The organism is Streptomyces sp. NPDC013187 (genome assembly GCF_042899705.1).
Lineage (GTDB): Bacteria > Actinomycetota > Actinomycetes > Streptomycetales > Streptomycetaceae > Streptomyces > Streptomyces hawaiiensis_A.
This window is the reverse complement of record NZ_JBIBAF010000009.1, coordinates 1-112,221: the sequence shown is the minus strand read 5'-3', so window position 1 is coordinate 112,221 and position 112,221 is coordinate 1. Positions and strand designations below refer to the sequence as shown.

General features: G+C 71.4%; 105 protein-coding genes and 2 pseudogenes (1 of these 107 only partly in view). 55 read left to right on the top strand and 52 right to left on the bottom strand.

Annotation, left to right across the window (positions count from 1 at the left end):
* The 3 genes from ACFY5B_RS20445 to ACFY5B_RS20435 all read right to left on the bottom strand — a co-directional run.
* Positions 1-215 carry the start of a hypothetical protein gene (locus ACFY5B_RS20445; protein ID WP_389971121.1) on the bottom strand. 319 nt of this gene lie to the left of the window's left edge, so 215 of the gene's 534 nt are visible here — the first part of the coding sequence; it begins with the start codon at positions 213-215; its stop codon lies off the left edge, out of view.
* On the bottom strand, positions 212-817 hold the full coding sequence (locus ACFY5B_RS20440; protein ID WP_389971119.1) for an RNA polymerase sigma factor: 606 nt from the start codon (positions 815-817) through the stop codon (positions 212-214). The genes ACFY5B_RS20445 and ACFY5B_RS20440 overlap by 4 nt, the downstream gene beginning before the upstream one ends.
* Before the next feature lie 62 nt (positions 818-879).
* Complete coding sequence (locus tag ACFY5B_RS20435) at positions 880-2,529, bottom strand: PucR family transcriptional regulator (RefSeq protein WP_389971117.1); 1,650 nt, start codon at positions 2,527-2,529, stop codon at positions 880-882.
* 225 nt (positions 2,530-2,754) lie between these two features.
* Here ACFY5B_RS20435 and ACFY5B_RS20430 point away from each other — a divergent pair, with 225 nt between their 5' ends.
* The 3 genes from ACFY5B_RS20430 to ACFY5B_RS20420 are packed head-to-tail and all read left to right on the top strand — an operon-like array spanning position 2,755 to position 8,329.
* Positions 2,755-4,023 carry an aspartate aminotransferase family protein gene (locus ACFY5B_RS20430; RefSeq protein ID WP_389971115.1) on the top strand — a complete coding sequence of 423 codons (1,269 nt, stop codon included), beginning with the start codon at positions 2,755-2,757 and terminating at the stop codon, positions 4,021-4,023.
* On the top strand, positions 4,020-6,893 hold the full coding sequence (locus tag ACFY5B_RS20425) for an FAD-binding and (Fe-S)-binding domain-containing protein (RefSeq protein ID WP_389971113.1): 2,874 nt from the start codon (positions 4,020-4,022) through the stop codon (positions 6,891-6,893). Before ACFY5B_RS20430 ends, ACFY5B_RS20425 begins: the two co-directional genes overlap by 4 nt.
* Entirely contained in the window at positions 6,890-8,329 is a 1,440-nt protein-coding gene (locus ACFY5B_RS20420) for an NAD-dependent succinate-semialdehyde dehydrogenase (RefSeq protein WP_389971111.1), read from the top strand. The genes ACFY5B_RS20425 and ACFY5B_RS20420 overlap by 4 nt, the downstream gene beginning before the upstream one ends.
* A 146-nt stretch (positions 8,330-8,475) precedes the next feature.
* On the opposite strand, the gene ACFY5B_RS20415 is transcribed toward ACFY5B_RS20420, so the two are convergent.
* The 3 genes from ACFY5B_RS20415 to ACFY5B_RS20405 all read right to left on the bottom strand — a co-directional run bounded on the left by ACFY5B_RS20415 (position 8,476) and on the right by ACFY5B_RS20405 (position 12,697).
* A complete protein-coding gene (locus ACFY5B_RS20415; RefSeq protein ID WP_389971109.1) occupies positions 8,476-9,546 on the bottom strand; it encodes a LacI family DNA-binding transcriptional regulator in 1,071 nt (356 codons plus the stop codon).
* Between the two features lie 136 nt (positions 9,547-9,682).
* Complete coding sequence (locus ACFY5B_RS20410) at positions 9,683-11,449, bottom strand: beta-galactosidase (protein WP_389971107.1); 1,767 nt, start codon at positions 11,447-11,449, stop codon at positions 9,683-9,685.
* Between the two features lie 66 nt (positions 11,450-11,515).
* Positions 11,516-12,697 (bottom strand): MFS transporter, encoded by a 1,182-nt coding sequence (locus ACFY5B_RS20405; RefSeq protein ID WP_389971105.1) that lies wholly within the window; start codon positions 12,695-12,697, stop codon positions 11,516-11,518.
* 285 nt (positions 12,698-12,982) lie between these two features.
* On the opposite strand from ACFY5B_RS20405, the gene ACFY5B_RS20400 reads away from it, so the two are divergent.
* Positions 12,983-13,381, top strand: coding sequence for an SseB family protein (locus ACFY5B_RS20400; protein ID WP_344455083.1), 399 nt, complete (start codon positions 12,983-12,985; stop codon positions 13,379-13,381).
* 36 nt (positions 13,382-13,417) lie between these two features.
* Here the strand turns inward: ACFY5B_RS20400 and ACFY5B_RS20395 are convergent, their stop codons facing one another.
* The 6 genes from ACFY5B_RS20395 to ACFY5B_RS20370 all read right to left on the bottom strand — a co-directional run bounded on the left by ACFY5B_RS20395 (position 13,418) and on the right by ACFY5B_RS20370 (position 18,303).
* A complete protein-coding gene (locus tag ACFY5B_RS20395; protein ID WP_389971103.1) occupies positions 13,418-13,687 on the bottom strand; it encodes an FAD-linked oxidase C-terminal domain-containing protein in 270 nt (89 codons plus the stop codon).
* Positions 13,623-14,012: a MarR family winged helix-turn-helix transcriptional regulator gene (locus ACFY5B_RS20390; RefSeq protein ID WP_389971101.1), complete on the bottom strand. Its 390-nt coding sequence runs from the start codon at positions 14,010-14,012 to the stop codon at positions 13,623-13,625. Before ACFY5B_RS20390 ends, ACFY5B_RS20395 begins: the two co-directional genes overlap by 65 nt.
* 61 nt (positions 14,013-14,073) lie before the next feature.
* Positions 14,074-15,105, bottom strand: a complete 1,032-nt coding sequence (locus tag ACFY5B_RS20385) for a LacI family DNA-binding transcriptional regulator (RefSeq protein WP_389971099.1) — start codon at positions 15,103-15,105, stop codon at positions 14,074-14,076.
* A complete protein-coding gene (locus tag ACFY5B_RS20380; RefSeq protein ID WP_389971098.1) occupies positions 15,102-16,013 on the bottom strand; it encodes a carbohydrate ABC transporter permease in 912 nt (303 codons plus the stop codon). Before ACFY5B_RS20380 ends, ACFY5B_RS20385 begins: the two co-directional genes overlap by 4 nt.
* Positions 16,010-16,987, bottom strand: a complete 978-nt coding sequence (locus ACFY5B_RS20375) for a carbohydrate ABC transporter permease (RefSeq protein WP_389971096.1) — start codon at positions 16,985-16,987, stop codon at positions 16,010-16,012. The genes ACFY5B_RS20380 and ACFY5B_RS20375 overlap by 4 nt, the downstream gene beginning before the upstream one ends.
* On the bottom strand, positions 16,984-18,303 hold the full coding sequence (locus ACFY5B_RS20370) for an ABC transporter substrate-binding protein (protein WP_389971095.1): 1,320 nt from the start codon (positions 18,301-18,303) through the stop codon (positions 16,984-16,986). The genes ACFY5B_RS20375 and ACFY5B_RS20370 overlap by 4 nt, the downstream gene beginning before the upstream one ends.
* 184 nt (positions 18,304-18,487) lie before the next feature.
* Between ACFY5B_RS20370 and ACFY5B_RS20365 the strand changes: the two genes are divergently transcribed.
* From ACFY5B_RS20365 to ACFY5B_RS20305, 13 genes are all read left to right on the top strand, one after another.
* Positions 18,488-20,509, top strand: coding sequence for a beta-galactosidase (locus tag ACFY5B_RS20365; protein WP_389971093.1), 2,022 nt, complete (start codon positions 18,488-18,490; stop codon positions 20,507-20,509).
* 109 nt (positions 20,510-20,618) lie between these two features.
* On the top strand, positions 20,619-22,178 hold the full coding sequence (locus ACFY5B_RS20360) for an arabinogalactan endo-beta-1,4-galactanase (RefSeq protein WP_389971091.1): 1,560 nt from the start codon (positions 20,619-20,621) through the stop codon (positions 22,176-22,178).
* Positions 22,179-22,370: 192 nt separating this feature from the next.
* Positions 22,371-22,628 (top strand): ArsR/SmtB family transcription factor, encoded by a 258-nt coding sequence (locus ACFY5B_RS20355; RefSeq protein ID WP_389971089.1) that lies wholly within the window; start codon positions 22,371-22,373, stop codon positions 22,626-22,628.
* Positions 22,629-22,676: 48 nt separating this feature from the next.
* Entirely contained in the window at positions 22,677-23,636 is a 960-nt protein-coding gene (locus ACFY5B_RS20350) for an SMP-30/gluconolactonase/LRE family protein (protein WP_389971087.1), read from the top strand.
* 289 nt (positions 23,637-23,925) lie between these two features.
* Positions 23,926-24,381, top strand: a complete 456-nt coding sequence (crcB, locus tag ACFY5B_RS20345; RefSeq protein ID WP_389971085.1) for a fluoride efflux transporter CrcB — start codon at positions 23,926-23,928, stop codon at positions 24,379-24,381.
* Positions 24,378-24,758 (top strand): DUF190 domain-containing protein, encoded by a 381-nt coding sequence (locus ACFY5B_RS20340; RefSeq protein WP_389971083.1) that lies wholly within the window; start codon positions 24,378-24,380, stop codon positions 24,756-24,758. The genes crcB (ACFY5B_RS20345) and ACFY5B_RS20340 overlap by 4 nt, the downstream gene beginning before the upstream one ends.
* The gene (crcB, locus tag ACFY5B_RS20335) at positions 24,755-25,102 is read left to right on the top strand and encodes a fluoride efflux transporter CrcB (RefSeq protein ID WP_389971081.1); all 348 of its coding nucleotides are present in this window, start codon (positions 24,755-24,757) and stop codon (positions 25,100-25,102) included. Before ACFY5B_RS20340 ends, crcB (ACFY5B_RS20335) begins: the two co-directional genes overlap by 4 nt.
* An 81-nt stretch (positions 25,103-25,183) precedes the next feature.
* Entirely contained in the window at positions 25,184-26,020 is an 837-nt protein-coding gene (locus tag ACFY5B_RS20330; protein WP_389971080.1) for an undecaprenyl-diphosphate phosphatase, read from the top strand.
* Between the two features lie 175 nt (positions 26,021-26,195).
* Positions 26,196-26,873 carry a FadR/GntR family transcriptional regulator gene (locus ACFY5B_RS20325; protein ID WP_389971078.1) on the top strand — a complete coding sequence of 226 codons (678 nt, stop codon included), beginning with the start codon at positions 26,196-26,198 and terminating at the stop codon, positions 26,871-26,873.
* Entirely contained in the window at positions 26,870-28,312 is a 1,443-nt protein-coding gene (locus ACFY5B_RS20320; RefSeq protein ID WP_389971076.1) for an amino acid permease, read from the top strand. The genes ACFY5B_RS20325 and ACFY5B_RS20320 overlap by 4 nt, the downstream gene beginning before the upstream one ends.
* A 32-nt stretch (positions 28,313-28,344) precedes the next feature.
* On the top strand, positions 28,345-29,361 hold the full coding sequence (locus tag ACFY5B_RS20315) for an asparaginase (RefSeq protein WP_389971619.1): 1,017 nt from the start codon (positions 28,345-28,347) through the stop codon (positions 29,359-29,361).
* A 123-nt stretch (positions 29,362-29,484) separates the two neighbouring features.
* Complete coding sequence (gene aspA, locus ACFY5B_RS20310; protein WP_389971074.1) at positions 29,485-30,894, top strand: aspartate ammonia-lyase; 1,410 nt, start codon at positions 29,485-29,487, stop codon at positions 30,892-30,894.
* 34 nt (positions 30,895-30,928) lie between these two features.
* Entirely contained in the window at positions 30,929-31,861 is a 933-nt protein-coding gene (locus ACFY5B_RS20305) for a glutaminase (protein ID WP_389971072.1), read from the top strand.
* 28 nt (positions 31,862-31,889) lie between these two features.
* Here the strand turns inward: ACFY5B_RS20305 and ACFY5B_RS20300 are convergent, their stop codons facing one another.
* Positions 31,890-32,651 carry an alpha/beta fold hydrolase gene (locus tag ACFY5B_RS20300; protein ID WP_389971071.1) on the bottom strand — a complete coding sequence of 254 codons (762 nt, stop codon included), beginning with the start codon at positions 32,649-32,651 and terminating at the stop codon, positions 31,890-31,892.
* 163 nt (positions 32,652-32,814) lie between these two features.
* Here ACFY5B_RS20300 and mptB point away from each other — a divergent pair, with 163 nt between their 5' ends.
* Complete coding sequence (mptB, locus tag ACFY5B_RS20295) at positions 32,815-34,209, top strand: polyprenol phosphomannose-dependent alpha 1,6 mannosyltransferase MptB (protein WP_389971069.1); 1,395 nt, start codon at positions 32,815-32,817, stop codon at positions 34,207-34,209.
* A complete protein-coding gene (locus tag ACFY5B_RS20290) occupies positions 34,206-35,588 on the top strand; it encodes a glycosyltransferase 87 family protein (protein WP_389971067.1) in 1,383 nt (460 codons plus the stop codon). Before mptB ends, ACFY5B_RS20290 begins: the two co-directional genes overlap by 4 nt.
* Before the next feature lie 59 nt (positions 35,589-35,647).
* On the opposite strand, the pseudogene ACFY5B_RS20285 reads toward ACFY5B_RS20290, so the two are convergent.
* From ACFY5B_RS20285 to ACFY5B_RS20270, 4 genes and pseudogenes are all read right to left on the bottom strand, one after another.
* A pseudogene (locus ACFY5B_RS20285) lies at positions 35,648-36,484 on the bottom strand (D-alanyl-D-alanine carboxypeptidase family protein); the annotation flags it as partial.
* An 88-nt stretch (positions 36,485-36,572) separates the two neighbouring features.
* On the bottom strand, positions 36,573-37,715 hold the full coding sequence (gene rho / locus ACFY5B_RS20280) for a transcription termination factor Rho (RefSeq protein ID WP_389971065.1): 1,143 nt from the start codon (positions 37,713-37,715) through the stop codon (positions 36,573-36,575).
* A gap of 260 nt (positions 37,716-37,975) precedes the next feature.
* Complete coding sequence (locus ACFY5B_RS20275) at positions 37,976-38,803, bottom strand: class I SAM-dependent methyltransferase (protein WP_389971063.1); 828 nt, start codon at positions 38,801-38,803, stop codon at positions 37,976-37,978.
* A gap of 69 nt (positions 38,804-38,872) precedes the next feature.
* Positions 38,873-39,271 carry a nuclear transport factor 2 family protein gene (locus ACFY5B_RS20270; RefSeq protein ID WP_389971061.1) on the bottom strand — a complete coding sequence of 133 codons (399 nt, stop codon included), beginning with the start codon at positions 39,269-39,271 and terminating at the stop codon, positions 38,873-38,875.
* Positions 39,272-39,340: 69 nt separating this feature from the next.
* Here ACFY5B_RS20270 and ACFY5B_RS20265 point away from each other — a divergent pair, with 69 nt between their 5' ends.
* Positions 39,341-39,904, top strand: coding sequence for a PadR family transcriptional regulator (locus tag ACFY5B_RS20265; protein ID WP_389971059.1), 564 nt, complete (start codon positions 39,341-39,343; stop codon positions 39,902-39,904).
* Between the two features lie 4 nt (positions 39,905-39,908).
* A complete protein-coding gene (locus ACFY5B_RS20260; protein WP_389971057.1) occupies positions 39,909-40,634 on the top strand; it encodes a class I SAM-dependent methyltransferase in 726 nt (241 codons plus the stop codon).
* Positions 40,635-40,655: 21 nt separating this feature from the next.
* Here the strand turns inward: ACFY5B_RS20260 and ACFY5B_RS20255 are convergent, their stop codons facing one another.
* The 8 genes and pseudogenes from ACFY5B_RS20255 to ACFY5B_RS20220 form a co-directional block, all read right to left on the bottom strand.
* Positions 40,656-41,477, bottom strand: a complete 822-nt coding sequence (locus ACFY5B_RS20255) for an alpha/beta fold hydrolase (RefSeq protein WP_389971055.1) — start codon at positions 41,475-41,477, stop codon at positions 40,656-40,658.
* Positions 41,478-41,530: 53 nt separating this feature from the next.
* Positions 41,531-41,907, bottom strand: a pseudogene (locus ACFY5B_RS20250) (hypothetical protein); the annotation flags it as partial.
* A 152-nt stretch (positions 41,908-42,059) separates the two neighbouring features.
* Positions 42,060-43,226 carry a serine hydrolase domain-containing protein gene (locus ACFY5B_RS20245; protein ID WP_389971053.1) on the bottom strand — a complete coding sequence of 389 codons (1,167 nt, stop codon included), beginning with the start codon at positions 43,224-43,226 and terminating at the stop codon, positions 42,060-42,062.
* 111 nt (positions 43,227-43,337) lie between these two features.
* Positions 43,338-44,306 (bottom strand): acetylxylan esterase, encoded by a 969-nt coding sequence (locus ACFY5B_RS20240; RefSeq protein ID WP_389971051.1) that lies wholly within the window; start codon positions 44,304-44,306, stop codon positions 43,338-43,340.
* A 113-nt stretch (positions 44,307-44,419) separates the two neighbouring features.
* On the bottom strand, positions 44,420-45,001 hold the full coding sequence (locus ACFY5B_RS20235; protein ID WP_389971049.1) for a hypothetical protein: 582 nt from the start codon (positions 44,999-45,001) through the stop codon (positions 44,420-44,422).
* A 97-nt stretch (positions 45,002-45,098) separates the two neighbouring features.
* Entirely contained in the window at positions 45,099-45,854 is a 756-nt protein-coding gene (locus tag ACFY5B_RS20230; protein ID WP_389971046.1) for a ferredoxin reductase, read from the bottom strand.
* Positions 45,847-46,452 carry a sulfite oxidase-like oxidoreductase gene (locus ACFY5B_RS20225; protein ID WP_389971043.1) on the bottom strand — a complete coding sequence of 202 codons (606 nt, stop codon included), beginning with the start codon at positions 46,450-46,452 and terminating at the stop codon, positions 45,847-45,849. The genes ACFY5B_RS20230 and ACFY5B_RS20225 overlap by 8 nt, the downstream gene beginning before the upstream one ends.
* 88 nt (positions 46,453-46,540) lie before the next feature.
* Complete coding sequence (locus tag ACFY5B_RS20220; RefSeq protein WP_389971040.1) at positions 46,541-46,978, bottom strand: MarR family winged helix-turn-helix transcriptional regulator; 438 nt, start codon at positions 46,976-46,978, stop codon at positions 46,541-46,543.
* A gap of 270 nt (positions 46,979-47,248) precedes the next feature.
* Between ACFY5B_RS20220 and ACFY5B_RS20215 the strand changes: the two genes are divergently transcribed.
* A complete protein-coding gene (locus tag ACFY5B_RS20215; RefSeq protein ID WP_389971037.1) occupies positions 47,249-48,052 on the top strand; it encodes a putative protein N(5)-glutamine methyltransferase in 804 nt (267 codons plus the stop codon).
* A 226-nt stretch (positions 48,053-48,278) separates the two neighbouring features.
* Here the strand turns inward: ACFY5B_RS20215 and ACFY5B_RS20210 are convergent, their stop codons facing one another.
* Positions 48,279-50,357, bottom strand: a complete 2,079-nt coding sequence (locus tag ACFY5B_RS20210) for a SpoIIE family protein phosphatase (protein ID WP_389971034.1) — start codon at positions 50,355-50,357, stop codon at positions 48,279-48,281.
* A 250-nt stretch (positions 50,358-50,607) separates the two neighbouring features.
* Between ACFY5B_RS20210 and ACFY5B_RS20205 the strand changes: the two genes are divergently transcribed.
* The 3 genes from ACFY5B_RS20205 to ACFY5B_RS20195 all read left to right on the top strand — a co-directional run bounded on the left by ACFY5B_RS20205 (position 50,608) and on the right by ACFY5B_RS20195 (position 53,793).
* The gene (locus ACFY5B_RS20205; protein ID WP_344455308.1) at positions 50,608-50,976 is read left to right on the top strand and encodes a hypothetical protein; all 369 of its coding nucleotides are present in this window, start codon (positions 50,608-50,610) and stop codon (positions 50,974-50,976) included.
* A 221-nt stretch (positions 50,977-51,197) separates the two neighbouring features.
* Positions 51,198-53,213 (top strand): FAD-dependent oxidoreductase, encoded by a 2,016-nt coding sequence (locus ACFY5B_RS20200; protein ID WP_389971031.1) that lies wholly within the window; start codon positions 51,198-51,200, stop codon positions 53,211-53,213.
* 28 nt (positions 53,214-53,241) lie between these two features.
* A complete protein-coding gene (locus tag ACFY5B_RS20195; RefSeq protein WP_389971028.1) occupies positions 53,242-53,793 on the top strand; it encodes a PadR family transcriptional regulator in 552 nt (183 codons plus the stop codon).
* A 102-nt stretch (positions 53,794-53,895) separates the two neighbouring features.
* Here ACFY5B_RS20195 and ACFY5B_RS20190 read toward each other — a convergent pair whose 3' ends face one another.
* Together ACFY5B_RS20190 and ACFY5B_RS20185 are read right to left on the bottom strand one after the other, a co-directional pair.
* Positions 53,896-54,435 carry a hypothetical protein gene (locus ACFY5B_RS20190; protein WP_389971025.1) on the bottom strand — a complete coding sequence of 180 codons (540 nt, stop codon included), beginning with the start codon at positions 54,433-54,435 and terminating at the stop codon, positions 53,896-53,898.
* A gap of 169 nt (positions 54,436-54,604) precedes the next feature.
* Positions 54,605-55,585, bottom strand: a complete 981-nt coding sequence (locus ACFY5B_RS20185) for a fibronectin type III domain-containing protein (RefSeq protein ID WP_389971022.1) — start codon at positions 55,583-55,585, stop codon at positions 54,605-54,607.
* A 419-nt stretch (positions 55,586-56,004) separates the two neighbouring features.
* Between ACFY5B_RS20185 and ACFY5B_RS20180 the strand changes: the two genes are divergently transcribed.
* Entirely contained in the window at positions 56,005-56,703 is a 699-nt protein-coding gene (locus tag ACFY5B_RS20180; protein ID WP_389971019.1) for a glycoside hydrolase family 75 protein, read from the top strand.
* A gap of 180 nt (positions 56,704-56,883) precedes the next feature.
* Here ACFY5B_RS20180 and ACFY5B_RS20175 read toward each other — a convergent pair whose 3' ends face one another.
* From ACFY5B_RS20175 to ACFY5B_RS20155, 5 genes are all read right to left on the bottom strand, one after another.
* Complete coding sequence (locus tag ACFY5B_RS20175) at positions 56,884-57,294, bottom strand: PTS-dependent dihydroxyacetone kinase phosphotransferase subunit DhaM (RefSeq protein WP_389971016.1); 411 nt, start codon at positions 57,292-57,294, stop codon at positions 56,884-56,886.
* Positions 57,287-57,886, bottom strand: a complete 600-nt coding sequence (gene dhaL, locus ACFY5B_RS20170; protein WP_362243899.1) for a dihydroxyacetone kinase subunit DhaL — start codon at positions 57,884-57,886, stop codon at positions 57,287-57,289. The genes ACFY5B_RS20175 and dhaL overlap by 8 nt, the downstream gene beginning before the upstream one ends.
* Positions 57,887-57,935: 49 nt before the next feature.
* A complete protein-coding gene (gene dhaK / locus ACFY5B_RS20165; RefSeq protein WP_389971013.1) occupies positions 57,936-58,928 on the bottom strand; it encodes a dihydroxyacetone kinase subunit DhaK in 993 nt (330 codons plus the stop codon).
* A gap of 223 nt (positions 58,929-59,151) precedes the next feature.
* Positions 59,152-60,117 (bottom strand): glycoside hydrolase family 6 protein, encoded by a 966-nt coding sequence (locus ACFY5B_RS20160; RefSeq protein ID WP_389971010.1) that lies wholly within the window; start codon positions 60,115-60,117, stop codon positions 59,152-59,154.
* 100 nt (positions 60,118-60,217) lie between these two features.
* Positions 60,218-62,308: a non-reducing end alpha-L-arabinofuranosidase family hydrolase gene (locus ACFY5B_RS20155; protein WP_389971007.1), complete on the bottom strand. Its 2,091-nt coding sequence runs from the start codon at positions 62,306-62,308 to the stop codon at positions 60,218-60,220.
* A 634-nt stretch (positions 62,309-62,942) separates the two neighbouring features.
* Between ACFY5B_RS20155 and ACFY5B_RS20150 the strand changes: the two genes are divergently transcribed.
* Together ACFY5B_RS20150 and ACFY5B_RS20145 are read left to right on the top strand one after the other, a co-directional pair.
* The gene (locus tag ACFY5B_RS20150) at positions 62,943-64,217 is read left to right on the top strand and encodes a cellulose binding domain-containing protein (protein WP_389971004.1); all 1,275 of its coding nucleotides are present in this window, start codon (positions 62,943-62,945) and stop codon (positions 64,215-64,217) included.
* Positions 64,218-64,568: 351 nt separating this feature from the next.
* Complete coding sequence (locus ACFY5B_RS20145; protein WP_389971617.1) at positions 64,569-65,891, top strand: ferric reductase-like transmembrane domain-containing protein; 1,323 nt, start codon at positions 64,569-64,571, stop codon at positions 65,889-65,891.
* A gap of 306 nt (positions 65,892-66,197) precedes the next feature.
* Here ACFY5B_RS20145 and ACFY5B_RS20140 read toward each other — a convergent pair whose 3' ends face one another.
* From ACFY5B_RS20140 to ACFY5B_RS20130, 3 genes are all read right to left on the bottom strand, one after another.
* Positions 66,198-66,803 (bottom strand): dihydrofolate reductase family protein, encoded by a 606-nt coding sequence (locus ACFY5B_RS20140; protein ID WP_389971001.1) that lies wholly within the window; start codon positions 66,801-66,803, stop codon positions 66,198-66,200.
* A gap of 282 nt (positions 66,804-67,085) precedes the next feature.
* Positions 67,086-67,592 (bottom strand): hypothetical protein, encoded by a 507-nt coding sequence (locus ACFY5B_RS20135; protein WP_389970998.1) that lies wholly within the window; start codon positions 67,590-67,592, stop codon positions 67,086-67,088.
* Positions 67,593-67,848: 256 nt separating this feature from the next.
* Complete coding sequence (locus ACFY5B_RS20130; RefSeq protein ID WP_389970995.1) at positions 67,849-69,027, bottom strand: serine hydrolase domain-containing protein; 1,179 nt, start codon at positions 69,025-69,027, stop codon at positions 67,849-67,851.
* Positions 69,028-69,376: 349 nt separating this feature from the next.
* On the opposite strand from ACFY5B_RS20130, the gene ACFY5B_RS20125 reads away from it, so the two are divergent.
* Both ACFY5B_RS20125 and ACFY5B_RS20120 read left to right on the top strand, forming a co-directional pair.
* A complete protein-coding gene (locus ACFY5B_RS20125) occupies positions 69,377-69,550 on the top strand; it encodes a hypothetical protein (protein ID WP_389970992.1) in 174 nt (57 codons plus the stop codon).
* A 53-nt stretch (positions 69,551-69,603) separates the two neighbouring features.
* Positions 69,604-70,137: a hypothetical protein gene (locus ACFY5B_RS20120; RefSeq protein ID WP_389970989.1), complete on the top strand. Its 534-nt coding sequence runs from the start codon at positions 69,604-69,606 to the stop codon at positions 70,135-70,137.
* A 14-nt stretch (positions 70,138-70,151) separates the two neighbouring features.
* Here the strand turns inward: ACFY5B_RS20120 and ACFY5B_RS20115 are convergent, their stop codons facing one another.
* A complete protein-coding gene (locus ACFY5B_RS20115; RefSeq protein WP_389970986.1) occupies positions 70,152-70,526 on the bottom strand; it encodes a hypothetical protein in 375 nt (124 codons plus the stop codon).
* The gene (gene ctaD, locus ACFY5B_RS20110) at positions 70,523-72,235 is read right to left on the bottom strand and encodes a cytochrome c oxidase subunit I (protein ID WP_389970983.1); all 1,713 of its coding nucleotides are present in this window, start codon (positions 72,233-72,235) and stop codon (positions 70,523-70,525) included. The genes ACFY5B_RS20115 and ctaD overlap by 4 nt, the downstream gene beginning before the upstream one ends.
* Before the next feature lie 812 nt (positions 72,236-73,047).
* On the opposite strand from ctaD, the gene ACFY5B_RS20105 reads away from it, so the two are divergent.
* Positions 73,048-74,142, top strand: a complete 1,095-nt coding sequence (locus ACFY5B_RS20105; protein WP_389970980.1) for a glutamate--cysteine ligase — start codon at positions 73,048-73,050, stop codon at positions 74,140-74,142.
* Between the two features lie 17 nt (positions 74,143-74,159).
* Here ACFY5B_RS20105 and ACFY5B_RS20100 read toward each other — a convergent pair whose 3' ends face one another.
* Positions 74,160-74,510, bottom strand: a complete 351-nt coding sequence (locus ACFY5B_RS20100) for a hypothetical protein (RefSeq protein ID WP_389971615.1) — start codon at positions 74,508-74,510, stop codon at positions 74,160-74,162.
* A gap of 181 nt (positions 74,511-74,691) precedes the next feature.
* Here ACFY5B_RS20100 and ACFY5B_RS20095 point away from each other — a divergent pair, with 181 nt between their 5' ends.
* The 3 genes from ACFY5B_RS20095 (at position 74,692) to ACFY5B_RS20085 (ending at position 77,183) form a co-directional block, all read left to right on the top strand.
* On the top strand, positions 74,692-75,021 hold the full coding sequence (locus ACFY5B_RS20095) for a SpoIIE family protein phosphatase (RefSeq protein ID WP_389970977.1): 330 nt from the start codon (positions 74,692-74,694) through the stop codon (positions 75,019-75,021).
* Positions 75,022-75,381: 360 nt separating this feature from the next.
* Positions 75,382-76,581 carry a hypothetical protein gene (locus tag ACFY5B_RS20090; protein WP_389970974.1) on the top strand — a complete coding sequence of 400 codons (1,200 nt, stop codon included), beginning with the start codon at positions 75,382-75,384 and terminating at the stop codon, positions 76,579-76,581.
* Positions 76,582-76,592: 11 nt separating this feature from the next.
* Positions 76,593-77,183 (top strand): hemerythrin domain-containing protein, encoded by a 591-nt coding sequence (locus tag ACFY5B_RS20085; protein ID WP_389970971.1) that lies wholly within the window; start codon positions 76,593-76,595, stop codon positions 77,181-77,183.
* A gap of 23 nt (positions 77,184-77,206) precedes the next feature.
* Here ACFY5B_RS20085 and ACFY5B_RS20080 read toward each other — a convergent pair whose 3' ends face one another.
* The 3 genes from ACFY5B_RS20080 to ACFY5B_RS20070 form a co-directional block, all read right to left on the bottom strand.
* A complete protein-coding gene (locus tag ACFY5B_RS20080) occupies positions 77,207-77,728 on the bottom strand; it encodes a DUF6174 domain-containing protein (RefSeq protein WP_389970968.1) in 522 nt (173 codons plus the stop codon).
* Positions 77,729-77,931: 203 nt separating this feature from the next.
* Positions 77,932-79,161 carry an acyl-CoA dehydrogenase family protein gene (locus ACFY5B_RS20075; protein WP_389970965.1) on the bottom strand — a complete coding sequence of 410 codons (1,230 nt, stop codon included), beginning with the start codon at positions 79,159-79,161 and terminating at the stop codon, positions 77,932-77,934.
* A gap of 116 nt (positions 79,162-79,277) precedes the next feature.
* Positions 79,278-80,345 carry an amino acid ABC transporter permease gene (locus tag ACFY5B_RS20070; RefSeq protein ID WP_389970962.1) on the bottom strand — a complete coding sequence of 356 codons (1,068 nt, stop codon included), beginning with the start codon at positions 80,343-80,345 and terminating at the stop codon, positions 79,278-79,280.
* A gap of 505 nt (positions 80,346-80,850) precedes the next feature.
* Between ACFY5B_RS20070 and ACFY5B_RS20065 the strand changes: the two genes are divergently transcribed.
* The 9 genes from ACFY5B_RS20065 to ACFY5B_RS20025 all read left to right on the top strand — a co-directional run bounded on the left by ACFY5B_RS20065 (position 80,851) and on the right by ACFY5B_RS20025 (position 89,392).
* The gene (locus ACFY5B_RS20065; RefSeq protein ID WP_389970959.1) at positions 80,851-81,987 is read left to right on the top strand and encodes an LLM class flavin-dependent oxidoreductase; all 1,137 of its coding nucleotides are present in this window, start codon (positions 80,851-80,853) and stop codon (positions 81,985-81,987) included.
* The gene (locus ACFY5B_RS20060) at positions 81,984-82,481 is read left to right on the top strand and encodes a GNAT family N-acetyltransferase (protein ID WP_389970956.1); all 498 of its coding nucleotides are present in this window, start codon (positions 81,984-81,986) and stop codon (positions 82,479-82,481) included. Before ACFY5B_RS20065 ends, ACFY5B_RS20060 begins: the two co-directional genes overlap by 4 nt.
* Entirely contained in the window at positions 82,478-83,422 is a 945-nt protein-coding gene (locus ACFY5B_RS20055) for an ABC transporter substrate-binding protein (RefSeq protein ID WP_389970953.1), read from the top strand. The genes ACFY5B_RS20060 and ACFY5B_RS20055 overlap by 4 nt, the downstream gene beginning before the upstream one ends.
* 4 nt (positions 83,423-83,426) lie before the next feature.
* Positions 83,427-84,368, top strand: coding sequence for an amino acid ABC transporter permease (locus ACFY5B_RS20050; protein ID WP_389970950.1), 942 nt, complete (start codon positions 83,427-83,429; stop codon positions 84,366-84,368).
* Positions 84,365-85,129, top strand: coding sequence for an amino acid ABC transporter ATP-binding protein (locus ACFY5B_RS20045; protein ID WP_389970947.1), 765 nt, complete (start codon positions 84,365-84,367; stop codon positions 85,127-85,129). Before ACFY5B_RS20050 ends, ACFY5B_RS20045 begins: the two co-directional genes overlap by 4 nt.
* A gap of 34 nt (positions 85,130-85,163) precedes the next feature.
* Entirely contained in the window at positions 85,164-86,153 is a 990-nt protein-coding gene (locus ACFY5B_RS20040) for an ABC transporter substrate-binding protein (protein WP_389970944.1), read from the top strand.
* Between the two features lie 51 nt (positions 86,154-86,204).
* The gene (locus ACFY5B_RS20035; RefSeq protein ID WP_389970941.1) at positions 86,205-87,332 is read left to right on the top strand and encodes an MsnO8 family LLM class oxidoreductase; all 1,128 of its coding nucleotides are present in this window, start codon (positions 86,205-86,207) and stop codon (positions 87,330-87,332) included.
* A 262-nt stretch (positions 87,333-87,594) separates the two neighbouring features.
* Positions 87,595-88,695, top strand: coding sequence for a winged helix DNA-binding domain-containing protein (locus ACFY5B_RS20030; protein ID WP_389970938.1), 1,101 nt, complete (start codon positions 87,595-87,597; stop codon positions 88,693-88,695).
* Positions 88,696-88,810: 115 nt separating this feature from the next.
* Positions 88,811-89,392 carry a hypothetical protein gene (locus tag ACFY5B_RS20025; RefSeq protein ID WP_389970935.1) on the top strand — a complete coding sequence of 194 codons (582 nt, stop codon included), beginning with the start codon at positions 88,811-88,813 and terminating at the stop codon, positions 89,390-89,392.
* A 5-nt stretch (positions 89,393-89,397) separates the two neighbouring features.
* Here the strand turns inward: ACFY5B_RS20025 and ACFY5B_RS20020 are convergent, their stop codons facing one another.
* The 8 genes from ACFY5B_RS20020 to ACFY5B_RS19985 form a co-directional block, all read right to left on the bottom strand.
* Positions 89,398-89,853 (bottom strand): hypothetical protein, encoded by a 456-nt coding sequence (locus ACFY5B_RS20020; RefSeq protein WP_389970932.1) that lies wholly within the window; start codon positions 89,851-89,853, stop codon positions 89,398-89,400.
* Positions 89,854-90,017: 164 nt separating this feature from the next.
* Positions 90,018-91,682 carry a purine-cytosine permease family protein gene (locus tag ACFY5B_RS20015; protein WP_389970929.1) on the bottom strand — a complete coding sequence of 555 codons (1,665 nt, stop codon included), beginning with the start codon at positions 91,680-91,682 and terminating at the stop codon, positions 90,018-90,020.
* A gap of 177 nt (positions 91,683-91,859) precedes the next feature.
* Positions 91,860-93,122, bottom strand: a complete 1,263-nt coding sequence (locus ACFY5B_RS20010; protein WP_389970926.1) for a hypothetical protein — start codon at positions 93,120-93,122, stop codon at positions 91,860-91,862.
* Complete coding sequence (locus ACFY5B_RS20005) at positions 93,119-94,393, bottom strand: glycosyltransferase (RefSeq protein ID WP_389970923.1); 1,275 nt, start codon at positions 94,391-94,393, stop codon at positions 93,119-93,121. The genes ACFY5B_RS20010 and ACFY5B_RS20005 overlap by 4 nt, the downstream gene beginning before the upstream one ends.
* A 135-nt stretch (positions 94,394-94,528) precedes the next feature.
* Positions 94,529-95,056 (bottom strand): cellulase, encoded by a 528-nt coding sequence (locus ACFY5B_RS20000; protein ID WP_389970920.1) that lies wholly within the window; start codon positions 95,054-95,056, stop codon positions 94,529-94,531.
* A gap of 11 nt (positions 95,057-95,067) precedes the next feature.
* Positions 95,068-95,574: a SigE family RNA polymerase sigma factor gene (locus tag ACFY5B_RS19995; RefSeq protein WP_389970917.1), complete on the bottom strand. Its 507-nt coding sequence runs from the start codon at positions 95,572-95,574 to the stop codon at positions 95,068-95,070.
* Between the two features lie 161 nt (positions 95,575-95,735).
* Positions 95,736-96,089, bottom strand: a complete 354-nt coding sequence (locus tag ACFY5B_RS19990) for a hypothetical protein (RefSeq protein WP_389970915.1) — start codon at positions 96,087-96,089, stop codon at positions 95,736-95,738.
* Positions 96,090-96,138: 49 nt separating this feature from the next.
* Positions 96,139-96,498 carry a DUF6479 family protein gene (locus ACFY5B_RS19985; protein ID WP_389970912.1) on the bottom strand — a complete coding sequence of 120 codons (360 nt, stop codon included), beginning with the start codon at positions 96,496-96,498 and terminating at the stop codon, positions 96,139-96,141.
* A 127-nt stretch (positions 96,499-96,625) separates the two neighbouring features.
* Here ACFY5B_RS19985 and ACFY5B_RS19980 point away from each other — a divergent pair, with 127 nt between their 5' ends.
* Complete coding sequence (locus ACFY5B_RS19980) at positions 96,626-97,000, top strand: ferredoxin (RefSeq protein WP_352100004.1); 375 nt, start codon at positions 96,626-96,628, stop codon at positions 96,998-97,000.
* Between the two features lie 77 nt (positions 97,001-97,077).
* The gene (locus ACFY5B_RS19975) at positions 97,078-98,292 is read left to right on the top strand and encodes an acyl-CoA dehydrogenase family protein (protein WP_389970909.1); all 1,215 of its coding nucleotides are present in this window, start codon (positions 97,078-97,080) and stop codon (positions 98,290-98,292) included.
* An 87-nt stretch (positions 98,293-98,379) separates the two neighbouring features.
* On the opposite strand, the gene ACFY5B_RS19970 is transcribed toward ACFY5B_RS19975, so the two are convergent.
* Complete coding sequence (locus tag ACFY5B_RS19970; RefSeq protein WP_389970906.1) at positions 98,380-98,679, bottom strand: WD40 repeat domain-containing protein; 300 nt, start codon at positions 98,677-98,679, stop codon at positions 98,380-98,382.
* A gap of 239 nt (positions 98,680-98,918) precedes the next feature.
* On the opposite strand from ACFY5B_RS19970, the gene ACFY5B_RS19965 reads away from it, so the two are divergent.
* The 3 genes from ACFY5B_RS19965 (at position 98,919) to ACFY5B_RS19955 (ending at position 103,407) form a co-directional block, all read left to right on the top strand.
* Positions 98,919-99,992 carry a zinc-dependent alcohol dehydrogenase family protein gene (locus ACFY5B_RS19965; protein ID WP_389970903.1) on the top strand — a complete coding sequence of 358 codons (1,074 nt, stop codon included), beginning with the start codon at positions 98,919-98,921 and terminating at the stop codon, positions 99,990-99,992.
* Positions 99,993-100,092: 100 nt separating this feature from the next.
* Positions 100,093-100,770, top strand: a complete 678-nt coding sequence (locus ACFY5B_RS19960; protein ID WP_389970900.1) for a helix-turn-helix domain-containing protein — start codon at positions 100,093-100,095, stop codon at positions 100,768-100,770.
* Between the two features lie 255 nt (positions 100,771-101,025).
* Positions 101,026-103,407, top strand: coding sequence for a glycoside hydrolase family 65 protein (locus ACFY5B_RS19955; protein WP_389970897.1), 2,382 nt, complete (start codon positions 101,026-101,028; stop codon positions 103,405-103,407).
* Between the two features lie 114 nt (positions 103,408-103,521).
* On the opposite strand, the gene ACFY5B_RS19950 is transcribed toward ACFY5B_RS19955, so the two are convergent.
* On the bottom strand, positions 103,522-105,144 hold the full coding sequence (locus tag ACFY5B_RS19950; RefSeq protein WP_389970894.1) for a PucR family transcriptional regulator: 1,623 nt from the start codon (positions 105,142-105,144) through the stop codon (positions 103,522-103,524).
* A gap of 283 nt (positions 105,145-105,427) precedes the next feature.
* Here ACFY5B_RS19950 and solA point away from each other — a divergent pair, with 283 nt between their 5' ends.
* From solA to ACFY5B_RS19915, 7 genes are all read left to right on the top strand, one after another.
* Complete coding sequence (gene solA / locus ACFY5B_RS19945; RefSeq protein WP_389970891.1) at positions 105,428-106,567, top strand: N-methyl-L-tryptophan oxidase; 1,140 nt, start codon at positions 105,428-105,430, stop codon at positions 106,565-106,567.
* Between the two features lie 51 nt (positions 106,568-106,618).
* The gene (locus ACFY5B_RS19940) at positions 106,619-107,299 is read left to right on the top strand and encodes a haloacid dehalogenase type II (protein WP_389970888.1); all 681 of its coding nucleotides are present in this window, start codon (positions 106,619-106,621) and stop codon (positions 107,297-107,299) included.
* Positions 107,300-107,510: 211 nt separating this feature from the next.
* A complete protein-coding gene (locus tag ACFY5B_RS19935; protein ID WP_389970885.1) occupies positions 107,511-108,530 on the top strand; it encodes an ABC transporter substrate-binding protein in 1,020 nt (339 codons plus the stop codon).
* 1 nt (position 108,531) lies between these two features.
* Entirely contained in the window at positions 108,532-109,491 is a 960-nt protein-coding gene (locus tag ACFY5B_RS19930; RefSeq protein ID WP_258199119.1) for an amino acid ABC transporter permease, read from the top strand.
* Entirely contained in the window at positions 109,488-110,255 is a 768-nt protein-coding gene (locus ACFY5B_RS19925; RefSeq protein ID WP_389970881.1) for an amino acid ABC transporter ATP-binding protein, read from the top strand. The genes ACFY5B_RS19930 and ACFY5B_RS19925 overlap by 4 nt, the downstream gene beginning before the upstream one ends.
* A 168-nt stretch (positions 110,256-110,423) precedes the next feature.
* The gene (locus ACFY5B_RS19920) at positions 110,424-111,704 is read left to right on the top strand and encodes an NAD(P)/FAD-dependent oxidoreductase (protein WP_389970878.1); all 1,281 of its coding nucleotides are present in this window, start codon (positions 110,424-110,426) and stop codon (positions 111,702-111,704) included.
* 41 nt (positions 111,705-111,745) lie between these two features.
* Positions 111,746-112,221, top strand: a 476-nt coding sequence (locus ACFY5B_RS19915) for an aldehyde dehydrogenase family protein (protein WP_389970875.1), incomplete at its 3' end; no start/stop codon positions are given.

The following is a 112,221-nucleotide window of genomic DNA, read 5'->3' as shown; positions in this document are numbered from 1 at the left end:
CCGGAGTCGGCCGGCGAACCGGGAACCACCACCGTGGCGGCCCACGCAGCCGCGCAGGCCGCCACCACCACGGCGATCCGCCGCGGCGCGAACCGGCGGCGCACGGAAGCCGTCGCCCTGCCCACGTCGTCCGCACCGGGCCCCGCCCCCCGCCGCGCGATCTCCCTCTTGAGCTCACCGAGCAGCCGGTCCTCGAACGTCGTCCTCGTGCTCATGCTTGCCCCCTTGCCACGTACACCAGCGATGTCTCCGGCTGCTGCCCGGTCCGGCAGCCCGTCTCCTCGCGCAGCGCCCTGCGCGCCCGGTGCAGCCGGACCCGGGCCGTGACCTGGCGGATGCCCAGTGCGGCCGCGGCCTCGGTGACCGTGAGCTGGTCGACCGCGATCAGTTCCATCACGGCCCGCTCGCCCTCGGGCAGCCGCGCCAGCGCGGCCAGGACACGCCGCCCGGGGCTCTCCGCGTCGAGCTTGTCCTCGATGCGGGCGATGTCGTCGGGCTCCAGCAACCGCCGCCCGGAGATGCGTAGATCGCGTTCGGTCTCCCGGGCGACCCGGCGGCGCTCCGACGACACGACGTTACGGGCGATGCCGTACAGCCAGGCCGTCTCGCTGCCGAGGTGCGGCCGGTAGGTCGGGGCCGAGTCGAGGACGGCGAGGAAGATCTCCGCCGTCAGGTCGGCCGCCGTGTGCGGGTCGGCCACCCGGCGGGCCACGAAGCGCAGCACGGCGTCGACATGACGCCGGTAGAACTCCTCGAAGAGCCGCGGGTCGCCGACCGCCGCAGCGGGCCCACTCCGTAACCGTTCCGCGTCGTCCACCGATGTCCCCTTCTCGTCGACAGGTGCCTGTCACTTGTTCTTGGAACGGGACGCGCGAAGCGTTACAGGGGATGCCGTCCGCGGTCGGCGCGCAGCACCCGCAACACCGTGAGGGCCACGTGGAGTTCGGTGCGGCGTTCACCGGATTCGAGGTCGTTGTCGAGGAGGCGTTCGATGGCGCGCAGACGCTGGTACATGGTCTCCCTGGACAGGCCGCCGCGACGGGCCGCCGTGGTCTTGTTGCCGGCCGCGTCGAGGTAGTGGCCCAGGGTCGTCAGCAGGTCGGTGCCGTGCCGGGTGTCGTGGTCGATGAGCCGGCCCAGTCGGCGTTCTGTGTACTCCTGGATCCTGGTGTCGTCACGCAGCGCGTACAGCAGCCGGCGCAGGTCGATGTCCGGCAGCTCGTGGAAGGAACGGTCCGCGGGCAGGGCCTGGCCCGGCGGGGTGGCCTCTATGACCCGGGCCGCCTCCCGGAACGAGCGTGCGCTGTCGGCGAGCTCCGCCACCTCCGACCCCACGCCGACGATCGCCTCCGGCGCCAGCGCCAGCGCGGTGCGGCTGAGGCGTTCGGCCACGGGCCGCCAGGGCTGGGCAGGGCGCAGAGCGAGCAGGACACCGAGGCGGCGGGGGGACAGCTCGCCGACCAGGGCCGGGATCCCGGCCGACCTCAGCTCCCGGTGCAGTCGGGTCTCCGCTTCGGTGCCCGCCCCTCCGGGTCCCAGGTCCACGAGGACGGCCAGGAAGACACCGGCCTCCGTGGGCAGGCCCAGCGCGGTGCAACGGGCCCGGACGTCCTCGGGGGAGTGGTGGCGCTGCTCCGCCAGCTCGCGCAGGGCGTTGCGGTGGGCCGTGTGCTCCCACGGCGTGGAGTGGATGAGCCGGGCCACGGTCAGGGCCATCGCCGTCCGCTCCAGGACGGTGACGTGCTCCGGACCGAAAACCGGCCCGTCGGCGGGCAGCATGGCCAGCCGCCCCCAGCGTTCGCCCTGGTAGGAGACGGGCGCGGTGAGCCAGCCCTCCGGGCCGCCCACCTCGGTGCGGTCGCCGGGCTCGGTCGACCGGGAGCGCCGCTCCCAGTCCCCGAGCGCCTCCTCCACCGTGCTCCCCGAGGGCTCGCAGATCAGCGCCTGGTGCACCAGGTTCTCCAGCACGACCGTCCGGCCGCTCATCTCCGCCGCCGCGCGCACCACGTCCTCCGGCCCCGCCCCGCGCAACGTCAGCGCGGTGAACGCCTCGTGGATCCGCTGCGTGCGGCGCATCGCGTCGGCCTGGTTGCCGAGGATCAGGGCGTGCACGACTTGCGTGACCTCGAGGAAGTTGACGTCGCGGGCCAGGGTGACCAGGGGGAGCCCCCGGGCCCGGCAGGCGTGCACGAGGGCGTCGGGCGGCCGGTGGTAACGCCGTACGAGTTCGATGACCAGGGCTGCCGCCCCCACCTCGGTGAGTTCCTCGACGTACCGGCGGACTCCCGCGGCGTCCTCGGGCAGGGGCATGCCCGTGGTCAGGACCAGCTCGCCGCCCTTGAGGAAGGAGGCGGGGTCCGTCAGCTCGGTGATGTGCACCCAGCGCACCGGCCGGTCCAGCCGGTCCAGCCCCGTGACGACCTGGGGCTGCCCGGCGGCCAGGACCGGCAGGGCGAGGACGTCGGCCAGGGTGGGAGCGCGACCGGCCGGGGCGGGGTCAGGGCCGGGCGTCGGGGGGTGCTGGTTCACGGTGCCTCCCTGCGTGCCCGGTCACTCTGACAAGCGGGGCTGACCTGCGCAAGAGCTGTCCGCAGGAGGGGCGGGCGATGCCCGGGGGGTTCGGCGGTTGACACATCGTCCGAAGAACGGGTTCCGGCTGGACAGATCACGCGTTGTCCCGTTTCGCGGCGGCTCGGATGCTCGGTTACCGGAGCAGCCAAGCCACCAGACCACGTCGTACGGCCGGGAGACACCATGACCGCACTGTCGCCGCACCTTCGTCAGGCCACGCCCGTCGTGGCCGCCCGGGGCGAGGGCGTCCACCTCTACGGTGAGGACGGCCGCCGCTACCTCGACTTCACCGCCGGTATCGGCGTCACCAGCACCGGGCACTGTCACCCCAAGGTCGTGGCGGCGGCGCAGGAGCAGGTGGGCACGCTGATCCACGGCCAGTACACGACCGTCATGCACCAGCCGCTGCGCCGCCTCGTCGACAAGCTGGGCGAGGTGCTGCCGACCGGCCTGGACAGCCTGTTCTTCACCAACTCCGGCAGCGAGGCCGTCGAGGCGGCGCTGCGGCTGGCCCGCCAGGCCACCGGCAGGCCCAACGTCCTCGTCTGCCACGGCGGCTTCCACGGCCGCACGGTCGCCGCCGCCTCCATGACCACCTCCGGCATCCGCTTCCGGTCCGGGTTCTCGCCGCTGATGAGCGGTGTCGTCGTCACCCCGTTCCCGACGCCCTTCCGGTACGGCTGGGACGAGGAGACCGCCACCCGCTTCGCCCTGAAGGAACTCGACTACACCCTCCAGACGATCTCCTCGCCCGCCGACACGGCCGCGATCATCGTCGAGCCGGTCCTCGGCGAGGGCGGCTACGTCCCCGCGAACCGCGCCTTCCTGGAAGGCCTGCGGGAGCGGGCCGACCGGCACGGTTTCCTGCTGATCCTCGACGAGGTGCAGACCGGCGTGGGTCGCACCGGCCGCTTCTGGGGCCACGACCACTTCGGCGTCACCCCCGACATCCTCGTCACCGCCAAGGGCCTCGCCAGCGGCTTCCCCCTGTCCGGCATCGCCGCCTCCGAGGAGCTGATGACGAAGGCCTGGCCCGGCTCGCAGGGCGGTACGTACGGCGCCAACGCCGTCGCCTGCGCCGCCGCCTGCGCGACGCTGGACGTCGTACGCGACGAGAAGCTCGTCGAGAACGCCGAGGCCATGGGCAAGCGGCTCCGCCAGGGCCTGGAGGCCGTGGCGGACCGGACCCCGGGCATCGGCGACGTCCGAGGCCTCGGCCTCATGCTCGCCACCGAGTTCGTCACCGAGGACGGCAGCCCCGACCCGGAGACCGCCGCCCGCGTGCAGCGCGCCGCCATCGACGAAGGCCTGCTCCTGCTGCTGTGCGGCGCATGGAACCAGGTCGTCCGCATGATCCCCGCGCTCGTGATCGACGAGACCGGCGTCGACGAGGGCCTCCAGGCCTGGGCGAACGCCGTCGAGGCCGGAACCTCGGGAGCGTCGGGCCGATGACCACCGCCACCCGCGACCTGGCGGGTCTCATGGCCCGTATCGCCGAGCTGACGCCCGGTCTGCGGGTGGAGACCGGCCCGGGGGCCACCGGCCCGTATGCCTATGACGCCTCCAACTACCGGGTGCCGCCGAGGGCGGTGGTCTTCCCGCGCAGCGCCGAGGACGTGGTGGCGGTGGTGCGGGCTTGCCGTGAGGTGGGTGTGCCGGTCACGGCCCGGGGCGGCGGCACGAGCATGGCCGGCAATGCCGTCGGTCCGGGGGTGGTGCTGGACCTCTCCCGGTACATGAACCGGATCCTGGACATCGACGAAGAGGCGCGCACCGCGCGCGTCGAGGCCGGTGTCGTCCTTGACGCGCTGCGCAGCGCGACCGCCCTGCACGGGCTTGACTTCGGTCCGGACCCGTCCTCGCACAGCCGCTGCACCCTGGGCGGCATGATCGGCAATGACGCGTGCGGGAACCGTTCGGTGCGTGACGGGCGGACCAGTGGTCATGTCGAGGCCCTGGAGATCGTGACGGCGGACGGCGTGCGGGCCGTCGCCGACCGCTCCGGGCTGCGGGCCGCCGAGCCGGGCGACGCGGATGCTGTGCGGCGCGTCGCCCGGCTCGAATCCGAGCTCCGGCGTCTGGTCGAGGAGAATCTGGCGCCGATCCGGACCGAGCTGGGTCGCATTCCGCGTCAGGTCTCGGGTTATCAGCTGCAGCATCTGCTGCCGGAGAACGGCTTCGATCTGGCCCGTGCGCTGGTGGGTACCGAAGGCACCTGTGCGGTCGTCACCGCCGCGACGGTCCGCCTGGTGGCGACCGCACAGGCATCCACCCTGCTGACCCTTGGCTACGAGGACGTGGTCGAGGCGGCCGAGGACGTGCCGCAGATCCTGCGGTTCTCGCCGAGCGCGGTGGAGGGCATGGACGAGGCGATCGTCGCCACGATGCGCGCCCGCCGCGGCCCCGACTCCGTCACCGGCCTGCCCGAAGGCCGCGCCTGGCTCTATGTCGAGCTCGAAGGCGACGACCAGGCCGAGGTGAACGCCCGGGCCGCCGAGCTGCTGGATGCGCTCAGGGCGCAGGGGCGGCTGACCGGCGGCCGCGTGGTGGAGGACCCGGCGGAGCGGCGTTCGCTGTGGCGGGTGCGTGAGGACGGAGCCGGACTGGCCGCCCGGCTCGTCGACGGCGGGGAGTCCTGGCCCGGCTGGGAGGACGCGGCCGTCGCCCCGGAGGACCTGGCCGCCTACCTGCGCGACTTCCGCAAGCTGCTCGCCTCGCACGAGCTGACCGGTGTGCTGTACGGGCACTTCGGCGCCGGCTGCGTCCATGTGCGCATCGACTTCGACATGGCCACCGACACCGGCCGGGCGGTGATGCGCCGCTTCCTCACCGAGGCGGCCGCCCTGGCCGTCGAGCACGGCGGCACCCTGTCCGGTGAGCACGGCGACGGACGCGCCCGAAGCGAACTGCTCCAGGTGATGTACAGCCACCGCATGATCGCCGCGTTCGCGGCGTTCAAGCAGGCCTTCGATCCCGACGGGCTGCTCAACCCCGGTGTGATCGTCGACCCGGCGCCGCTGGATGCCGATCTAGCACTTCGTGAACTGCCGCTGTTGGAGACGACGTTCGGTTTCCCGCATGACGAGGACGGCTTCGCCGGTGCCGTGCGCCGTTGTGTCGGGGTCGGCCGCTGTCGCAGCGATGCCGGTGGTGTGATGTGTCCGAGCTACCGGGCGACGGGTGAGGAGAACGCCTCCACCCGCGGCCGGGCCCGCATGCTCCAGGAAATGGTCCGCGGCGAGGCAGTGACCGACGGCTGGCGCTCGACCGAGGTCAAGGACGCCCTGGATCTGTGCCTGTCGTGCAAGGCGTGTTCCAGTGACTGCCCGGTCGGCGTCGACATGGCCACCTACAAGGCGGAGTTCCTCCACCAGCACTACAAGGGCCGGATCCGTCCCCGCTCGCACTACTCGCTGGGCTGGCTGCCGAAGACATCGGCCCTGGCCGGATTCGCGGCCCGCCCCATCAACCTGCTGCTGCGCGGACCGTTCGGCAAACTCCTGGCTCGCCTGGGCGGGGTGACGACCAAGCGCACGATTCCCGCCTTCGCCTCCCGGCGCGCCCTGCGCAAAACCCTCCGCGAGGCCAGGACGGGTGAGGCCAGGGCTCTGCTCTTCGTGGACAGCTTCACCCGGGCCTTCCGCCCTCAGGTCGCGGGAGCGGCGAGCCGCGTGCTCGCCGACGCCGGTATCCCCTGCACCCCGCAGGACGGTTTGTGCTGCGGGCTGACCTGGGTCAGCACCGGGCAGCTGTCCACGGCCCGCAAGATCATGGCCCGCACGGTCACCGCCCTCGACAACGGCGACACCCGGCCGATCATCGTGGCCGAACCGAGCTGCGCCGCCGCCCTCAAACGCGACGTGCCGGAACTTCTGGGCACCGAGGCCGCGCAGCGCGTGGCGGACCGTGTGCACACCTTCGCCGGCGCGCTGACGGACCTGGCCGACCAGGGCTGGGCCCCGCCGCCCCTGCCCGGGAGCGTCGTGCTCCAGACGCACTGCCACGAGTACGCCACCTTCAAGGGCCACCGCCCCGCCGACCTGCTGCGCCGGCTGGGCGTGGGGAAGGTCGACGAGGCCGACGGCTGCTGCGGACTGGCCGGCAACTTCGGCTTCGAGGCCGAGCACTACGACACATCGATGGCGGTGGCCGACCTGGCCCTCAAACCCCGCCTCGACGCACTCGACGGACGGCCCGTCGTCGCCGACGGCTTCAGCTGCGCCACCCAGATCGACCACCTCACCGCAGGCCAGGACATCCGCGCCCTGCACCTCGCCGAACTCCTCGACCCCGCCGCCGATCAACCAGGAGAGACGACATGACCGAGGTACTGACTCAGTTGTTCATCGGCGGTGCCTGGGTGGACGCCGCGGACGGTGCCACCATGCCCGTCGACGACCCCGCCACCGGTGAGATCCTCTGCCAGGTCGCCGACGCCGGACCGAAGGACGCCCGGCTCGCGGAACAGGCCGCCGTCCAGGCACAGCAGGACTGGGCCCGCACCGCGCCCCGGGCACGCAGCGAGATCCTGCGCCGCGCGCACGAGATCATCCTGGAGCGCACCGACGAGCTGGCCCATCTGATGACCTCCGAGATGGGCAAGCCGCTCGCCGAGGCCAGGGGAGAGGTGGCCTACGCGGCGGAGTTCTTCCGGTGGTTCTCCGAGGAAGCCGTCCGTATCGACGGCGGCCACGGCCTGCTGCCCGACGGCCGCAACCGCATGCTGCTCTCCCGCCGCCCGGTGGGCCCCTGCCTGTTGATCACGCCGTGGAACTTCCCGCTGGCCATGGGCACCCGCAAGATCGGCCCGGCGATCGCGGCGGGCTGCACGATGATCCTCAAGCCCGCCCCGCAGACCCCCCTGTCCAGCCTCGCGCTGGCCGGCATCCTCAAGGAGGCGGGCCTGCCGGACGGGGTGCTCAACATCGTCACCACCTCCCGCGCCGGCGAGGTGTGCGAGCCGCTGCTGCGCGGCGGCCGGATCCGCAAACTGTCCTTCACCGGCTCCACCGCCGTCGGCCGGCTGCTCCTCGCCCAGTGCGCCGACACCGTCGTACGCACCTCGATGGAGCTGGGCGGCAACGCCCCGTTCATCGTCTTCGACGACGCCGACCTGGACGTGGCCGTGGACGGGGCGATGGTCGCCAAGATGCGCAACATGGGCGAGGCCTGCACGGCCGCGAACCGCTTCTTCGTGCACCGGTCGGTCGCGGACGAGTTCGGCCGGCGGCTCGCCGAGCGGATGGGCGCGCTCGTGGTGGGGCCCGGCACCCGGGGCGGCGTGGACGTCGGACCGCTGATCGACGCCAACGGACGCGCCAAGGTGGAGGAACTCGTCGCCGACGCGGTGGAGCGCGGCGCCGAGGTGCTCGTGGGCGGTCGGAGGCCGGAAGGGCCCGGCAACTTCTACCCCCCGACCGTGCTGGCCGGCGTCGACCCCGGCAGCCGTCTGATGGACACGGAGATCTTCGGCCCGGTCGCCGCGATCCTCACCTTCGACGACGAGGACGAGGTCCTGCGCCGCGCCAACGACACGCCCTGGGGCCTCGTCGGTTACGTCTTCACCCAGGGCCTGGACCGGGGCCTGCGTGTCAGCGAAGGTCTGGAGGTGGGCATGGTCGGCCTCAACACCGGCCTCGTCTCCAACCCGGCTGCCCCCTTCGGCGGGGTCAAGCAGTCCGGACTCGGACGCGAGGGCGGCCGGGTCGGGATCGACGAGTTCCTCGAGTACCAGTACGTGGCCGTGCCCGTGCGATGACGGAAGTACTGATCGTCCGGGCCGATGTCGTGGACGACTTGATGCGCCCCTCTCCACGGTCCTGGTCGGCCTGAACGGGCTGCGGCTGTTGAGGGAGGGGGCCTGGCAGCGGGCCGTGACCCTGGGAGACGGCTGACCGGCGCCGGTCAGCGCACCGGTGGCGCAGCGCTGCTCGCCCGCACCACGAGGTCCACGGGCACCAGTGTGTCGACGTGGGGCCGCTCGCCCGGGCCGTCGATGCGGTCGACGAGCAGCCGCAGCGCACGGGTGCCGATCTCCGCGAAGTCGGTGCGGACGGTGGTCAGCGGCGGCAGGAAGTGCGCGGCCTCGGGGATGTCGTCGTAACCGACGACGCTGACCTCGCCGGGGACGGACCGCCCGGCCTCGTGCAGGGCGTGCAGCAGGCCGAGCGCCATCTGGTCGTTGGAGGCGAACACCGCCGTCACCTCCGGGCGCCGGGCCAGCCGACGGCCCAGGTCGTAGCCGGAGCCGGCGCTCCAGTCACCGACGAGGGGGTCCGGAACGGCGGCACCGGCGGTCCGGAGCGTCGACTGCCAGCTCGTCAGCCGGTGGTCGGCGGACGTCCAGCCCGTCGGGCCCGCGATGTGCCACACCGTGGCGTGTCCGAGGCCGAGGAGATGCTCGGTGGCTTTGCGGGCGCCGGTGCGGGAATCGCCGGTGACCAGAGCGGTCTCGTCGTCGAGCGCGTTCTCCAGGACGACCAGGGGCGTGCCCAGGTCGGTCGCCTCCGCCAGGGTCCGGCCCACCCACAGTTGGGGCGCGATCGCGATCACGCCGTCCGCGCCCTCGGCCGACAGCCGGTTCACTGCCTCGACGACGGTGTCGTGGTCGGCGGTGTCGAGGGCGATGGAGCTGACGAGGTAACCGGCCTCCAGGGCCGCCGTGTTGATCGCGGTGAGGATCGAGGCGGGCCCGTACCGGGCGGCGTCGAAGGAGATGACCCCGAGCATCCGGGTCCTGCCGCTGGCCAGGGACCGCGCACTGCGGCTGGGCCGGTAGCCGAGGGTGCGCATGGCGTCCAGGACGGCCTCGCGGGTCTCCGCCCGGACGGCCGGATGCTCGTTGAGCACCCGCGAGACGGTCTGCTTGGAAACCCCGGCCATCCGGGCCACGTCGGCCATCACCGGCCGCGCCCCCGCGAAATTGCGCCTGCTGCGGCCCCTGGGAACGGGTCCGTCGGGGGCGCTCGGTGTCATGGCGGATGATTCCTCGATGTCGGCACGGCGGTCCTGAACCCGCCCGGCAGGAGCACAGCATAGGCCGGGCGGTGCTCATCGGGTCCTCGGCCGGGCCGAACCGCCCGGCGGCGGGCGAGGGCACCCTCAGCGTGCCTCACCAGGTGTTCTCCGGGCCGAGGTCGGGGGTGTCGGTGAGCAGGGCGCGGGTGGCGGTCGTGCCGTGCAGCTCCAGCAGGACGAGTTCGTTGGAGCCCGGGCGCAGCACCGGGGCCGGCACGTACAGCGTGCGCTGCGGGCCCCGGTTCCAGTAGCGGCCCAGGTGGAAGCCGTTGACCCAGGCCTGGCCCTTCGACCAGCCGGGCAGGGAGAGGAAGGCGTCGGCGGGGGTGTCGACGTCGAACGTGCCCCGGTGAAAGGCCGGCACGGTGACCGGCGCCTCCTCGCCCGGGGCGAACGGCACCGCGTCCAGGTCGTCCAGCGGCAGCGGACGGCAGTCCCAGCCCGTCAGGGCCGTGCCGTTGAGGGAGACGGGTCCGAGCAACCCCTTGGGCGCGCCGATGCGGGGGCCGTAGTTGACGCCGCCCATGTTCTCGACGAGCACCTCCAGCGTCGCCCCGGAGCGCGGCACCCGCACGGGCAGCGACTCGTCGTGGCGTTCGCTCTCCAGCACGCCGACGGGCGCGCCGTCGACGAAGACCTGGGCGCGGTCGCCGACCCCGCCGGAGAAGTGCAGCAGGCCGTCGCCACCGACCGGCAGGGTGGTGCGGTAGAGCGCGTAGCCGGTGCGCTGCCCGAGTTCGTCCATGGTCATGGGCGCGTCGGCGCGCACGGCCGCTGCGAGCGAGCCGGCGAGGGGCAGGAGCGGCGCCCGGCTGCTCAACTCGACTGCGGTAGGAGGGAGTTTGGCGCTGGGAGCCGGGGCGGGCTCGTCGGGCACGGCGGCGTGGCGGGCGATGGCCTCGCGGAAGGCGTGGTACTTCGGGCCCGGGTCGCCGCACTCGGTGAGTGCGGCGTCGTAGTCGTAGGACGTGATGGTGGGCGTGTAGGCGTGCTTGTGGTTGGCGCCGTTGGTGAAGCCGAAGTTGGTGCCGCCGTGGAACATGTAGATGTTCACCGACGCCCCGGCGGACAGCAGCCGGTCCAGGTCCGCGGCGGCGTCGGCCGCGTCCCGCACGTGGTGGGGGCCGCCCCAGTGGTCGAACCAGCCGATCCAGAACTCGGCGCAGAACAGCGGGCCTTCGGGCCGGTGCTCGCGCAGCCGGGCCAGGGACCGCTCGACGCGGCTGCCGAAGGTACTGGCGGTCAGCACGCCCGGCAGGCTTCCCGCGGCCAGGTGCTCGGGGTCGGCCTGGTCGCAGGTGAACAGCAGCTCCTCGACGCCGCGGGCGCGGAACGCGTCGGCGAGGTGCTTCAGATAGGCGCCGTCGTCGCCGTAGGCCCCGTACTCGTTCTCTACCTGTACGGCGATGACGGGACCACCCGCCGCCGCCAGATGCGGGCGGAGCGCGGGCAGCAGCAGGTCGAGGTAGCGGTCGACGGCCCCGGTGAAGAGGGGATCGCTGGTGCGCAACCGGATGTCCGGGGTGGAGGTCAGCCACTCGGGCAGGCCGCCGCCGTCCCACTCGGCGCAGATGAACGGCCCCGGACGCAGCAGCACCCGCAGCCCCTCGTCCTGCGCGAGCCGGAGGAACCGGGGCAGGTCGAGGAAGCCGTCGAGGACGAGAGGGCCCTCGGGATCGGGCTGGTGGTGATTCCACGGGATGTACGTCTCCACCGTGTTGAGCCCCATCAGCCGCGCCTTGCGCAGCCGGTCGGACCACAGCCCGGGGTGGACGCGGAAGTAGTGCAGCGCGCCGGAGATGATCCGGAACGGCTCGCCGTGCAGCAGGAATCCGTCGGACGTCGTCGTCAAGGCAGGCATGCGAAAGCTTCCCTTCGGGAGAGCGGGAGAGCGGGAGAGCGGGAGAGCGGGAGAGCGGGAGTGCGGTCAGCGGGAGCGGGTGGCACGGATCAGCCAGAGCGTGGCGGACAGGCAGAGTGCCGATACGCCGCAGAGCAGGAGCGGCACGGCGCGGACCCCGGACCACTCGATGGCCTCGCCCAGAACCGGCCCCGCGGCCACGCCCCCGGCCATGGACGCCGCGATGACCAGCGCACCGGCCCGCCGGGCCCGCGGGGCCGCCCGGTTCAGCCACGGCAGCCCGGTGGGGAAGATCGGCGCGATGAACAGACCGACACCGGCGTACGCGTAGGGCGCCAGTGCCGGGACGGTCGCGGCCAGCAGACACACCGTCATCCCCGCGCACGAGACGGTGATGATCGCCTGGGCGGAGAAGCGCAGCGCGAGCGGGGCGACCAGGAAGCGGCCGACGGTCATCATGAGCCAGTACACGGAGGTGGCGGTGGCGGCGACGCCCGCACCGTAGCCGACCGTCTCCAGATGTGTGGGCTCCCAGCCGCCGACGCCGGCCTCGATGCCGACGTGCAGCACGTAGAGGACGACGAAGACGGCGAGCACGGAGCCGAGGCTCCGTCCGAGGACGGCCTCGCCGCCGGCCCGTTCCCCGGCCGTGACGGGCGCCTGGTTCCGCACGCCCCTCAGGCACAGCAGCAACGGCAGATTGGCGAGGGCGAAGACGAGGAAGACGGCCGGGTACTGCTCGGAGCCGACCGCGCCGATCACGGCGGGCCCGAGGATGGCGCCGATGCCGAAGTGCGCGTTGAGGATGTTCAGCATCGCGGTCGAGCGGTGACCGAAGCCCACGGCGAACAGCTGGTTGAGACCGTAGTCGATGCCGCCGAAGCCGAACCCCGCGAGCAGGGCCGCCGCCAGCGCGGCCGGCCAGTCGGGCGCCAGCGCGAAGCCTGCCGCGCCGACGGCCATCAGCAGATACGAACCGCCGAGGAGCCGCCGGTTTCCGACCCGCCCGTAGAGCCGGTCGAACAGCAGCACACCGGCGACACCGCCGACGAAGTGGGCGCTGAGCCCGAGGCCCGCGGCGGACGGCGACAGCCCGAACTCCGCACGGAGGGCGGGGATCGCCGGACCGTACAGCGCCTGCAACGCCCCGATGAGCACGAAGCCGGCACATGAGGCCAGGACGGCGACCCTGCTGAAGAGCGGGCCGGGCGGTGCGAGGGAGGGACGGGCAACGCGCTCTTCGATCACGCGGACTCCGAGGGACGGGCCACCGAGCGGGTGGGCGGAGGGGCACAGTCGCGTACGTCTGGATCAGACGAGTGATGTTACCGGTAACATCGGACCCGTCAACATCCCCGTGCTGGTCCGGTTTCGCCGGGGCCTCGCCCTCACAGGATCTCCCCCGCGCTCCCACGAACCCTGAAGATCCACAAGGATTGCCCCGTTCCCGTTCGGGTACGCGAGCAGGACCGTACCCGGGGCGGATCTTGTCCCCGGGCAGGCCGCACGACCGCCGCTACCAGGGAATGTGCCATGGAGACACCCGCAAACGACCCCACGCCCACGCCCGCCCAGCGGGCACTGGACGTCCTCGCCGAGAACACCGAGGACGCGGCGGCTCTGGACGCGCTCGCCAACAGCGACGTGCTCATCCCCGTGCCCGACGACGCGGGGGACGCCGACGCAGCCAACCCCTCGACGGTGGCGCTGCCCGTACTGGAGCAGCCGGGCGGCGAACCGGTGGTGCCCGTGTTCACCTCCGAGGTGGAGATGGCCGGACTGCTGCCGTTCGTCTCCCGCTACCGCATGGTGCCGCTCGGCGCACTCGCCGCCCAGTGGCCGGCCGACGACCTGTCGCTCACCATCGACGGGAGCTCGGAGCACCGGCTGACGCTGACCTCGGAGGGAGTCCGCACCCTGCTGGTCCGATAGCAGCACGCGCGCCGGCGCCCACGCGGCCGCGGCAGGTCAGAGCGCCTTGCGGGGGTTCAGGATGCCTCGCGGGTCGAGAGCCTCCTTGATCCGCCGCTGCACCGCGTGGGCCGTCGGCCCCAGCTCCCCGGCGACCCGCTGCCGTTCGAGCACACCCACGCCGTACTCCCCGGTCAGCGTGCCGCCCAGCCGCAGAGCCGGCGCGACTGTCGCGCTCCGGCAGGGGCGTGACGCCCGCGGCCTATCCGCCCAGCGTCCGGGCCAGTGCCGCCCGCTGCAGTGGCAGCACCTCGGCGTGCAGGTCACGGCCCCTGGAAGTCAGGGCGACCCACACGCCCCGCCGGTCCTCCATGCACACGGACCGCGTCACCAGCCCGTCCTTCTCCAGCCGGGCGATCAGCCGGGACAGCGCACTCTGACTGAGATGGACCCGCCCCACGAGGTTCTGCACCCGGCACTGCTCGCCCTCCTCGGGCGCCGCGGTCGCGAGCATGTCCAGGACCTCGAAGTCGGACGCGCCGAGACCGTGCGGATGCAGAGCCCGGTCGATCTCGCACATCGTGCGCGCGTGGGCGGACAGGATGTCCCGCCACCGTTCCTCGAGCTGTCCACCAGCCGTTCTCGCCGCCATAGGGGAACGGTAACACCGGTGAAGGGTTCAATGACCGTGCATGGATCGCCGCGGAGGGCCTCTACGCGGACTCCCGTTTCACCAGCTCGGTCGGCAGGATCACCGCCGCCGGATCCTCGCCCCCGATCTGCGCGAGCAGCACCCGCACCATCTCGCTGCTGATGCGGTCCCAGGGCTGCCGGATGGTCGTCAACCCGGGACTGGAGGCCACGGCGGCCGGCGAATCGTCGAAGCCGCCGAGCGCCACGTCCTGCGGCACCCGCCGCCCGGCCCGCCGCAGTGCCGTGAGCGCCCCCTGCGCCATGAGGTCGGAGGCCACGAACAGCGCGTCGATGTCCGGGGCCTGTGTCAGCAGCCGCTCGGCGCCCGCCTCGCCGCTCGCCCTGCCGTAGTCACCGGAGACGACCAGCCGCTCGTCGAACTCCAGGCCCGCCTCGGCCAGCACCTCCTTGTAGCCGGCGAGGCGCTCGACACCGCCGGGGGTGTCCAGCGGACCGGTCACCGTGCCCACCCGGCGCCGCCCGAGCGACAGCAGGTGACGCACCATGTCGCGGGCGCCGTCACGGTCGTCGGCGGCCACGTAACTGACCTTGGACGCCAGCCCGATCGGCTTCCCGCACGCCACCAGCGGCACCCCCGCCTCGCGCAGCTGCTCGGCGACGGGATCACCGGAGTGGCTGGAGACCAGCAGCACCCCGTCGACGTGCCCCGCGGTGATGTACCGCGTGATGCGCCGCCGTTCGTCCTCGGTGCCCGCCAGCATCAGCAGCAGCGGGATGTCGTGCGCGGCCAGCGCCTGGGTGCAGCCGCGCAGCAGGACGTTGAAGTTGGGGTCCTCGAAGAACCTCTCCTGCGGCTCCGTGAGCAGGAAACCGATCGAGTCGGACCGCCCGGTGATCAGGGAGCGGGCGTGCCGGTTGACCACGTAACCCGTTTTGCGGATGGCCGCGTTGACCGCCTCCTGGGCGGCCGGACTGACGTAGTGCCCGCCGTTGAGGACGCGCGAGACGGTACCGCGCGAGACGCCGGCCTCGCGCGCCACGTCATGGATCGTGGGCGGCCTGCGCCTGCCTCCCGTAGCGTTCACGGTCACGACTTTACGGCTCCCGAGAGCAGATCCAGGCTCCAGAACCGCTGGATGACCAGGAAGAGGGCGACCAGCGGGAGCACCGCGAGCAAGGCCCCCGTGATCACCAGCGTGTACAGCGCCGGGGTGTTGGCGCCCTGCTCCAGCAAGGTGAACAGGCCGAGCGTGATCGGGAACTTCTCGTCGTCGCTGAGCATGATGTACGGCAGCAGGAAGTTGTTCCAGATCGCCACGAACTGGAACAGGAACACCGTCACCATCCCGGGGATCATCATCGGCAGGGCGATCCGCGTGAAGATCCGCCACTCGCTCGCCCCGTCCATGCGCCCGGCCTCGATCACGTCGGCGGGCACCGCGGCGGCGGCGTAGATCCGCGCGAGGTAGACGCCGTACGGGAAGAGGATCTGCGGCAGCAGGACGGACAGGTACGAGTCGGTGAGGTCGGCCTTCGCCAGCAGCAGGTACTGCGGGACGGCCAGGATCACGGGCGGCATCAGCACCCCCGCGAGCAGCACGTTGAAGATCGTCTCCCGGCCGCGGAAGCGGTAGGTCGCGAGCGCGTAGCCGCTGATCGCCGACACGCACGTCGACAGCAGGGCTCCGAGGCCGGCGTACAGCGCGGAGTTGCCCATCCACTGCCAGTAGACGCCGTCGCGGTAGGCGTTGAGGTCCCGGATGTTGCCGGCGAAGCCCGTGCCCGGCAGGAACGTGAACGTGGAGAACAGCTCACGCCCGGACTTGGTGGCGGCGATGACCACCCAGGCGACCGGGAGCAGGCAGTAGAGCGCGCCCAGCAGCAGGGTGACCGTGGGGATCAGGGAGATGCGGCGGCGCAGCGGAGGGCGGTGGTCCTGGGCGGTGCCGGGCGCGCTGCCCGTTCTCGGCTCGGCCTGGGGGACGGCGAGGGAGCTCATCGGGCGGCCTCCTGCTTCTGGCGACGGTTCGCGGCCCGCAGGAAGCCGAAGGAGAGGAGGAGCGTGGCGAAGGCGATGATCACGGCCTGCGCCGCGGCCCCGTGGATGTCACCCTCGCCGAAGGCGTCCCGGTGCACCTTCATCAGCGGGCTCCACGTCGTGGACACGGAGTTGGTGAGCGGTTTGAGGGTGGTCGGCTCGTTGAAGACCTGGAGCGTCGCGATGATCGAGAAGAAGAAGGTCAGCACCAGCGAGGGCGCCACCATCGGGATCTTGATCCGCAGCGCGATCTGCAGCGGGGTGGCGCCGTCCAGCTTCGCCGCCTCGTACACCTCCGCGGGGATCGCCTGGAGCGAGGTGTAGATGACGATCATGTTGAAGCCGGTGCCGCCCCAGACCGCGATGTTCGACAGGGCCAGATACAGGGGCCCGCCGTCCAGCAGGTCCGGCTGCGGCATCCCGAGCCTGTCGAGCACGAAGTAGAAGGGGCTGACGTCCGGCAGGTAGAGGAAACCCCACAGCAGGGCGGCCACCACACCGGGGATGGCGTACGGCAGGAAGATCGCGAGCCGGGTGAAGGGCGCGAGCCGCACCTTGTCCGAGTCGAGCATCAGCGCGAACAGCAGGGCCAGACCGAGCATGACGGGCACGACGATGCACCCGTAGCCGAGCACGCGCAGGGTGCCGTCGAGCAGTTCGCTGTCGGAGAGGGCGTCGGTGTAGTTCTCCAGTCCGGCCCAGACCTCCTTGCGGGCGCCGGAGCCGAGGCCCAGGCCCGACACCTGCACCTTGCGGAAGCTGAGCCAGACCGCGTAGCCGATGGGCAGCGCGAAGAACAGCGCGAACAGGAGTGTCGCGGGGAGAAGGAAAAGATAGGGGGCGCTTCGCGCTCGTTCGAGGGTGGTGGTGGGAGACGGGTGGGCGTACGGGGCGCCCTTCACCCCGTACGACCGCCGGCGTGCCGTGCTTTTCACCGAGCGACTCCGAAGCCCTGCTTCTTCAGGTCGGCGACGGTGTCGTCCTGCATCTTCTTCAGGGCGGCGCCGAAGTCGGACTTGTTCTTCGCGGCGGCGCCGAAGGCGTCCCTGAAGGTGGTGTAGGCGACGTTCACGTTCGGGCCCCAGGCGGACGGTGCGGTGGTCTCCGCGATGTCGGCGGCCTTGGTGTAGAAGTCGGCCTGGTTGGCGAAGTAGGCCGGCGGCTTGAGGAAGGCGCCGCTGGTCTGGGCGTTGGTGGCGGCCGGGTAGATGCCGCTCTCCTTAGCCAGCGCGTTCAGGGCTTCGCTGTCGGTGTTCAGCCAGGCGGCGAACTTCGCGGCGGCGGCCCGGTGTTCGGAGTCGGTGGTCACGGCGGTGGAGGAGCCGCCCCAGCTGCCGGTGCTGTTGTCGCTCGCGGACCACTGGGGGAGCGGGGCCATGGCCCACTTGCCCTTGGTGTCGGGCGCGGCCGTGGTCAGGGTGCCCGGCGCCCACACGGCGCTGACCCAGGCGATCTGCTTGCCGGTGTTGAGTGCCTTGTTCCAGGCGGGCGTGTACATCGGCTGGTTGTCGATGGCGCCCTCCTTCACCAGGCCGCCCCAGAACTTCGCGACCTTCTGGGTCGCCGCGTCGTTGATGGAGACCTTCCACCGGTCGCCGGACGTGGTCCACCACTGGGCGCCCGCCTGCTGGGCGAGGCCCGCGAAGAGGCCCGAGTCGTTGGCGGAGAAGGTGGTGAGGTCCTTCTCCGGCGCCGCCTTCTTCAGCTTGCGGGCGGTCTCGGCGAACTGGTCCCAGGTCGTCGGCACGGTCAGGCCGTACTCCTTGAACAGGTCCTCGCGGTAATAGAACATCATCGGCCCGATGTCCTGCGGGACCGCGTAGACCGCGTCCGTGCCGAGGGTCGTCTGCTGCCAGACGCCGTCGGCGAACTTGCCCTCCGCCCCGCCGACGTTCTTCGAGATGTCGGCGAGCGCGTCGTTGCTGACCAGCGTGGGCAGCGCCTGGTACTCCGCCTGCACCAGGTCGGGCGCCTTGCCCGCCTTGTGCGCGGTGAGGATCTTGGTGACCAGCGTGTCACCGGACGCCTGCTTCTTCACCGTGACGGTGATCCGGTCCTTCTTGCCCGGCCCCTTGTTCCAGAGGTCGACGACCTTGTCCATGCCGGGCGTCCACGTCCAGTACGTCAGCGAGGCCGGGCCCGACTCGGTGTCGCCGTCCGCGGATTCCGAGCCGCAGGCGGCGAGGGTGGTGGCGCCGAGGGCTATGGCGACGGCGGTTCTCACGAGGCGGCGGCGCTTCGTGTACGGCATGGATCTCTCCCCTGACCTGGGGTCCTCGCCTGCTGCGAGGACCTGCCACGCTTCTGTGAGCGTTCACAGTAGAGAAACATCCCGGACACTTGTCAATGGTTGTTGCTGTGCGGTTATGTTGGCCTCCGCACTGCGCCGCTGTGTGTGCACGTTCCCAATCTGTCGATCGACCGGGAGACCATCCATGCCGGAGACCACCCCCAGGGGCCTCACCAGGCTCGCCTTCGGTGGGGACTACAACCCCGAGCAGTGGCCGGAGAGCGTCTGGCAGGAGGACGTCCGGCTGATGCGGGAGGCCGGCGTCACGATGGTGAGTGTCGGGATCTTCTCCTGGGCGCTGCTGGAGCCCTCACCCGGCCGTTACGACTTCGGCTGGCTGGACCGGCTCCTGGACCTGCTGCACGGGCACGGCGTCCGCGTCGACCTCGGCACCCCCACCGTCGTCCCGCCCGTCTGGTTCTACCGGGCCCACCCCGAAGCGCTGCCCGTCACCGCCGAGGGCGTGCGCTACGAGTTCGGCTCCCGCGCGGCCATCTGCCACAGCAACGCCGACTACCGCTCCGCCGCAGCGGCCATCACCACGAAGCTCGCCGAGCGCTACGCCGACCATCCGGCCCTGGCGATGTGGCACGTCCACAACGAGTACGGCGTCCCCGTCTCCGCCTGCTACTGCGCGTCGTGCGCCGCCCACTTCCGCCGCTGGCTGGCCACCACCTACGGCACGGTCGACGCGGTCAACGAGGCCTGGGGCACGGCCTTCTGGAGTCAGCGCTACGGCGGCTTCGAGGACATCAACCCGCCCCGGCTCACCCCCGCGGCCGTCAACCCCGGCCAGGCGCTGGACTACAAGCGGTTCGCCGACGCCACCATGCGCGAGAACTTCCGCATGGAACGGGACATCCTGCACCGCCTCTCACCCGGCGTCCCGGTCACCACCAACTTCATGACGGCGCTGAGCCAGTGCGACTCCGTCGACTACTGGGCCTGGGGCCGCGAGGTCGACCTCGTCACCAACGACCACTACCTGATCACCGACGGCCGCCGCACCCACGTCAACCTCGCGATGGCCGCCGACCTCACCCGCTCCGTCGCGGGCGGCGCCCCCTGGCTGCTCTTGGAGCACTCCACCTCGGGCGTCAACTGGCAGCTCCGCAACCCCGCCAAGGCCCCCGGCCAGATGGCCCGCAACTCCCTCGCCCATGTGGCGCGCGGCTCCGACGGCGCCCTGTTCTTCCAGTGGCGCCAGTCCCGGCGCGGCGCCGAGAAGTTCCACTCGGCGATGGTCCCGCACGGCGGCACCGACACCCGCGTATGGCGCGAGGTTGTCGAACTCGGCGCGGACATCGAGGCGTTGAGCGAGATCCGCGGCACCCGCACCGAGGCCGACGTGGCCGTGCTCTGGGACTGGCACTCGTGGTGGGCGCAGACCCTCGACTGGCGCCCGAGCGTCGACCACGACGCCCGCGAGCGCGCCGACGCCTTCTACGAGGCCCTCTACGACCGTCACCTCACCGTCGACTTCGCCCACCCGGAAGCCGACTTGTCGAGGTATCCCCTTGTCGTCGTACCGGCCCTGTACCTGATGACGGAGGCGGCCGGGCGCAACCTCACGGCGTACGTCGAGCAGGGCGGCACGCTGGTCGTCTCCTACTTCTCCGGCATCGTCGACGAGCACGACGCCGTCCACGAGGGCGCCTACCCGGGCCCGCTGCGGGACGTCCTCGGCCTCACCGTCGAGGAGTTCTCCCCGCTGCTGCCCGGCGAACGGGTGCGTGTCACCGGCCCCGACGGGACGGAGCTGTCCGCCGACGTGTGGACGGAGTTCGTGGTGCCGCGCGGTGCCGAGACCGTCCTGACCTACGCCGACGGTCTCACCGCCGGTCTGCCGGCCGTCACCCGGCACCGCCGCGGCAAGGGCACCGCCTGGTACGTCTCCACCCGGCTCGGTGCCGACGGCCTCGACGCGCTGCTCGGCATGGCGGGCGAGGACGCGCGGCTCGCCCCGCGCACCGACCTGCCGAGGGACGTCGAGGTCGTCCGCCGCACGGGCGCGTCGGGCACCTACCTGTTCGCCCTCAACCACACCGGCGCGGACGCCAAGGTGCCGCTGGAGGTACCCGGCACCGAACTGCTGACCGGAGAACGCGCCGCCGGATGCCTGGCGGTCCCGGCCGGAGCCGTCCGGGTCGTCCGGCTCGGCGGCTGAACCGACTCCCTCCGCCCGCGCGAGCCACGAGCCGCGGGCGGAGGGCCCGCCCCTCACTCACCTCCTGGTGAGGCCCCCCATCCCCACGTCGAAGGGACGACGGACGACGATGTTCCATCCCAGACGCACCCTCAGGGCCCTGCTGCTTCCCCTCACCGCGGGCCTTGCCCTCACCGCCCTGCCCGCCACTTCGGCACACGCCGCGAGCACACTGACCAACGGCGGCTTCGAAGCCGACGGCGCGGGCGCCGCGACCCCGAGCGGCTGGTCCGAGTACGGCGACACCGGCGCCTCGTTCACCGAGTCCGGCGGCCACGGCGGCAGCCACCGCCTGAGCCACTGGTCCGCGTCGGCCTACAAGGTCGAGACGTACCAGTACCTCTCCGGACTCACCAACGGGAACTACAAGCTCACCGCCTGGGTGCGCTCCGGCGGCGGGCAGAAGTCGGCGTACCTCGCGCTGAAGAACTGCGGCGGCGCCGAGCAGCGCACCGATCTGCCGGTCTCGGCCAGTGGGTGGCTCCGGATCGTCGTGCCTGTCCAGGTCACCGCCGGCCAGTGCACGATCAGCGTCAACAGCGACGCGAACGCGGGTAACTGGATCAACGTCGACGACCTGACCTTCACGTCCGGCACGTCGGGTACGTCGATCAAGGGTGCCGACATCTCGTCACTGGCCAAAAGCGAGGCCAAGGGCGGCGTCTACCGGAACAGCTCGGGCAGCGCCGCCGATCCCCTGGCCGTCCTCAGGTCGAACGGCATGAACTACGCGCGCCTCAAGGTCTGGGTGAACCCGGCCGACGGCTACAACAACAAGGCCCGCGTCCTGGCCACGGCCAAGCGCGTCAAGGCGCAGGGCATGAAACTGCTGGTCGACTTCCACTACTCGGACTTCTGGGCCGACCCGGGACGCCAGGACAAGCCCGCCGCCTGGGCCGGACACGGCTACGGTCAACTGAAGACGGACGTGTACACCCACACGTACGACGTGCTGAACGCCCTGAAGGCCCAGGGCACCACAGCCGACATGGTTCAGGTCGGCAACGAGATCAACGGCGGCATGCTCTGGAACGAGGGATCCACCTCCAACTGGACGCAGCTGGCCGGTCTGCTCAACTCCGGCTACGACGCCGTCAAGGCGGTCAGCTCCTCCACCGCCGTGGCCCTGCACCTCGCCGAGGGCGGTGACCTGGAGGGCACCCGCTGGTGGTTCGACAGCGCGCGCTCGAACGGCGTGAAGTTCGACGCGATCGGCCTGTCCTTCTACGGCTACTGGCACGGCACGCTGTCCGACTTCCAGACGACCCTCGACGACGCGGCAGTCCGCTACGGCAAGCCGGTCTTCGTCGCCGAGACCGCCTACCCGTTCCGTCTGGACAGCGACGACGCCCACGAGAACATCATCGACACCGGCGACGAACTGGTCACCGGCTACCCGGCCAGCGTGGCCGGTCAGACACGGTGGATGAACGACATGACGAGCATCGTGGAGGCCGTCCCGAACGGCCGCGGTCTGGGCCTCTTCTACTGGGAGGCGACCTGGACCGCGGTGGGCGGCAACGGCTGGGACCCGACCGACTCGGCCTCCGGCAACGCCTGGGAGAACCAGGCGCTGTTCGGGTACGACGACCGGGCGCTCTCTTCGATGTCCTGGTTCCGGCACCGCTGAGCCCGGGGGAGGGGCCTGCCTTTCCCTGCCTTGCGGGCCCCTCCCTTCCCTTCTCCTGCCCGCTCGAACTCCGCCCTGCGACAGGGCAGTCAGGTATCGGTCAACGATGCCGAGTGCCGGACAGGACGGCGTCGACTGCGAGACAGTGGGAAGGTGCGGTGAGAGGGCGAAGCCGCGAGGCAGGGGCACGACATGCTGAGGACTCCCACGGGCGAGACACGGCTGCGCATCCTGGCCTGGCTGAAGGAACCCGGTCCCGCGGCGGACGGTGTCACCGCGGACGACGTCGCCGAGCGGTTATCGATACCGCGCCCGGTCGCCGTCACCCATCTCCGGCTGCTGGAGGCCACCGGCATGCTGCGCACCAGCAGGTCCGCGGGCGGTGTGCGCTACCACCGTGACGACATGCGGATCGCCGAGGTCGCCCGGATGTTTGAGAAGGCCTGGTAGGCGACCCGGTACCGCGGTATCGCCCCGACGATGAAGGACACACGCGCAATGGACCGTCCCACGGCACTCGTCCCCCGTCACTACATCGCCGTGGGCCCCGGCCCCGAGGACGTGGTCGCCGACCCGCGCGGCCGCGTCCTCACCGGCGTCGCGGACGGCCGCATCCTGCGGCTCGACGCCCTCGCCGACCCGGTCGCGGCCCGCGTCGAGGTGCTGGCCGAGACCGGTGGCAGGCCGCTCGGGCTCGAACTCCTCCCGGACGGGGACCTGTTGGTGTGCGATGCCGAACGCGGACTGCTGCGCGTCGGCACCGGCGACGGCACGGTCCGGATCCTCGCCGACTCGGTGGCGGGAGAGCCGCTGCGGTTCTGCAGCAACGTCGTGTCCCTCTCCGACGGGAGCGTCTACTTCACCGTCTCCAGCCGTCGGTACCCCCTGGAGCACTGGATCGGCGACATCGTCGAACACACCGGGACGGGACGGCTGCTGCGGCTCGCCCCCGGCGCGGACGCACCCGAGGTGGTGCTGGACGGCCTGCAGTTCGCCAACGGGGTCGCCGTCGGCGCGGACGAGGCCTTCCTCGTCGTCGCCGAGACCGGCGCCTGCCGGCTCCTGCGCCACTGGCTCACCGGGCCGCGGGCGGGGCGGAGCGAACCGTTCGCCGAGAACCTCCCGGGCATGCCCGACAACCTCTGGCGCGGCGCGCCCGACGGACCGATGTGGGTCGCGCTCGCCGGGCCCCGCGTCCCGCCCCTGGACCTCCTCCACCGCGGCGGGCCCGGCGTCCGGGCCGCCGCCGCGCGCATCGCCGTACGCGCCCCGTTCCGGCCCACCGGCACGATCGCCCTCCAGGCCTTCGACGACGAGGGCCGCGTCGTCCATCACCTCAGCCGCCACCACTCCGGCTATCGCATGCCCACCAGCGTCTGCGAAGCGGGCGGGTACCTGGTCCTCGGCAGCATCTGGGAACGGGGCGTGGCGGTGTGCGAACCGCCCGCCCCGAAGTGACCTCCACCGCCCGCCCCGAGATGACCTGTACCGCCCGCCCGGAAGCGACCTGCACCGCCCGCCCCGAGATGACCTGTACCGCCCGCCCGGAAGTGATCTCCGCCCTCCGCCTCGGAGTGACCCCACCCCGCCCCCGGGGTTAATCTGAACTCCGGCCGCGGCACTGTCGCGGCGCGGCGGTGGGGCCCGCCGTACCCGAACCGCGGCAAGGACGCCGCCAACGGTCCCTACTTGCGACGGCGCGCGCCCGCACCACCCCGGGCTCCCGGCGAGTAGGAGACACATCCCCATGACATCCCCCGAGAGCCTCCGCGTGCGGGCCGCCACCCCACGGCAGTCCTCCTGGCGCACCCAGGCGCCCGTCGTCGGGGTCGTGGCACTCGGCGGGGGAGCGGGGGCGACCGCCCGCTACGCCGCCTCCCTCTGGTGGCCCACGCCCGCGGGCGGCTTTCCCTGGACGACCCTCTGGGTCAACATCGCCGGCTGCGCCGTGATCGGCGTGTTCATGGTGATCATCACCGAGGTCCGCACCGCCCACCCCTTGGTCCGCCCCTTCTTCGGCACCGGCGTCCTCGGCGGCTTCACCACCTTCTCGACGTACGCCGTCGACTTCCAGAAGCTCATCGACGGCGGCCGTCCCGGCACCGGGCTGGCCTATCTCGCCGCGACCCCGCTCGCGGCCCTCGCGGCGGTGTGGCTCGCGGCCGGGGCGACCCGCCGCGTCCTGAAAGGGAGGCGACGATGACGAAGCTGACCGGCAGGGCCCTGCGCCTGACCGTCCTCATCGGCGAGAGCGACACCTGGCACCACAGGCCCCTCCACTCGGAGATCGTCCACCGGGCCCACGCGGCGGGCCTGGCGGGCGCCAGCGTCTTCCGCGGCATCGAGGGCTTCGGCGCCTCCTCCCTGATCCACACCTCGCGGCTGCTCTCGCTGAGCGAGGACCTGCCGGTCGCCGTGGTGATCGTCGACTCCGAGCCACGCGTGCGCGCCTTCCTTCCGCAGCTCGACGAGATCGTCACCGAGGGGCTCGTGACGCTCGACGACTGCGAGGTGACCCGGTACGCCGGACGCGGGGACGATCCCGGCACAGCGGACACGAAGGGTAAGAGTTCGTTGTGAACTGGCTGCTGGTCGTGTGCGGCGCGATGGTCGGTGCCCCGCTGCGCTACCTCACCGACCGGGCGGTCCAGTCCCGGCACGATTCCGTCTTCCCCTGGGGCACCCTCACGGTGAACGTCACCGGCTCCCTGATCCTCGGCCTGCTCACCGGAGCCGCCGCCCACCTTCAGCTGCTGCTCGGCACCGGCCTGTGCGGGGCCCTGACGACCTACTCGACGTTCTCCTACGAGACGCTGCGGCTGGCGGAGACCGGGGCGCGCCTCCAGGCCGCCCTCAACGTCGGCGTCACCGTGGCGGTCGGGCTCGCCGCGGCGTTCGCGGGAGCGGCACTGGCGCGTATGTGAGACGCGTCCATGAGCTCCGTTCTCGTCCGGGTGTAGTAAGACGGTCCCCTCCGCTCCCGCCCCCGAGCAGAACTGGATCCCATGAGCGTCATCAGCGTCGGTCAGGCCGTCGTCCTCGGAGCCGTCGAGGGGGTGACCGAGTTCCTGCCCGTCTCCTCGACCGGCCATCTGAAGATCGTCGAGGGGCTGATGGGCATTCCCGTCGACGACACCGCCGTGGTCGGGTTCTCGGCGGTCATCCAGGTGGGCGCGATCGCCGCGGTGCTCGTGTACTTCTTCAAGGACATCGTGCGGATCGTCTCCGCCTGGGGGAGGGGCCTTCGCCACCGCGAGGAGCGGTACCACCACGACTACAAGTTCGCCTGGTGGGTCATCTGCGCCACCGTCCCGATCGTCGCCGTCGGACTCGCCGCCAAGCCGCTCATCGAGGGTCCTCTCGCCTCGCTGTGGGTGGTCGCCGGGTCGCTGATCGCCGGCAGCGGCGTGATGTGGGCGGCGGACCAGATGGGCCGGCACAAGCGGGGCGAGGACGACACCTCGTTCAAGGACGCGATGCTGGTCGGCAGCTCCCAGATCCTCGCCCTGCTCTTCCCCGGCTTCTCCCGCTCCGGCGCGACCATGTCCACCGCGCTGATCCTCGACCTCGACCGCGTCGCCGCCACCCGGCTCTCCTTCTTTCTCGGCATCCCCGCGCTCACCGGTGCCGGTCTCTACGAGCTCAAGGACGCCCTGGGCACCGGGGTGGGGGCGGCGCCGCTCGCCGTCGGCACGGTCGTCTCCTTCGTCGTGGCGTACGCCTCCATCGCCTGGTTGCTGAAGTTCGTCGCCAAGCACTCCTTCAACGCGTTCGTGATCTACCGGATCGTGGTGGGAGTGCTGCTGTTCGGGCTGCTCGGAGCGGGTGCGCTGCACAGTTGAGCGGTCTGCCGGGAGGAGCCGTCGGTCGGCTGCGGCGCCATCGTGGCTCGTCGCGCGGTTCCCCGCGCCCCTTGGGGGCGCCCCTTGACAGCCGCCTCCCGTCGGCCGGAGTATCACTCCCGTGAACCTGTCAGACAGCCGGACAGCCGGACAGCCTGTGCGTCGCGTCAGTGCCATGGAAGCGGTGCTGGCGTACCTGCGCGGCGCCATCGAGCGGGGCGAGTACGCCATCGGCGACAAGCTCCCCTCCGAGGCGGAGCTCTGCCGCACCCTGGAGGTCTCCCGGCCCGTTCTGCGCGAGGCGCTGCGAGCGCTGCAGACCATGGGCCTGACCGTGTCCAGGACCGGCAAGGGCACCTTCGTCGTGGCCAGTACCGTCGAGGACCCCACCTTCGGCGACTACTCCGCCAGCGACCTGCTGGAGGTGCGCCGCCATGTCGAGATCCCGGTCGCCGGGTACGCGGCCAGGCGCCGTACCCCGGAGAACCTCGACCACTTGGCCCACCTGCTGGACCGGATGGAGCGGGAGACGGACACCACCGCGTGGGTCGCCATGGACACGCTGTTCCACCTCGCCGTCGCCGAGGCCGCCCAGAACCCGGTCTTCCGCCGGGTCATCGAGGAGATCCGGGACGCGCTGGCCCGCCAGTCCGCCTTCCTCAACGAGCTGGGCGGCCGCCGCGAGCAGTCCAACCGCGAGCACCGGGCGATCGTCGAGGCCCTGACCGACGGTTCCGAGACCGACGCGGTGGAGGCCATGGCCCACCACCTCGACCGCGTCGAGACCACCCTCACCGACATCGTGCGCCCCTCGCGCACGGACACCCCTACGGAAGGCGGAACCGAGGCGTGAGCGAGCAGTCCCTGCACGACGGTGTGCAGAAACGTTCCATCCATGTCGATGCCGGAGACGCGGGCTACAGCAAGTCCCTGAAGTCCCGGCACGTCAACATGATCGCCATCGGCGGAGCCATCGGCACCGGCCTGTTCCTCGGCGCCGGCGGCCGTCTCGCCGACGCCGGCCCGTCGCTCTTCATCGCCTACGCCGTCTGCGGCCTCTTCGCCTTCCTCGTCGTGCGCGCCCTCGGCGAACTGGTGCTGTACCGGCCCTCCTCGGGAGCCTTCGTCTCGTACGCCCGCGAGTTCATGGGGGAGAAGGGCGCCTACACCGCGGGCTGGATGTACTTCCTCAACTGGGCGACCACCGGCATCGCCGACATCACCGCCGTCGCCACCTACACCCACTACTGGGGCATGTTCTCCGACATCCCGCAGTGGGTCATCGCGCTGATCGCGCTGGCCGTGGTGCTCACCGTGAACCTGATCTCGGTGAAGATCTTCGGCGAGCTGGAGTTCTGGTTCGCGATCGTCAAGGTCGGCGCCCTCGTCGTCTTCATGTGCATCGGCATCTTCCTGCTCGTCACCCAGCACCCCGTCGACGGCCACACCCCCGGCCCGTCCCTCATAGGCGACAGCGGCGGCGTCTTCCCGCACGGCCTGCTGCCCATGCTGCTGATCATCCAGGGCGTCGTCTTCGCCTACGCCTCCGTCGAGCTGGTCGGCGTCGCGGCCGGTGAGACCGAGAACCCCGAGAAGATCATGCCGAAGGCGATCAACTCGATCATGTGGCGCGTCGGCGTCTTCTACGTCGGCTCGGTCGTGCTGCTGTCGATGCTGCTGCCGTGGAACAAGTACACCGCGGGCGAGAGCCCCTTCGTGACGGTGCTGTCCAACATCGGCATCCCCGCGGCCGGCGGCGTGATGAACCTCGTCGTCCTCACCGCCGCCATGTCCTCCCTCAACTCCGGTTTGTACTCCACCGGCCGCATCCTGCGCTCCATGGCCATGTCCGGATCCGCGCCCAGGTTCACCTCCGTGATGAGCCGCAGCCAGGTCCCCTACGGCGGCATCCTGCTCACCAGCGGCATCTGCGTCCTGGGCGTCGGCCTCAACTTCGTCGTTCCGGCCGAGGCGTTCGAGATCGTGCTGAACTTCGCCGCGATCGGCATCCTCGCCACCTGGGGCATGATCATGATCTGCCACCTCCTCTTCTGGCAGAAGACCCAGAAGGGCGAGCTGACCCGCCCGGGCTACCGGCTCCCGGGCTCCCCCTGGACCGAGATCGTGACGCTGGCGTTCCTCGCCTCCGTCCTGGTCCTCATGTACGCCGACGGCGGCGCGGGCCGCACCACCGTGCTGTGCCTGCCGCTGATCGTCGGGGCCCTGGTCGCCGGATGGTTCGCCATCCGCGGCCGTATCGCACGCAAATCCACCACCGGAGCCGACGCGTGACGAACGCGCCGCTCCCCGAGAAGCAGGCAGTGATGTTCAGCAGTTCTCTCGCGGACGCACCCCTTGTCCGTGAACCCCTCCACGCCCCCGTCGCCCACCTCGTCCGCGGCGGAATCGTCGAAGGCATCCACTACGGCTCCGTCGTCGTCCTCGACGCCGACGGAAGGGTCGCGCTCCAGATCGGAGACATCGAGGCCGCCTTCTACCCCCGTTCGGCGATCAAGCCCGTCCAGGCCGTGGCCATGGCCCGGGCGGGGCTGCCGCTCGACGGAGAGCTCCTGTCCCTGACGGCGGCCAGCCACTCCGGCGAGGAACGCCACCTCGCCGGTGCCCGGCGCATCCTCGACCTCGCCGGGCTCACCGAGGGCCATCTGCGCAACGTCACGGACATGCCGTTCGACCCCGTCGTCCGGGACGCCTGGGTGCGCGAGGGCCGGCTGCCCTCGCGGCTCGCGCAGAACTGCTCCGGCAAGCATGCCGCCATGCTCTACACCTGCATGCTCAACGGCTGGCCCCTGGAGAACTACCTCGACCCCGGCCACCCGCTCCAGCAGGCGATCGCCGAGATCGTCGAGGACCTGACCGGGCAGCGCATCGCCCGGGTCACCGTCGACGGCTGCGGCGCACCCCTGTTCTCCATCTCGCTGCACGGCCTGGCCCGCGCAACCGCCCGGATCGTCACGGCCGCCCCGGGTACGCCCGAGGCCCGGGTCGCCGACGCGATGCGCGAACACGCGGAGATGGCCTCCGGCTCCGGGCGGGACGTCGCCGCGCTGATGCGGGCTGTGCCGGGGCTGTTGTCCAAGGACGGCTTCGAGGGCGTGCAGGTCGCTGCGCTGGCCGATGGGCGGGCCGTTGCGGTGAAGATCGCGGATGGGGCTAACCGGGCGCGGGTCCCCGTGACCGCCGCCGCGTTGGCCCGGGCCGGTGTCGACCCCGAGCTGCTCACGGAGTTCCAGGGCGAGCCGCTGCTGGGCGGTGGGCAGGAGGTCGGGCGGGTGCGGCCCGTTCGTTCGCTGGAGCCGCTTGCCGGTGCTGCCCGCGCCTGATGCCGTGCCGGATTCTGCCGTCCGGCGGCTGCGGGGCGCATGTGGCCGGTCGCGCAGTTCCCCGCGCCCCTGAAGGGGCGCACACCCACCCTCACCTCCCTCAGAAAGAGGACCCTCACCGTCATGACCGCCGCCACCCGTTCCGAGCACGATCTGCTCGGTGACCGTGACGTTCCCGCCGAGGCGTACTGGGGTGTGCACACCCTGCGGGCCACGGAGAACTTCCCCATCACGGGCATGCCCATCTCCGCCTACCCGCACCTGATCGACGCCCTGGCCGCCGTCAAGGAGGCCGCCGCCCTCGCCAACGAGGAACTCGGCCTGCTGGAGGCGAAGAAGGCCGCTGCCATCGTCGAGGCCTGCCGTGAGATCCGTGACGGCAGGCTGCACGACCAGTTCGTCGTGGACGTCGTCCAGGGCGGTGCGGGCACCTCCACCAACATGAACGCCAACGAGGTCGTGGCGAACCGGGCGCTGGAACTGCTGGGCCACGCCAAGGGCGAGTACGCCTTCCTGCACCCCAACGAGGACGTCAACCTCGGCCAGTCCACCAACGACGTCTACCCGACCGCCGTCAAGATCGCGACGGTGTTCGCGGTGCGCGGGCTGCTCGACGCGATGTCCGTCCTCCAGGACACGTTCGCGGCCAAGGCCGTCGAGTTCCGCGAGGTGCTCAAGATGGGCCGCACCCAGTTGCAGGACGCGGTGCCCATGACGCTGGGCCAGGAGTTCTCGGCCTATGCCGTCATGCTGGACGAGGACCGGTCCCGTCTCGCCGAGGCCGTCCAGTTGATCCATGAGATCAACCTCGGCGCGACCGCGATCGGCACCGGCCTCAACGCCCCCGCCGGATACGCCGAAGCGGCCCGCCGACACCTCGCGGCCATCACCGGGCTCCCGCTGGTGACGGCGGCCAACCTGGTCGAGGCGACCCAGGACTGCGGCGCCTTCGTGCAGATGTCCGGGGTGCTCAAGCGCATCGCGGTCAAGCTGTCCAAGAGCTGCAACGACCTGCGGCTGCTGTCCTCCGGCCCGCGCGCTGGCCTCGGCGAGATCAACCTGCCGCCCGTGCAGGCCGGTTCGTCGATCATGCCCGGCAAGGTCAACCCGGTGATACCCGAGGTCGTCAACCAGGTCGCCTTCGAGGTCATCGGCAACGACGTCACCATCACCATGGCCGCCGAGGCCGGACAGCTCCAGCTCAACGCCTTCGAGCCGATCATCCTGCACTCCCTGTCGGAGTCCATCACGCATCTGCAGAGCGCGTGCCTGACCCTGGCCGAGCGCTGCGTGTCCGGCATCACCGCCAACACCGAGGCGCTGCGCGCTAGCGTCGAGAACTCCATCGGCCTGGTCACCGCCCTCAACCCGCACATCGGCTACACCGCCGCCACCGACATCGCCAAGGAGGCCCTCGCCACCGGCCGCGGCGTGGCAGAACTCGTCCTGGAGAAGGGCCTGCTGCCCGCCGAGACACTCGCCGGCCTGCTGCGCCCCGAGGTTCTCGCCGGCAGCGGCCCGGCGCCGGCCTGACCTGCCGGAGCGCACCGGGACCGGCGGAGGGACAATGGCGATCATGACGTCGTCGACGACCTTCCAGCCGGTCCTGGAGCGCATCGCCGAGGAGATCGAGCGGACCCCCGGCCGTGGCCGGCCCGCCGACTACATCCCGGCGCTCGCCGCCCGCGACCCGCGCAGCTTCGGCATGGCCGTCGCCGAGCCGGACGGCACGGTGTACGGGGTGGGGGACTGGCGGCAGCCGTTCTCCGCGCAGTCCCTCACCAAGGTCTTCACCCTCGCTCTCGACCTGGCCCGCGAGGGCGACGCCCTGTGGGAGCACGTGGGCCGCGAGCCCTCCGGCAACCGCTTCAACTCCCTGGTCCAGCTGGAGCACGAAAACGGCATCCCGCGCAACCCGTTCATCAACGCGGGCGCCCTCGTCGTCACCGACCGGCTGCACACCCGCACCGGCGACGCCTCGGGCGAACTGCTGGCGTTCCTGCGGACGGAGAGCGGCAACCCCGGCCTGACCTTCGACCAGGAGGTCGCCGCGTCCGAGACCGCCCACGGCGACCGCAACGCCGCGCTCGGCCACTTCATGGCGTCCTACGGCAACATCGACAACCCCGTTCCGACGCTGCTGGAGCAGTACTTCCGGCAGTGCTCGATCGCCGCGTCCTGCGCCGACCTCGCCCTCGCCACGAGCTTCCTCGCCCGGCACGGCATCCGCGCCGACGGCACCCGCCTGCTCAGCCGCAGCCAGGCCAAGCAGATCAACGCCATCATGCTGACCTGCGGCACGTACGACGCGGCCGGCGACTTCGCCTACCGCGTGGGCCTGCCTGGCAAGAGCGGAGTGGGCGGCGGCATCATCGCGGTCGTACCGGGGCGCTGCACCCTGTGCGTGTGGAGCCCGGGCCTGGACGAACGGGGCAACTCGGTGGCGGGCGTGGCCGCGCTCGACCGGTTCACGACGCTGACCGGTCTGTCGGTGTTCTGACCGGCGCCTCCGCCCAGCCCGGGAGCCCTCAACCGAGGAACTCCTCCAGCATCGGCAGCAGCAGCTCCGTGCGCCGCATGAGCGCCATGTGGGTGGTGTCCGGGAGCACCGCCAGCCGGGCGTCGGGGATCAGGTCGCGCATCTCGGCGGCGTGCTCCACGCGCAGGAAGTCCGTGTCGCCGAGCACCAGGAGCGTGGGCGCGGCCAGAGCGCGCAGGTCGTCCGCGGTCCAGGGCAGCGGGGCGTGCGCCGCCGTCCCGCACTTGGCCATGAAGTCCGCGAAGTGCCCGGGGTCCGGCGCGACGGCCGCGTAGGCGTCGGCCATCTCCCGGAAATCCGCCTGGCTCGGCAGCCGCGGTGAGGCGTACTCCGGGTCCCGGACCTCCTCGTAGTAGCCGTCCTGCCGGTAGTGGGTGGCGGCGAGGACCAGCCGTCCCACGCGATCGGGGTGGCGCACGCCCACTTCGAGGGCGGTCAGGCCGCCGAGGCTGAAGCCCAGGAAATCCGCCCGCTCGATGCCCAGCTCGTCCAGCAGGGCGACCACGTCCGAGGCGAGGTCCGGCACGCTCATCTCCCGCTCGATGTCGGCCGTGTGCCCGTGGCCCTGCAACTCGGGAGCCACGACCGGGCGTGTGGCCGCCAGAGCCGGCAGGAGGGCCCCGAAGGACAGGCCGATCGTGAGCACCCCGCCGTGCAGCAGCACCAGGGGCCGCCGCCCGCCGCCGGCGCCGTGCAGCTCGTAGTACATCTCCAGGCCGTTGACCTTCGCGTAGGCCGAGGTGCCGGTCATGGGATCACGTCCGTTCGTCGGTGTGCTGACGCCGGTAGGACTCTCGCCCCGGCGGGAACTCATCGGCCGGCGATCACCGGCCGGTCACCGAGGGGCCGCCCTCCGGAGAGCGGGGCGTCCCGTTCCGGCCATCCGCCGTTGACACGCTGCCCGAGTGTTGGCCATGGCTTTCCCCGTCGATCTCCGCCGCTGCCAGATGCTCGGTCTGGCCGGTACCGCCTGCCTCGCCCTGGGCGGTGAGACGGCCGGTGCCCTGCCCGTGGAGGACCTTCTCCACCCGGCCTCCGCTCGCGCCGCTCTCGGCCTGGTCGGCGCGTACTTCGGCGTCGTCCTGCTGATCGCGGCCTGGGCGCTGCTGGGCCGGCTGGTCCGAGGGCCGAGACCACCCGCGCCGCGCGCCCTGCTGCTCGTGCTCGCGACCTGGGCGGCCCCGCTGCTGCTCGCCCCGCCGCTGTTCAGCCGGGACGTCTACAGCTACCTCGCCCAGGGGGCGATGGTCGAGGCGCACCTGGACGTCTACGCGCACGGTCCGTCCCTGCTCGGCGGTCCGCTCGCCGCCGAGGTCGCCCCGCTCTGGCGGCACACCGGCGCCCCGTACGGGCCGGTGTTCCTGGCCGTGGCGGCGGCCCTGTCGGCTCTGACCCGCGGCGAACTGCCCGCCGGACTGCTGGGGATGCGGCTCGTCGCCCTCGCCGGCGTGGCCCTGATGGCGGCCGCGCTGCCCCGCCTCGCCCGCCACAACGGCGCCGACCCGTCCGCCGCGCTGTGGCTGGGGGCCCTCAACCCACTGGTCTTGCTGCACCTGGTGGCGGGAGCCCACAACGACGCCGTCATGCTCGGCCTGCTCGGTGTCGGTCTGGTGGCCGCGCTGGGCAGGTGGCCGGTCCTCGGCGCCGTCCTGGTCACCCTCGCGGCTCTGGTCAAGGCACCCGCCGTGCTCGGTCTCGCGGCGGTCGTGGTCCTCCAGGTCCGGGGCGGCCGCGGTCCGGCGAAGGCCGTCGTGACGACCACCGTCGCGGCCGCGGGGACCACCGTCGCCGCGACGGCCGTGGCCGGCACCGGATACGGCTGGGTCGGCGCCCTGAACACCCCGGCCTCCCCGCAGAACTGGGCCCTGACCACCCTCCTCGGCCGCGCCACCCAGGCCCTGCTCACGCACCTCGGCAGCGACCTCGCGCCCTTCGCCGTCCCCGCCTGGAACGTGCTGGGCGTCGTGACCGCCGTGGCCGTGATCGTGCTGATCTGGCGGCGGCTGCGCCTGCGGCCGGTGTACGCGCTCGGCCTGTCCCTGGCCGCGGTGGCCGCGTTCGGCCCGGCGATCCGCCCCTGGTACGCCCTGTGGGGCCTGTTCCTCATCGCCGCCGCCGCACCCAGCACCTCCGTGCACCACCGCACGGCGGCGGTGACCGGCGTGCTCGCGCTGTCCGTCCTGCCCAGCGGCGGGCCGGCGGACTCGGGGCAACTCGCGCTGGCCGTCTGTGGCGCAGCACTCGCGGTCGTCGTGCTGTGGCAAGCCCACCAGGCCGAACTCGCCCCGGCGCCGGGACGCGCGGCATGACCCCGGCCCTGCCGCGCACCGAGCGGGGCCGGCTGCTGCTGGTGTCGGCCCTCGTCGCACTGGTGACGGTCTTCACCGTGACCGTGCCGCTGCTGCGCGACTGGTTCGACCTGCGCGTCTACTACGGCAGCATCGACAGCTGGGTCCACCACGGCGGCCGCATCTACGACTACCGGGTCCCCGGCACCACATACGGCTTCACCTACCCGCCGTTCGCCGCGGTCGCCATGCTGCCGATGGCCCTGCTGGGGCTGCACACCGCGATCGCCGTGGCCCTGCTGCTCAACCTGGCGGCCCTGGCCGTGATCCTGCGGCTGCTCGCCGGACCGGACTGGCGGCGTCACGGCTGGTTCGGCTGGGCGCTGACCGCCTGTCTGCTCGCCCTGTTCGAACCGCTCCGCGACACCCTCAGCTTCGGTCAGGTCAACCTGCTGCTGCTGGCACTCGTCCTCGCCGACGCGACGCTGCTCGCCACCGGACGCGGACGCCTGGCGGGTGCCGGCATCGGGCTCGCGGCGGCGGTCAAGCTCACTCCCGCGCTGTTCATCGGTCTGCTGCTGGTGGCCAGGCGGTGGCACGCGGCGGCGGTCGCGACGGCCGTCGCCCTCGGGGCCACGGCCCTGGCGGCCTGGGTGGACCCGGACGCGTCGCGCTTCTACTGGACCGAGGCGCTGTGGGACACCGGCCGCGTGGGGCGCCTCGACTACGTCTCGAACCAGTCGGTGCAGGGCATCCTGGCCCGGCTCGGTGAAACGGACCGCACCGTGTGGGCGGTGGTGGTCCTGGCGGTCCTCGGCGTATGGGTGCTGCGGACGCGCCGGGCGGTCGCCGCGGGGGACTGGACGGCGGCGTTCGCCCTGACCGGCCTCGCCGCCTGTCTCGTCAGTCCGATCACATGGGTGCACCATCTGGTGTGGCTGCTCCCGTCCTTCGCCGTGCTGGTCCGGGCGGGGCGCCCCCGGATCGCGGGCGCCCTGTACGCGGTGCTGTGCACCAGCGTGGTGTGGCTGTGGTTCGACGACGCCTCCGGCGTCGACGGGTTCGTGGGCAGCAACACCTACGGCTGGATCACCCTGGGGCTGCTGCTGTGGCTGCCGGCCGGTCAGCTCCGGCCCGGTCTGCGAACCGGGAGCCGCAGCACCAGCACCACGACCGCCGCCCCCGTACCGGCGGCACCCGCGATGAGCCCCGCCTCCGTCCAGGCGGAGGTGTGCTCCTCCGGTACGGCCGCCGCGACCGCGGGAGGCGTCGTCGTCGGCCGCGTGGACGTGGGCGGCGCGCCGAGCGAGCCCACCGCCTCGACCTTCCCGGCCGACCTGAAGCCCCAGTCGAGCAGAGAGCGGGCCTCCTCGTACACGGTGGAGCCGCCGCCGTCCTGAGGGTTCATCACCGTCACGACCAGGGTGCGCCCGTCCCGGCGCGCCGCCGCGACAAGGGTGCTGCCGGCCTTGCTGGTGTAGCCGTTCTTGATGCCGATCAGCCCGGGGTACGGCTTCACGCCATTGGCACCGCTCAGCAGCCGGTTGGTGTTTTGGATCGGGTACGTCGACGTGCCGCTGCCGGGGAACGTGGCCTCGACGGTGGCGCAGTACCGGGCGAAGTCCGGGTTGCGCAGCCCCACCCGGCCGAACACCGCCAGGTCGTACGCCGACGACACCTGGCCGGGGGCGTCGTAGCCGTCGGGCGACACCACGTGGGTGTCGAGGGCGCCGAGGGAACGTGCCTTGGCCTGCATTCGCTCGGCCGTGAGCCGCCAGCCGCCGTTGAGCTCGGCCAGGACGTGTACGGCGTCGTTGCCCGAGTTGAGGAAGACACCGCGCCACAGGTCGGCGATCCGGTACGAGCGGCCTTCGGTGACGCCGACCAGGCTGCTGCCGGCACCGATGCCCCGCAGCTCCCGCGCGCGGACCGTGTGCCGGACGCCCGCCGGCAGCCCGGGCAGCACGGTGAGGGCGAACAGGGTCTTCAGGGTGCTGGCCGGGGGCAGCCTGCGGTGCGCGTTGTGGGCGGCGAGCACTTCGCCGCTGCGGGCGTCGGCCACGAGCCAGGACAGCGCGGAGACCTCCGGGAGGCGAGCCACGCCGGTGCGCGGGCGGACCTGGATGCCGGGTCGGTACAGCAACGAGGGGTGCGGGGCCGCGGCCCTCGGCCCGCCCGGCGGCGTGGGCTCCGCGCCACCGGGGTCGGCCGCCGCCGCGGGCGTCAGCGCCAGGAGCCCTGCCACGCAGAGCGCACCGGCCGACGCGGCCACCCGGGAAGAGAATCCGATGATCATATGATCAACGTAGGAACGGACCTGCTCCGCACGGCGACGGCGGGGCCGCATTCCGCGCGCTAGCACCCGGATGGATGATCTCCCCGCGTCAGGTCGAGGGCAGGGTCGGCTGGACGCGCCGCAGGAACGTCGCGTTGTCCGGTGTCTCGCGCATGCGCTCCAGGAGGGTCTCCAGACCGCCTTGCCCGTCCCGGTCCCGCAGCACGCGCCGCAGACCGTGGACGGCAGCCAACTCCGGTCGGTCCAGCAGGAGTTCTTCGCGGCGTGTGCCCGAGGGTGTGATGTCGACGGCCGGGAACACCCGGCGGGACGCCGGGTCCCGGCTCAGCCGGAGCTCCATGTTGCCGGTGCTCTTCAACTCCTCGAAGTAGAAGTCGTCGGCCCGGGAGCCGGTCTCGACCAAGGCGGTCGCGAGGATCGTGAGGGAACCGCCCTCCTCGGCCGACCGGGCGGCGCCGAAGAACCGCTTGGGGCCGGTCAGTGCGGACGCGTCGACGCCCCCGGTGAGGATGCGGCCCCCGGAGGAGGCGGCGTTGTTGTGCGCCCGGCACAGCCGGGTCAGCGAGTCGAGGAGGACGACGACGTCCTCACCGGCCTCGACGAGCCGCTTGGCGCGCTCGATCACCAGGTCGGCGAGCGCGATGTGCTGCTTGGCGCCGCGGTCGAAGGTCGAGGCGTACACCTCGCCCTGCACACTGCGCCGCATGTCCGTGACCTCCTCGGGCCGCTCGTCGAGCAGCAGCATCATCAGCCGGCACTCGGGGTGGTTGCCGGTGACGGCGGCGGCGAGCTGCTGGAGGAGGACGGTCTTGCCGGTCTTGGGCGGGGCGACGAGGAGCCCGCGCTGGCCCTTGCCGACGGGTGCGATCAGGTCGACGACGCGGCCGGCGAGGCCGGCGGCCGGGTGCTCGAACCGCAGCCGCTCGTGCGGGTGCAACGGCGTCAGGTCCCGGAAGTGGCGCCGGCTGCGCGGGTCCCCGGGCGTACGGCCGTCGACGCGTGCGACATCGGTCAGGCCGCGCCGGTCTCCGGTCACGCCCTCGACGAGGTCGCCCTTGCGCAGGCCGTACCGGCGGATCAGCGAGGGGGAGACCGCCGTGTCGGCGGGCGTGGGCGTGCAGTCCTCGCCGCGCAGGTGTCCCTTCCCGTGCGCGTCGATGTCGAGGACGCCGGACACGGTCCGGGCGGGGGACTGCTGCTGTACGGGCGGGTTGTCGAGTGTGGTGGTCATGGTGGTGGGTGTCCTTTCACGGACGGCAGGCATGAGACGTGCGAAGGGAAGGGAGAGTGCCGCGAAGGGAAGGCCTGTGGCGCGCTTCCGGGCGGCGGGGGACAGCACCGCGGATACGACGAACACGTCGTGGTGCTGGAAATGAAGGAGAGAGATGAAGAACGGCACCGGCGCCCGCAAAGAGGGGCGTGCACGAGTGCTCTTCGCAATGTACCACCGAAAGCGGTGGATGGGGATGGACCTACCTCAGCGGGGGTGGGTCAGCGCGTCGCCAGCAGCCCGTACAGCAACGGAATCCGCGGCTCGGGCAGTCGCCACCAGCCGGACTCCGTGCGGACCATCTGCGGCCAGCGCGGCCAGGGAAGCTCGTCGCCCTCCCGAAGTCGCCGCACGGCGAGTCCCGCTCGCGTCAACGCGTTCACGACCTCGCCCATTCCGTGCATCCACTCGTAGCTGTCCGTGGCCCCTTCGACGGCCGGACCGTCCGTGTAGGTGTGGGTCCCGTCGCGGTGCACCGGGCCACCGCCGCCCAGGTAGTCGTGGCGCAGCAGCAGCTCGGGCCCCTCGCCCGGAGCGGGCTTCGGGCCGAGCGAGTTGAGCAGGGGATGGAATTCGACCACGTACAACAGGCCGCCGGGACGCAGGAGCCGGGCGATGATTTCCGCCCACCGGTCCAGGTCGGGGAGGTAGCACAGGGCGCCCTTGCCGGTGTAGACGACGTCGAACCGCCGCCCGTCCAGGGCCTCGACGGCGTCGTACACGTTCGCTCGGACGTACGTGACGTCCGCGCCGGCCTTCGCCGCGATGTCCTGGGCGGCGGCCACCGACGCCCCGGAGAAGTCGAGGCCGACGGCGCGGGCGCCGCGCCGTGCGAAGGCGATCGTCTCCGTACCGAGGTGACACTGGAGGTGCAGCACGTCACGCCCGGCGAGCTCGCCGAGGTCCTCCCACTCGAACGGGGCGAACCAGCGCTCGGGTTCGAGGCCCTGGTCGAGACCGTAGAAGCGGCTGGCGAGGTGGACGGGTGTGCGGGCGTCCCAGTTCGCCTGGTTGGCCCTCATCAGCCGGTCGTGCTCGACGGACGTCATGAGGACATGAAACCGTGAACCGGCCGCGGGTGCCGGGAGAACGCGGGAACGGAACTCGGTAGGTGTCGCTCAGACCGGGCGGGTCCGTGCCTCCTCGGCGATCCGCTCGAACTGCTCGCCCATGGCCGCCGCGAGCGCCTGGGCCGCCGACAACGGGCGCACCATCACCGTGAATTCGTCGATGAGGCCGTCCTCGTCGACATGGATGAAGTCGCAGCCGCTGATCTCCCGGTCTCCCACGCGTGCGGCGAAGACGAGGGCGTGGTCGCGGCCGTTCACGTCGTTGATCTCGCGCACGTAGCGGAAGTCCTGGAAGACCTCGGAGACGGCACGCAGGATCGCCGCCGTGATCGCCTTGCCCGCGTACGGCTTGAACACGACGGGGCTGGTGAAGACGACGTCCGGCGCCAGCAGCGCCTCAGCGGAGTCGAGGTCGAGCTTCTCGATCGCCTCACGGAATGCACGCATCGAAACCGCCTTGGTCAATTTTTTGAGTAGGTGCGGAGTAGAATAATCATCCGTTGGTACGGTGTCCACATGTCTCTCAAGTACGCCGTTCTGGCGGCTCTCCTGGAGGGCGAGGCCTCGGGGTACGAGCTGTCGAAGGTGTTCGACGTGTCGCTGGCCAACTTCTGGGCCTCGACCCCGCAGCAGCTCTACCGGGAACTGGAGCGCCTCGCGCAGGACGGACTGATCGAGGCCAGGGTGGTGCGCCAGGAACGGCGGCCCGACAAGCGCATGTTCACGCTGACCGAAGCCGGCCGTCAGGACCTGGGCACGTTCGCCGCCACGCCGCCCCGGCGGCCCACCACCATCCGCGACGAGCTCCTCATCAAGATCCAGGCCATGGACGGCGTGGACCCGGATGCGACGCGTGCGCTGGTCGAGGAGCGCGAGGCGTGGGCCCGCGGCAAGCTCGCGCGCTACCGGCGGGTGCGCGAGCGCCTCCTGGCCGGCCGCAGCGAGGAGGAGTACCTCCGGGAGGCCGACCGTGTCGGTCCGTACCTCACCCTGATGGGAGGCATCGGCTTCGAGGAGGAGAACCTCCGCTGGTGCGAGCGCGTACTCACCGTCCTGAAGCAGCGGGCTCCCCTAGGCTGAGCCGATGTTCAGCCCCGAAGGCCCCAGTGTCCGCGAACTCGCCGTCCAGGCGCTGTCGTCCGTCGAGCGTGGCTACGACCTCCTGGCGCCGAAGTTCGACCGCACGCCCTTCCGGACACCCGACGCGATCCTCGACGCCGTGGGCTCGGCCCTGCGGTCTGCCGGGCCCTTCGCCGCCGGACTCGACCTGTGCTGCGGTACGGGAGCGGGCGTCGGTGTGCTGGCAGGGGTGTGCGGGGAGAGGGTCACCGGCGTCGACTTCAGCGCGGGCATGCTCGACGTCGCACGCGAGCGGGTCGGGCCGACGGGCCCGCCGGTCTCCTTCGTCCGGGCCGACGCCCGCGCGCTGCCCTTCGCGCCCGCCTTCGACCTGGTGGTCAGTTTCGGTGCCTTCGGGCACTTCCTGCCCCGCGAACTGCCCGGGCTGTTCGCGCAGGTCCGCTCCGTCCTGCGACCGGGCGGCTGTTTCGCCTTCCCACTGGTCGCCCCGCCCCGCCCGGGCTCGCTCGGCTACTGGGCGCTGCTCGGCTTCGACACCGTGATGCGGGTGCGCAACGTGCTCTGGCGGCCTGAGTTCGTCATGTACTACCGCACGTTCCGCCTCCGGGATGTGCGGCGCGGACTCGCGGCGGCCGGTTTCGGGGTGGAACTCCAGCCGCTCCCCGAGTTCGGGCGGCGGCCGGACGGAAGCCCCAGGGTGCGGCTCGTCATGGCCCGGCTGCCGGGCTAGGCCCGGGCGCCGGGGTGTTGCTCAGCCGCGCAGGAAGTTCAGCAGATCGTCGTCGAACGCCTTCTCGAAGTCGCCGACCAGGCCGTGCGGGGCGCCCGGATACACCTTCAGCGTCGCGTCCTTGACGAGCTGGGAGGTCCGGTGGGCCGAGGCGGCGATCGGCACGATCTGGTCGTCGTCCCCGTGTGCGACGAGCGTCGGCACGTCGATGCGCCGCAGGTCCTCCGTGAAGTCGGTCTCCGAGAACTGCGCGACGCAGTCGTAGGCGCCCTTCAGGCCGGCCTGCATGCTCCACATCCAGAACGCCCGCCGCACGCCCTCCGACGCTGCGGCGCCGGGCCGGTTGAAGCCGTAGAAGGCCTCGCTCAGCTCCCAGTAGAACTGCGAGCGATCCGCCGCGACACCGGCGCGGATCCCGTCGAAGGCCTCCTTCGGCGTCCCCTCCGGACTGGCCTCCGTCCGCAGCATCAGCGGCGGCACCGCACCGAGCAGCACGACCTTGGCGACCTGCGCCGTCCCGTGCCGCCCGATGTAGCGGGCCACCTCGCCGCCGCCGGTCGAGTGGCCCACCAGGACCGCATCGGTGAGGTCCAGTGCCTCGATCAGCTCGGCCAGGTCGTCGGCGTACCGGTCCATGTGGTTGCCCTGCCATGGCTGGCCCGAGCGGCCGTGTCCGCGGCGGTCGTGCGCGATCGCCCGGAAGCCGTGCTCGGCGACCAGCCGGGCCTGCCCGTCCCACGCGTCCGCGTTGAGGGGCCAGCCGTGGCTGAACACCACGGGCTGCCCCGCGCCCCAGTCCTTGTAGTAGAGCTCGGTTCCGTCGGAGGTCGTGAACGTGGTCATGGGGATCCTCTCGGGGTTGCCTGGGGAGCCGTGCCGTCTCTCGATGATCTCCGTCATCTCCGGGAACCCGCGTCGGCAGTCCGCCGAACGGGTGACCGACGGCTTTCGGGCGCAGGCGGCGCTGCCCGGCCCGGCAGGGAGAACTCGTATACCGGTGCGTCCTGTTGGGCGTCCACGAGAAGGTCGGTGATCTCCAGCGGGCGCGCGTACCGGTCGTGCACCCGCCGGGTGACCCGCACCGACGCAGTGCTCGTGAGACGGGCGACGGCATCGCGGTGGTGCAGGGTGAGACCGGCGCGGCGCATCCAGTCGCAGGCCCGCCGCAGCTGCGCGGCGGCGGTGCCGTCGGCGCGGTCGCGCACCGATAGCGGTGGACCAGGGTCGGGTGGCCGGGAGCCAGACCCAGGGCCTCGGCGTGATCCGCCGGGGGTCGTACGGGGTGGTGCGGGCCATGCCGCCCCTCCTGGGGGTGACGTTTGCAGCCGTGCGGGCTCGGTGCGCCACCAGATCCAGCATTGGTCTGAACCAGCCAGGAAGGGGGGCAGGGCGGTTCGGCCGGAACCGGCCCGCCCGCGCCCGCCCTCACAGCGCGGCGTACAGGGCGTCGACCAGCGCCGTCTTTCGCGGGTCGTTGGCGATACGTGGCCCCATCCGGTTCATCACATAGCCGAGGGACACCCCTGCCTCCGGGTCGGCGAGCCCGCAGGAGCCGCCGAAGCCGTCGTGCCCGAAAGCGCGCGGGTTGGGTCCGTACGAGCCGTCGGGGCCGCTGAGCCAGAGCCCGAGCCCCACCTCCGTCTCGTGCTCGAAGCCGGCGCCGAGCACCAGGTCCCGGCAACCGCCCTGCCCCTCGCGCACCCGCTCGGCCGACTCGGGGGACAGCAGACGGTGACCTCCGTAGGCACCGCGCCCCGCGAAGACGCCGTACAGCGCGGCCACCGCACGGGCGGTGCCATGCCCGTTCGCCGCCGGGATCTCGGCGGCCCGCCACTCCGGGGTGTTCGCCGCGGCGGCGGACACCGCCGGGTTGGTCAGCGCGGCGATGGCCGCCGGCGTCAACTGGGCGAAGACCGCCGCCTGTTCACTGCTCGCGGTGACCGCCGGCTGGACCAGCTCGGCCGCCCGGCCGTAGTCCCGCTCCGGCAGGCCGATGCGGAAGTCGATGCCGAGCGGGCCGGTCACCTCCCGCGCCAGGAAGGCCCCCGGTGGCAGCCCCGACACCCGGCGTACGACCTCGCCGACCAGATGGCCGTAGGTCAGCGCGTGATAGCCGGACCGGGTGCCCGGTTCCCACCAGGGCTCGGTCGCCGCGAGCCGCTGTGTGGTGAGCTCCCAGTCGCAGAGCTGCTCCAGCGAATGGGGCTCACGCAGACCGGCCAGACCGGCGCGGTGCGACAGCAGATGCCGGACGAGCACCTTCTCCTTGCCCGCGGCGGCGAACTCGGGCCAGTACAGGGCCACCGGCGCGTCCAGGTCGAGCAGTCCGCGATCGGCGAGGAGGTGCGCGCACAGGGCCACCGGACCCTTGGAGGTGGACCACACGTTGACCAGGGTGTCCCGCTCCCATGGCCGGGAGCGCGCCGCGTCGGCCCAGCCGCCCCACAGATCCACCACGGTCCGGCCGCCGACGGTGACGGCCACCGCGGCGCCCAGTTCACCGCGCTCCCGGAAGTTCTCCTCGAACGCCCTGCGCACCCCCGTGAACGCAGCGTCGCAGTGACCGTGCACCTTTGTCCCGATCTCGGACATGAACCCCTCCGCCGACCGCCCCGGACCCGGACCGCCGCGTCGCGGCCCGGGCGCGATGAACGTACCGACTGGTCGGACCGAGCGGAAGCCCGGCGGAGGCGAACGGCCGGATCAGATGTACGACCGCATCCAGCGCAGCTTGGCCGCCTGCTGGAAGGGGCCGCCGCCCTCGTGGTCGTTGAAGTCGTAGACCTCGATCGCCTTGTCCTCGTGGCTCCAGGCGTTGAAGGCCGCGAAGACGGTCGAGGGCGGGCAGGTCTGGTCCTCCAGGGCGGCCGAGAAGAGTGCCGGCGCCCGGCCGCGGGCGGCGAAGTGGACGCCGTCGAAGTAGGACACCGTGCGCAGGGCGTCCTCCGTGCGGCCGCGGTGGGTCTTGAGATAGAGGCCGATCTCCCGGTACGGGTGCCGGTCCGTGATCGTCGTCGCGCGCGGGAAGTCGCACAGGAACGGCACGTCCGGCGCGACGCCCGCCAGGTCCGGGACGAGGCCGCCGACCGCGATCGTGATGCCGCCGCCCTGGCTGGAACCGACGGCCACCGTGCGCGCCGGGTCGGTGAGGGGGTGGGAACGGGCCGCCTCCACGGCACGCACCGCGTCCGTGTAGACCCGGCGGTAGTAGTAGTTCTCCGGGGCGTCGATGCCGCGCGTCATGAAGCCGGGGTACGCGGGCGCGCCGCCCACGGGGTCCGCCGTGCCGCCGCCCCCGCCCCAGGCGCTGCCCTGCCCGCGGGTGTCCATCACGAAGTGCGCCCGGCCCGAGGACGCCCACAGCAGGTGCTCGTGCGGGAGCCCGCGGCCGCCGCCGTAGCCGACGAACTCCACCACGAGCGGCAGCGGGCCGTCCGCGTCGGCCGGGAGCGTCAGCCAGCCCTTGACCGGGTGGCCGCCGAAACCGGCGAAGGTCACATCGAAGACCTGGACGGTGGACAGGCCCGTGTCGACCGGTTCGAAGCGGGTGTCCAGGTCGTGCAGGCGAGCCTCCTGGAGGGTCTTGGACCAGAAGGCGTCGAAGTCCTCGGGCTCGGTGGCCGCGCTGCGGTACTCGCGGAGCTCGTCGAGCGGAAGGTCGAACAGGGCCATGCAGGACCGCCTTGGGTGAGAAGCAGCTACAGGGGCAGATCGAACGATCACATTACGTGCGTGGCGGGAGGACTGGCCAGGCGTTTGTTCGGACGTCCCGGGGCCCCGCGCCGTCACGCGTTGCGATGCGTCCACTCCGGTTCGATACGCGCCCACGCCCGGTCCCACTCGGCCAGCCGGCGGCGCAACGCCACCCGTCGCACGAGGAAGTGACCGAAGAGCACCACCGCCACCGCACCGCCCGTGGCACAGGCGCCGATGGTGAGGGTGTGCTGCCAGACCGCCGTTTCGTCCATCGGCGGCAGCGCACTGCGCCCCTTGCGGTCGAACCAGACGTCCACCCTGTCGCCGCTCCGGGCGTCCGCGGGGACCCGGGCCGTCGCGGTGCGCGTGGCGCCGCCCGGTTCCGTCCATCGCACGGTGGCCCGGTACGCGTGCTGCCCGCCGGCCCGCACCGACGGCAGCGAGTCGTTCCCGCCGATCACCTCGGCCCGGACCCGATGCCGCTCGGCCCGCTGCTCCACCGACAGCGAACGCGCCTCGCCATGGGCCCACCGGGCGGCCGCCGCCCCGGCCAGGGGCGCGCCCACGAGGACGAGGACGGCGACCACCAGCACCGTCCACGCTTCGACGACATCCGACCGGCGCCGCAGCGGACTGCGTCGCCGACGCCATGCGTGCATCGGGGTGCGCATGCCCACCTCCTCGCCGACACCGCAGGGAGGCCGGACCGGCCGTGCGGCGCGCCCGCTCCCGGCTGGGTGCCCGGCGCGAGCGGGGCGAAACACCGGGTCAGCCGAAGCGCTCGATGCGGATCCGGTCCACCGGCTGACCTGCGGTCACCAGCAGGCGCGAGGCGTGCTCGGCGAAGGAGTCGGAACCGCACACATAGGCCTCCCACCCACCGGGAGGCTGCTCGGCCACGAGCGGCGCCACATGTGCGGCAGCCATACGTCCGACCGCCACACCCTCCGGCGCGCTCCGGGTGAAGACGGTGGTGGTCTCCGCACCCAACTCCCGGGCATAGAGGAGCTCCTCGGGGCTGCGCGCGGACACCACCAGCCGCAGCGGCACGGTCAGGTTCCGCGCCCGGTGGTGCCGGATCATCGACATCAGCGGCACGACGCCGGAGCCCGCGCCGATCAGCAGCGCGGGGCGGTCGCCGGGCCAGGCGAAGAAGCCGCTCACGGGGCCCCGCACCTCGACCCGGTCGCCGGGCCGGGCGACGGTGTGGAACCATCCCGAGACCTCGCCGCCCTCGACGTGATCCAGGGTCAGCTCGACCTGCCCGGAGTCGTCCGGCGCGGACGCGATCGAGTAGTGCCGCTGGGCGGCGTAGCCGTCCTCGGCGGTCAGCCGCACCATCAGGTGCTGGCCGGGCAGATGCCCCGGCCAGCCCGGCACGGCGAGACGGAAGGTGGACACCCGTGGGGTCTCGCGCCGGATCTCGACGAGAGTGGCGGTCTGCCACTCGGATGCGGCCTGCTCGTGCACGGCGATGCGCCCGGGCACGGCGAACCGCGTGGGCGGCACGAAGGTCTCAGTCACCGGAGTACCTCTGTTCCTCCCAGGGGTTGCCCCGCTCGTGATACCCGTTGCTCTCCCAGAAGCCCGGCTCGTCGTGGTCGAGGATCCGCAGACCCGCGATCCACTTGGCGCTCTTCCAGAAGTACAGGTGCGGCACCAGCAGCCGGGCCGGGCCGCCGTGCTCGGGGGCGAGCGGCTGCCCCTCGTACTCCCAGGCGATCCAGGCGCGCCCGCCGGTCAGGTCGGCGAGCGGGAGGTTGGCGGTGTAGCCGGTGTGCGAGTAGGCGACGGCATGGGTGGCCGACTCATGGGGCCGGACCACGTCCAGGAACGCGTCCAGGGACACACCCGCGAACCGCACCCCGAACTTCGACCAGCTCGTCACGCAGTGAATGGCACCCTCGTACGCCGACGGCGGAAGCCGGTGCGCCGCCTCCCAGTCCCAGGTGCGGGGCTCGGCCACCAGCCCGTCGACGCGAAAGGTCCAGTCGGCGGCCGCCAGCTCGGGAGTGACCTCGGCCGACAGCACGGGCCAGTCGTCGCCCGCGTCGTACTGGCCGGGCGGCAGTCCGGGGTCGGCGACGCGTGGGCGTCCGGTGAAGCCTCGGGTGATGTGCATTGCGGTGGTGCCTCCGGGCCGGTCCGGCGGCGCCCCGCCGGACCCGGTGTGCTCAGTGTTTGCGTATCAACCGTACGTGCAGGGTGCCCTAGTCCTGCCGACCGGGACCGGGCGACGCGTTGTACCGCACGAGGTAGTCCGCGAACCGGCTCAGGTCCTCCGCGGGCCAGTCGGCCAGACGCTCCCGGAAGGCCGCTCGGCGGCTCTCGGTGACCTGGGCCAGGATGTGCCGCCCGGCCCCGGTCAGGTGGAGCACCTGGACGCGCTGGTCCGCCGTGTCGGGGCGGCGCTCGATGAGTCCGGCACGCTCCAGCCCCGCCACCTGCCGGCTGACGGTGGACTTGTCCAGCGCGTAGTGGACGGCCAGATCCGTGGCCCGGCACCCACCGCTCTCCTCCAGATGCCCGAGCAGCGTGTACGACACCAGCGACAGCTCGGGGTGCATCCGGCCCGCCGCGGCCCTGGCCCGGCGGGCGAAGACCGTCATCTCCCGCTGGATGGTCTCCACGGCGTCTGCGGTGTGCACGGGCCCTCCCTCACCACGGTGCTGCTCGGCTTCTTCCATGGTTGCACGACCCAACCACCCGGCCCGGCGCCGTCGTGAACGCCGTGTCGTCGGGCGGCCCGTCGGGTAGGGTTGCCGTCCGGCCGGTCAGGACCCGGCCGTCGGAAGCCGAGGAGGTGAGACCCATTACCGCTGTGTCAGCTCGGGTGCTCTCCTCTCGATGTCGCGCGGATCGCCGGTCGTAGGCGATCGCCGGAGCGCCCTTCGGTTCCCGAAAGGCTCTGGGCTTCCATGCCGTCTGTGTCCGCTGTCCCCCCTTCCGCACCGCCTTCCCGTGACTGCGTCGTCCTCGCCCTGCGCGCCGCGGGCTGTGTCTTCGCCGAGGACGAGGCCGAGTTGATCCTCTCCGCCGCCCGCACCCCGGCCGAGGCCGCCGCCATGGTCGAGCGTCGCGTCGCGGGCCTGCCGCTCGAACTCGTCGTCGGCTGGGCCGGGTTCCGGGGCCTGCGCATCGCCGTCGGCCCGGGCGTCTTCGTGCCGCGCCGACGTACCGAGTTCCTGGTGGAGCAGGCCTTGGAGCGGGCGTCCGGTGCCGCCGTCGTCGTGGACCTGTGCTGCGGCTCGGGCGCCGTGGGAGCCGCGCTGGCCGCCGCGCTCGGCCGCGTCGAACTGCACGCCGCCGACATCGACCCGGCCGCCGTGCGATGCGCCCGCGGCAACATCGCCGCCCTCGGCGGCCATGTCCACCGGGGCGACCTGTTCGAGGCGCTGCCCCGCGCGCTGCGGGGCCGCGTCGGCATTCTCGCGGCCAATGTGCCGTACGTGCCGAGCGACGAGATCGGACTGCTGCCGCCGGAAGCCCGGGACCATGAGCCGCTGGTCGCCCTCGACGGTGGCACGGACGGCCTCGACGTCCTGCGCCGGGTCGCCGCGGAGGCGCCCCACTGGCTCGCCCCCGGGGGCTGCGTCCTGGTGGAGACGAGCCGGAACCAGGCACCGGCCGCCGTCGAGGCCTTCGAGCGCAACGGCCTCACGACGCACCTGGCCGTGTCGGAGGAGCTGTACGCCCACGTGGTGATCGGCGTCAGGCCGTAGGCCGAGTCCGCGAAGTCCCGCCTGCCCCACGACGCCTGGCACGCTCCCCCAAGCTCTTCGAGCAGGGGGTACCCCCACTCGCCGCACCGGACGAAGCCCCGAGTACATATCCAGTACGAGGGATTCCGCCCGGCACGCCGAGAGCACGCACCAGACGCCGCGGGTCCCGCCCTCCGGGCGGACGCCGGGACTTTGCGGACACGACCTAGGGCACACCTAGGACCTCTCACTCCGGTGCGGTCGCCCGCGCGATGAGCAGGGCCACGTCGTCGAAGTTGTCCGGCTCGTGCAGCGTGCGAAGCAGCAGGTCGCAGACGTCCTCCAGCGGCAGGTCGGGCCCGTCGAGCAGGGACAGCAGTGTCTCGAGCCGTTCGTCGATCGGGTCGCGCCGGGTCTCGACGAGACCGTCGGTGTAGAACACCAGCCGGTCGCCGGGCTCGAGTTCGACGGTGGTCGTGGAGAAGGCGACACCACCCACCCCGAGCGGCACCCCGGTCGGCAGGCCGAGCAGCTCCGGCGGCCGCCCGGCCCGGACCCGCACCGGCGGCAGGTGCCCGGCGTTGGCGATCCGGCACTGCCGCAGATGCGGGTCGTGGACGGCGTAGACACAGGTGGCGATGGCCTGTTCGAGACCCGCGGTGATCTTGTCGAGGTGTTCCAGGAGCACGTTCGGATCGAGGCCGAGAGAGGTGAGGGTGTGGGTCGCCGTGCGCAGCCGCCCCATCGCCGCCGCCGCGGGGATGCCGCTGCCCATCACATCGCCCACGACGAGCGCCGTCCGGCCGCCGTCCAGCGGGATCACGTCGAACCAGTCGCCGCCCACCTCGCTCGTGGCCCCCGCCGGCTGGTAGCGGGAGGCGACCTCCAGCCCGCCCGTCATCGGCGGATGGCTGGGCAGCAGGCTGCGCTGCAGGGTGAGCGCGGTCTCCCGGGCGCTCTGGTACCAGCGGGCGTTGTCGATCTGCACGGCGGCCCGGGCGGCCAGCTCGCGCGCCAGCAGCAGGTCGTCCTCGCTGAACGGCAGCGGATTGCGGGTGCGCTTGAGGTCCAGGGCTCCCAGCACCTCGCCGCGCGCGATCAGCGGCACGGCCAGGTACGAGTGCACCCCGGCCCGGCCCAGCAGCTCGGCCGCCTCCGGGGAACGGGCGATGTGCACCAGGTCCTCGTCCTTGACCTCCGGCAGCATCACGGGGCTCGCCGTGCGCACGCACCGGGTGACGAGCCGGTCGGGTGCGTACCGGGCGACCTGCCCGGGAGGGTCGGCCGCCTCCAGTGCCTCCGCGGAGTCGTACCCCTGGACCGCCAGCGCGCGGATCACGGCCGACTCGGCGGGGCCCAGGCTGGTGCGCCGCCCCTGCACCACCGCGTCCAGCAGGTCGACGGCCGCGATGTCCGCGAGCTCCGGCACGGCCACGTCGGCCAGCTCGCGGGCCGTGCGGTCCAGGTCCAGCGTGGTGCCGATCCGGCCCGAGGCGTCGGCGATCAGGGCCAGGCGCCGGCGCGCCGCCTCGGCCTCGATGCCCGCCCGGTACTGCTCGGTGACGTCGACGATCGAGACGGCCACACCCAGCACGGTCCCGAAGGCGTTCTCCAGCCGGTACAGCGAGATCGACCAGGCGTGGTCCTGGTACGGATCGGCCGGAGTGCGGCCGATCGTGGACTGGTCGACGACCGGCGTGCCCGTCTCCAGCACCCGGCGCGTCGCGGTCTCCAGGGCGTCCACGTCCATCCCGGGCACCACCTCGCGGGGAGTGCGGCCCAGGTGCTCCTCGACCGGTACGCCGTTGATCTCCTCCAGCGCCTTGTTCACCGAGACGTACCGCAGCTCGGTGTCCAGCACGGCCAGCCCGATCGGGGACTGCGCGATCATCCGCGTCGACAGCGCCACCTCGCGTTCCAGACGGCGCACGGTCCGCTGGTCGGCGCACAGCCCCAGCGCGTAGACGTCGCCCTGGTCGTCCAGCAGCCGCATGTTGCGGAACTCCACGAGCCGGGTGCCGCCGTCCTTGCGGCGGATCGGGAAGGCTCCCGCCCAGCTCTGACCGGTGCCCATGACGTCGGCGAACAACTTGACCACGAGGTCGACGTGCTCTTCGTGAACCATGATCCGGGCGGCGTACTGCCCGAGCGCCTCATGGGCGTCGTACCCGAACAGCTCCTCGGCCTGCGGGCTCCACAGCACGATGCGGCCCTCGGCGTCCAGGACCACCGAGGCCACGCGCAGCACGTCCAGCAGCCCGCTGGGGCGGGCCGATCCGCGCACCGGACCCTCGCCCGCGGATTCGGGAGACCCGGCTGCACTCATCCCACGCCCCGCCTTCGCCGTCCTCGCGGCACGCCGTCGTGTGCCGACACCCCATGTTCTACCGCGCGGAGCCGTTCCCGAAGGCCCCTTCCGTCACCTTCCACCATCTCCCAACCCGGCGCGGACCGCCCCGCAAAACCGGCACCCGGAGAACCGCACCGCCGGTAGTGCTCGCCGGAAGGTGGTGCTTTGCTGGGGTAGGGGCGGGACACGGCAGCCGGTGGCCTCGAGAGGAGCGATCACGATGGCGATGGACCACGAGCGACCGCACCCCCACTCCGTCTCGGTGGAGATCAGCGGGTGCAGCAAGCACGACGCCCGGATCGTGTTCGACGCACTGTGCTCCTGCTTCGAGTCCGACCGGTGCGCCGACGACGTGCCCGAGGAACTGCACGAGACCCGCCCGACCGTGTGGCTCGGCACCTTCGACGTAGCCGACGAGCACGAGGGCGCGCGGCCGGTTCACCTGTCGTCCTCCGTCGAGGCCGACCTGCACGGCGGTTACTGGGCGATCGAACGGTTCCGCACGACCCTGGACGCGCTGTTCGACGTGCACGATCTCAGCACGGTCTCCGGCGACCAGGAGAAGGAACTGCACGTGCGTCTGCAGAGCCGCTGACCGCCTCCTGACTCCTCACCCCCGCGAGCAGGCCGAGGAACGCCCGCCGTAGACGCCATGCGCCCACGGGCGGGTCAGTCAGGCGCACCGGTTCGTCCACGCCGTGCCCGAGGTCCCTGGCCATGGCCCCACTGTGCCCTCCATCACCTTATGCAACTAGTTGCATAAACCGTCGGTAGTCCTCTACAACTACAGGCACGACACCGCGCACGGAGGGCCCGATGAGCCGTTACCCGCACCTGCTGACCCCCCTCGACCTGGGCTTCACGACCCTGCCCAACCGGGTCCTCATGGGCTCCATGCACGTCGGCCTGGAGGAGGCCGAGGGCGGCTTCGCGCGCATGGCCGCCTTCTACGCCGCCCGCGCCCGCGGGGGAGTGGGCCTGATCGTCACCGGCGGCATCGCCCCGAACGACGAGGGCCGGCCCTACGAGGGCGGCGCCAAGCTCACCACCGAGGAGGAGGCCGAGCAGCACCGGGTCATCACGGACGCCGTGCACCGCGAGGGCGGGCGGATCGCGATGCAGATCCTGCACTTCGGCCGGTACGCCTACCACAAGGACCTCGTCGCCCCGAGCCCCGTCCAGGCACCGATCAGCCCCTTCCCGCCCCGCGAGCTCACCGACGCCGACATCGAGCGGACCATCGACGACTACGCCCGCGCCGCCCGCCTCGCCCGGCAGGCCGGCTACGACGGTGTCGAGATCATGGGCTCCGAGGGCTACCTCATCAACGAGTTCATCGCGCAGCAGACCAACCACCGCACCGACGGATGGGGCGGCTCCTACGAGAACCGCACGCGCTTCCCGCTGGAGATCGTGCGCCGGGTGCGCGAGGCCGTCGGCGAGGACTTCATCGTCATCTACCGGCTCTCCATGCTCGATCTGGTCCCGGGCGGCTCCACGCTCGACGAGGTCATCACCCTCGCCAAGGCCGTCGAGGCCGCCGGGGCGACGATCATCAACACCGGCATCGGCTGGCACGAGGCCCGCATCCCCACCATCGCGACCTCCGTGCCGCGCGGCGCGTACACCTGGGTGACCAAGCGGCTCATGGGCGAGGTGTCCGTCCCGCTCGTCACCACCAACCGCATCAACACCCCCGAACTCGCCGAGGAACTGCTCGCCGAGGGCGCGGCCGACATGGTGTCGATGGCCCGCCCGATGCTCGCCGACCCCGACTTCGTCACCAAGGCCGCCGCCGGCCGCCCCGAGGCGATCAACACCTGCATCGGCTGCAACCAGGCCTGCCTCGACCACACCTTCAGCGGCCTGATCACGTCCTGCCTGGTCAACCCGCGCGCGTGCCACGAGACCGAACTGGTGCTCTCCCCGACCCGGTTGCGCAAGCGCGTCGCGGTCGTCGGCGCCGGCCCGGCCGGTCTCGCCTGTGCGGTCTCCGCCGCCGAACGCGGGCACGACGTCACGCTGTTCGACGCGGCGAGCGAGATCGGCGGCCAGCTCAACGTCGCCCGCAAGGTCCCGGGCAAGCAGGAGTTCGACGAGACGCTCCGCTACTTCCGCACCCAGCTCGACTGGCACGGCGTCGACATCCGCCTGAACACGCCCGTCACGGTCACGGACGTCGACGGCTTCGACGAGGTCGTCGTCGCCACCGGCGTCACACCCCGCACCCCGGAGATCCCCGGCGTCGACCACCCGAGCGTGGTCGGGTACCTCGACGTCCTGCGCGACGGTGCCCCGGTCGGCGACCGGGTCGCGATCCTCGGTGCGGGCGGCATCGGCTTCGACGTCGCCGAGTTCCTCACCGACGGCGGCGACAAGGCCCACGAGGACCCGGCGACGTACTTCAGGCAGTGGGGCGTCGACATGGACTACAGCGGCCCCGGAGGCCTCGCCGCGCCCGAGCGGCCCGCCCCGTCACGCACCGTCCACCTGCTCCAGCGCAAGACCTCCAAGGTCGGCGCCGGCCTGGGCAAGACCACCGGCTGGATCCACCGCACCGAGCTCAAGCACCGGGGCGTCACCATGGTCCCGGGCGTGCGCTACGACCGGATCGACGACGCCGGACTGCACATCACCGTCGGCGAGGAGAGCACGGTCCTGGAGGTCGACACGATCGTGCTGTGCACGGGCCAGGAGCCGCGCCGCGGGCTGTACGAGGAGCTGCTCGCCGCCGGGCGCAGCACCCACCTCATCGGCGGCGCCGACGTGGCCGCCGAGCTCGACGCCAAGCGCGCCATCAAGCAGGGCACGGAGCTGGCGGCCGCCCTGTAGTGCGGATACGCGTCCCTAGGATGAGGCCATGTCACTCCCGCACGCGATCCTGACCGCCCTGCTCGAGAAGCCGTCGTCGGGCCTGGAGCTGACCCGCCGCTTCGACCGGTCGATCGGCTACTTCTGGTCGGCGACGCACCAGCAGATCTATCGCGAGCTCGGGAAACTGGAGGCCGACGGCCTCATCAGGGCCCTGCCGTCCGAACAGCCGGCCCGCGGGCAGAAGAAGAGTTACGAGGTCCTGCCCGCGGGCCGCGCCGAGCTGGCCCGCTGGACCTCCGCCTCCCAGGACCCCAAGCCGCACCGCGACGCGCTGCTGCTGCGGCTCAGGGCGGCGGCCGTGGTCGGCACGGCGGGCCTGGAAGCCGATCTGCGGCGCCATCTGGAGCTGCACGAGCGGCAGCTGGCGGAGTACGAGGAGATCGAGAAGCGCGACTTCCCGCCCGGCCGGGACGGCGCCGAGGTACGGCTGCGGCATCTCGTGCTGCGGGCCGGCATCGACCTGGAGACCTTCTGGACCCGGTGGCTCGAGCGCGCCCTGGCGGACGTCGCCGACCTCCCGGACGGCGAACCCACCTGACGGACCCGGCCGACCCGGCCGACCCGGCCGCCCCGGACACGACATGACGGCGGCCCGTCCGCCCGGAGCGCTTCGGGTGAGCGGGCCGCCGTCCGTACCGGGTCAGAGCCGGTACGGCTTGTTGCGCCGGCGCAGGTACCAGGCCGTCCCGATCAGGCCCGCCCCGACCAGCGTGCCGCCCGCCACCAGCGTGACGGTCCCGTAGTCCGTCGTGCTGCCACCGACCCCGCCCATGACGCCGCGGGACGGCGAGACGGAGGGGGACGCGGACCGCGAGGGGGAGGGGGCGGTGGAGACCACGACGGACTGCGTGCCCGCGGTGGTGCCGTCCGAGCAGACGACGATGACCGTGTACGTGCCCGGGGAGACGTTCGACCAGGCCGCGGACTGACTCGTGGGCGTCCCCGACAGCGTCACCTGGCGGCCCTGGGCGAAGCTGCCCTGACTGCTGGTGAGGAGCGAGGCGGTGCCCCAGCTGCCGCTGATCTGGGTGCACGAGCTGGTCGTGACCGACACCGTGGACCCTGTGGTGCTCACGGAGATACCCGGGGCTGCGACGGCGGGCACCGCGGCCAGGGCGAGGGGCAGCGCGGCGACTGCCACGGTCAGGCCGGAGCGGAGAACTGACGATGAGTTGCGCATGTGGACTGCCCTCCGGCGGCACGGTCGGCGGTACATCCTTGCGCCGCCGAGGGTCGGGGAGCGCCCGTGCTGCCTCGGGGTCAGCCAAAGCGCCCCCGGGCACGGCCGCACTCCGAGCGCCCCCGTGCAGGTGACGGGTTCCTCCGCCCGGCCGATGCCGCGGAGGACGTCAGGACCCCGTCGTCACCGTCCGCTCCGCCGAGAGACCTCCCCAGGTGCCGTCCGGCAGCATCGCCCTGATGCGGACCCGGTGGGTGACACCGGCTCTCCGCCCCCCGTAGAAGCTGTACGTGGCCCGGTCACGTGGGGGGCTGCCGCCGAACACGAGGGATGTGGCGGGCCGGCCGTCCAGCTGGATCCGGTACTCGGTGACCTCACCGTCCACGCGGGGCGGCACCCAGCTCAGGTCCAGGTGGTACGCCCCGTCCGCACGGTGGCTCGTCGCCCGGAAGCCGGTGGGGGCGGTGGCCCGGCCGTCGTCGGTGCCCGGGGTGGTGAGGCGGACGGTGGGTGTGGCGGGGGAGACGTTCCCGGCCGCGTCCCGGGCCCGGACGGTGAACGCGTAGCGCGTGCCCGGCCGCAGCCCCGTGAGCACGGTGGCCGTCTGCCCTCCGCCCACGCCGTGGATCTTCGTGCCTCCCTGGTGGATGTCGTACGACACCACACCCCGGTCGTCCGTCGAGGCGGACCACGACAACCGGACCGCCCGGCTTCCCACCGCCCGGCCGCGGGGCGCCGACGGGCGGGTCGGCGCGGAGCGGTCGTCCGCCACGGCCGCGGGCGTCCTGGCCCGCACCCTTCGGCTGGGCGGCCCTAGCCGTCCGTCGGAGCCCCGCGCCCGTACGGAGAAGACGTACAGCATGGAGGGCCGGAGCCCGGTGACATCCACCATGTGCTGCGAACCCGGCACTTCCTCGACCTTCGTGGTGCCCCGATACACCTCGTAGACATCGGCCCGATCGGTCGTGTTCCACATGACGTGCACGCTCGTCGCGCTGCCCGCCGCGGCGGTGACACCCGTCGGCGCACCGGGCACACGTCCGCCGTCCCCCTCTTCCGCACCGGCCGGGCCGCAGGAGGCGACCAGCGCGAGGGTTCCGCACAGCGCCAGGCGGCGGAGAAGGGGTGAGGGAGCGGAACGTCCTCGCACGACACTGCCTCCATGGGGTGGTCGGCCGGCCGGTGGACGGCAATGGTCCGGACCAATATGACCCTGTTGACGGGACCGCATCAAGAGGGGCGTCCGGTCGAACAGGGACGGTCCGGCCGGGAGGGGTGCACGCCGGGCCGTGCGTGACCACCCGGGATCCTCACGCATGCTGAGACCTCGCGGTCGAACTCGGGCCCAACGGGCAGGAGTTCGGCCCTGTCGCGCGGACCCGCCGTCGTCACAGAACCTGTGCCGGCCCGGGTGGCCGGGCTGCCGGAGTCTTACTCGGGCTCAGGCGCCCGGCGCCTGTCGGGGGTTGAGGACGTGAGCCGTACGGCCCCTCATCGGTGGCCGGGTGATCGTCGCGGGAACAGATTGGGCTGAGTGCCCGTCAGGTCCCCCATGAGAGGCCCCGTATCGTGCGTGTCCAGTCGCTCACCCTGGCCGCGGCCAGCGCCGCCCTGCTCGCCCCGACGATACCTCCCGCCGCCCACCCGCAGCCCGCGGTATGGCGCGAGAGCACCGTGAGCGCCTCCGAGCTGCTCGCCGAGGTGCGCGACTGCACTCCCGTCTCCCGGGGCCGCTACCGCAGTGACAACGGCGCACCCGCGAACATCCCCGTCTGCGGCACCCGCGACGTCGTGTTCTGGAAGGCCGACATGGACATCGACTGCGACGGCCGGCCCGGACCCCGCTGCAACGTCCGCACCGACCCGTACTTCGCCGCGAGCACGGCCTACCCCCAGTCCGACGGCCGCCCGTTGAGCGCCGAACGCCTGCCCTTCATCGTCGTACCCGCGCCGAGCCGCCGCTGGGACTACCGGGACCACGGCATCGGCGGCGGTTCGGTGGTGGCCGTCGTGTACCGCGACCGCGTGCGGTACGCGGTCGTCGGCGACGCCGGCCCGCAGGGCATCATCGGGGAGGCGTCCTACGCGACTGCCAAGGCCCTCGGCATCCGCGCCGACCCGCACGGTGGCGGCGCACCCTCCGGCGTCACCTACATCGTCTTCAAGAACACCAGGGTGTCGCCCATCGAGGACCACGCCGCCGCCGTGGCGGAGGGGGAGCGGGTGGCGAAGCGGTTCGCGACCGGAAGCCGGACGGACGGGGACTGAGCGGCTGACGGCACCGCGGTTCCAACGGGAAGCCGGACGGGCGGGGGACTGAGCGGCTGACGGCACCGCGGTTCCAACGGGAAGCCGGACGGGCGGGGGACTGAGCGGCTGACGGCCGCTCACCGGCACGACTGCGGCCGGGCACACCGCCGCTTCGGCGTGCCCGGCCGCAGGCGGCGCTCAGACCTTCCGGTAGGTGTACGCCTCCGTGGCGGCCGCCTCCACCGCCGCCAGGTCCGCCCCGGTGGACGCCGTGACGACCGCGGCCACGGCCCCCTCCACGAAGGGGGCGTCCACCAGGCGTGTCGACTCGGGGAGTTCGTCGCCCTCCGCCAGCAGTGCCTTCACCGTGAGCACCGCGCTGCCCAGGTCGGTCAGGACGGCGACTCCGGCACCGCGATCGACGGACGCGGCCGCCGCGGCGATCAGTTCGGAGCTGGTGCCGAGCCCGCCGCCCTCGGTGCCGCCCGCCGGAGCGACGGGCACCACCGGGCCACCGCCCGCGAGCCCCTTCGCCAGCTCCGCGACCGACGCGGCCACCTCCGCGCTGTGCGACACCAGCACGATTCCCACCAGCTGCTCGTCACTCACCGGCGGCCTCCGCGAGTCCGGCGATCAGCAGCGCCGACGACGTGGCGCCCGGGTCCTGGTGGCCGATGCTGCGCTCGCCCACATAGCTCGCCCGGCCCTTGCGCGCCTGCAGGGGCGTCGTCGCCACCGCGCCTTCCTCCGCGGCGGTCCGGGCCGCGGCGAACGAGTCGCCGAGCGCGTCCACCGCGGGCACCAGGGCGTCGATCATGGTCTTGTCGCCCGGGGCCGCGCCGCCGAGGGTCATGACCGCGTCCACCCCCGCCCGCAAGGCCTCGGCGAGCTGCTCCGCACTGACCTCTTCGGCATCGCCCAGCGCCTTGCCGGTACGGCGCAGCAGCGTCCCGTACAGCGGGCCCGACGCGCCGCCGACCGTCGAGATCAGCTGGCGTCCGGCCAGGGTCAGGACCCCGCCGGGTGTGCCGGGGGCCTCCTTCTCCAGGACGGTCACGACGGCCGTGAACCCGCGCTGGAGGTTGCTGCCGTGGTCGGCGTCCCCGATGGGGGAGTCGAGGGCGGTGAGCCGCTCCGCCTCGCGGTCGACGGACGCGGCGGTCGCCGTCATCCAACGGCGGAAGAAATCGGCGTCGAGCACTGGATCTCCTTGCCTGGTAGGTACGTGGTGATCCTCTACCCCCTGTGGGTCACACGCCCCAGCGCAGGCCCGGGGTCTTGACCGGCGCGTCGTACAGCCGCAGCAGCTCCTCGTCGACCTGGCACAGGGTGAGCGAGGCGCCCGCCATGTCCAGGGAGGTGACGTAGTTGCCCACGAGGACACGGGCCACGGGGACGCCGCGCTGGGCGAGCACCCGGTGCACCTCGGCGTTGAAGCCGTACAGCTCCAGCAGCGGTGTCGCGCCCATGCCGTTGACCAGGACCAGCACCGGATTGCGCGGCTGCAGGTCCTCCACCACCGCCTCGACGGCCGCCTCGGCGATCTCGCCGGAGGTCATCATGGCGCGCCGCTCCCGGCCCGGTTCGCCGTGGATGCCGATGCCCAACTCCAGCTCGCCGGGCGGCAGATCGAAGGTGGGGCTGCCCTTGGCCGGGGTGCTGCAGGCGCTCAGCGCGATCCCGAAGCTGCGGGAGCTCTCGTTCACCTGCCGGGCGATGGCCTCGACCCGCTCCAGGGGCATGCCCTCGGCTGCGGCGGCTCCCGCGATCTTCTCCACGAACAGGGTCGCGCCGGTCCCGCGCCGGCCTGCCGTGTACAGGCTGTCGGTCACCGCCACGTCGTCGTTCACCAGCACCTTCGCGACCCGGATGCCCTCGTCCTCGGCCATCTCGGCGGCCATGTCGAAGTTGAGCACGTCACCGGTGTAGTTCTTCACGATGAACAGCACGCCGGCGCCGCTGTCCACGGCGGCCGCCGCGCGCAGCATCTGGTCGGGCACGGGGGAGGTGAAGACCTCGCCCGGACAGGCCGCCGACAGCATGCCGGGGCCCACGAAACCGCCGTGCAACGGCTCGTGCCCCGAGCCCCCGCCCGAGACCAGCCCCACCTGTCCGGCGACAGGAGCGTCCCGCCGCACGATCACCCGGTTCTCCACGTCCACGGTCAGCTCCGGGTGGGCAGCCGCCAGACCGCGCAGCGCATCCGCGACCACGTTCTCCGGGACGTTGATCAGCATCTTCACGGGTACCTCCTAGACAACCTAGTAGATGAGCCCTCGAACTCCAGCTTCGCAGCTCACATCACGTTTGACCAGTTGTCGATCTTGGCTTCTCGTAACGGTCGTCTCGGACCGCAACACCCTGCGGGCCGAGGTCGACCGCGCCTGTGAAGGACGCGGACGGCCTCGGTCCTGGTGTCGGATCGGCCAGGCACAGAACGCAGGAAGGACCCGAACCGATGTGGGATCAGTAGCCGTAGATCATCTTGTAGGCGACCTCGGGGAGGAACTGCCCGGCCGAGGAGCCGCCTCCCACGCCGCAGTTGCCGTCGGACTCGCCGGGAACCTTGATCCACAAGAGCATCTCGGCGCCCCCGCCCAGCCGGGTGGGAGTGCCGATACGGCGGCCTGACGGGTTGCACCACTGGCCGTTCGAGCCGTTGCCGTTGCGGCTGGTGTCCACGACGAACGGCTTGGTGTAGCCGTACCGGGTGCTGAGTTCCCTGTTGACGGCGTCGGCGTACGCGGTGTTCTCGCCCGTGGTGAGGTAGTTGGAGACGTTGAGCGAAAAACCGTGTGCCTGCCGGACGCCGGCTTCGTGCAGACGCCGGGCCATGGTCGCCGCGCTCGCCCAGGCCGGGTTGCCGGCGTCGAGGTAGACCCAGGTGTTGGGGGCTCGGCGGTTGAACTCGGTGAGCGCACCGGTCAGCATGCGCTCGCGTTCGTCGATCTGCGCCTGGTTCATGCAGCCGTAGTCCCCGAGGGAGTCCGGTTCGAGGACGACGACGGCCGGGCGGGCGGCGATCCCGCCCGCGAACTGGGCGATCCAGTTCGCGTAGGCGGACGGCGACGAGGCTCCGCCCGCGGAGTGTCCGCCGCAGTAGTCACGGTTGTAGATGTTGTAGGCCACGAGGAGGGGCAGCTTGTCCCGGGCGTCCGCGGCGCCCGCGTACGCGCCGGTGGCGGTCCCGATGCTGCCGCTCCAGGAGCCGAACCAGCGGGCCGTCGGGGTATTGGCGATGGACGCGTTGATCGCGGAGGCCCGGCCGTCGCCGGGGTTGGCGGCGACCCACCGTTTCGCGCTGGAGTCGGGGTCCACGTAGAACCCGTTGGTCATGGTCGTCGGGTCGGCCGCGTGAGCGGTCGGGGCGGCGGCGAGCGCCAGCGGCAGTGAGGAGAGCGCTGCCACCAGGGCGAGGAGTCTGCGGCGCATGACGGGTACCTCGGCTTTCTGACAGGGGGCGGGCGAAGGGCAGGGACGAGCCGGGGAGGGGGAGCGCTCCCAGCACAAGCGCTCCCCATGGCACGGTCGGTCAGCAGGACGAGTTCGTCTGGGTGAGCAGGCCGAGCCGCCACGGGAGCAGGTTGTAGTCGCCACCCGCGTTGGGGTTCATGCCTTGGTAGAGGTACTGGAGCCGGCAGGCGGGGATGGTCAGTGTCTGGTCGTAGCCGGCCCGGATCATCTCGCCGTGGCTGATGTCCCGGGTCCAGGCGCCCGAGGGGAAGGAGACGTTGCCGGCCCGTGCGAAGGGGTTGCTCTCCGACGCGGCCAGGGGCGTCCAGGAACCGGCCAGGCTGCCCGAGGTCCAGGACCGGAAGTAGCGTCGGCCGTCCGATCCGATGGCTTCCACCAGCAGCAGGTACTGGTTACTGCCCTGCACCTTGTACACGTTGCTCGCCTCGAACAACGCGTATTTGGAGTCCTGGGCCGCGATGACGGTATTGGTGAACCCGTTCGGGAACTGACCGGTGGTCGTCCGCGAGCGGTACAGGTGTCCGTTGTCGTCGGATGAGAACAGGTAGCAGTCGCCGCTGTCGCAGATCACCCACATGTCGACCCAGTGACCGTTGCCGATGTTCTGCCGGATGATGTCCGGCATCGACGAGTAGAAGTTGCGCGGCGCGCTCCAGCCGTTCGGGTTGGAGATGTCGGGGTTGGTGGAGTACGAGGCGTTGCCGGTCTGGTAGACGAGGTACCACAGGCGTTGCGGCGCGTAGTAGAAGACCTGCGGCGCGGCCCGGTACCCGCGGCCGATGGCGGTGCGGTCGAGATAGTGGTGCGTGGCCGAGCCGGCCTGGGACCAGTCGCTGAAGTTCAGGTAGACCAGGTTGTATCCGGAGGAACTGGCGGTGCTGGCGAACACGTGGTACTTGCCGTTGTACTGGACGACCGTCGGGTCCTTGATGCCGGCGATGTTGTGCGTCGAGTCCGGCTTCGGCGAGATCAGCGGGCCGCTGGAGCTCCACGAGTAACGGTTGGGCAGAGCGGCGGCGTTGGCGGCGCCGCGTGAGCCGGCGGGCGTGCTGCTCGTGACGGCAGGTGTGCCGCGGCCGGTCGTGGGTGTGCCTCGGGTGGCAGGAGGAGTACTGCCGGTCGCGGTGGGCGTGCCGCCCATCGTCGTCAGTGTCGCGTTGTACGCCGGTTTCTTGTTGCCGTTGCGGTCGAACAGCAGCGGGTTCTCGCCGCTGCGCCAGGAGTCGCTGTCCCGGATGCCCCAGACCGTGATGCCGGTGCAGCGTGCGACGTTCATGCAGGCCCGCACCGTGTTCGCGTAGGCCGTCGTCGATGCCTGCGCGATGTCCAGCTCGGTGATCTGGACGTCCACCCCGAGGGCGGCGAAGTTCGACAGCGTCGTCTGGAAGCTGCCGGGCGGGCCGCCGGCGCCGAAATGGGCCTGGAGGCCGACGCAGTCGATGGGCACCCCGCGCGCCTTGAAGTCGCGCACCATGCGGTAGACGCCCTGGGTCTTGGCGTCGCTCCAGTTCTCGATGTTGTAGTCGTTGTAGCAGAGCTTGGCCGCCGGGTCCGCCGATCGCGCCGTGCGGAAGGCCTGTTCGATGAAGCCGGTGCCCAGCACGTCCCGGAAGACCGAGCTGCGCATCTGGCCGCTGCCGCCGTCCGCGAAGGCCTCGTTGACCACGTCCCAGGAGTGGATCCGGCCCTTGTAGCGGTTCATCACGGTGGTGATGTGGTTGTTCATCACGCCGCGCAGCGTGTTCGCGTCCCTGATGGAGTTGACCCAGCCGGGCAGTTGGGAGTGCCAGACCAGGGTGTGGCCGCGCAGGCGCTGACCGCGGGCCTGCGCGCGATGGGCGATCTGGTCGGCGCGGCTGAAGGTGAACGAGCCGCGGGACGGCTCGGTCGCGTCCCACTTCATCTCGTTCTCGGGAGTGACCGAGTTGAACTCACGGTCCAGGATGCCGGTGTACGTGCCGTCGCCGAGCCGTCCGGCGGCCACGGCGGTTCCGAAGTACCGTCCGGACTGGGCCGCCTGGGCGCCCAGGGTGGAGGCCTGTACGGCGTCGGGCGCACCGGTCGCCGTCCCCGGTGTCACCAGGAGGGTCGCGGCCAGCAGGCTGAGGACGGAGGCGCGGCGACAGCCGAGCCGTTTCAGTGGGTTCATGGTTAATGGGTTCATGGTTTTCCTCGTGGAGGGGGTGGGGGGTTGCGTGGTGCGATCGGGTCGCTTCAGGGCGCGGACAGCTCGAACCGCCGTGATGTGCCGTGGTGGAGAAGGGCGAATCGGTAGCCCATGACCCTGGAGGTGCCTTGCCTCATGCGGGTGGAGCACTGCATCGGTTCGATATTCCGAACATGCATCGATACGTCGAGCATCCTGGATGATAGGAGGCTCTCGAGTCCCGTCAATCCTTCTCGCAGTATTCGATTTCTTCTACGAAACATTCGAAGCCTTGGCGGCTGAATCGCCGCAGGTAGATCGCTTGCTCGGAACGGATGCTCGGGCTGTTGACATGTTCGGGCCTCCGTCTACCATCCCTGGCATCACGAGTTTCGGAATGGCATGCGAAATTTCGAACCCAGGGGAGTGTCATGCACGTGACAGCCATAGCGGTCACGGCTCATGGCGCCCGTCCGGCTGAGGAGGCACCGGTGCCCAGACGATCAGGCGGTCCCGCGGCGTGACGCGGCGGGCGACCTGCGGGCGGGAACACCGCTGGTCCCGTGGACCTGCAACGGGCAGGCCCACCAGGAATGGAGCCGCGCGTGAACCGCGGTTCCGGTAGGGGAGTCTCACGATGACGAGGAGCAGATCCCTGTTATGGAGCGCCGTTCTGGCGGTGCTGGTCGTCCTGAGCATGGGAGGCACGGCGCTGGGCCACGGCCGGGGCGGAAACACTCCGCTCACGGTTTCCGCCGCCGCCGCCCCGAGCTCAGGGTGTGGCAAGGCCCCCACCCTGACGAGTGGAACGCACACGATCCGCAGCGGCGGCAAGAACCGGACCTTCGTCCTGCGCGTCCCCGACGGCTACGACCGCAACCGTGCCCACCGGCTGGTCCTCGGCTTCCACTGGCTGGGCGGCACCTCTACCGACGTCGCCACCGGCCGCACGGTGGAAACGGGCACCTGGGCCTACTACGGACTCCAGCGCCTGGCGAGCAACAGCACGATCTTCCTGGCGCCCCAGGGCCTCAACAACGGTTGGGCCAACACCGGCGGAGAGGACGTCACGTTCGTCGACGACATGCTCAGGCGCGTCGAGACGGACCTGTGCGTCGAGACGACCCAGCGCTTCGCCCTCGGGTTCAGCTACGGCGCCGCCATGTCGTACGCCCTCGCATGCTCCCGTGCGACGGTCTTTCGCGCGGTCGCGGTGCAGAGCGGCGGGCAGCTCAGCGGATGCAGCGGCGGTACCCAGCCGATCGCCTACCTCGGAGTGCACGGCCTCAGGGACAACGTCCTCGGCATCGCCGGCGGACGGGCGATGCGGGACAGGTTCGTCAGGAACAACGGCTGCGCTCCCCAGAACCCGCCCGAGCCGGCGCAGGGCAGCCTGACGCACCGGGTCACCACCTACTCGGGCTGCTCGGCCGGGCATCCGGTCGCCTGGGCCGCGTTCGACGAAGGGCACATCGCGGCACCGCAGGACGGGGCCCCCGGGGACAGCGGCAGGAGCTGGCTGCCGGGCGAGGTCTGGAAGTTCTTCACGCAGTTCCAGGGCTCCGACCCGTCGCCGGGGCCGGCGACCTGCCGGGTCACCAGCACCGTCAGCGCCTGGAACACCGGTCTGACGTCGAGCATCACCATCGCCAACACCGGCACGACCACGATCGGCGGCTGGTCCCTCGCCTTCACCCTGCCCGAGGGCCAGACCATCACCGCCGGATGGAACGCGGACTACTCGGCCGCCTCAGGCCGGGTGACGGCCCGAAACGTCGCCCACAACACCACCATCGCTCCGGGCGCGTCGGTCGGCATCGGTTTCCAGGCGGCTCACACCGGAAACACCGCCCCGCCGACGTCCTACACCCTCAACGGCACCGCCTGCGCTGTCTCCGACGGCCCCCGGTAGCCGTTGCCCGTACTGCTGCCCACCCCTCACGTGTGACGAGTCGCCCAACGGCATGATCCGCAGCGTGTCGGGGGCGGCGGAGCGGGAGCCGCGCCCGCGACCGTCGCCCCCGACACGGAAACGACGAGCGCAATCAGAGGAGAAACCAGGTCCTTTCACGCAGCGTCCTCTCCTGGGAGTGATCGGCGGACGAACTAACCAGCCGGTCCGGGTGGCCGACGGGTTCACGAGGTGCTATTCAGGGGGCCACCGACGGGCGGTCGAGGCTTTCTGCGGCGGGTTCCGTATTCGTCCCCGGAGCGATACGTCACATGGACATGAGGGGGAGCGGTGGAAGCGACCGGTTCACAGATGCGGGTGCGGCGACGCACCGTGCCTCCGGTGGTTGCGGCGCGGTGGGCGCTGTGGACGTTCGTCGTGGGCAACTTGGCGATCGTCGAGGCATTGTTCCTCGATGCCGGGACCGGGAAGAACGGGGTACTCACCGTCGCCAAGTTCTTCGGCCTGCACGCCGCTGTGCTGATGCTGTTCCAGCTGCTGCTGGTGGCCCGGCTGCCGTGGCTCGACCGCCGTATCGGCATGGACCGGCTGACGGTGTGGCACCGATGGGTCGGCTTCGCCCTGTTGTGGACCGTCCTCACCCACGCTGTTCTGGTGGTGCTGGGCTTTTCCCGGCTCGACGACGCGTCGATGACGAAGACGTTCTTCGCGCTGGCGGGAGTGCCGGCCTCGCTGCTCGGGATGGGGGCCGCGGCGATCGTCGTCGTGATCGGTGCCGTCTCGGCCCGGTATGTGAGGCAGCGGCTGCGGTACGAGACGTGGCACGGCCTGCACTTGCTGCTGTACCTGGCGTTGGGGCTGGCCTTCGTCCACCAGTTGCAGGAGACCACCACCTTCAGCTCCTCCACGCCCGCGAAGATCTACTGGTGGGCCCTGTGGCTGTTCGCGTTCGGTGCCCTGGTCGCAGGCCGGATCGTCCTGCCCGCGTGGCGCAACGCCTACCACCGGTTCCACGTCACCGCGGTGGTGCCGGAGTCGGACGACGTGGTGTCGGTACACGTCACCGGCCGCCACCTGGACAGGTTTCCCGCCCGGGCGGGCCAGTTCTGCATCTGGCGATTCCCCGGGCACCACCACTGGTGGGCGGCGAATCCGTTCTCGCTGTCGGCGGCGCCCGACGGCCGCAGCCTTCGCCTGACCGCCAAGGCGGTCGGCAGCGCCAGCGCCGGCCTGCGGCACATCCCGATCGGGAGTCGCGCATACGTCGAGGGCCCGTACGGGGCGTTCACCTCGTTGCATCGCACGCGGCCCGGTGCGCTGCTGATCGCCGGAGGGGTGGGGATCACGCCGGTCCGTGCCCTGCTGGAGGAGGAACCGGCCGGGGACGTCGTCGTGCTCTACCGGGTGCGCGACGAGCACGACGCCGTGCTGGCCGACGAGGTGCGGGCCCTGGTCGCGGACCGGGGCGGGCAACTGCACCTGCTCACCGGCCGCACGAGGGAGGGAAACCAGTCCTTCGCACCGGACGGTCTCCGTGCTCTGGTCCCCGACATAGCCGAACGCGATGTGTACGTCTGCGGCCCGCCGGCGATGACCTCGGCCGTGCTCGGCGCCCTGCGCGGGCTGAAGGTCCCTCATCGGCAAGTCCACGCCGAGCGGTTCGGCCTGGCCTGAGCGCCCCTGCGACGGTACGAGCCCCTCAGCCGAAGTCGCGTGAACGCTCGCCGAGGTTGACCGGGCGGCCATCACGCACCGCATGCGGTGCGTCATCGAGGAAGAGCAGGAGGTCGCGAGCAGCGACGCGCAGGTACGTCATCCGGTCGAAGTCTTCTGCGTTGCGTTTGGCGAGGGGTGTGTCGACCGGTGATGAGAGGCCCCGCGACGACGCCCGGGGGACGTGGCAGCGTCGCTCGCGTCGTGCGCCTGCCGACCCGGCGATCACGCCCTCGCTCGGGCACGGCTGAGTGAAGAGATCAAAAACTAGTAGCTGTCGTAGCTGGGCTTGCCTGTCGGCCGGTAGACGCCGACGACGGTGCCGCTCTTCGTCGTCGAGACGCTGACCGGCTCCAGAGAGGTGGGGACCGCTCCGTCGGCGAACAGCCGCTTGCCGGTACCGATGATCACCGGATGGATCGTCAGCCGGTACTCGTCGACCAGGTCGTGCCGCATGAGCGTCTGGGCGAGGTCGCCGCTGCCGACGACGTTGATGTCACCGCCGTCGGAGGCCTTCAGTTCGCGCACGGCGTCGGCGACGTCACCCTCCAGCAGCGTGGAGTTCTCCCACTCCAGGGACGTCAGCGTCCGGGACGCCACATACTTGCGCATGCCGTTCATCCGCTCGGTGAACGGGTTGCCGGGATCGGCGGCCGGCCAGTACGCCGCGAAGATCTCGTACGTCTTGCGGCCGAGCAGCATCGCGTCGGAGCGCTCGTACCAACCGGCGACGGCCGCGCCGACCTCGTCGTCGGAGACCGGCTTCTGCCAGCCGCCGTGCTCGAAGCCGCTCTCGGAGTCCTCGTCCGGACCGCCCGGCGCCTGCATGACGCCGTCCAGCGACAGGAACGTGCAAATGATGATCTTGCGCATGGTGCGCTCCCTTCGTGTCGAAGGGTGGACCGCGCGACCACCGGAAACTCATCGGCTGGGCCTTGCCGACGCGGAGCTGCCGGACCTTGATCGTGGGCGCGAGCACGGCGGGGGGAGTCCGCCGCCCGTTTCTGCAGCGGTCCTTGTTCCGGACGAGGTGATGTGCCCGTTCCACCGGCTACTACGGCTGGCGCCGCGCGTCCAGCAGCTGGTACGTGGCGCCCTGCCCCCAGGATCAGGCGCGTCAGCGGCGAGCACGGTCGCCGAGAGCCGCCGGGGGAATCACGGTTCGATCGTCGCTCCAAGGGCCTGGTCGGCCTTCGCGAAGCGGTGTTCCGTCGGCTTCAGCACCCCATAGAGGTGACTGAAGTACTCCGTCTCCGCGGTTCCGGTGAGCACCGCCAGGAGAAACGCGAGACACCCCATGTCGTGGTGCTCCCACAGGGGCCCGCGCCCCTCGTTGTACAGCACGGTCCAGTCGTCGGGGGACTGCCCGGGCCGCGCCAGCCAGTACAGGAACGCTCCCGTGCCCTCTTCCCATGCCCACGGCAGGACCCTCGCCCCCGCCTCATGCAGGCCGGCCGGCTTGTCCTCGAACTCCCACAGGTCCGCCAGGATCTCCTCCCGTTCCCTCGTCTGTGCGTGCAGGTCGCAGTCGGCGTAGGCGGAGTAGGGGACGATCAGCCAGATCGTCTCGTCGAAGATTCCGTCGCCGTAGGTCTCGACGAGCTGCTTGTAGTCGGCGGGCAGAGCCGTACCGAGGTCGCTCTCGGCTTGCGCCCAATCCACCGGATGTGGTGACTCAGCGGGCGGTGGGCAGAGCCGAACAAGCATGTCGAGGTCGATCATGAAACGGACGGTACCGGCACCCCGGCCAACCCCGTAAGGGCGGCAGACTGAGCGAAGACCCATGGCTGAGCCCGGCCGGTACCGCCTGCCTGAGTGGAGTCACACTGCTCGCACGTGCGCTGCCCGAAGAGACCTCCCGGCAGCTCCTGGAACCTCTGGCACATATGGCCTGTCGACGCCGCCGGGTCTCCGGTGCTCAGCCGCGGGTGAGCACGTCGGCAACCCGGGCGATCATCTGGCTCTCCTCCCCGTTGCGAGCGGTCGTCGGGTTGTAGGCGAGCACGAAGCGGCGCTGCCCGTCACGAGTGGAGAACGCGGCGTTCTTGTAGCCGTACGTCTCGCCGGTCTTGCCCCAGAACGTCACGCCGTTGACGTCGGCCCGCTGAAGCCCGGTGCCGTAGCGGGCCGGGGAGCCGTCCAGCATGCGCACGTCCTCCGGCGGCAGCGTGAACATCAGCTGCAGCAAATCCGGCGGGAGCAGTGGGCCGGAGAACAGGACGGCGAGCATCCGGTCGAGGTCGCCCGGGGTGGAGATCATGTCGCCCTCGCCCCGGCCGGCCGACTGGTCGTACACGGTGACGTCCCTCAGGTCACCGTCGGCCATTTCCAGGTAGCCGTGCACGTGTCGGCCGTGGATGCGGGGATCGTCGCCGGGCACGACGGTGCCGGACAGGCCCAGCGGGCGCAGGATGCGGGCCGCGACGGCCTCTCCGTACGGGCGTCCGGTCACCTGGTCGATGATCAGTGCGGCCAGTACATAGTTGACGCCGCGGTACTCCTGCCGCGTACCCGGGGGGAACTTCAGTGCTCCCTGAGCCGCTGTCGCCACCCACTCCCGTGGCGTCCAGTGGTCGAAGCGGTGGTGCAACACCTCTTCCGCACTTGTCGGTTCGGGGATGCCGACGTGGTCCGGCAAGCCGCTGGTGTGGTTCAGCAGATGCCCCACGGTGACAGGCGAGAAGCGGGTCGGCAGCAGTCCCGGCAGGATGTGCTGAACGGGCCTGTCCATTGCGACCCGGCCCTCCGCCGCCAGTTGCAGCACCACCGTGGCTACGAAGACCTTGGTGATGCTGCCGATGCGGACGTTGTCGTACCCCGTCACCGGCCGCCGCGTCCTGATGTCGGCCACACCCGAGGAAGCATGCCAGGAGCCGGCCGCGCCGCCGACGCGCAATTGAGCTGCGGTCGACGGCGGATGCCTCAGATCACTGATCGCCGCCCGAAGCGCGGCGGTATCCAGTGGTGGGAGAGGGGTGGTGGCCGCGGCGGATGCCATGGCGCTTCGCGCGGGCAGTACCGTGAGGGCGGCCAGCGCGGCGGCTCCCGACAGGGCAGCGCCCGCAAAGGCCCTTCGTGACGAGGGGGTTGAGGTCATGAACCCTACGCTTCCAGCGGGTGGGTGACCATGCATCGGGGGCGCCCCGGAAGGATCCCCGATCGCACCCTGACCCCCTCCGTACACGAGTGACCTTCGCGGGGTCCGGCACCTGCGTGCGTTCCTGCTTGAGAACAACGCCTACCGCCGTGAGGACATGACTCCGGCCCACGCGAAGGACCGCCCAGCGGGAGGCCGGCCAGCATCGGGCCGGTGCTCGAGAGGCTGTGGGAGCGGCGGAAGCGGGACCCCGAGACCGTGCGGACGGCACTGCTCCGGCTCGGCTACGAGCCGGGAGCGCGTCACGGAGGACGTCAGGCGCCTCGGCGGCACGCTCACCGTCACGGGTATGTCCCCGCGCTGGAAGGACGACGGCTACGTCGCGCCCGAGGGGACGCGGGTCGCCCTGCGCGTGCACGACGACGCCTGTGTGTCGGGGTTCGTGCAGAAGTCGAACGTCGAGGAGCGGGCCAACGGCCCGTACCCGGAGACCGGCTGCTTCGAACCGCCCCACGGCCCCTGAGGCCACCCGCCCGGGCGTGGATGAAGCAGCCGTGACCGGGTACCCGGCGCCGCATGATCAGGCGTGCACTGTGGCAGGGGCTGGTCGCCGGGACCGCTGGGGGAGTGGTGATGACCCTCGGCGAGAAGATCGAACAGGTCGTGACCGGCCGCCCCGACTCCCATGTGCCCGCCCGGGTTCTCCAGCGTCTCACCGGCCTGCCCGAACATCCCGGCAGCCAGCCGCTGCCGCTCAACTGGGCCATGCACTTCGGCCAGGCCGCCCTTCTCGGAGTGCTCCGCTCGGTCATGGCCCATGCCGGGCTGCGCGGGCCGGTCGCGTCCGCCGAGTTCACGGTCGTCCGCCTCACCAATGATCAGATCCTGGAGAACGCCACCGGAGTCGGTGCCCCGCCCGCCACCTGGCCCCGCACGGAACTCACCGTGGACGTCCTGCACAAGGTGGTCTACGGCTTCGTCACCGGCGCCGTGGCCGATGCGTTGGCCGCCCGGGAAGGCCCCGGCCCGGGTGAGCTCCACGCCGCCCGCCGCCCGGGCCGCCGTTCCGGTGCCGGGCCGCCGGCCCGCGAGAACGGCTACGGCCGCTGAGCCCGGCCCTCGGCTCAGCGGATCAGCACACCCGCCAGCGCCCCCGCCCCCGCGGCGCAGGCCAGGACGGCACAGGCACCGGCCGCGTGGCGTCGGAGCAGGGCGCGCCGGAGATGGGCGTAGCGGCTCTCGTACTCCTGTCGCAGCTCGTCGGCGCGTCGCACGGTGCCGAGCATCAGCTGCCGGGTGACGTCGAGACGCCGGCGGACGTAGTGGCCGGTGAGTTCCTCCACCTGGGCCGTGGTCAGCCACGGCATCCGTGCGCAGAGTTCCCCGGCCTCGCGCTGTGCCTGGTCGCGGTGGGCGTGGGCGATGAGGAAGCCCTCGGTCTCGTCGGCCAGGGCGCTGCGCTCCTCGCCCACGGGCGCCTGCTGCCTGCCCCGTCTCACTGCCGCTCGCCCTTGTGCCCCTCGGCGTCGACCACATCGCGCTGCCCGGTGTTCTCCGCCTCGTCCAGGCTCGCCACGTCCGGGTGGCGCAGGTCGAAGGCCGGTGACTCGGAGCGGATCTTGGGCAGGGTGAGGAAGTTGTGGCGGGGCGGCGGGCAGGACGTGGCCCATTCCAGCGAGCGGCCGTAGCCCCAGGGGTCGTCGACCTCGACTTTCTCGCCCTTCTGGGCGGTCCTGTACACGTTGTACAGGAAGGGCAGGGTGGACAGGCCCAGCAGGAACGCGCCGATCGAGGAGACGGTGTTGAGCGCGGTGAACCCGTCGGCGGCCAGATAGTCGGCGTAGCGGCGGGGCATGCCCTCGGCGCCGAGCCAGTGCTGGACCAGGAACGTGGTGTGGAAGCCGACGAACAGCGTCCAGAAGTGGATCTTCTCCAGGCGCGTGTCGAGCATGGTGCCGGTCATCTTCGGCCACCAGAAGCTGAATCCTCCGAACATCGCGAACACGATCGTCCCGAACAGCACGTAGTGGAAGTGGGCGACCACGAAGTAGCTGTCGGTGACGTGCCAGTCGAGCGGCGGGGAGCCCAGGATCACGCCGGTCAGACCGCCGAAGAGGAAGGTGACCAGGAAGCCGAGTGCCCAGAGCATCGGTGGTTCGAACGACAGCGAACCCCGCCACATCGTGCCGATCCAGTTGAAGAACTTCACACCCGTCGGCACGGCGATCAGATACGTCATGAAGGAGAAGAACGGCAGCAGCACCGCGCCGGTGGCGAACATGTGGTGCGCCCACACCGTCACCGACAGCCCGGCGATGGAGACGGTCGCGCCGATCAGACCGGTGTACCCGAAGATCGGCTTGCGGGCGAAGACGGGGATGATCTCGGTGATCACCCCGAAGAACGGCAGCGCCAGGATGTACACCTCCGGGTGGCCGAAGAACCAGAACAGGTGCTGCCACAGCACCGCGCCCCCGTTCTCCGCGTTGAACACCTGCGCGCCGAAGCGCCGGTCCGCCTCCAGCACCAGCAACGCGGCGGCCAGGACCGGGAAGGCCAGCAGCACCAGCACCGAGGTGAGCAGCACGTTCCAGGTGAAGATCGGCATCCGGAACATCGTCATGCCCGGGGCGCGCATGCAGATGATGGTGGTGATGAAGTTGACGGAGCCGAGGATGGTGCCGAAGCCGGACAGCGCCAGCCCCATGATCCACAGGTCCCCGCCGACGTGAGGGGTGCGCTCCCCACCGCTGAGCGGGGTGTACGCGGTCCAGCCGAAGTCGGCCGAGCCCTGCGGGGTGAGGAAGCTGCCGAGCACGATCAGGCCGCCGAAGAGGAACAGCCAGTACGAGAACATGTTCAGCCGCGGGAACGCCACGTCGGGTGAGCCGATCTGCAAAGGCATGACGGCGTTGGCGAAGCCGGCGAAGGTGGGCGTCGCGAACAGCAGCAGCATGATCGTGCCGTGCATGGTGAACGCCTGGTTGTACTGCTCGCTGGAGACGATCTGCAGCCCCGGCCGGGCCAGCTCCGCCCGGATGAGCATCGCCAGCGCACCCGCGACCAGGAAGAACCCGAACGACGTGATCAGATACAGGTGTCCGATCTTCTTGTGATCGGTGGTCGTCAGCCAGGAGACGACCACCTTCCCTCTGCCGCGGCGCTCCACCGCGGGTACGGGTGAAACCGGTTCAGTGTGTGTCGCCATCAGTTCCTCGATCGGCAGCAACGCGGCGGACGGTCATCCACCCCGGAGGAACCTATTCGGTGCGGTTCGTCACCCTTGTCCGCCGTCGGGTGTCCCTGAGCCGAATGGCGCAATGGAATCCATTCGACCGAGCGGTGGGGTCATCGCCGTTTGCGCACGACCGCGGCGACCGCGACGGACATGAGGAGGCCGGCGATTCCGGTCAGGACCCTCTTCGCCACACCGCCGACGCGAAGATCGGTGCCGGCCCGTCGCGTATCCAGTCGTGGAGACTGAGCGGCACGCCCAGGAGTGCGTTGCCGGGAGGGCGTCGCGGGACGATCGGGTGGGGGTGCGTGGGTGCGCTCCTGCGTACCGTCTCCCAGGCGGTGCCGACCCGGCGCAACCGAACGGTGTCCAGGGCTCCTTGCAGCCGAGGCAGGAGCGGGTCCTCCTCGTCGCGGATGCCTGGCGGATCAGGGCGAAGACCCGCTCCACCTTCTCCTCGCGTTCAGGGCTGCCGGGACCCAGACGCTCGATGTCGACGAGATCATCGGACCGCCCCCTTCCGCGGACCGGCGAGAGTGCCGGCACCGGTGGCGGCAGGCTCGACCGCCGGTGGCGCGAGTACCCCGGGACGCCGGTCGGCACCGGTCGGCGCCCTTTTCCCGTGTAAGCGGTTTCCGCCTCTGTGTCATGTTTTGTTCCGGCCGGAGCGCGGCACTCGACAGTGCACGAGCGTGCCCCCTGAGAGGTGACTTTCGCTGTGTGAGGTGCGGCGCTGACCCGCGCCGGAACCCGGCCCGGTCTCCGGGCGGAACAGAGGATGGTCGATGACGACGATCGGCGTGGAAGAGGAGTACCTGCTGCTCGACCCGGTCACGGGCCTGCCGGTACCTCAGGCGGACAAAGTGCGCGCCGCGGCGGGCGTGGGGCACCTGGTGACCGACCAGGAGGTGCAGTACGAGCTGCTCCAGGCGCAGGTCGAGGTGGCCACGCCGGTCTGCGCCACCCTGGAGGAGGTCGGAGGCCATCTCCTGCGTCTGCGGCACGCCGTCGGCGTGGCCGCCGAGGAGCACGGCTGCCGCATCGGGGTCTGCGGAACCCCGCCGCTGCGGCACGGCCGCCCCATCGCCGTCACCGACCAGGCCCGCTACCGGGCGATGGTCACCCAGGCCCCCCAGCTGGTGGCGGAGCAACTGGTCAACGGCACGCACGTACACGTCGCAGTGCCGGACCGGGAAGCGGGCGTGCAGGTGATGAACCGGATCCGCTCCCGGCTGCCCACGCTGACGGCCATGGCGGCGAACTCCCCGCTCTGGGACGGCCACGACACGGGCTTCGCGAGCTGGCGCACCGTGATCTTCAGCCGGTGGCCGGTCAGCGGCATGCCCCCGCACTTCCGAGACGCCGCCGACTACGACCGGCGCGTGGAGCGGCTGCAGGAGTCGGGTCTGATCTCGGACGTCGGGCAGCTGTACTGGCAAGCCCGCCTTTCCGCCACCTACCCGACCATCGAGGTGCGGTGCCTGGACGTCCAGCTGCGCGCGGACGAGGCGGTCATGCTCGCCGCGCTCATCCGGGCCCTCGTGGAGACCGCCCTGGCGGAAGCGGCCGCCGACGCGCCCCTGCCCGACATCGCGCCGGAGCTGCTGCAGGCCGCCATGTGGCACGCCGCCCGGCACGGACTCGGAGACACCCTCCTCGACCCCGGCGGTGCCCCGCACCGGGCCGGCGACGTGCTCTACGAGTTCCTGCGGCACGTCGCTCCGGCCCTCGACGCATCCGGCGACTCCCGGCAGGTCACGTCTTTGATCCACCGGCTGCTGCAGAACGGGACCGGCGCGGACCGGCAGCGCGCCGCCCTCGCGCACGGCGGTCTCCGCGCGGTCACCGAGCTGATCAGCGCCCAGAGCACGATGCCGTGACGCCCTGGAACCGATCCTCAGGCCACCGCGGCGTAGGCGGCGGCGACAGCGGTGTCCGCGCGGGCGTGGATGACCAGTCGAGTGCCGCCGGTGTCGGCGTCCGCCTCGAGCGCGCGCCGGACGGGCGCACTGTGCGTGGCCACCGACATCAGCGTGCCCAGCCGGCTGCACAGGTGATGGACCCGGAGGATGACGCTGACCACCGCGCTCCGAGCGGCCGGCTCGTCGAGGACGATGACCACGGGTGCCGGCCGGTAGGCCTGGACGAGGGCGCTGATCCTCGTGAGGAGCGTGGCACGCCCGCCGATGCCGGGGTCCCGGTGGACCGTGATGACGAGGACTCCGTGATCGAACGAATGGGACAGCAACACGGCCTCCGTTCCTCCATTTCCTTCGCCGACGGGGCGCTCCGCCGTGGAAGTACCCGAGCTAGGCCGTTCGAAGCGGCACCGAGCCCGCCCCGCTCCCGCACCGTCCTCACCACGTGGCCCCGCCCACGGCCTGCGGAGGCCCGTGCGCAAGGCGCCGTCGAGAGCGCGGCGAAAGGAGATGGACGCCGATGGAACGCAGCGGCGAGGGCGGCCGGCGGATGCTCGCCGAGCCCTCGCCCTGGGCGCCTGCCGCAAGACCCGCCGCCAGGGCGTCGGCCTCGTGGACAAGGCCGACGCGGTCGAAGCCGCCCTCGTCGAGCACTGCGACCAGCGGCGTTACGTCACCGGAGTGCCGGCCACGCTCGACACCCGCACCGGTGTCCTGCAGTGGGTCAACCGCGGCCACCGTCCGCCGATCGTCATCCGCGACAACCGCTGGATTAGCCATCTCGCCTGCCCACCGGCCCATCCGATGGGCACCGGCCTCGGTCTGCGCAGCACTTCCTGATCCGCCACCACGCCGACGGCCTGCCCGTCCCCGAGACGCTGCGCCGTCAGGCCGTCCTCGTGTATCACGACGGCCGCCTCCAGGACGATGCCACCGTCCTGCTGTGCGAGTGGATCGGCCCGTACCTGGAGCCGGCCGACACCGCGGCCGGCTTGACCGGTCTGTCGAGGACCGGCCCGTGCGATACGGGCGGACCGGCCGGGGGACCCATGCGGTGAGCCCCCGTTCGGGGGATGTGCGATGGCCGGAAACCGGCCCGGCCGAAAGAGTGGGGGAGGCGAACCCGTTCCCTTCGGCCCTGGCGGGGCACTCCGTCGGCGCGCGAGTTCCTGCACTCCCAGGAGACCAGGAGACCGTCCCATGACCTTCAACCCGTTGGAACAGCGGGGCATCCCGCTCGACCGCCAGCTCCGCAGCTGGCGCGAGCTGAACGTGCAGCCCATCGACCCCGACCGCTGCGACCCGTACACCCGCTGCCGCATCATCGCGATGAACGGCATCGAGGTGGAGGCCATCCTCTTCAGCCACCAGCTCGCCCGCAACACCGTCGACCCGGAAGTGAAGCGGCAGCTCGCCCGGACCCGCTACATCGAGGCGCAGCAGCAGAAGGTGGTCAACTGGCTGCTGCCCGGCGTGTCCTCCGTCCTGGAGACGACCATCGCCTACGAGCAGGTCGCGGTGGACCTGACGGCGTGGGTGGCGCGGATGGAGCCGGACCCGTACCTGAAGCAGGCGTACCAGTTCGGGGTGCTGGAGGACTTCGACCATCTGTACCGGTACGCCAACCTCTACGAGATGATCGAGCACCGCAAAGCGGAGTCGATCGTCGACGACCTCACCGAGGTGATGCCGGGCCGGCCGACGAAGTACCACCACCGTGACCCGTACGACAACGTCCGTGACCCCTACGACAAGAGCGGCACGAACCCGCTGTCCAAGCTGCACGCCCTGACGATCATGGCGGCGGAGCAGCAGACCATGAACTTCTACATGAACACCGGCCCCACCTACATGGAGCCGATCGCCCGGCAGCTCTACCAGGAGATCGGGCTGATCGAGGAGGAGCACGTCACCCACTACGAGTCGCTCGTCGACCCGGGGGAGACGTGGTGGGAGCAGCTCGTCAACCACGAGTACAACGAGTGCTACCTGTACTACTCCTTCATGGAGCAGGAGAGCGACCCGAGGGTGAAGGCGATCTGGGAGCTGCACCTGAACATGGAGCTGGAGCACCTGCACACGGCCTGCGACCTCATGCGCCGCCACGACGGCCGGGAACCGCAGGAGGTCCTCGCGCCGGAGCTGCCGAACGTGCTCACCTTCGAGCCGAACAAGCAGTACGTGCGCGAGCTGCTGGACACCCAGATGGACCTGACCACGCTGGGCGCCGGATATGTGCGCGAGGCGCACGAGCGGTTCGAGAAGATGCAGGAGCAGATCCACGGTGGTGAACAGCCGCCCAGCGAGCGTGTGATGGTCCAGCACGACGAGATGTTCGGCCGCGAGTACCGCGTGCAGACCGAGGGCGAGCACCCCGACCCCGCGATGCGCGAGAAGTGAGGCGACCGACCATGCCCGAGACACACACTCACCGGGCCGGTGACGATCACGCCGCGGACACCGACGTGGTCGCGCTCCTCGTGCGCCAGCACGGCGACATCCGCAACCTGTTCGACGAGGTCGAGCAGAGCCGGGGCGAGGAACGCCGTGACGCCTTCCGCCGCCTGGTGCGGCTGCTGGCCGTGCACGAGACCGCCGAGGAGGAGGTCGTCCACCCCTTCGCACGGCGAGCCCTGCCCGGTGGCGAGCAGGTCGTGGAGGACCGGCTCGCCGAGGAGCGGGCGGCCAAGGAGACCCTGGCCGCCCTGGACGAACTGGACACGGACGATCCGAAGTTCATGCTCCAGCTGATGAAGCTGCGCAAGGACGTGCAGGAGCACGCCCGGGCCGAGGAACGCTACGAGTTCACGCACATCCGCCGCAGCACCGACGCCGACGGCCTCGCCACCTTGGCCCAGGCGGTGAAGGCCGCCGAGGCCATGGCACCCACCCGTCCCCACCCCGGCGTCGAGTCCGCCAAGGCCAATGTGGCCCTCGGCCCCGTCGCAGCCCTCGTGGACCGCACGAGGGACGCCGTCCGCAAGGCAATGGGCAAGGACTGACCTGCGCGCGGAGCCGGCCTGCGTCAAGTGGCCCGCCGGGCGTCGGTCGTATCCCCCGTGCTCCCGGTCCTCTCGGCGTTCGCCGGCTCGTAGGCGGTGATGTCGTAGCGCGCTTCGTCGTCGACCGCGTTCTCCTCCCAGTCCAGGACGATGCGCACGGGGTGCCCGTCGGCCGCGTATCCCGCCTCGGCCGTGTCCGCGTCGTCCCGGCGCGCCTGCTCCAGTTCCGCGAGGAGTTCGCCGAGCGTGGGCACGGCGTCGGGGGCGTGCTCGACCGTGCTGCGCGCGGAGTCGTCCAGGCCCACCGCCTTCACCACGGCCCCGTCGCGGACCGAGATCCGGAAGGTGCCGAGCAGGCTTCGCTCCCCCTCGCTCGACCGGAGCGTGTAGGTGTAGGAGGCGGGCTCCCGCCAGTCGCCTCGAACGTGTCCGGGTGCGCTTTCCGCCTCGGGGGACGTCGATGCCGCGGTGCCGCAGGCGGCGACCGCGCAGACGATCCCTCCGATCAGTACGGCACGGGAAACGGCTCGGGCTGGGGCAGTCATGGCGGAAGTCCCTTCGACGGCGGATACCACTATGACGCCGACCGTCCCGGGAACGTTCGGCGGCCTCGGCCACCGGACGTCCCCGGGATCCACGTCCCGTTCGCGCCCGTCGTCGATCAGCGGGACGGTGCACCGGCGGCAGCCGTCGGTCCGCGGCTCCGTGCCCGAGCGGCGTGCACAGGCTGCCGCCGGTCGTCGCGTGGTCAGGCGGGAAGGACGAAGGGAGGGTGCGCCCCGTTGAGGAAGTAGTCCCCGACGTCCTGGAGCCGGTGGGCGACGGGCTCGTACAGCGTGTGCGTACGGGCGTTGCGCCAGAACCGGTCGAAGCCGAGCCGGGCGGAAGCGGAGCGGGCGCCGATGATGTCCAGGGCGCGAGCGGTGGACTCCTGGGCGGCCTTGGACGCGGCGGCCTCGGCCATCGCCACCAGGACGGAGATCTCCGCATAGTCCTCGTAGGTGAGGTCCTCGCCGCGGTCCAGCCCGCCCTGCACGGCCCGGCGTGCCTCGTCGGCGAGTGCGGACGCCGAGCGGGTGAGCACGGTGAGCTCCCCGTACGCCGTCAGCACCTGTGGGTCCTGAGGGGAGCCGACGGGCCAGTCCGGGTGCCAGTGCGAGTGGCCGGACCTGCTGTACTCGCGGGCCTCGGCGAGCACGCCCTCCGCCATGCCGAGCCGGAGCTGCGCCGACAGCAGACGACCGACCGGTGACACCAGGGCCGTCGGGGGCGACAGGACGTCCTCGTCCGCCGACAGGGAGCCCAGCACGTCGTCGGCGGCGATCGGCACGGCGTCGAACTCCGCGCTGCCGCCCGCCGCCAGCCGCTGGCCGAAGGGGTCGGCGTCACCGTCGACGACCACACCCGCGAGGGCGGAATCGACCACGAGTGCGAAGGGTTCACCGGTGCCGGCCCGCACCGCACGTACGGCGAGGCGGTCGGCGACCAGAACGCCGGCGGCGTAGCTCTGCCGCCCGTTCAGCACGTACCCGCACGTGTCGGGGGTGAGGGTCAGCGCCGGTTCCTGGCGCGCCAGGCCGCCGCCCCAGCACCACTGCTCCGCCGCGGACCGCCGCTCCAGCCGGGCGGCGAGGGCGGGACCGGCGAACGACCGGACGCTCCAGGACGTGAAGTAGTGACAGCCGAGGAGCTGCCCGATGGCGCCGTCGGCCGCCGCGATCTCCCGGACCACGGCGTACGCCTGGGTCCAGTCGGCGCCGCCGCCCCCGAGTTCGGCGGGGACGAGGAGGGTCAGCAGTCCGGACTCGCGCAGCCGGGACACCTCGTCGAAGGGAGGCTTGCCCGCCTGGTCCCGGGCGACGGCGTCCGTGGCCAGGTCCTCCGCCGTCTCGCGTGCCACACGCGACCAGTGCGCGCTGCCGGTCCCGGACTGGTCGAACTCCGCGGCGGGGCCGGATGGCGCCAGGGCAACGCCCATCGCAGGAATCTCCTCAAGTTCGTATGCAGAACGGGGTGTTGAGCCTCACGGGCGGAAAGATGTGTGGGCCATCCGCATCATCCTGCGCAGGAGCGCAAGGCCCCGTCAATACTTTCCTAGTAATTCGATAGGGAACGTAGGGAACGGCGGTGTGCGGCAAGCCGGGCCCTCAGCCGCTGCACGGGCGCGGGCGGCAACGCACGGGCGGCGCCGCGCGCATAGTGCCGCTCCACATAGAACTGCCCCACACTGAGCACGGTCGTGACAGCGATGTACCAGAGCGTGGCGACCAGCAGCAGCGGGATGACCTGGTACGTCTGGTTGTAGACCAGCTGCACCGAATACAGCAGGTCGTGCACGGCCAGCACGCTGACGATGCTCGTGCCCTTCAGGGTGCCGATCAGCATGTTGCCGGCGGTCGGCACGATGGAGCGCATCGCCTGCGGCACGACGATTCTGCGCAGGGCGCGCGCCCTGCCGATGCCGAGCGCCTGCGCGGCCTCCGTCTGCCCGGCGTCCACGGAGAGGATGCCGCCGCGCACCACCTCGGCGGCGTAGGCGGCCTCGTGCAGGGTCAGGCCGATGACGGCCGTCAGGGCGGGGCCGAGCAGGTTCACCGTCTTGACGGTGACGAACTGCGGCCCGTAGGGGATGCCGAGGCCGAGCGTCGGATAAAGGGCTCCGATGTTGAACCAGAGCAGCAGCTGCACCAGCAGCGGAGTGGACCGGAAGACCCACACGTAGCCCCAACTCAGAGTGCTCAGCACCGGGTTGGCGGACAGTCGCATCACGGCCAGCGGGATGCCGAGCAGGAAGCCGAGCACCATCACCACGCCGGTCAGCCAGAGGGTGAGCAGCAGCCCGTCGAGCACGGCGGAGCTGGTGAAGTACCCGGCGACCACGTTCCATTGGAAGGCCTGGTTGCGGACGACGGAGTCGACGAGCAGCGCGAAGAGCGACAGGGCGACGACGGCGGCCACCAGGCGGCCGATGTTGCGGCGCGGCACGATCCGCGGCACGTCGTCGCCGGCCCCCGGGGCAGGGACCCGGCCGGGGGTTCTCGGGCCTGCCACGGACAGGTCGGGAGCGGATGCGGTGAGGTCGGAAGGCGAGGCCATCAGAAGGCTCTCCAGGGGAGGGAGGCACGGCACGGGTACGGGACCGGAGCCAGGCTTCGGCGTCATCACGCTCGCCGCGTCCCTCAACGCGGTGCGCCCGATCGTAGGGGGCCGGCACACACAGGTGTCAACCACACCCGGAACCGCAGGGCGACTCGTCCCAACTCCCGTCCGTCATCCGGGCTGCGGTTGACGAGACGCGAGTCGCCCTGCTCAAGTAGTCGCATGAATGCCGAGCAGCGCCTGGTCACCCGTGGCCACATCGACTTCGGTCGGGTGTGGTCCGCGGCGTGTTGCGCCTGACGCGGCAGCGGGCCGTCTGACCGGCCCTTCCCTCCCTCGGTGCCCCCGTCGCGGGCCGGCGCTGCCGCCGCTCCACCCTGCCCAGGGCCCAGGCCCCGGCGCCATCACCTTCCTTCGTCACCCCCTTCACCGCCCCCTTCGCCACGCCCTGAAGCGCCGTCGCACCCCGACCGTGCCGCGGGCCGCCCCGCCGTGCCCCGCCCTGCCCCGCCGTGCCGCGACGCTTTCCCGGCACGGCGCCGGACGACTTGAGGAAAGGCCAGAACCCATGCCTGTGGAGTTCCTCGGCATCGCCGCCACCCACGACGGATCCGAAACCACGCCGCGCTCCGGCGCCGCCTTCGACAAGGACTACACGCTTCGGCTCGCCCGGGCCCACGAGGAACACGGCTGGGACCGGGTCCTGTTCGCCTACGGCTCCGGCTCGCCGGACCCGGCACCCGCCGCCGCGTACATCGCGAGCAGGCTGGACCGGCTCCAGATCCTCCTCGCCCACCGGCCCAACGTGTCGTACCCGACGTTCGCCGCGAAGACCTTCGCCACCCTCGACCAGATCAGCGAGGGCCGCCTGACCGTCCACTTCATCACCGGCGGCAACGACCGGGAACAGGGGCGTGAGGGCGACACCCTCACCAAGGACGAGCGCTACGCCCGCACCCGTGAGTACATCCGGATCGTCAAGAAGATCTGGACCACGCACGAGCCGTTCGACCACGAGGGCGAGCACTACCGCTTCCACGACTTCGTCAGCGACGTCTTCCCGGTCCAGCAGCCGCGCCCGAACGTGTCGTTCGGCGGCTCCTCGCCCGCCGCGTACGCCGCCGGTGGTGCCGAGGCAGACATCTACTGCCTGTGGGGAGAGCCCCTGGAGAAGACCGCCGAGCAGATCGAGAAGGTCAAGGCCGCCGCGCGGGCCGCGGGCCGTACCGATGTGCCGCGCATCCAGGCGGCGTTCCGGCCGATCATCGCCCCGACCGAGGAACTGGCCTGGGAGAAGGCCCACCGCACGGTCGGCCTGATCAAGGCCCGCAGGGAGCGCGGCGAGGCGATCACCAAGCGCCACAACGGCTCCGCGCAGCCGCAGAACACCGGCTCCCAGCGACTGATCGCCATCGCCGAGGCGGGGGAGCGCTACGACCGCGCCCTCTGGACCCCCACCGCCGCCGCGACCGGCGGCGCGGGCAACTCCAACGCCCTGGTCGGCACCCCGGAGACGGTCGCCCAGGCCCTCCTGGACTACTACGACCTCGGCGTGGACATCCTCTCCGCCCGCGGCTACGACCTGCTCGGCGACGCCATCGACTTCGGCCGGCACGTGATCCCGATCGTCCGCGAGGAGGTCGCCAAGCGCGACGCCGAGCGAACGGTCCACGACCCGCAGTCCCTCGCGGCGGTGAACCCATGACCTCCGCACCAGAACTGACGGCCATTCAGGTCCCGGTCTCCGACCCCAGGGTCGCACCGCTGCTGCGTGAACTCGGTGACGAGTACTCCAGACGCTACGGCAGGGACGCGCACGCCGAGATCTCCCGCTACCCCGACGAGGAGTTCACCGCACCGCACGGCGGTCTGCTCCTGCTGCTGCTGGAACGCGGCGAACCCGTCGCGGGCGGCGCCTTCCGCCGGTACGACGAGGCCACGGCCGAGCTGAAACGGATCTGGACCCACTCCGCCCACCGCCGCCGCGGTCTCGCCCGGCGCGTCGTCGCCGAGCTGGAACGCGAGGCGGCGGGCCGTGGCTACCGGCGCGTGTATCTCACCACCGGCCCGCGCCAGCCCGAGGCCCGCGGCCTGTACCTGGCCACCGGCTACACACCCCTGTTCGACACCGAGGCCGACCCGGAGACCATCGGCCCGCTGCCGTTCGAGAAACACCTGCGAGAGGTCCCCGAGCAGTGAACAGAACCCGTCTGCGCAGCACCGCCGCCCTGGTGCTGCTGCCCGGCCTGGCCCTCACCGCCTGCGGCTCCGGCACCACCCCCGGCGCCGCACCGGCGGGCGCCCAGGCGTCCCCCGCCCCCACCGACGACCCGGTCGCCGCCGTCCGCACGGTCGACTCCGTCACCGCCCTCCTGCCCGCCGACGTCCGCGCGTCGGGCACGCTGCGCATCGGCAGTTCCGTCGGTCTCCCGCCCGGCGCCCACTACCCGAACGGGCCCGGCAAGGCGCCCGCGGGCCAGGACATCGACATCGCCGACGCCGTGGCCAAGGTTCTCGGCGTGAAGCTCGACCGGCAGGACGCCTCCTTCGAGACGATCCTGCCCGCCCTCGGCAGCGGCAAGTACGACGTGGGCACCGGCAACTTCGGCGTCACCAACCAGCGCCTGAAGACCGTCGACTTCGTCACCTACATCGACGACGGCCAGGGCTTCGCCGTGAAGAAGGGCGGCACCGCCGTCCAGAAGAAGGTCACCGACCTGACCCAGCTGTGCGGCCTGACCATCGGCACCGGCGCCGGAACCACCTTCGAGTCGACCCTCGCCGCGCAGAAGGACATCTGCGCCAAGGCAGGAAAGAAGCCCTACGACGTGAAGGTCTACTCCGAGAACGGAGCGACGCTCACCGCACTCCAGCAGGGCCGCATCGACGTGATCATGTCGACCATCAACGGCCTGCGCTACCAGGCCGCCCAGCCCGCCGCGCAGACCACGTTCCTCGGCGAGTACCACCGTCTCGATGTCGGCTTCGCCTTCAAGAAGGGCTCCCCGCTCACCAGGGCGTTCCGGGCCGCCGTCGACGAACTGATCAAGAACGGCACGTACGCCCGGATTCTCAGGAAGTGGGGCACCTCCGCCTCCGCGATCGACGCGTCGCGGATCAACCCGCCCGAGCACAGGTGACCCCATGAGCAGCGACACGATCACGGAACCGGCCGCACGACTGGCCGGGCATCACGAAGATCTGAAAGTCGTACCCACCCGCCACTACGCCCGCTGGGCCGCCGGCGCGGCCGTGGTCGTCCTGGTCGCGCAGTTCGCCCACGGCCTGGTCACCAACCCCGTCTGGGAGTGGAGCGTCTTCCGCGACTACGTCCTCTCCGAGACGATCGTCCAAGCGGTGTGGGTGACCCTTCAGCTCACCGCCTACGCCACCGTCCTCGGCTTCCTCCTGGGCGCGGTGCTCGCCTTCATGCGCCTGTCGCGCAGCCCGGTCCTCTCGACCGTCGCCTGGACCTACATCTGGGTCTTCCGGTCCATCCCGATGATCGTCCAGCTGGTGTTCTGGTTCAACCTCAGCGCCCTGTACAAGGAGTTGGGCGTCGGCATCCCCTTCGGGCCGGTGTTCTGGTCGGTCGACAGCAACACCCTCATCGGCACCATCGGCGCCGCCGTCATCGGGCTGACCCTGCACCAGGCCGCCTACGCCGCCGAGATCGTCCGCGGCGGTGTCATCGCCGTCGACCAGGGACAGCTGGAGGCGGCGGCGGCCCTCGGCATCCCCCGGCTCCGGCAGATCCGCCGGATCGTCCTCCCGCAGGCCATGCGCGCCATCCTGCCCACCGCCGGCAACGAGATCATCGGCCTGCTCAAAGGCACCTCGGTGGTCTACGTCATGTCCATCGGCGAGCTGTTCTACCAGGCGCAGGTGATCTACGGCCGCAACGGCCGGGTGATCCCGCTGCTGCTGGTCGCCACCGCCTGGTACGTCGTGCTCACCTCGCTGCTGTCGGTCGCCCAGTACTACGTGGAGCGCCGCTACGCCCGCGGCGCCGACCGTACCCCGCCCCCCACCCCGCTCCAGCGCGCGCGCAGGTTCGTCACGTCCCTCACGAAGGAGAGCGCATGAGTGCCGTCATGGTCGACGTCCACGGCGTCCACAAGAGCTTCGGTCCGCTCCATGTGCTGCGCGGCGTCGACCTGCAGGTGCGGGTCGGCGAGGTCACCGTGGTCCTCGGCCCGTCCGGCTCCGGGAAGTCCACGTTGCTGCGCACCATCAACCACCTGGAGAAGGTCAGCCGCGGCTGGGTCAGCATCGACGGCGAACTCATCGGCTACCGCCGGTCGGGGAACAAGCTGCACGAGCTGAGGGAGCGGGAGGTTCTGAAGCAGCGGACGGACATCGGGTTCGTCTTCCAGAACTTCAACCTCTTCCCGCACCTGACCGTCCTGCAGAACCTCGTCGAGGCCCCGGTCTCCGCTCGGCGCCGCCCGCGCAAGGAGGCCGAGGAGAGCGCCCGCCGGCTTCTCGAACGGGTCGGTCTCGCCGACAAGGCCGACGCCTATCCGCGGCAGCTGTCCGGTGGTCAGCAACAGCGCGTCGCCATCGCCCGTGCACTCGCCCTCGAACCCAAGGTGCTGCTGTTCGACGAACCCACCTCGGCACTCGACCCGGAGCTGGTCGGCGAGGTCCTCGACGTCATCAAGGACCTGGCCCGCACCGGCACCACCATGATCGTCGTGACCCACGAGATCGGCTTCGCCCGCGAGGTCGCCGACACCGTGGTGTTCATGGACGCCGGAGTCGTCGTGGAGCAGGGCCCGCCCTCGGCCGTGCTCGACGCACCGCGGCACGAGCGCACCCGCGCCTTCCTCTCCAAGGTCCTCTGACCACTCGCCCGTCCCTCATGCAAGGAGCACCACCGTGGCCACCACCTTCGTCACCCGGCGTACCACCGCCGCAGCAGCGCTGGGACTCGCCGGCGCTCTAGCCCTCGCCGGCTGCGCCAACCCCACCGACGGCGGCACCACCGAGGTCGCGGCCACGTCCGGCGGGAAGACGAGGATCAACATCAGCCCCGACCAGCACCGTGTCACCACCGGCAAGGTCGACTCCATAGCCGCCGAGGTGCCCGAGAAGATCCGCAAGAGAGGCACGCTGGAGATCGTCGACTCCTCCGGCTCCGCGGCGCCCCTGACCTTCCACGCCACGGACAACAGGACCGTCATCGGCGTGGAGCCCGACATCGCCTACCTGGTCGCAGACGTCCTCGGCCTGAAGCCGCACCTCAACACGGTGTCCTGGGAGAACATCTTCGTCGGCCTGGACAGCGGCAAGTACGACGTCGGACTCAGCAACATCACCGTCACCGAGGAACGCAAGGAGAAGTACGACTTCGCCACCTACCGTGAGGACAACCTGGCCTTCGAGGCGAAGAAGGGCAGCGGCCTGAAGATCGACGGGCCCGAGGACGTGGCGGGCCGGACCGTCGCCGTCGGCAGCGGCACCAACCAGGAGAAGCTGCTGATCGAGTGGTCCAAGCAGAACGAGAAGGCCGGCCGCAAGTCGGTGGACATCAAGTACTACCAGAACGACAGTGACACCTACCTCGCCCTCCAGTCCGGCCGCATCGATCTCTACCTCGGCCCCAACCCGACCGCCGCCTACCACGCGGCCACCACCGGGAAAACCGAGGTCGTCGGCACGTACTCCGGCGCGGGCGCCCGCCTCCAGGGCCTCATCGCGGCCACCACCAAGAAGGACAACGGCCTGGCGAAGCCGCTCGCCGACGCGCTCGACCACGTCATCGCCAACGGGACGTACGCGAAGGTCCTGAAGCGCTGGGGCCTGTCCGGCGAGGCCGTGCGGAAGTCGGAGATCAACCCGCCCGGCCTGCCGAAGACCGGCAGCTAGCCGGGCTTCCCTCCGTCCCCTTCCGCCGCCCCACGCTGAGGAGCACCGACCATGTCCGGCATCCCCCTCGGAGTCCTCGACCTCGTCCCGGTCCCGTCCGGAGCCACCGCCGCCGACGCCCTGCGCAACACCCTGGACCTCGCGCGGCAGACCGAAGCGTTCGGCTACAGCCGCTACTGGTTCGCCGAGCACCACCTCAACCCCGGTGTCGCCGGGACCTCGCCCGCCGTCGTACTCGCCCTGACCGCCTCCGCGACCTCCACGATCAGGATCGGCTCGGGCGCCGTACAGCTCGGCCACCGCACCGCCCTGTCCACCGTCGAGGAGTTCGGCCTGATCGACGCCCTGCACCCCGGGCGCCTCGACCTGGGCCTCGGCCGCTCCGGCGGACGTCCCCCCGGGCAGACGGCGAAGCCCCGGCCGACCACGACCCCCGTCGTCGACGGCCGTACTCCGGGCGGCCTCCGGATCCCGCCCCCGTTCTCACCCGAGCACCTGCGGGGCTCACCACGCCTCCGGCTCCAGCAGCAGCTGTTGCAGCAGCCGGGCGCCCGGCACCAGGACTACGGCGAGCAGATCGACGACATCCTCGCGCTGCTGCGCGGCGACTACCGCTCGGCGGACGGCCTCGAAGCGCACGCGGTCCCCGGCGAGGGCGCCGACGTGCAGGTGTGGATCCTCGGCAGCAGCGGTGGGGAGAGCGCCGACGTCGCCGGCCGCAACGGCCTGCCCTTCGCCGCCAACTACCACGTCAGCCCGGCCACCGTCCTGGAGGCGGCCGAGGGCTACCGGGCCGCGTTCCAGCCGTCCGACCACCTCGACAAGCCCTACGTCAGTGTCTCCGCCGACGTCGTCGTCGCCGAGGACGACGCGACCGCCCGCGAACTGGCCAGCGGGTACGGCCCGTGGGTCCGCAGTATCCGCACCGCCGAGGGCGCGATCCCCTTCCCCACCCCCGAGCAGGCCCGCGCCCACCCCTGGACCGAGCAGGACCGGGCGCTGGTCGCCGACCGCGTCGACACCCAGTTCGTCGGGTCGCCCGGACGCGTCGCGGACCAGCTCGAACAACTGCAGGAGGCCACCGGCGCCGACGAACTGATCATCACGACCATCACCCACGGCCACGCCGATCGGGTGCGTTCGTACCGGCTCCTCGCGCAGGAGTGGCACCGCAGGTGACGCCCACCCGCGGTGCGGGCGGTGGCACCGTGCGTGCTACCGGCCACCGCCGGGCCTGCCGCGCGAGACCGGCAGGCCGGCCACGCCGACGCACAGTGAGCGCCCGTCGCCCTTGTCCCCGCGGCCAGGGCGCGGTCGGGCGTGTGGACGCACGTGACGATGCGGTCACCACCTGACCGCATCCCGTGCGACCGTGAGCGCGCAAGCCGCCCGGACACCTGGACCGCGGGCCGGCACACGACGCGAAGGCCGAGGTGCTCCGATGACCGTTCTCGACGCCCGGGCGCTCAACCGGGCCACCCTGGCCCGGCAGTTGCTCCTCGAGCGCGCCGACCTGCCGGTCCTCGACGCGGTCGCGCACCTGTGCGGTCTCCAGGCGCAGGAACCGCAGGAGCCGTTCCCGGGGCTCTGGTCGCGGCTGCGGGCCTTCGACCCGGCGGAGCTGTCGGACCTGCTGACCGGGCGCCGTGTCGTGCGCACCCACCTCATGCGCCGCACCGTCCATCTCGTCACCGCCGACGACGTCGTGGCCTGGCGTTCCCGCCACGACGCCATGCTCCGCCAACGGGTCCTCGGCGTGTACCGGCGCGAACTGGCCGGGATCGATCCCGGCGAACTGGAGGCGGCGGGACGCGAGGTCATGGCCGACGGCGAACCCCGCTCCATGCCCGACCTCGCGCGAGCCGTCGCCGACCGCCGGCCCGGGGCGCAGCCACGACCCCTGGGCGAGATGCTGGTCGCGGCCCTCCTCCCGACGGTCCAGGTGCCGCCGCGCGGCCTGTGGCGCACCGGAGGGGGAGCGCGCTACGCGCTCATCTCCTCCTGGCTCGGCCGCGACGTCGACCCGCCCTCCCCGGACGTCTCCGACCCCGTGGGCCGGACGCTGGTACGGCGCTACCTGGCCGCGTTCGGCCCCGCCGCCTCCGCCGACCTGCGCGCCTGGTGCGGTCTCGCCGGACTGCCCGCCGCGGTCTCCGCCCTCCGCGGGGAACTCGTCGCCTTCCGCGACGAACGCGGCCGCGAACTGCTCGACCTCCCCGACGCGCCCCGCCCCGGCCCCGACACCCCGGCGCCGGTGAGGTTCCTGCCGGCGTTCGACAACGCGATCCTCGGCTATCACGACCGCAGCCGGATCATCGACGACGCGCACCGTCATCTGTCCGTCGCCGGCGCCCGAGTCGTCCTGGTCGACGGCCGGGTCGCCGCCACCTGGACCGTCGAGGCGGGCACGGTGCTCGTCACCCCGCTGCGCCGCTTCTCACGGAGCGACCGCAAGGGCGTAGCCGAGGAAGGGCGGGCGATGGCCTCCTTCCTCTCCGGCGACGCGAGCGACCGGGTACGGATCGCGGCCTCTCCCGGCTGAACCGGGACTCACGCCGCTCGGGAGGCGCTTTCTCCGGCTTTGATCGGCGGGCGTTCCCGGCGGACAGGCGCACACTGGAAGGGTGCTGCCGGTGCTCACGAGGGGGTGTCGGCCCATGGAAGCGTCAGAACGTATGACCGTGCGGTGGTGGCGGTGGCGGCGCAACGCGCTCAAACGGCGCGTCGACGTCGTCGAAGCCTGGATCGTGCTCGCCGGCTGGGTGCTCGCCCTGCTGGGCGGGCTGGTCGCGGGACTGCTCGCGGCGGGCACGGTCGACCGGGCCGTCGAGCGGCAGCGGGCCGAGAGCCGCCAGGTCCGGGCGACGGTGGTCGAGGACGCGCCCGGCCCGTCACCGGCCCGCGAGGCGAGCGACCACCGGGTGTGGGGCAAGGTGCGGTGGACCGCGCCCGACGGCTCGACCCACCGGGAGGAGGCCCGGGTACCGGCGAGAGCACCGGCCGGAAGCACCCTCTCCGTGTGGGTGAACCGGAGCGGTGACCTCACGACCCCGCCCGTGTCCGGCGGCGAGGCCTGGCTGCACAGCGCCATGGGCGGCGCGCTCGCCGGGATCTTCACGGGCGCCGCGGTGCTGGGAGCCACCTGGCTGACCCGCCTGGGTCTCGACCGGCACCGCATGGCCCAGTGGGACGCGGAGTGGGAGCGGATCGACACACGGAGGGGCTGGAAAACGGGCTGACCATGCTATCGGGGCGGCTGCGGGAGGGGAGAGGCGGACGGCAGGGGTGTGGCCGTGGGCAGCCGCGCGGTCGCACCCTCGACCTGCCGCACCGTGCTCTCGCCGGGCCGGTGGCCCGTGCCCGCGCCCGTGGACAGCTGTGACCAGGCTCCCAGGGCCAGCGCCACGGCGGCAGCGGTGGCGGCCACCCGTCCCGCGCGCCGGACCTTGGCACGGCGGTCCAGGTCCCGCCACGACACGCGGACCCAGAGGTCCTCCGGCTGCCACAGATCGCCGACGGCGTGCGGGGGTTGGAGCTGTCGCCCCGTCGCCCGCTCCGCGGCCGAGGGCTCCCTGGGAGCGGAGACGCGTATGGCGGACTCGCTGTCCGTGAGGAACCTCAGCCACACGTCGTCGGGGACCGGGCGAACGCCGGGCGGCTCATGGGGAGTTCTCCGCCCGTCCGGCTCTTCGGTGGTCACGTCCCGTCATCCCCTCTCCGGCCGTCGCCCGATCACTGCGCAGCGCAAGATCAGTATGCCGCCCGGGCACCGGAGCCGCCCCCCGTCCGGTCGCGGACAGCGCGTCCGAGACCGAGTTGGAACGTGCCGTGGGCGGGAGGGCAGGCCGCCTCCCGCCGCACCGCTCAGACCGTGGCCGGCAGGACGTGATCACCGACCTTGTCGGTGCTCAGGCACAGCGAACAGACGACCGCGTCGTGCGTCCGGCAGGCGGCCACGTCCGGCCGCTCGAACTGCTGCCGGCACACATGGCACTCGTAGGCGACGGCGCTGGGGTTGCCGTCCTCGTCCAGCAGCGGCTCGGCGATGCCGTCGTCGGTGCGGCGCAGGTAGTAACGGCCCTTGGTGATCACGGCCATCAGCGGTGTGAGGACGAAGGCGATGACGGCCGCGGCGACGGGGGAGTACGGCTGGAGCGTGTCGCCGAGGGCGTGGAAGTACATGGCGATGGACAGTCCCGAGGCGGCGACGAAGGCCACGACACCGACGGGATTGACGGCGTAGAGCATGCCGCGGCGGAACTCGGGGGCGTGCGGGGACAGCTTCAGCAGGTACTTGTTGATGCCGATGTCGGTGGCCACCGTGACCACCCAGGCGATCGCGCAGTTCGAGTAGAAGCCCAGGATGCTGTTGAGGAAGCTGAACATGTCGGCCTCCATCAGGGCCAGCGCGAAGCCCAGGTTGACCAGGACGAAGACCATCCGGCCCGGGTAGCGCCTGGTGACCCGGGTGAAGGAGTTGGTCCAGGCGAGGGAGCCGGAGTACGCGTTCGTCACGTTGATCTTGATCTGGCTGATGACGACCAGCACCACGGCCAGCGGGACGACGAGCCAGGACGGCATCATCGCGTCGAACGCGCCCTTGAACTGCTGGATCGGCTCGGGCGCGGCGGAGGCACCGACCTCGGCGATGATGTACACCGCGAGGAACACGCCGATGGCCTGCTTCAGCGCGCCCAGCACCACCCAGCCCGGACCCGCCATGAGCATGGCCGTCCACCAACTGCGCTTGTTCGCCTCGGTCTTGGGCGGCATGAAGCGCAGGTAGTCGATCTGCTCGCCGATCTGCGCGATCAGCGACAGGCACACGCCCGCGCCGAGCAGCACGGAGGCGGTGTTGATGCCGCCGTCCCCGTCGGTGCCCGCGTAGGCGAGGAAGCGGTCGACGGTGCCGGGGTCGGTGGCGACCAGGTAGACCAGCGGGCCGACCATCAGCAGCAGCCAGATCGGGGTGGTCCACACCTGGAGCTTGCTCAGGGCCGTCATGCCATAGATCACCAGGGGGATCACCATCAGCGTGGAGATCAGGTAGCCGAGCCAGAGCGGCAGTCCGAGGCCCAGCTTCAGGCCCTGCGCCATGATCGAGCCTTCGAGGGCGAAGAAGATGAAGGTGAAGCTGGCGAAGATGACGCTGGTGAGGACCGAGCCGAAGTAGCCGAAGCCCGAGCCGCGGGTGATCAGGTCCAGATCGATGTTGTAGCGGGCACCGTAGTAGGCCAGCGGGAAGCCGGTCACGAAGATGACGACGGCGGCGACCGCGATCGCGAGCAGCGCGTTGCCGGTGCCGTGGGCCAGTCCGATGCCGGCCCCGATGGAGAAGTCGGCCATGTAGGCGATGCCGCCGAGCGCGGTCGTCGCCACCACCATCGGGGTCCAGCGCCGGTAACTGCGCGGGGCGAAACGGAGCGTGTAGTCCTCGAGGGTCTCCTTGACGGCCTGATCCGTGCCAGGTGCTGCCTTTGGTGCGGGTTCCGGCTCGGCTACTGCGGCCAGTCGTGGCTCGGCACTCATGCCACGCCTCCTTGCTGCGGGTTGGGGTCCGACAAGGCAGGCACGGTAGGCAGTGGTCATTACCCCTAAATACTTCCTGCGTGAAGGGAATGTTTCGGAGCCATCTCACCGCGGAGCCATCTCACCGCGGAGCCATCTCACCGTGGAGCCATCGCACCGGACGCCGACAAGCCGTTCCTACGGCACTCCCAGCACGAACAGCACGTATCCCGCGTACGACCCGGAGGCCAGCGCGGCCGTGCCCAGGACCGCGGCCAGGGACGGCCATCGGAGCCGGCGCATCGCGAGAGCGAGGGGGACGAACAGCGGGAAGAGCGGGAGCAGATAGCGCGAGACGTTGCCGAAGTACTGCTGGGTGGTCATCACCATGAGGTAGGAGAGGACCGTGTAGACGACGAGCACGGCAGGCGGCCGCAGGCGCGTCAGCAGCACGGCCAGCACCGGCACCACCAGCACCACGCAGACACCGATCACGTCCTCGAAGGGCATCGCGAAGCGGTAGTCGAAGTGACCGACCGGGATGGACGTCAGCACGTCGAAGGTGTGGACTCCCCAGTCGAACTTGTGGGCCCAGGCGCCGTCCTGGAGTTTTGAGTAGCCGTTGATGTCGCCCATGCGGTAGTTGACCCAGCCGAGGTAGCCGAACAGGCCCAGGGGGGCGATCGCCACAGCGGCCAGGGGGCGGCGGACACCGTCCTCGCGTCGGCGCAGGGACAGCGCCGCCGCGACGGCGAGGGCGGCGACGAGCGCGACGGCGGTGGGCCGGCACAGCCCGGCCGCGCAGGTCAGCAGGCCGGCCGTGAGCCAGCGTCGGGTCATGACCGCGTGGCAGGCCCACGCGGCGAGGGCCGTGTAGAGGGACTCCGAGTAGCCCGACCATTCCGTGCCCGATCCGGGCCAGACCGCCCACAGCCCGGCCGCGACCAGGCCGGCCCGGTGGCCGCCGAGACGTTTCGTCACGGTGTAGATGCCGAGCGCGGCGGCGAACGAGGCGATGACGGAGACGGTCATGCCGGCGCCGTACAGACCCAGTCCGGTGCACTCCGAGACCAGCCGCATCAGCGTCGGGTACAGCGGGAAGAACGCCGCCGAGTTGCCCTCCAGCGTGATCAGGCCCGTCGCGCCCGGGACCGGCTTCAGGGCCGGGTCGTAGCCGTGCGCGGCGATCTGCTGGTACCACCAGCCGTCCCAGCTGGCCAGGACGTCCCACGCGTGCTCGCCGCCGCCGAAGCGCGGGTTCTTCTTCCGGAAGTCGCCCGCGGAGTCCAGCAGGAACATGAAGACGCCGAAGCCGGCCAGCTTCAGCACGCCGTAGGTCAGCAGCACGGGCCCGTAGCGCGCGGCGGCGGCCCGCAGCCGCGGCCTGAACTTCCGCGCGCCCTGCGGGACTTCGGGCTTCGCGGCACCGCCGGGCGGACGGCGCAGCTGGACGGTGCTCATGCGGCGGAGGATCCTGTCGTGCGGCGGGCCGGGAACACCCAGGCCCGGAAGAGGAGGAAACGCAGCAGCGTCGCGGCCAGGTTGGCGACGACCAGAGCCATGAGCTCGACCGGGCGGCCGGCCCCGGGCGCGGTGTGGTGGAGCAGGGCGAGCGAACCGCTCGTCAGGGCCAGTCCGATCAGGAACGCGGCGAGGCCCTTGAGGTGCTGGCGCAGTGCGCCGCCACGGCCCCGCACACCGAAGGTGAGCCGCCGGTTGGCCGCCGTGTTGCCGATCGCGCTGGCGAGCAGGGCGATCGCGTTGGCCGCCTGGGCTCCTGTCCCCGGTCTGAGCACGGTGTACAGCAGCAGGTAGCACAGGGTGCTGGCGGCACCGACGGCGGCGAAACGCACCACCTGCCGGGCCAGACCCGCGGGCAGCTCCCCGGCCAGGTCGCCGCCGCTGCGGCGCAGCGCGGACAGCGGCAGCCTGCCGCAGGCCAGGGCTCCGCCGATCCTGGCCATGCCCCGCAGATCGGCCAGCGCCGTGGAGAGGATGTGGACCCGGCTGTCGGGGTCGTCCACCCAGTCCACCGGCACCTCGTGGATCCGCAGGCCCGCCCGCTCGGCGATGACCAGCAACTCGGTGTCGAAGAACCACTCGCGGTCCTCCACCAGCGGCAGCAGCCGCTCGGCGACGTCCCGCCGCACCGCCTTGAACCCGCACTGCGCGTCGGAGAAGCCCACCGCGAGCGTGCCGCGCAGCAGGCCGTTGTAGCAGCGGGAGATGATCTCCCGCTTCGGCCCGCGCACCACCCGGGAGCCGCGGGCCAGCCGGGTGCCGATGGCGATGTCCGAGTGGCCCGAGATCAGCGGCGCGACCAGCGGCAGCAGCGCGGCGAGGTCGGTGGACAGGTCCACGTCCAGATAGGCCAGCACGGGGGCACGGGAGCGGGACCACGCGGTGTGCAGTGCACGGCCCCGGCCCTTCTCCGCCAGCCGGATCCAGTCCGTGCCGGGCAGTTCCGCGGCCAGCCGGGCGGCGATCCGCGGCGTCGCGTCGGTGCTCGCGTTGTCGGCGATGGTGATGCGGAAGGCGTAGGGGAAGGTCTCACCGAGGTGTGCGTGCAGGCGCCGGACGCAGGGTTCGAGGTCGTTCTCCTCGTTGTGCACCGGAACGACCACGTCCAGGACGGGGTCCGGGTGGTGCGCCGACAGGGGCGCCCGGCGCGGCAACGCGGACGGTTCGGTGGCCGGGCGGTCGGTCAGGACCGACCGCAATACGGTTCGCATGGCTGTCTCACGGTCTCTTTCTGGCGTGGGGCATGCCCGAGCGCCGGTTCCGGGCATGCCGAAGGCGCCCGTGACGGGTGAGGCGTCGAGAAGTTCGGGGCGGGGTGCCCCTGACGGGAGGGGCCGCTCAGGCGGCTACTCGGGGTAGACCGAGGCGGAGGGTTCTTCGGAGTGCGGTGCCGACGGAGGGGCGGTCGTCGGTGTGGGGGAGGGAGGGGGCGTGGGCGGTGCCGAGGTGGTCCGGCTCTCGGGGGCACTGGTGGTCGGCGCGGGGCCGGTCGGCTCGCTCCTCGTCCCGGACGGGGTGATGCCGCCGGTGCTGGTCGTGGTCGCGGGCAGGGTCGTCTCGGGCTGCTCGGTCGGGGTCGTGCTCGGTGCCGGCGCCGAGCTCGTCGGGGTGCTGTCCGGTGAGGCCGTCGGGCTCGTCACCGGCCGCGGCCGGTGATCTGCGGGCTGGGCGCGGGTGAACATACTGGGCAGCAGGGCCAGTCCGACGCTGAGTCCGGCCACCGCCACAGCGGAGCCGCCCGCCTTCCACAGCAGCCGCGACCTGCGGCGGGCCCGGATGCCCGCGTGCAGCCGCTGCCGGTGCGCGGGCTCGTAGGGGGTGTGCTGCCGGGTGTCGTGCATCAGCCGCGACAGGTCCCGCTCGAAGTCGTCCATCGGTACTCCTTTCACCCCACGGGCCTGACGGTGTCGGACAGGATCTGGCGGAGCCGCGCGACTCCGCGTGACGCATGGGACCGGGCGGTGCCCACCGGGCAGCCCAGGGCCTGCGCGACCTGGGCCTCGGGCAGGTCCTCGTAGTAGCGCAGCACGACCGCGGCCCGCTGCTTCGGCGACAGCTGGGCCAGTGCCGCCTCCAGCCGCGAACGTTCCGCGACGGCGGACGACACGTCGCCCGGGTCGGCCCGGTCGGGCAGGTGCTCCACCGGTCGCTCACCCCACCAGCGCCGCCGCGCCGAGCGGGCCGCCAGCCGCACCAGCACCGTCCGGACGTACGCCTCGGGAGCCTGCTCGGCCACCTTCGGCCAGGCGAACCACAGCTTGACCAAGGCCTCCTGCACCAGATCCTCGGCCCGCTGCCGGTCGCCCCCCGTGAGCAGACGCGCGACATGGAGCAGCGCCGACCAACGGGCGGCCGCGAACTCGTCGAAGCCGTCCGCCCGAACCTGCTCCATCCTCACCGTCCTGCGTCTCAGTGGCCCCCTACACCTCTCAAAAGACGCCGGCCCCCGCCCCACGCTGCACTCCACACCTGTGATCCACCTCACTTCGCCTGGAGCAGGGCATGGAAAAGGGCCCGTGCGCAGGCACGGGCCCTTCCTGGCTGGGTGTCTTCCTACGTCCGGTCGCCCTTCGGCTGGGCCGGCTGGTCCGGTGTGCCGTGCGGCGGCGGGCTGTGCGGCTGCGGCGATGTCGCGGGCGACACGGGCGAGCCTCCCTGGGCACTCTGCCCCGTCTCGGGGCGCAGGGCGTTCGGGTCGCCGGACGTCGGTTCGGCGCCCCCGTGCAACTGGTCCAGCCGGGAGTCCAGCAACCGGGTCACCGGCAGCCGGTCGGCGTGCGATCGTTCGTAGGCCAGAAGCTGCTCGACCTCGTCCGCGGACAGCGACCGCACACGGCTCTCCAGGCCGCCGATCGGCAGATGGTCGTAGTCGGGCAGTGGCAGGGCGCTGCGGGCGGAATCGGCCATGGTTCTCACTTCCCTGTGTACGACGTGCTGGACGAGCCGGGCGGTGGACTCAGCGGCCTCCCGGGCCGCCGCTGCCGAAGCCACCGCTGCTGCCCTCGTTCCAGCGCGGGCGTTCCTGCGAGGCGCTGGTCCGGTCGCTCTGATTGCCGTGCGTCTTCAGCTCGTGCGGCGTCAGACGCTCCTCACTTCTCGGCATCTCGTCCGGCTCGCGGCGCTCCAGCGTCTCGCGGACCGGTCCGCCGTCGGGCAGCCTGGGCTGCTCGTCGGGCCGCGGCGGGCGCCGGCGCTTGTGCCGCAGGCCCAGGATGAAGGCGCCCAGCAGCAGAGCCAGAACCACCAGACCCGTTACGACGAACCCGAAGCCGGGGGCGTCGCCGCCCGCGGCCATCTCCATCCATGCGTCAGTCATGGCCCGCGGGTACCCCTGGTCCTCATCATGAACCCGGCCCCCTCCGGCCGGAGCCCGGCCCGTCCGTGAGGGGTACTCCGCGGGAAACACCGGTTTGACCGGCCTGGACCGGGGCTACCCGCGCTGTGTGACTTCGACGACATCCCAGCAGGAGCTGTTCCGGTTCCTGGAGGACCGTTTCGCCTGTGCGCAGGCGTGTACCGAGTGCGCGCGAGCGTGTGCGCTGCGCGCGAGCCTCGTGGATCCCGACGGCACCGAGAACCAGGAACTCGTCCGACGCAAGGGCATCATGGCCGCGGAGGTCTGCGACGCGACCTGCCGTGTGCTGTCCGAACAGAACCAGGTGGACGAGAGCGGCATCCGGGTCCAGGTGGAGTGGTGCCGGACCGTGTGCCTGGAGGCCGCCCACGTCTTCGACCGGCAACCGGGAGCGGAGGACTCGGCGGCGGCCTGCCGCGCCTGCGCACGGGCGTGTACGGACTTTCTCGCCACGCTGAACTGACCGACGCCATTCCCAATTTCTGAAACACGTTCTACGGTGTGCGCCGACAGGACCGGCCTTGGGAGCCTGGAGGCGCCGTGCACCTCGACTACACGCCCGAGCAGCAGCGGCTGCGCACCGAACTGCGGTCCTACTTCGCCGAACTGGTCCCGGACCAGGCGTACGCCCGGCACGGCGACCCGGCCACCCGGAAGCGGTTCTACCGCGACACCATCCGGCGGCTCGGCGCGGACGGCTGGCTCGGCGTGGGCTGGCCGAAGGAGTACGGCGGGCGTGGCCTGACGGCCATGGAGCAGTTCATCTTCTTCGACGAGGCCGCCCAGGCCGGTGTCCCGCTGCCGCTCATGGCGCTGAACACCGTCGGCCCGACGATCATGCGGTACGGCACCGACGAACAGAAGGCGTACTTCCTGCCGAAGATCCTCTCCGGCGAGATCGACTTCGCCATCGGTTACAGCGAGCCCGGCGCCGGCACCGACCTCGCGTCCCTGCGCACCAGGGCGGTACGGGACGACGGGGGCACCTCCCGCTCGAGCGAAGTCGAGAGTGGGGGAGAGTACGTGGTCAACGGCCAGAAGATCTGGACGACCAACGGTGACACGGCCGACTGGGTGTGGCTGGCCGTGCGCACCGACCCGGACGCGCCGCCGCACAAGGGCATCACCATGCTCCTGGTGCCGACCTCCGACCCCGGCTACTCCTGCACCCTGATCAACACCCTCGCCTCGCACGACACCACCGCCAGCTACTACGAGAACGTCCGCGTCCCCGTCTCGCGCCGGGTCGGCGCCGAGAACCAGGGCTGGCGGCTGATCACCAACCAGCTCAACCACGAACGCGTCACCCTGGCCGCCCACGGCACCATGGCAGTCCGCGCCCTGCACGACGTGCGGCGCTGGGCGACGGAGACCAAGCTCGCCGACGGCCGGCGCGTCGCCGACCTGCCCTGGGTACGCCGCCTCATGGCCCGCACGCACGCCCGGCTGGAGGCGCTCAAACTGCTCAACTGGCAGATGGTGAGCGCGGTCCAGGACGGCACCCTCACTCCGCAGGACGCCTCCGCCGTCAAGGTCTACGGCTCGGAGGCGCGACGCGACGCCTACGCCTGGCTCATGGAGATCGTCGCGGCCCCCGGTGCCCTGAAGGAGGGCTCGGCCGGCGCGGTCCTGCACGGCGAACTCGAACGCGGGTACCGCTCGGCGGTCATCTTCACCTTCGGCGGCGGCAATAACGAGATTCAGCGCGAGATCATCTCGTGGATCGGGTTGGGGATGCCGAGGGTGCGGCGCTGAGGGCCCACCAGCACGCCGCCGGAGCCCGGGCCCCTGGCTCTGGCCGTCACAGCGGGCCAGGCCGGTGAAGCCCTGGGTCGGCCGTTCTCAGGCGCAGGCTGCCTTCGCCGCGGACGAGTCGGCCACCAGTTGGAGCCAGTGGTGGGTGTTGCTGTCCTGGCAGATGAGTCGGGCGACGTGGTCGGTGTCGAGGCTCCACAGCCGTTGCTCTGGCGTGGCTCCGCCGGCGATGGTTGCGAGGGTGCGTCCGTCAGGGCCGAAGGCAACGCCCGGGACGGCGTCGGTGTGTCCCGTGAGGTCGGCGGTGGCGCGACGCTCGCCAATGCTCCACAGCCGCACGGTGCCGTCGTAGCCGGCGGTGGCCAAGGTGCGGCCGTCGGGATTCACACCGCCAGTACGAAATCTCCGATCCAGCAGGCCTGAGCTCCCTGCGACTGCTGCAGCGGTGAGGTGCAGCCACTCGGCAGGGGTGGACCCGCCGGTCGCCGGATGGGCGGGCGTCCCCGTGGGGCAGGGCGGCCGGTGGTCGGGGCGCGACCGGCCCGAGCGCGTCCCAGCGATCCGCGCCAAGCTGGAACTGCGGAGCAAACCGGACACATCACCCGCGCCAGTCAGGGGGTACCGCCATGAAGGGCTACGTCTTCCACGGCCCCGGACAGTCCGTCTGGGAGGACGTCCCGGACCCGGGTGTCCAGGAGGCGACCGACGCCATCGTGCGCGTCGACGCCGTCACCATCTGCGGAACGGACCTGCACATCCTCAAGGGCGACGTGCCCGAGGTCCGTCCGGGCACCGTGCTCGGTCACGAGGCGGTCGGCGAGATCGTCGACGTCGGCGCCGACGTCCGCACGGTGCGGCCGGGCGACCGGGTGCTGGTCTCCTGCATCACAGCCTGCGGCCGCTGCCGGCCCTGCCGTGAGGGCACGTACGGCCAGTGCCGGGGCGGCGGTGGCTGGATCCTGGGCCGGCTGGTCGACGGCACCCAGGCCGAGTACGTCCGTGTGCCGTACGCGGACCTCTCCGTGCACCCGCTGTCCAGCACCTTGGACGGCAAGGACGCCGTGCTGCTGGCCGACATCTTCCCCACCTCCTACGAGGTCGGCGTGCTCAACGGACGCGTACGGCCCGGGGACACCGTCGCCGTCGTCGGCGCCGGCCCGATCGGACTCGCGGCCGTCGTGACGGCCCGGCTGTTCGCTCCGGAGCGCATCGTCGCGGTGGACCTCGCCGCAGCGCGGCTGGAAGCGGCGAAGCACCTGGGCGCGGACGCCGTGGCGGACGCCCGGGAGGCCCCCGAACAGCTGGTCGCGGACCTCACCGGGGGACTGGGCGCGGATGTGGTCGTCGAGGCCGTCGGCGCCCCCGAGGCCTTCGAACTCTGCACGCGGATGGTGCGGCCCGGCGGTCACGTCGCCAACGTCGGCGTGCACGGCAAACCGGCGACCCTCCATCTGGAGGACCTGTGGATCAAGAACGTCACGATCACCACCGGGCTGGTGGACACGTACTCCACGCCCACCCTGCTCCGGATGGCTGCAGCCGGCCGCCTGCCCACCGGGCAACTGGTCACGCACACCTTCCCGCTGACCCACATGGAGGAGGCGTACGACGTCTTCGCCCGTGCCGCCGACACCGGGGCGCTCAAGGTCGTCCTGGGCGAGGAGCCGCACGAGGAGGTCGTCCCCTACCGGGCGGCCTGACGAAGGACCTGACGAAGGAGACCTGACGAAGGACCTGACGAAGGAGACCTGACGAAGGACCTGACGAAGGAGACCTGACGAAGGAGAGAGGTGAAGCGTCATGACCGAACGGGCCTCGTCGCATGCCGTCGAAGGACGCCCGGTGGGCGACCTCGGGCGGCGGATCGCCCAGCGGCGTACCGAACTCGGCCTGAGCCGGCAGGAGACGGCCGCACGGGCGGGCATGTCGCAGGCCTACCTGCAGTACCTGGAGGAGCGACCGCCGACCGACCCGGGCGCCGGTACCCTCCTCCGGCTGGCAGGAGCGCTCAAGACCACGGTGTGGCATCTGACCGGCGGCGACTCCGAGCTGCCTCCCGGCCTCGGCCGAGCCGCCCGCACACCCCGCTTCACGGAGCTGACCGAAGCGGAGTGCCGCTCCCTGCTCTCCACCCACGGAGTGGGACGCCTCGCCCTGCCCGCGGACTCCGGGCCGGTCGTCGTACCGGTCAACTACAGCGTCGTCGACGGCGGCATCGTCTTCCGCACCGCGCCCGGAACGACTCCGGCACAGGCGGACGGTCACCGGGTCGCCTTCGAGGCCGACCGCATCGACGAGGCGTTCAGCGAGGGCTGGAGCGTGCTGGTGCGGGGGCCCGCGGCGACCGTGACGGATCCGGACGAGGTCGCCCGTCTCGAAGAGCAGGCGTACAGCACCCCCTGGGCGGGAGGCCGGCGCGACCTGTGGCTGCGCATCGAGCCCGTCACCGTCAGCGGGCGCCGCATCACCGTGGTCTGAGCACATACACGCCCCGGCCGCTCCGTGTCCCAGGGACTCGACCGCAGCCGCCCGCAGGCTGCTCAGTCAGCCTGTGCGCGGCCCCCGGCGGCGTACCTCGGGCCGAACGGCCCCGGCGCCGGACCGATCGCCCCTCGCGTCCGGCTGCGCCGGATGCGACGGTGAGAGTGGGTCCGCACCATGCCGTGACGAGGCGGTGGGAACGATGACGATGGTGGCCGCGGTGCCGCGACAGGTTCGGCGGGAGCCGCTCCCGTGACGAACCGGTCCTGGGCCTACGAGGGGTACCGTCCCGCGGAGGAACGTGTGCGGGAGTCGCTGTGCACGCTGGGCAACGGCTACTTCGCCACCCGCGGGGCGCTGCCCGAGTGCACGGCGGACGACGTGCACTACCCCGGCACCTACGCGGCGGGCTGCTACAACCGCCTCACCTCCGAGGTCGCGGGACGCCGCGTCGAGAACGAGGACCTGGTCAACCTCCCCGACTGGCTTCCGCTGCGCGCCCGTCCGGCGGGCGGGCAGTGGCTCACCCCCGACTCGGCGACCGTCCTCGACCACCGCCAGACCCTCCTCCTGAATTACGGACTGCTGGAGCGCAGCACCCGGTACGCCCTCGGAGACGGGCGGGTGCTGTCCCTGCGGCAGCGGCGGCTGGTGCACATGGGCGATCCGCACCTCGCGGCGCTGCGCACCGAATTCACCGCCGAGAACTTCACCGGCGAACTGGAGATCGAGGCCGCGCTCGACGGGGCGGTCGTCAACGCCGGGGTGCCGCGCTACCGCGACCTGGACGGCCGTCACCTGACCCACGTGCACACCGGCACCGCCGTACCAGGCACGGTCTGGCTGCGCTGCCGCACCCGCACCTCGGACATCCGGATCGGCATGGCCGCCCGGCTGACGGCCCGGGGGCCGATCACGGACGGGCACGAACCCTCACGCGCCGTCCAGCGGGCCACGCTGTCCCTCGCCCCCGGCCGTACCGTCACCGTCGACAAGACCATCGCCCTGCACACCTCACGCGATCCGGCGATCAGCGACCCGTTGCAGGCCGCCGCGGACCGGGTGGGCGCGGCCCCGGACTTCGACGGCCTGCTGGCATCACACCGCACGGCCTGGGACCAGCTGTGGCGCCGGGCCGAGATCGACGTCCCCGGGGAAGCGGGGGCCATCCTGCGCCTGCACCTCTTCCACGTCCTCCAGACCCTCTCACCGCACACCGCGGAGCTGGACGTGGGTGTACCGGCCCGCGGGCTCCACGGCGAGGCCTACCGCGGCCATGTCTTCTGGGACGAGCTGTTCGTCCTGCCGTATCTGAACCTGCACTTCCCCGAGGTGTCCCGCGCCCTGCTCCAGTACCGTCACCGGCGCCTGGACCGGGCTCGCGCCGCGGCACGGGCCGTCGGCCGCCGGGGCGCGCTGTACCCCTGGCAGAGCGGCAGCGACGGACGGGAGGAGACCCAGTGGCTGCACCTCAATCCCCGCTCGGGCCGCTGGCTGCCCGACCACACCCACCTCCAGCACCACGTCGGTTCGGCGATCGCGTACAACGTGTGGCAGTACTGCGAGGCCAGTGGTGACGTGGAGTTCCTGCACACCGACGGCGCCGAGACGCTGGTGCAGATCGCGCGATTCTGGGCCGACTCGGCCACCTGGGACACGAACCTGGGGAGGCACCGCATCAGGGGCATCGTCGGACCCGACGAGTACCACGACGCCTACCCCGGTGCCGAGCGGCCGGGCCTGGACGACAACGCGTACACCAACGTCACGGCGGCCTGGGTCCTCGCCCGCGCCCTGGAGGTGCTGCGCACCCTGCCCGAACCGCGCTGCCGCGAACTCGTCGAACGCATCGCCCTGGACGACGGTGAGCCCGACCGCTGGCAGGAGGTCTCGCGTACGCTCCACGTGCCGTTCCACGACGGCGTCATCAGCCAGTTCGAGGGGTACGGCGACCTCGCCGAACTCGACTGGGACGACTACCGCGCGCGCTACGGCGACATCCGGCGCCTGGACCGGATCCTGGAGGCCGAGGGCGACAGCGTCAACCGCTACAAGGCGTCCAAGCAGGCCGACGTACTGATGCTCGGCTACCTCTTCTCGCCGTTCGAACTCCAGCGCCTCTTCGGTCGGCTGGGCCACCGGCTGGACGAGGAGACCTGGCGGCGCACCATCGACCACTACCTGGCCCGCACCAGCCACGGCTCGACCCTCAGCGGGCTGGTCCACGGCTGGGTCCTGGCGCGGTGCCGACGCGCCGAGGCATGGCGGTACTGCCAGGAGGCCCTGCGCGGCGACATCGCCGACCTGCAGGGCGGCACGACGGGGGAGGGCATCCACCTGGGCGCGATGGCCGGCACCCTCGACCTGGTCCAGCGGGGACTGCCCGGTCTGGAGACCCGTGCGGGGTCACTGTGGCTGGACCCCGTGCCGCTGCCGGAGCTGTCCTCGTACGGCTTCTCCATCCGCTACCAGGGCCACTGGGGCATACGACTGCGGCTGACGAGCGGGCGGTTGAAGATCGCGGTTCCGCAGTCCGGCCTCCCGCCGATCGACGTCGAGCTGCCCGACCGGTCGGTCGCAGTGGCACCGGGGGAGACGCGACGACTGGTCCTCGCGGACGGTCGCGGCGCGTGACGAGCCCGGGCGGGCGAGACCGAGTACCTGCCACGGGAAACGACGGACCGTCCCCGGCAGAACCCACGGAATCACCCACCGGCTACTACGCCCGCGCGTCGGCCGACGTGCCCGTCAGCTGCCCGGTACGACGCTTGCGCCCGCGTCCAGGACCAGCACCGCGACGTGGAGAGACGTGCGCTGCAGGCCTGATTCCAGGTCGCAGCCCAGGAGCCGTTCGATGGTGTGGAGGCGCTGGTAGTAGGCCTGCCGGGACATGCCGGCCAGCTTCGCGGCGACCGACTTGTTCCCGGCGGCCGTCAGATAGGCACGCAACGCCGGCAGCAGGTCGCCGCCGTTGCGGTCGTCGTGCTCGATGAGGCGGGTCAGCTGCCGTTCCGCGTACCGCTGGAGGCGGGTGTCCGCGCGCAGGACGCCCAGGAGCTCCGGCAGGTCGACATCGGCGGGGACGTAGAACCACCGCTCGGGCGAGGCCGGCGTGATGGCCTCGGCCGTCTGCTCGGCCTCCTGCCATGACCGGGCGATACCGGAGAGGTCAGTCACCCCCGGGCCGACGGCGACGACGGCCTGCGGGCCGAGTTCCTCGCGGGCGAGACGGCCGATCCGCTCGGCGACCGGCTGCCAGGCGCTGGCCTGCGCCAGCGCGAGGAGCACGCCGATCCGGCCCGGGGCCGTCTCGCCGACCAGTGCGCGGACGCCGGTCTGCGTCAGGGCCTTCGCGATGCGTTCGTCGAGCTGTTCGCCCTCGCCACTGCGACAGGTGTGACGGATGACCATGGCGAAGAGGCGGTGCCCGAACGCCGGCAGCCCCAGCGCCTCGGCCCGGGCCCGGGCGTCGGCGGGGGAGCGGAAGCGTCGTTCGTACAGGTCCCGCAGAACGGAGCGGTGGGCGCGGCGCTCCCACCAGGCCGGTCCGGCCAGACGGGCCATGGTCAGCGCGACCGCCGCATGCTCCAGGATGAGCAGGTGCTCCGGGTCGGGCTCCGTGTTCAGCCGGTCCTCCAGCAGGACCAGCCGTCCCCACGGCCCGCGATGGTCCTGGACCGGGGCGATCAGCCACCCCTCCGGACCGCTCGGCGCGAGCTTCTCCAGGGTCGGCGCGGCCCGCGAGCGCCGGGCCCAGGCCGACACGACCGGCTCGTACGGCCGGCCGAGCAGTTCGCACATCAGGACCCGGTGGGTGAGATCCTCCAGCACCACCGGGGCTCCGGCGAGCTCCGCGGTGGTGTGCACCAGCTCCTCGGGACCCGCCCCCCGCAGCGTCAGGGCGGTGAAAATGTCCTGAATCTCCCGCCCGCGGCGGAGCAGTGCCCCCTGGGCGTCCAGGATCAGGGCGTGCACCGTCTGCGTGACGTCGATGAAGCGGACCCCGCGGGCCAGCTCGACCAGCGGCACCTCACGGGCCCGGCAGGCGGCCACCAGCTCGTCGGGCACCCTTCGGTAGCGGTGACCGAGTTCCACGATCAGGCCCGCCGCACCGACGTCGGCCAGCTGGTCGACGTAGCCCCGCAGCTTGGATGCGTCCTCCGGATACGGCATGCCGGTCGTCAGCACCAGCTCACCGCCCTCCAGGAAGTCCGCCGGATTGAGCAGCTCGGTGACGTGCACCCAGCGCACCGCACGGTTCAGCTGTGACTCACCGGCCAGAACGCGCGGCATCCCTTCGGTGAGCACCGGCAGGCGCAAAACCTCCGCGATGGTGAGGAAGTGCCCGCTTACGGGGGGTCTGGGCGGCATAGAGGGTGCTTTCTTCCTGAGGGGTCGGGGGTCACCTTCGCACCGGCCCACCGCGGTGACAAGAGGCGGAGTGGCACTTTCCGAAGCGTGGACGTCTGCCGTGACAGACCGTCTCGAGAAGGCCGTCAGGTGGAACACAGTGTGGGTTGACCTGCGTGTTCACCCGGGTCGAAAGTGAACGCCATCCCCAGCAGGACACGGACCGCAAGAGTCCGCACGGTGTCCGCCCGGTGCTGGGGACCTCACCGTCACCCATGCCACCTCCGGCGAAAGGAGCGACCTCATGCGCCGCACCCCGAAGCGCGTCGCCGTCATCGGCGCCGGCAGCATGGGCAGCCAGGCCATGTGGCGGCTGGCCGCCCGCGGAGCCGAGGTCATCGGCTACGACCGGTACGCGCCGGGGCACGACCGCGGCGCGGCGGGGGGCGAGAGCCGCATCTTCCGCGCCGTGCACCTCGGTGACCCCGGATACATCCCGCTGCTGGGGCTCGCCGACCGGATGTGGGACCGGCTCCAGCGCGAAACCGGCTTCTCGCTGCGCCGTCGCAGCGGATGCCTGGTGATGGGCGAGACCGCGTCCGCGCCCATGCGCCTCCTCCTCTCCGCCAGCACCGCCCACAAGCTGGACCACGAGGTGCTGGACCGGGAGGAACTCGCCCGTCGCTACCCGCAGCACCGCCTCCCGGACGGGCACACCGCCGTGCTCGACCGGACGGGCTGCATCATCAGGCCCGAGGCGTCCATCCAGGCCGCCGCCGCCCGCGCCGAGCAGCTGGGTGCCCGGCTGCACCGCTACACCACGGTGCACGAGATCGCCCCCGCGGCGGGCGGCGGGGTGCACATCGTCACCGACCAGGGCACGGACCACGTGGACACCGCGGTGGTGACCGTGGGCCCCTGGGTCAACACCCTGCTCCCGGACCTGCCGAGGGCCGTCGACATCCGCCGGCTCGTCAGCTCCTGGCACATCCCCACCCGCCACGACTGGTTCGCGGGCGGCGCACCCGCCTTCGTCCGCAGCGCACCCCATGACTGCTACGGACTCCCGTCGCCCGACGGCATCTCCGTCAAGCTGGGCCTCTCCTTCGCCCGCTATCTGCCCGTCCCCGACCCCGAACGGCTCGACCGCACGGTCCGCCCCGAGGAACTCGCCACCTTCCGCGAGCTCATCGGCGAGCTGATGCCCGATTTGAACCCCGACCCCATCCGGCTCTCGGTCTACATGGAGGGCTACACCAAGTCCGGGAACCCGCTCGTCGGTCATCTCCCCGGCGAGGACGACATCGTCGTCCTGGCCGGCTTCTCCGGCAGCGGCTTCAAACTCTCGCCCGCCATGGGCGAGATCGCCGCGGACCTGGCGCTCGACGGCACCACAGAGCACCCCGTCGGCTTCCTCGCACCGGCAGGAGTCGGCGCCGCCTGAAGCGCTGTGGCCCGTAACCAGTTCCCCGAACCAAGAAAGTGGAGCACTTCCATGCCCGTTCCCTCGTTCCAGTTCCGCCCGAAGTACGTCTCCTTCGACTGTTACGGCACGCTGATCGAATACCCGATCACCCCCATCACACGTGAACTCGTCGGCGACCAGATCCCGGCCGAGCAGTGGGACCAGTTCGTCCGGGAGTTCCGCGGCTACCGCTACGACCAGGTCCGCGGCGCGTACTACTCCTACGAGCAGGTGCTCCAGGACTCCTTCGAGCGGGTCTGCCGCAAGTGGGGCATCAAGGCCGCCCCCGAGGCGGGCAAGCGCTTCGCGGACGGCGTGCGCAGCTGGGGCCCGCACGCGGACATTCCGGAGCCGCTGAAGAAGATGGGTGAGAACTACAAGCTGGTCATCCTGTCCAACGCGGACGACTCCTTCCTGGAGGAGAGCGTGCCCCGCCTCGGCGCGGACTTCCACGCGGTCTTCACCGCGGAGCAGGCCGGCTTCTACAAGCCCCGCTACGCGGCCTTCGAGTACATGCTCGACCAGCTCGACGCGTCCCCCGAGGACTTCGTGCACGTCTCCTCGCACACCCGCTACGACCTGATGCCGATGCACGACATGGGCTTCCGCAACCTCATCCTCCTGGACCGCGGCTACGACCCCGTCACCCACGGCTACGACTACGTGACCGTCAAGTCCCTGGACGAGCTCAACCAGATGCTGGGCATCTGACGCGCGACGCATACCCGCTCACTCAGCACCTTCTTTCCGACAGGCGCCCGGTCTCGCGTGACCGCCCATGAGCCCCGCGCGTTTCCGGCCGTCCGCTGACGACGTCCCACCCCCCCCGTGAGATCCCCACGTCGTCCCCGCATCACGGATTCCCCGTATACCCCGCATCACGGATTCCCCGTATCCCCAGCGTTCTTCAGGAGGCACCGCCATGGAAAGCAACCGGACAGGCCGCAGAACCGTACTCCGCACCGCAGGCGCCGTGGCCGCCGCGATGCAGGTCAACAGGCACCTGAGCATCCCGATCGTCACGACCGCCCTGGCCCTCGCGCTCGCCGCGTGCGGGGCGAGCGGCACCGGGCAGAACGTGGGGGCGAAGGGCACGACGCAGGGCGGGGGTGCCGGTGCGTCGGCCGAGCACACCGACGACATCTCGGTGGGCGTGAAGCCGGATGCCAAGGCGGTGAAGCTGCTGCCCGCGGCGGTGAAGGACAAGGGCACGCTCTCGGTGGCCATGGACCTGGCCTATCCGCCCACCACGTTCATGGCGTCGGACAACAAGACCCCGATCGGGTTCAACCCGGACATGTCCCGGCTGATCGCCGCCAAGCTCGGCCTGAAGCTGCAGATCAACAACGTCAAGTTCGACACCATCATCACCGGTCTGCAGGCCGATCGGTACGACTTCACCGCCTCCACCATGGGTGCAACCAGCGACCGGCTGAAGGTGCTCGACATGGTCGACTACTTCAAGGCCGGGACCGGGGTGTCCGTCCCTTACGGCAACCCGCAGAAGCTGGGCACCCACTCCCTGTGCGGGCACCGCGTCGCCGTCACCTCCGGCAGCACCGCGGAGCTGCAGTGGCTGCCCCAGCTGTCCAAGCAGGACTGTACGAGCAAGGGCAAGCCGGCCATCAAGGCGGTGACCCTGCCCAGCGTGAACGACGCTCTGACCCAGCTGGTCTCCAAGCGGATCGACGCGGTGATGTACGACTTCATCGCGCTCGAGTGGGCGGCCCGGCAGCAGCCCAAGACGTTCGATGTCCTCAAGCCCCTGGTGGCCACCAAGCCCGTGGCCGTCGCGCTGAAGAAGGACTCTGCGCTGACCCCCGCGGTGAAGGCCGCCATCCAGTCGATCATCGACGACCCCAAGTACACCCAGGCGCTGGGCCGCTGGGGTCTCAAGGACCTCGGGATCAAGACCGCGGCCATGGCCGTCCCGCAGGACTGACATGTCCACGGATCTGATCGGTACGAAGACCAGGAGCCGACCGGTGTCACAACTGCTGGCCGAAGAAAAGAAGCGGATCACGCCGAAACGACCGCGTGACTATGTCACCTGGGCCGTCGCGATCGCGATCGTCGCCGGTCTGGTGTGGACGGCGGTGACGAACGAGAACTATCGCTGGCCGGTGGTGTTCAGCTACTTCACCACGCAATCGATTCTCAACGGTCTGCTGATCACGCTCGTTCTCACCGCGGTCAGCATGGCGCTGAGCACCCTGCTCGGGCTGGTCCTGGCGGTGATGCGCATGTCGCATCAGCGGCCCGTCTCCGGGCTGGCCCAGCTCTACATCGCCTTCTTCCGCGGCACCCCGGTGCTCGTGCAGCTGATCTTCTGGTTCAACATCGCGGCGCTGTACCCGCACATCTCGATCGGTATCCCGTTCACCGATATCTCCACGCCGGTCAACGTGAACGCGATCATGACACCGATGACCGCGGCCGTCGTGGGGCTGACGCTGAACCAGGCCGCGTACATGTCCGAGATCATCCGCGGCGGGTTCGCCTCGGTTCCTCGCGGACAGCACGAGGCCGCGGAGTCCCTGGGCATGTCGGGGTTCACCAAGCTCCGGCGCGTGATCATCCCGCAGACCATGCCGTCGGTCGTTCCGGCCACCGGCAACCAGGTGATCGGCATGCTCAAGGAGACCTCGCTGGTGAGCGTGCTCGGCGTCGCCGACCTGCTGAACAGCGCACAGTCGATCTACGCCCGCAACTACCAGACGATTCCGCTGCTGATCGTGGCCAGCCTCTGGTACCTGATCATGACGCTGGTGCTGAGCGTGCCGCAGTCCATGATCGAGCGCCGTTTCTCCCGCTCGACCCGGGTGCGGCTGACCCCGGCCGCCACGTCGGCCGAGCCGGAGGCGGGCCAGCCCGTACCCGCCACGAGGGAGTCCCTGCTGTGAACGCCGACGGAACGATCGTCGCACGCAAACTGTGCAAGAGCTACGGACGTCACCAGGTCCTGCGTGACATCGACCTGACCGTCGCGGCCGGAGAGATCTCCTGCATCATCGGCCCGAGCGGATCCGGCAAATCGACACTGCTGCGCTGTATCAACGGCCTGGAGACCGTCGACCGCGGTGTCCTCAAGGTCAACGGGGAGGACTTCGGCTACGTCGAGAAGGACGACGCCTACCACGCCGTGCGCCCCAAGCGGCTGGCCCAGCAGCGCACCCGCATCGGCATGGTCTTCCAGCAGTTCAACCTGTTCCCCAACATGACCGCCGAGGACAACGTCATGTCCGGACCGGTGCTGGTGAAGAAGAAGAACCGTGAGGCCAGCCGCGAGCAGGCGCGAGAACTGCTGGCCAAGGTCGGCCTCGACGGATGCGGCCACAAATACCCCGCTCAGCTCTCCGGCGGCCAGCAGCAACGCGTGGCCATCGCCCGCGCGCTGGCGATGGAACCCACCATCATGCTGTTCGACGAACCCACCAGCGCACTGGACCCCGAACGCGTGGGCGAAGTACTCGCCGTCATGCGTGACCTCGCCGGCAACGGAATGACCATGCTGCTCGTCACGCACGAGATGGGCTTCGCCCGCGAGGTCGCCGACGAGGTGCTGTTCATGGACGGCGGCGTCGCGGTCGAACGCGGCGACGCCCGCGAAGTCCTCGGCAACCCCCGTGAGAAACGAACCCAGGCGTTCCTCGAAAGGGTCCTGTAGAAGCGCTGGGACTGACATAACTTCCGCACCCTGCCGGTCCCGGTCCTCAACGCCTACCAGTTCGACGTCGATCCGACCGTCACAGCGCTGACAGCGCCGTCGGCCGGGCTCCTGGTGGTGCCCGGCCGGGCCCCGCCCCCCTTCGAAACTCCCCGCTAAGGACCCGACATGAAGACGATTCCCTACTGGATAGAAACCGCCGGGGCGTTTCCCGACCGATCCGGCAAGCCCGTCACCGAGGACACCGACCTGGTGGTCGTCGGCGCCGGCCTGACGGGTCTGTCCACCGCCCTGCACTCCGCCCGCAAGGGTGCCCGCGTCACCCTCGTCGAGAAGGGCCAGATCGGCTCCGGTGCCTCCGCCCGCAACGGCGGCATGGCCAACCTGGGCTTCACCATCGGTGTTCGCCAGGCCATCCGCCGGTACGGACTGGAACGGGCCCGCGAGATCTACAACTCCTACGGCGAGGCCGTGGACACCGTCGAGCGGCTCGTGAACGAGGAGTCCATCGACTGCCAGTTCCGTCGCGTCGGACGCCTGGGCGTCGCATCCCGCCCCGCGCACTTCGAGAGCAAGAAGGCCCAGCAGCGGGACCTGGCCCAGTACTTCGGGCACGAGACCACCCTGGTCGGCAAGTCCGAGCTGCGTTCCGAGATCGGCTCGGACGCCTACCACGGCGGTCTGCTCGACCCGTTCAGTGCCGCACTGCACGTCGGCCGCTTCGTGCGCGGCATGGCCGAGGCGTGCGAGCGCACCGGTGTGGAGATCCACGAGCGCAACGCGGCCATCGGCGTCCGGCGCACCGCCGCCGGACGTTTCGAGGTCAGCACCGAACGCGGTGTCATCCGTGCCGGGCAGGTCATGATGGCCACCGACGCCTACACCGACAAGAACTTCCCCTGGCTGCGCCGCCAGCAGGTGTGCCTGGGCAGTTTCATCATCGTGACCGAGCCGCTCGGCGAGGCCCTTGGCCGGGACATCATCCCCAAGGCCCGTCTCATCGTGGACTCCAACCAGGTCTGCCACTACTTCCGGCTCACCCCGGACAACCGGCTGCTGTTCGGCGGCCGTGCCCGCTTCGCGCCGTCCGACCCCACCTCGGACAAGAAGAGCGGACAGGTTCTGTTCCGGGAGATGTGCGAGATTTTCCCCCAGCTCTCCCGCACCAAGATCGAGTACGTGTGGGGCGGTTCCGTCGGCTTCGCCATGGACCGCATCGTGCACGCCGGGCAGACCGATGACGGCGTCTACTACTCCATGGGCTACGCGGGCCACGGTGTGCAGATGGCCACCCACATGGGGCAGGTCATGGCCGAGGTGATGGATGGTCACCCCGAGGTCAGCCCGGTCCGCGACATCGCCCCGCCCCGCATCCCCCTCTACAACGGCACCGCCTGGTTCCTGCCCTTCGCGGGCGCCTACTACAAGACGCTGGACCGCATCCGCTGACCGGTCGGCAGTTCCTCTACTCATACAAGGAGATACCCACGATGACTGTCGTCCGTGATGTTCCCAAGCAGTTGTTCATCGGCGGTGGCTGGCAGGACGCGCAGTCCGGCCGGACCCTGCCCGTCGACAACCCCGCCACCGGCGAGGAACTGTGCCGGGTCGCCGACGCCTCACCCGCCGACGGGCAGCGCGCCGTCGACGCGGCGGTGGCCGCGCAGGCCGCCTGGGCCGCCACACCACCCCGCCAGCGCAGCGAAATCCTGCGCCGCGCCTACGACCTGATCATCGCGCGCACCGAGGACCTCGCGCTGCTGATGACCCTGGAGATGGGCAAGCCGCTGGCCGAGGCCCGTGCCGAGGTCGCCTACGGCGCGGAGTTCTTCCGCTGGTTCTCCGAGGAAGCCGTCCGCATCGACGGCGGTCTGATGACCGCCCCCGACGGCCGCAACCGACTGCTGGTCACCCGCCAGCCCGTCGGCCCCTGCCTGCTCATCACCCCGTGGAACTTCCCCCTGGC

Coding starts and splice junctions, on each gene's coding strand:
- ACFY5B_RS20425 (WP_389971113.1), top strand. CDS start 4,020: ATGACCACCGCCACCCGCGACCTGGCGGGTCTCATGGCCCGTATCGCC.
- ACFY5B_RS20005 (WP_389970923.1), bottom strand. CDS start 94,393: ATGCGAACCGTATTGCGGTCGGTCCTGACCGACCGCCCGGCCACCGAA.
- ACFY5B_RS20360 (WP_389971091.1), top strand. CDS start 20,619: ATGTTCCATCCCAGACGCACCCTCAGGGCCCTGCTGCTTCCCCTCACC.
- ACFY5B_RS20145 (WP_389971617.1), top strand. CDS start 64,569: ATGCGGGTGCGGCGACGCACCGTGCCTCCGGTGGTTGCGGCGCGGTGG.
- ACFY5B_RS20070 (WP_389970962.1), bottom strand. CDS start 80,345: ATGACGCCGAAGCCTGGCTCCGGTCCCGTACCCGTGCCGTGCCTCCCT.
- ACFY5B_RS19950 (WP_389970894.1), bottom strand. CDS start 105,144: ATGCCGCCCAGACCCCCCGTAAGCGGGCACTTCCTCACCATCGCGGAG.
- ACFY5B_RS20120 (WP_389970989.1), top strand. CDS start 69,604: ATGATCAGGCGTGCACTGTGGCAGGGGCTGGTCGCCGGGACCGCTGGG.
- ACFY5B_RS20125 (WP_389970992.1), top strand. CDS start 69,377: ATGTCCCCGCGCTGGAAGGACGACGGCTACGTCGCGCCCGAGGGGACG.
- ACFY5B_RS20255 (WP_389971055.1), bottom strand. CDS start 41,477: ATGACCACGTTCACGACCTCCGACGGAACCGAGCTCTACTACAAGGAC.
- ACFY5B_RS20095 (WP_389970977.1), top strand. CDS start 74,692: ATGGACGCCGATGGAACGCAGCGGCGAGGGCGGCCGGCGGATGCTCGC.
- ACFY5B_RS20430 (WP_389971115.1), top strand. CDS start 2,755: ATGACCGCACTGTCGCCGCACCTTCGTCAGGCCACGCCCGTCGTGGCC.
- ACFY5B_RS20105 (WP_389970980.1), top strand. CDS start 73,048: ATGACGACGATCGGCGTGGAAGAGGAGTACCTGCTGCTCGACCCGGTC.
- ACFY5B_RS20085 (WP_389970971.1), top strand. CDS start 76,593: ATGCCCGAGACACACACTCACCGGGCCGGTGACGATCACGCCGCGGAC.
- ACFY5B_RS20315 (WP_389971619.1), top strand. CDS start 28,345: ATGTTCAGCAGTTCTCTCGCGGACGCACCCCTTGTCCGTGAACCCCTC.
- ACFY5B_RS20060 (WP_389970956.1), top strand. CDS start 81,984: ATGACCTCCGCACCAGAACTGACGGCCATTCAGGTCCCGGTCTCCGAC.
- ACFY5B_RS20195 (WP_389971028.1), top strand. CDS start 53,242: ATGTCACTCCCGCACGCGATCCTGACCGCCCTGCTCGAGAAGCCGTCG.
- aspA (WP_389971074.1), top strand. CDS start 29,485: ATGACCGCCGCCACCCGTTCCGAGCACGATCTGCTCGGTGACCGTGAC.
- ACFY5B_RS19990 (WP_389970915.1), bottom strand. CDS start 96,089: ATGGCCGATTCCGCCCGCAGCGCCCTGCCACTGCCCGACTACGACCAT.
- ACFY5B_RS20325 (WP_389971078.1), top strand. CDS start 26,196: ATGGAAGCGGTGCTGGCGTACCTGCGCGGCGCCATCGAGCGGGGCGAG.
- ACFY5B_RS20265 (WP_389971059.1), top strand. CDS start 39,341: ATGTCTCTCAAGTACGCCGTTCTGGCGGCTCTCCTGGAGGGCGAGGCC.
- ACFY5B_RS20340 (WP_389971083.1), top strand. CDS start 24,378: ATGACGAAGCTGACCGGCAGGGCCCTGCGCCTGACCGTCCTCATCGGC.
- ACFY5B_RS20205 (WP_344455308.1), top strand. CDS start 50,608: ATGGACCACGAGCGACCGCACCCCCACTCCGTCTCGGTGGAGATCAGC.
- ACFY5B_RS20225 (WP_389971043.1), bottom strand. CDS start 46,452: ATGCACATCACCCGAGGCTTCACCGGACGCCCACGCGTCGCCGACCCC.
- ACFY5B_RS19940 (WP_389970888.1), top strand. CDS start 106,619: ATGCCCGTTCCCTCGTTCCAGTTCCGCCCGAAGTACGTCTCCTTCGAC.
- ACFY5B_RS19930 (WP_258199119.1), top strand. CDS start 108,532: ATGTCCACGGATCTGATCGGTACGAAGACCAGGAGCCGACCGGTGTCA.
- ACFY5B_RS19960 (WP_389970900.1), top strand. CDS start 100,093: ATGACCGAACGGGCCTCGTCGCATGCCGTCGAAGGACGCCCGGTGGGC.
- ACFY5B_RS20350 (WP_389971087.1), top strand. CDS start 22,677: ATGGACCGTCCCACGGCACTCGTCCCCCGTCACTACATCGCCGTGGGC.
- ACFY5B_RS20200 (WP_389971031.1), top strand. CDS start 51,198: ATGAGCCGTTACCCGCACCTGCTGACCCCCCTCGACCTGGGCTTCACG.
- ACFY5B_RS20080 (WP_389970968.1), bottom strand. CDS start 77,728: ATGACTGCCCCAGCCCGAGCCGTTTCCCGTGCCGTACTGATCGGAGGG.
- ACFY5B_RS19920 (WP_389970878.1), top strand. CDS start 110,424: ATGAAGACGATTCCCTACTGGATAGAAACCGCCGGGGCGTTTCCCGAC.
- ACFY5B_RS20190 (WP_389971025.1), bottom strand. CDS start 54,435: ATGCGCAACTCATCGTCAGTTCTCCGCTCCGGCCTGACCGTGGCAGTC.
- rho (WP_389971065.1), bottom strand. CDS start 37,715: ATGACCACCACACTCGACAACCCGCCCGTACAGCAGCAGTCCCCCGCC.
- ACFY5B_RS20155 (WP_389971007.1), bottom strand. CDS start 62,308: ATGAACCCACTGAAACGGCTCGGCTGTCGCCGCGCCTCCGTCCTCAGC.
- ACFY5B_RS20065 (WP_389970959.1), top strand. CDS start 80,851: ATGCCTGTGGAGTTCCTCGGCATCGCCGCCACCCACGACGGATCCGAA.
- ACFY5B_RS20035 (WP_389970941.1), top strand. CDS start 86,205: ATGTCCGGCATCCCCCTCGGAGTCCTCGACCTCGTCCCGGTCCCGTCC.
- ACFY5B_RS20420 (WP_389971111.1), top strand. CDS start 6,890: ATGACCGAGGTACTGACTCAGTTGTTCATCGGCGGTGCCTGGGTGGAC.
- ACFY5B_RS20380 (WP_389971098.1), bottom strand. CDS start 16,013: ATGAGCTCCCTCGCCGTCCCCCAGGCCGAGCCGAGAACGGGCAGCGCG.
- ACFY5B_RS20150 (WP_389971004.1), top strand. CDS start 62,943: ATGACGAGGAGCAGATCCCTGTTATGGAGCGCCGTTCTGGCGGTGCTG.
- ACFY5B_RS20410 (WP_389971107.1), bottom strand. CDS start 11,449: ATGCCTGCCTTGACGACGACGTCCGACGGATTCCTGCTGCACGGCGAG.
- crcB (WP_389971085.1), top strand. CDS start 23,926: ATGACATCCCCCGAGAGCCTCCGCGTGCGGGCCGCCACCCCACGGCAG.
- ACFY5B_RS20000 (WP_389970920.1), bottom strand. CDS start 95,056: ATGGACGACTTCGAGCGGGACCTGTCGCGGCTGATGCACGACACCCGG.
- ACFY5B_RS20270 (WP_389971061.1), bottom strand. CDS start 39,271: ATGCGTGCATTCCGTGAGGCGATCGAGAAGCTCGACCTCGACTCCGCT.
- ACFY5B_RS20210 (WP_389971034.1), bottom strand. CDS start 50,357: ATGAGTGCAGCCGGGTCTCCCGAATCCGCGGGCGAGGGTCCGGTGCGC.
- ACFY5B_RS20355 (WP_389971089.1), top strand. CDS start 22,371: ATGCTGAGGACTCCCACGGGCGAGACACGGCTGCGCATCCTGGCCTGG.
- solA (WP_389970891.1), top strand. CDS start 105,428: ATGCGCCGCACCCCGAAGCGCGTCGCCGTCATCGGCGCCGGCAGCATG.
- ACFY5B_RS20160 (WP_389971010.1), bottom strand. CDS start 60,117: ATGCGCCGCAGACTCCTCGCCCTGGTGGCAGCGCTCTCCTCACTGCCG.
- mptB (WP_389971069.1), top strand. CDS start 32,815: ATGGCTTTCCCCGTCGATCTCCGCCGCTGCCAGATGCTCGGTCTGGCC.
- ACFY5B_RS20240 (WP_389971051.1), bottom strand. CDS start 44,306: ATGGCCCTGTTCGACCTTCCGCTCGACGAGCTCCGCGAGTACCGCAGC.
- ACFY5B_RS19935 (WP_389970885.1), top strand. CDS start 107,511: ATGGAAAGCAACCGGACAGGCCGCAGAACCGTACTCCGCACCGCAGGC.
- ACFY5B_RS20140 (WP_389971001.1), bottom strand. CDS start 66,803: ATGCGCAAGATCATCATTTGCACGTTCCTGTCGCTGGACGGCGTCATG.
- ACFY5B_RS20290 (WP_389971067.1), top strand. CDS start 34,206: ATGACCCCGGCCCTGCCGCGCACCGAGCGGGGCCGGCTGCTGCTGGTG.
- ACFY5B_RS20090 (WP_389970974.1), top strand. CDS start 75,382: ATGACCTTCAACCCGTTGGAACAGCGGGGCATCCCGCTCGACCGCCAG.
- ACFY5B_RS20300 (WP_389971071.1), bottom strand. CDS start 32,651: ATGACCGGCACCTCGGCCTACGCGAAGGTCAACGGCCTGGAGATGTAC.
- ACFY5B_RS19985 (WP_389970912.1), bottom strand. CDS start 96,498: ATGACTGACGCATGGATGGAGATGGCCGCGGGCGGCGACGCCCCCGGC.
- ACFY5B_RS20010 (WP_389970926.1), bottom strand. CDS start 93,122: ATGAGCACCGTCCAGCTGCGCCGTCCGCCCGGCGGTGCCGCGAAGCCC.
- ACFY5B_RS20370 (WP_389971095.1), bottom strand. CDS start 18,303: ATGCCGTACACGAAGCGCCGCCGCCTCGTGAGAACCGCCGTCGCCATA.
- ctaD (WP_389970983.1), bottom strand. CDS start 72,235: ATGGCGACACACACTGAACCGGTTTCACCCGTACCCGCGGTGGAGCGC.
- ACFY5B_RS20305 (WP_389971072.1), top strand. CDS start 30,929: ATGGCGATCATGACGTCGTCGACGACCTTCCAGCCGGTCCTGGAGCGC.
- ACFY5B_RS20245 (WP_389971053.1), bottom strand. CDS start 43,226: ATGTCCGAGATCGGGACAAAGGTGCACGGTCACTGCGACGCTGCGTTC.
- ACFY5B_RS20215 (WP_389971037.1), top strand. CDS start 47,249: ATGCCGTCTGTGTCCGCTGTCCCCCCTTCCGCACCGCCTTCCCGTGAC.
- ACFY5B_RS20025 (WP_389970935.1), top strand. CDS start 88,811: ATGGAAGCGTCAGAACGTATGACCGTGCGGTGGTGGCGGTGGCGGCGC.
- ACFY5B_RS19965 (WP_389970903.1), top strand. CDS start 98,919: ATGAAGGGCTACGTCTTCCACGGCCCCGGACAGTCCGTCTGGGAGGAC.
- ACFY5B_RS20365 (WP_389971093.1), top strand. CDS start 18,488: ATGCCGGAGACCACCCCCAGGGGCCTCACCAGGCTCGCCTTCGGTGGG.
- ACFY5B_RS20275 (WP_389971063.1), bottom strand. CDS start 38,803: ATGACGTCCGTCGAGCACGACCGGCTGATGAGGGCCAACCAGGCGAAC.
- ACFY5B_RS20415 (WP_389971109.1), bottom strand. CDS start 9,546: ATGACACCGAGCGCCCCCGACGGACCCGTTCCCAGGGGCCGCAGCAGG.
- ACFY5B_RS20130 (WP_389970995.1), bottom strand. CDS start 69,027: ATGACCTCAACCCCCTCGTCACGAAGGGCCTTTGCGGGCGCTGCCCTG.
- ACFY5B_RS20235 (WP_389971049.1), bottom strand. CDS start 45,001: ATGCGCACCCCGATGCACGCATGGCGTCGGCGACGCAGTCCGCTGCGG.
- ACFY5B_RS20030 (WP_389970938.1), top strand. CDS start 87,595: ATGACCGTTCTCGACGCCCGGGCGCTCAACCGGGCCACCCTGGCCCGG.
- ACFY5B_RS20075 (WP_389970965.1), bottom strand. CDS start 79,161: ATGGGCGTTGCCCTGGCGCCATCCGGCCCCGCCGCGGAGTTCGACCAG.
- ACFY5B_RS20015 (WP_389970929.1), bottom strand. CDS start 91,682: ATGAGTGCCGAGCCACGACTGGCCGCAGTAGCCGAGCCGGAACCCGCA.
- ACFY5B_RS19995 (WP_389970917.1), bottom strand. CDS start 95,574: ATGGAGCAGGTTCGGGCGGACGGCTTCGACGAGTTCGCGGCCGCCCGT.
- ACFY5B_RS20390 (WP_389971101.1), bottom strand. CDS start 14,012: ATGGCGGCGAGAACGGCTGGTGGACAGCTCGAGGAACGGTGGCGGGAC.
- ACFY5B_RS20400 (WP_344455083.1), top strand. CDS start 12,983: ATGGAGACACCCGCAAACGACCCCACGCCCACGCCCGCCCAGCGGGCA.
- ACFY5B_RS20330 (WP_389971080.1), top strand. CDS start 25,184: ATGAGCGTCATCAGCGTCGGTCAGGCCGTCGTCCTCGGAGCCGTCGAG.
- ACFY5B_RS20050 (WP_389970950.1), top strand. CDS start 83,427: ATGAGCAGCGACACGATCACGGAACCGGCCGCACGACTGGCCGGGCAT.
- ACFY5B_RS20260 (WP_389971057.1), top strand. CDS start 39,909: ATGTTCAGCCCCGAAGGCCCCAGTGTCCGCGAACTCGCCGTCCAGGCG.
- ACFY5B_RS20045 (WP_389970947.1), top strand. CDS start 84,365: ATGAGTGCCGTCATGGTCGACGTCCACGGCGTCCACAAGAGCTTCGGT.